95 protein-coding genes (1 of these 95 running past the window's edge) are annotated in these 115,343 nt (G+C 72.0%); 32 read left to right on the forward strand and 63 right to left on the reverse strand.

From position 1 onward, the window contains the following. Positions 1-398: hypothetical protein (locus AB0O15_RS36925; RefSeq protein WP_364328919.1), on the forward strand; the 398-nt coding region annotated here is incomplete at its 5' end. On the opposite strand, the gene AB0O15_RS36930 is transcribed toward AB0O15_RS36925, so the two are convergent. Next, positions 352-1,209, reverse strand: a complete 858-nt coding sequence (locus AB0O15_RS36930; protein ID WP_364328922.1) for an IS5 family transposase — start codon at positions 1,207-1,209, stop codon at positions 352-354. The genes AB0O15_RS36925 and AB0O15_RS36930 overlap by 47 nt on opposite strands. Positions 1,210-1,426: 217 nt before the next feature. Continuing rightward, positions 1,427-2,008: a helix-turn-helix domain-containing protein gene (locus AB0O15_RS36935; RefSeq protein WP_364328924.1), complete on the reverse strand. Its 582-nt coding sequence runs from the start codon at positions 2,006-2,008 to the stop codon at positions 1,427-1,429. A 110-nt stretch (positions 2,009-2,118) separates the two neighbouring features. On the opposite strand from AB0O15_RS36935, the gene AB0O15_RS36940 reads away from it, so the two are divergent. Continuing rightward, positions 2,119-2,541 carry an ester cyclase gene (locus AB0O15_RS36940; protein WP_364328927.1) on the forward strand — a complete coding sequence of 141 codons (423 nt, stop codon included), beginning with the start codon at positions 2,119-2,121 and terminating at the stop codon, positions 2,539-2,541. Further along, positions 2,538-3,008, forward strand: coding sequence for a DUF1772 domain-containing protein (locus AB0O15_RS36945; protein ID WP_364328930.1), 471 nt, complete (start codon positions 2,538-2,540; stop codon positions 3,006-3,008). Before AB0O15_RS36940 ends, AB0O15_RS36945 begins: the two co-directional genes overlap by 4 nt. A gap of 150 nt (positions 3,009-3,158) precedes the next feature. Here AB0O15_RS36945 and AB0O15_RS36950 read toward each other — a convergent pair whose 3' ends face one another. Further along, the gene (locus tag AB0O15_RS36950) at positions 3,159-4,061 is read right to left on the reverse strand and encodes a sugar kinase (protein ID WP_364328933.1); all 903 of its coding nucleotides are present in this window, start codon (positions 4,059-4,061) and stop codon (positions 3,159-3,161) included. 142 nt (positions 4,062-4,203) lie between these two features. Between AB0O15_RS36950 and AB0O15_RS36955 the strand changes: the two genes are divergently transcribed. Further along, positions 4,204-5,253, forward strand: a complete 1,050-nt coding sequence (locus AB0O15_RS36955; RefSeq protein ID WP_364328936.1) for a 1-phosphofructokinase family hexose kinase — start codon at positions 4,204-4,206, stop codon at positions 5,251-5,253. 10 nt (positions 5,254-5,263) lie between these two features. Further along, positions 5,264-6,112, forward strand: a complete 849-nt coding sequence (locus AB0O15_RS36960; protein ID WP_364328938.1) for a class II fructose-bisphosphate aldolase — start codon at positions 5,264-5,266, stop codon at positions 6,110-6,112. Between the two features lie 299 nt (positions 6,113-6,411). On the opposite strand, the gene AB0O15_RS36965 is transcribed toward AB0O15_RS36960, so the two are convergent. The 5 genes from AB0O15_RS36965 to AB0O15_RS36985 form a co-directional block, all read right to left on the reverse strand. Then, a complete protein-coding gene (locus AB0O15_RS36965) occupies positions 6,412-7,095 on the reverse strand; it encodes a response regulator transcription factor (RefSeq protein WP_364328941.1) in 684 nt (227 codons plus the stop codon). Continuing rightward, positions 7,092-8,120, reverse strand: a complete 1,029-nt coding sequence (locus tag AB0O15_RS36970) for a HAMP domain-containing sensor histidine kinase (RefSeq protein WP_364328944.1) — start codon at positions 8,118-8,120, stop codon at positions 7,092-7,094. The genes AB0O15_RS36965 and AB0O15_RS36970 overlap by 4 nt, the downstream gene beginning before the upstream one ends. Before the next feature lie 340 nt (positions 8,121-8,460). Next, positions 8,461-9,189, reverse strand: coding sequence for an alpha/beta fold hydrolase (locus AB0O15_RS36975; RefSeq protein WP_364328947.1), 729 nt, complete (start codon positions 9,187-9,189; stop codon positions 8,461-8,463). A gap of 55 nt (positions 9,190-9,244) precedes the next feature. After that, a complete protein-coding gene (locus tag AB0O15_RS36980) occupies positions 9,245-10,936 on the reverse strand; it encodes an acyl-CoA dehydrogenase (RefSeq protein WP_364328950.1) in 1,692 nt (563 codons plus the stop codon). Positions 10,937-10,940: 4 nt separating this feature from the next. Next, positions 10,941-12,278: an AMP-binding protein gene (locus AB0O15_RS36985; RefSeq protein WP_364328953.1), complete on the reverse strand. Its 1,338-nt coding sequence runs from the start codon at positions 12,276-12,278 to the stop codon at positions 10,941-10,943. Between the two features lie 77 nt (positions 12,279-12,355). Here AB0O15_RS36985 and AB0O15_RS36990 point away from each other — a divergent pair, with 77 nt between their 5' ends. Beyond that, positions 12,356-13,927: an FAD-dependent oxidoreductase gene (locus AB0O15_RS36990; RefSeq protein WP_364328956.1), complete on the forward strand. Its 1,572-nt coding sequence runs from the start codon at positions 12,356-12,358 to the stop codon at positions 13,925-13,927. Here the strand turns inward: AB0O15_RS36990 and AB0O15_RS36995 are convergent. Both AB0O15_RS36995 and AB0O15_RS37000 read right to left on the reverse strand, forming a co-directional pair. Beyond that, complete coding sequence (locus tag AB0O15_RS36995) at positions 13,920-14,576, reverse strand: NAD(P)H-binding protein (protein ID WP_364328959.1); 657 nt, start codon at positions 14,574-14,576, stop codon at positions 13,920-13,922. The two genes, AB0O15_RS36990 and AB0O15_RS36995, sit on opposite strands and share 8 nt — an antisense overlap. Before the next feature lie 9 nt (positions 14,577-14,585). Beyond that, positions 14,586-15,368: a hypothetical protein gene (locus tag AB0O15_RS37000; RefSeq protein ID WP_364328962.1), complete on the reverse strand. Its 783-nt coding sequence runs from the start codon at positions 15,366-15,368 to the stop codon at positions 14,586-14,588. Between the two features lie 624 nt (positions 15,369-15,992). Here AB0O15_RS37000 and AB0O15_RS37005 point away from each other — a divergent pair. From AB0O15_RS37005 to AB0O15_RS37025, 5 genes are read left to right on the forward strand one after another with little or no spacing between them, the layout of a single operon-like run. Further along, positions 15,993-18,452, forward strand: coding sequence for a nitrate- and nitrite sensing domain-containing protein (locus AB0O15_RS37005; protein ID WP_364328965.1), 2,460 nt, complete (start codon positions 15,993-15,995; stop codon positions 18,450-18,452). Further along, entirely contained in the window at positions 18,442-18,867 is a 426-nt protein-coding gene (locus tag AB0O15_RS37010; protein ID WP_364328968.1) for a roadblock/LC7 domain-containing protein, read from the forward strand. The genes AB0O15_RS37005 and AB0O15_RS37010 overlap by 11 nt, the downstream gene beginning before the upstream one ends. Positions 18,868-18,914: 47 nt before the next feature. Next, positions 18,915-19,247: a DUF742 domain-containing protein gene (locus tag AB0O15_RS37015; protein ID WP_364329325.1), complete on the forward strand. Its 333-nt coding sequence runs from the start codon at positions 18,915-18,917 to the stop codon at positions 19,245-19,247. After that, a complete protein-coding gene (locus AB0O15_RS37020) occupies positions 19,231-19,833 on the forward strand; it encodes an ATP/GTP-binding protein (RefSeq protein ID WP_364328971.1) in 603 nt (200 codons plus the stop codon). The genes AB0O15_RS37015 and AB0O15_RS37020 overlap by 17 nt, the downstream gene beginning before the upstream one ends. Before the next feature lie 8 nt (positions 19,834-19,841). Beyond that, entirely contained in the window at positions 19,842-20,786 is a 945-nt protein-coding gene (locus AB0O15_RS37025; protein ID WP_364329328.1) for an ABC transporter substrate-binding protein, read from the forward strand. A gap of 51 nt (positions 20,787-20,837) precedes the next feature. Here the strand turns inward: AB0O15_RS37025 and AB0O15_RS37030 are convergent, their stop codons facing one another. Beyond that, positions 20,838-21,623, reverse strand: coding sequence for a S1 family peptidase (locus AB0O15_RS37030; protein WP_364328974.1), 786 nt, complete (start codon positions 21,621-21,623; stop codon positions 20,838-20,840). 118 nt (positions 21,624-21,741) lie between these two features. Between AB0O15_RS37030 and AB0O15_RS37035 the strand changes: the two genes are divergently transcribed. Beyond that, positions 21,742-22,005, forward strand: coding sequence for a DUF6343 family protein (locus tag AB0O15_RS37035; protein WP_364328977.1), 264 nt, complete (start codon positions 21,742-21,744; stop codon positions 22,003-22,005). 79 nt (positions 22,006-22,084) lie between these two features. Here the strand turns inward: AB0O15_RS37035 and AB0O15_RS37040 are convergent, their stop codons facing one another. After that, positions 22,085-26,434 carry a S8 family serine peptidase gene (locus tag AB0O15_RS37040; RefSeq protein WP_364328980.1) on the reverse strand — a complete coding sequence of 1,450 codons (4,350 nt, stop codon included), beginning with the start codon at positions 26,432-26,434 and terminating at the stop codon, positions 22,085-22,087. Positions 26,435-26,783: 349 nt separating this feature from the next. Here AB0O15_RS37040 and AB0O15_RS37045 point away from each other — a divergent pair, with 349 nt between their 5' ends. Together AB0O15_RS37045 and AB0O15_RS37050 are read left to right on the forward strand one after the other, a co-directional pair. Further along, positions 26,784-27,494 carry a laminin G domain-containing protein gene (locus AB0O15_RS37045; RefSeq protein WP_364328983.1) on the forward strand — a complete coding sequence of 237 codons (711 nt, stop codon included), beginning with the start codon at positions 26,784-26,786 and terminating at the stop codon, positions 27,492-27,494. A gap of 11 nt (positions 27,495-27,505) precedes the next feature. After that, positions 27,506-28,762, forward strand: coding sequence for an MFS transporter (locus AB0O15_RS37050; RefSeq protein ID WP_364328986.1), 1,257 nt, complete (start codon positions 27,506-27,508; stop codon positions 28,760-28,762). Here AB0O15_RS37050 and AB0O15_RS37055 read toward each other — a convergent pair. The 3 genes from AB0O15_RS37055 to AB0O15_RS37065 all read right to left on the reverse strand — a co-directional run bounded on the left by AB0O15_RS37055 (position 28,759) and on the right by AB0O15_RS37065 (position 33,724). Further along, complete coding sequence (locus AB0O15_RS37055) at positions 28,759-31,929, reverse strand: RHS repeat-associated core domain-containing protein (protein ID WP_364328989.1); 3,171 nt, start codon at positions 31,927-31,929, stop codon at positions 28,759-28,761. The two genes, AB0O15_RS37050 and AB0O15_RS37055, sit on opposite strands and share 4 nt — an antisense overlap. Positions 31,930-31,995: 66 nt before the next feature. After that, positions 31,996-33,267: an RNA polymerase sigma factor gene (locus tag AB0O15_RS37060; protein ID WP_364328992.1), complete on the reverse strand. Its 1,272-nt coding sequence runs from the start codon at positions 33,265-33,267 to the stop codon at positions 31,996-31,998. A 10-nt stretch (positions 33,268-33,277) separates the two neighbouring features. Then, positions 33,278-33,724, reverse strand: coding sequence for a YciI family protein (locus AB0O15_RS37065; protein ID WP_364328995.1), 447 nt, complete (start codon positions 33,722-33,724; stop codon positions 33,278-33,280). Between the two features lie 315 nt (positions 33,725-34,039). Here AB0O15_RS37065 and AB0O15_RS37070 point away from each other — a divergent pair, with 315 nt between their 5' ends. Continuing rightward, positions 34,040-34,501 carry a MarR family transcriptional regulator gene (locus AB0O15_RS37070; RefSeq protein ID WP_364328998.1) on the forward strand — a complete coding sequence of 154 codons (462 nt, stop codon included), beginning with the start codon at positions 34,040-34,042 and terminating at the stop codon, positions 34,499-34,501. A 74-nt stretch (positions 34,502-34,575) separates the two neighbouring features. Further along, a complete protein-coding gene (locus tag AB0O15_RS37075; protein ID WP_364329001.1) occupies positions 34,576-37,371 on the forward strand; it encodes a BTAD domain-containing putative transcriptional regulator in 2,796 nt (931 codons plus the stop codon). Here the strand turns inward: AB0O15_RS37075 and def are convergent. The 4 genes from def to AB0O15_RS37095 form a co-directional block, all read right to left on the reverse strand. Then, positions 37,358-37,891, reverse strand: a complete 534-nt coding sequence (gene def / locus AB0O15_RS37080; RefSeq protein WP_364329004.1) for a peptide deformylase — start codon at positions 37,889-37,891, stop codon at positions 37,358-37,360. The genes AB0O15_RS37075 and def overlap by 14 nt on opposite strands. 212 nt (positions 37,892-38,103) lie before the next feature. After that, positions 38,104-38,664, reverse strand: a complete 561-nt coding sequence (locus AB0O15_RS37085; protein WP_364329007.1) for a DUF3455 domain-containing protein — start codon at positions 38,662-38,664, stop codon at positions 38,104-38,106. Positions 38,665-38,795: 131 nt separating this feature from the next. Then, positions 38,796-39,695: an N-acetylmuramic acid 6-phosphate etherase gene (gene murQ, locus AB0O15_RS37090; RefSeq protein ID WP_364329010.1), complete on the reverse strand. Its 900-nt coding sequence runs from the start codon at positions 39,693-39,695 to the stop codon at positions 38,796-38,798. Beyond that, positions 39,692-40,570 (reverse strand): MurR/RpiR family transcriptional regulator, encoded by an 879-nt coding sequence (locus AB0O15_RS37095; RefSeq protein WP_364329013.1) that lies wholly within the window; start codon positions 40,568-40,570, stop codon positions 39,692-39,694. The genes murQ and AB0O15_RS37095 overlap by 4 nt, the downstream gene beginning before the upstream one ends. A gap of 38 nt (positions 40,571-40,608) precedes the next feature. On the opposite strand from AB0O15_RS37095, the gene AB0O15_RS37100 reads away from it, so the two are divergent. Continuing rightward, a complete protein-coding gene (locus AB0O15_RS37100; RefSeq protein WP_364329016.1) occupies positions 40,609-41,742 on the forward strand; it encodes a BadF/BadG/BcrA/BcrD ATPase family protein in 1,134 nt (377 codons plus the stop codon). A gap of 107 nt (positions 41,743-41,849) precedes the next feature. On the opposite strand, the gene AB0O15_RS37105 is transcribed toward AB0O15_RS37100, so the two are convergent. Continuing rightward, a complete protein-coding gene (locus AB0O15_RS37105) occupies positions 41,850-43,013 on the reverse strand; it encodes a DUF1343 domain-containing protein (RefSeq protein ID WP_364329019.1) in 1,164 nt (387 codons plus the stop codon). 244 nt (positions 43,014-43,257) lie between these two features. Here AB0O15_RS37105 and AB0O15_RS37110 point away from each other — a divergent pair, with 244 nt between their 5' ends. Genes AB0O15_RS37110 through AB0O15_RS37125 form a run of 4 tightly spaced genes read left to right on the forward strand, consistent with a single transcriptional unit; the run spans position 43,258 to position 48,218 of the window. Further along, complete coding sequence (locus tag AB0O15_RS37110) at positions 43,258-45,009, forward strand: serine hydrolase (protein ID WP_364329022.1); 1,752 nt, start codon at positions 43,258-43,260, stop codon at positions 45,007-45,009. A gap of 10 nt (positions 45,010-45,019) precedes the next feature. Further along, positions 45,020-46,432: an N-acetylglucosamine/diacetylchitobiose ABC transporter substrate-binding protein gene (gene ngcE, locus AB0O15_RS37115; protein ID WP_364329025.1), complete on the forward strand. Its 1,413-nt coding sequence runs from the start codon at positions 45,020-45,022 to the stop codon at positions 46,430-46,432. Continuing rightward, complete coding sequence (locus tag AB0O15_RS37120; RefSeq protein ID WP_364329028.1) at positions 46,432-47,337, forward strand: sugar ABC transporter permease; 906 nt, start codon at positions 46,432-46,434, stop codon at positions 47,335-47,337. Before ngcE ends, AB0O15_RS37120 begins: the two co-directional genes overlap by 1 nt. 50 nt (positions 47,338-47,387) lie before the next feature. Then, positions 47,388-48,218: a carbohydrate ABC transporter permease gene (locus tag AB0O15_RS37125; RefSeq protein ID WP_364329331.1), complete on the forward strand. Its 831-nt coding sequence runs from the start codon at positions 47,388-47,390 to the stop codon at positions 48,216-48,218. A gap of 41 nt (positions 48,219-48,259) precedes the next feature. Here AB0O15_RS37125 and AB0O15_RS37130 read toward each other — a convergent pair whose 3' ends face one another. From AB0O15_RS37130 to AB0O15_RS37145, 4 genes are all read right to left on the reverse strand, one after another. After that, positions 48,260-48,994 (reverse strand): hypothetical protein, encoded by a 735-nt coding sequence (locus tag AB0O15_RS37130; RefSeq protein ID WP_364329031.1) that lies wholly within the window; start codon positions 48,992-48,994, stop codon positions 48,260-48,262. A 1,643-nt stretch (positions 48,995-50,637) separates the two neighbouring features. Further along, a complete protein-coding gene (locus AB0O15_RS37135) occupies positions 50,638-52,719 on the reverse strand; it encodes an iron ABC transporter permease (protein WP_364329034.1) in 2,082 nt (693 codons plus the stop codon). 4 nt (positions 52,720-52,723) lie between these two features. Beyond that, positions 52,724-53,722, reverse strand: coding sequence for an iron-siderophore ABC transporter substrate-binding protein (locus AB0O15_RS37140; RefSeq protein WP_364329036.1), 999 nt, complete (start codon positions 53,720-53,722; stop codon positions 52,724-52,726). Between the two features lie 17 nt (positions 53,723-53,739). Continuing rightward, positions 53,740-54,558 (reverse strand): ABC transporter ATP-binding protein, encoded by an 819-nt coding sequence (locus tag AB0O15_RS37145; RefSeq protein WP_364329038.1) that lies wholly within the window; start codon positions 54,556-54,558, stop codon positions 53,740-53,742. A 65-nt stretch (positions 54,559-54,623) separates the two neighbouring features. Between AB0O15_RS37145 and AB0O15_RS37150 the strand changes: the two genes are divergently transcribed. Further along, positions 54,624-55,091, forward strand: coding sequence for a hypothetical protein (locus AB0O15_RS37150; RefSeq protein ID WP_364329041.1), 468 nt, complete (start codon positions 54,624-54,626; stop codon positions 55,089-55,091). A 30-nt stretch (positions 55,092-55,121) separates the two neighbouring features. Here AB0O15_RS37150 and AB0O15_RS37155 read toward each other — a convergent pair whose 3' ends face one another. From AB0O15_RS37155 to AB0O15_RS37250, 20 genes are all read right to left on the reverse strand, one after another. Beyond that, positions 55,122-55,658, reverse strand: coding sequence for a Pycsar system effector family protein (locus AB0O15_RS37155; protein ID WP_364329043.1), 537 nt, complete (start codon positions 55,656-55,658; stop codon positions 55,122-55,124). Further along, the gene (locus tag AB0O15_RS37160) at positions 55,655-55,987 is read right to left on the reverse strand and encodes a hypothetical protein (RefSeq protein ID WP_364329046.1); all 333 of its coding nucleotides are present in this window, start codon (positions 55,985-55,987) and stop codon (positions 55,655-55,657) included. Before AB0O15_RS37160 ends, AB0O15_RS37155 begins: the two co-directional genes overlap by 4 nt. Positions 55,988-56,021: 34 nt before the next feature. Continuing rightward, positions 56,022-56,771: a hypothetical protein gene (locus AB0O15_RS37165; protein ID WP_364329048.1), complete on the reverse strand. Its 750-nt coding sequence runs from the start codon at positions 56,769-56,771 to the stop codon at positions 56,022-56,024. Further along, the gene (locus AB0O15_RS37170; protein ID WP_364329050.1) at positions 56,749-56,907 is read right to left on the reverse strand and encodes a hypothetical protein; all 159 of its coding nucleotides are present in this window, start codon (positions 56,905-56,907) and stop codon (positions 56,749-56,751) included. The genes AB0O15_RS37165 and AB0O15_RS37170 overlap by 23 nt, the downstream gene beginning before the upstream one ends. Positions 56,908-56,950: 43 nt before the next feature. Next, positions 56,951-58,003, reverse strand: a complete 1,053-nt coding sequence (locus tag AB0O15_RS37175; RefSeq protein WP_364329051.1) for a hypothetical protein — start codon at positions 58,001-58,003, stop codon at positions 56,951-56,953. Continuing rightward, entirely contained in the window at positions 57,948-58,463 is a 516-nt protein-coding gene (locus tag AB0O15_RS37180) for a hypothetical protein (protein WP_364329053.1), read from the reverse strand. Before AB0O15_RS37180 ends, AB0O15_RS37175 begins: the two co-directional genes overlap by 56 nt. Then, positions 58,460-59,272 (reverse strand): hypothetical protein, encoded by an 813-nt coding sequence (locus AB0O15_RS37185; RefSeq protein ID WP_364329055.1) that lies wholly within the window; start codon positions 59,270-59,272, stop codon positions 58,460-58,462. Before AB0O15_RS37185 ends, AB0O15_RS37180 begins: the two co-directional genes overlap by 4 nt. A 117-nt stretch (positions 59,273-59,389) precedes the next feature. Beyond that, on the reverse strand, positions 59,390-60,061 hold the full coding sequence (locus tag AB0O15_RS37190; RefSeq protein WP_364329057.1) for a Crp/Fnr family transcriptional regulator: 672 nt from the start codon (positions 60,059-60,061) through the stop codon (positions 59,390-59,392). 36 nt (positions 60,062-60,097) lie between these two features. Further along, a complete protein-coding gene (locus AB0O15_RS37195) occupies positions 60,098-60,715 on the reverse strand; it encodes a VWA domain-containing protein (RefSeq protein WP_364329060.1) in 618 nt (205 codons plus the stop codon). Further along, entirely contained in the window at positions 60,712-62,232 is a 1,521-nt protein-coding gene (locus tag AB0O15_RS37200; protein WP_364329063.1) for an Hsp70 family protein, read from the reverse strand. The genes AB0O15_RS37195 and AB0O15_RS37200 overlap by 4 nt, the downstream gene beginning before the upstream one ends. Then, a complete protein-coding gene (locus AB0O15_RS37205; protein ID WP_364329066.1) occupies positions 62,232-62,390 on the reverse strand; it encodes a hypothetical protein in 159 nt (52 codons plus the stop codon). Before AB0O15_RS37205 ends, AB0O15_RS37200 begins: the two co-directional genes overlap by 1 nt. A gap of 14 nt (positions 62,391-62,404) precedes the next feature. Next, entirely contained in the window at positions 62,405-63,985 is a 1,581-nt protein-coding gene (locus tag AB0O15_RS37210) for a hypothetical protein (RefSeq protein ID WP_364329069.1), read from the reverse strand. A gap of 2 nt (positions 63,986-63,987) precedes the next feature. Beyond that, positions 63,988-66,360 (reverse strand): GTPase-associated protein 1-related protein, encoded by a 2,373-nt coding sequence (locus AB0O15_RS37215; RefSeq protein WP_364329072.1) that lies wholly within the window; start codon positions 66,358-66,360, stop codon positions 63,988-63,990. Beyond that, positions 66,357-67,526, reverse strand: a complete 1,170-nt coding sequence (locus AB0O15_RS37220) for a hypothetical protein (RefSeq protein WP_364329075.1) — start codon at positions 67,524-67,526, stop codon at positions 66,357-66,359. Before AB0O15_RS37220 ends, AB0O15_RS37215 begins: the two co-directional genes overlap by 4 nt. Continuing rightward, positions 67,526-70,231: a hypothetical protein gene (locus tag AB0O15_RS37225; RefSeq protein ID WP_364329078.1), complete on the reverse strand. Its 2,706-nt coding sequence runs from the start codon at positions 70,229-70,231 to the stop codon at positions 67,526-67,528. The genes AB0O15_RS37220 and AB0O15_RS37225 overlap by 1 nt, the downstream gene beginning before the upstream one ends. Before the next feature lie 5 nt (positions 70,232-70,236). Beyond that, complete coding sequence (locus AB0O15_RS37230; protein ID WP_364329081.1) at positions 70,237-71,853, reverse strand: Hsp70 family protein; 1,617 nt, start codon at positions 71,851-71,853, stop codon at positions 70,237-70,239. Positions 71,854-71,886: 33 nt separating this feature from the next. Further along, on the reverse strand, positions 71,887-72,435 hold the full coding sequence (gene grpE, locus AB0O15_RS37235) for a nucleotide exchange factor GrpE (RefSeq protein WP_364329084.1): 549 nt from the start codon (positions 72,433-72,435) through the stop codon (positions 71,887-71,889). 68 nt (positions 72,436-72,503) lie between these two features. Further along, positions 72,504-74,540, reverse strand: a complete 2,037-nt coding sequence (locus tag AB0O15_RS37240) for a hypothetical protein (RefSeq protein ID WP_364329087.1) — start codon at positions 74,538-74,540, stop codon at positions 72,504-72,506. A 5-nt stretch (positions 74,541-74,545) separates the two neighbouring features. Beyond that, entirely contained in the window at positions 74,546-77,155 is a 2,610-nt protein-coding gene (locus AB0O15_RS37245) for a CHAT domain-containing protein (RefSeq protein WP_364329090.1), read from the reverse strand. A 140-nt stretch (positions 77,156-77,295) separates the two neighbouring features. Next, on the reverse strand, positions 77,296-77,964 hold the full coding sequence (locus tag AB0O15_RS37250; RefSeq protein WP_364329093.1) for a Crp/Fnr family transcriptional regulator: 669 nt from the start codon (positions 77,962-77,964) through the stop codon (positions 77,296-77,298). A 482-nt stretch (positions 77,965-78,446) separates the two neighbouring features. Between AB0O15_RS37250 and AB0O15_RS37255 the strand changes: the two genes are divergently transcribed. Beyond that, complete coding sequence (locus tag AB0O15_RS37255; RefSeq protein ID WP_364329096.1) at positions 78,447-78,800, forward strand: hypothetical protein; 354 nt, start codon at positions 78,447-78,449, stop codon at positions 78,798-78,800. Here AB0O15_RS37255 and AB0O15_RS37260 read toward each other — a convergent pair. Then, the gene (locus AB0O15_RS37260; RefSeq protein WP_364329099.1) at positions 78,726-79,736 is read right to left on the reverse strand and encodes a hypothetical protein; all 1,011 of its coding nucleotides are present in this window, start codon (positions 79,734-79,736) and stop codon (positions 78,726-78,728) included. The genes AB0O15_RS37255 and AB0O15_RS37260 overlap by 75 nt on opposite strands. Positions 79,737-80,249: 513 nt before the next feature. On the opposite strand from AB0O15_RS37260, the gene AB0O15_RS37265 reads away from it, so the two are divergent. Then, the gene (locus tag AB0O15_RS37265; protein ID WP_364329102.1) at positions 80,250-81,197 is read left to right on the forward strand and encodes a hypothetical protein; all 948 of its coding nucleotides are present in this window, start codon (positions 80,250-80,252) and stop codon (positions 81,195-81,197) included. A 215-nt stretch (positions 81,198-81,412) separates the two neighbouring features. Here the strand turns inward: AB0O15_RS37265 and AB0O15_RS37270 are convergent, their stop codons facing one another. The 3 genes from AB0O15_RS37270 to AB0O15_RS37280 all read right to left on the reverse strand — a co-directional run bounded on the left by AB0O15_RS37270 (position 81,413) and on the right by AB0O15_RS37280 (position 85,350). Further along, a complete protein-coding gene (locus AB0O15_RS37270) occupies positions 81,413-82,543 on the reverse strand; it encodes a hypothetical protein (RefSeq protein WP_364329105.1) in 1,131 nt (376 codons plus the stop codon). Positions 82,544-82,850: 307 nt separating this feature from the next. Continuing rightward, the gene (locus AB0O15_RS37275) at positions 82,851-85,040 is read right to left on the reverse strand and encodes a CATRA conflict system CASPASE/TPR repeat-associated protein (protein WP_364329108.1); all 2,190 of its coding nucleotides are present in this window, start codon (positions 85,038-85,040) and stop codon (positions 82,851-82,853) included. Continuing rightward, positions 85,021-85,350, reverse strand: a complete 330-nt coding sequence (locus AB0O15_RS37280; protein ID WP_364329111.1) for a CATRA system-associated protein — start codon at positions 85,348-85,350, stop codon at positions 85,021-85,023. Before AB0O15_RS37280 ends, AB0O15_RS37275 begins: the two co-directional genes overlap by 20 nt. Before the next feature lie 68 nt (positions 85,351-85,418). Here AB0O15_RS37280 and AB0O15_RS37285 point away from each other — a divergent pair, with 68 nt between their 5' ends. Next, a complete protein-coding gene (locus AB0O15_RS37285; protein ID WP_364329114.1) occupies positions 85,419-85,973 on the forward strand; it encodes a nucleotide-binding protein in 555 nt (184 codons plus the stop codon). A 77-nt stretch (positions 85,974-86,050) separates the two neighbouring features. Here the strand turns inward: AB0O15_RS37285 and AB0O15_RS37290 are convergent, their stop codons facing one another. Beyond that, the gene (locus AB0O15_RS37290; RefSeq protein ID WP_364329117.1) at positions 86,051-87,244 is read right to left on the reverse strand and encodes a hypothetical protein; all 1,194 of its coding nucleotides are present in this window, start codon (positions 87,242-87,244) and stop codon (positions 86,051-86,053) included. A 46-nt stretch (positions 87,245-87,290) separates the two neighbouring features. On the opposite strand from AB0O15_RS37290, the gene AB0O15_RS37295 reads away from it, so the two are divergent. Together AB0O15_RS37295 and AB0O15_RS37300 are read left to right on the forward strand one after the other, a co-directional pair. Next, positions 87,291-89,033: a P-loop NTPase fold protein gene (locus AB0O15_RS37295; RefSeq protein WP_364329120.1), complete on the forward strand. Its 1,743-nt coding sequence runs from the start codon at positions 87,291-87,293 to the stop codon at positions 89,031-89,033. Positions 89,034-89,059: 26 nt separating this feature from the next. Continuing rightward, on the forward strand, positions 89,060-92,332 hold the full coding sequence (locus AB0O15_RS37300; protein ID WP_364329123.1) for a CHAT domain-containing protein: 3,273 nt from the start codon (positions 89,060-89,062) through the stop codon (positions 92,330-92,332). A 41-nt stretch (positions 92,333-92,373) separates the two neighbouring features. Here the strand turns inward: AB0O15_RS37300 and AB0O15_RS37305 are convergent, their stop codons facing one another. From AB0O15_RS37305 to AB0O15_RS37335, 7 genes are read right to left on the reverse strand one after another with little or no spacing between them, the layout of a single operon-like run. Then, positions 92,374-93,093, reverse strand: a complete 720-nt coding sequence (locus AB0O15_RS37305; RefSeq protein ID WP_364329126.1) for a protein DA1 — start codon at positions 93,091-93,093, stop codon at positions 92,374-92,376. After that, the gene (locus AB0O15_RS37310) at positions 93,090-94,055 is read right to left on the reverse strand and encodes a hypothetical protein (RefSeq protein ID WP_364329129.1); all 966 of its coding nucleotides are present in this window, start codon (positions 94,053-94,055) and stop codon (positions 93,090-93,092) included. Before AB0O15_RS37310 ends, AB0O15_RS37305 begins: the two co-directional genes overlap by 4 nt. Beyond that, positions 94,052-95,341 (reverse strand): protein phosphatase 2C domain-containing protein, encoded by a 1,290-nt coding sequence (locus tag AB0O15_RS37315; protein ID WP_364329132.1) that lies wholly within the window; start codon positions 95,339-95,341, stop codon positions 94,052-94,054. The genes AB0O15_RS37310 and AB0O15_RS37315 overlap by 4 nt, the downstream gene beginning before the upstream one ends. Then, positions 95,341-96,051 carry a VWA domain-containing protein gene (locus AB0O15_RS37320; protein ID WP_364329135.1) on the reverse strand — a complete coding sequence of 237 codons (711 nt, stop codon included), beginning with the start codon at positions 96,049-96,051 and terminating at the stop codon, positions 95,341-95,343. The genes AB0O15_RS37315 and AB0O15_RS37320 overlap by 1 nt, the downstream gene beginning before the upstream one ends. Before the next feature lie 14 nt (positions 96,052-96,065). Then, positions 96,066-97,469: a DUF4407 domain-containing protein gene (locus AB0O15_RS37325; protein WP_364329138.1), complete on the reverse strand. Its 1,404-nt coding sequence runs from the start codon at positions 97,467-97,469 to the stop codon at positions 96,066-96,068. Further along, entirely contained in the window at positions 97,466-98,620 is a 1,155-nt protein-coding gene (locus AB0O15_RS37330) for a hypothetical protein (protein ID WP_364329141.1), read from the reverse strand. The genes AB0O15_RS37325 and AB0O15_RS37330 overlap by 4 nt, the downstream gene beginning before the upstream one ends. Further along, positions 98,620-101,025 (reverse strand): hypothetical protein, encoded by a 2,406-nt coding sequence (locus tag AB0O15_RS37335; protein WP_364329143.1) that lies wholly within the window; start codon positions 101,023-101,025, stop codon positions 98,620-98,622. Before AB0O15_RS37335 ends, AB0O15_RS37330 begins: the two co-directional genes overlap by 1 nt. Before the next feature lie 47 nt (positions 101,026-101,072). Between AB0O15_RS37335 and AB0O15_RS37340 the strand changes: the two genes are divergently transcribed. Both AB0O15_RS37340 and AB0O15_RS37345 read left to right on the forward strand, forming a co-directional pair. Continuing rightward, positions 101,073-101,990 (forward strand): NPCBM/NEW2 domain-containing protein, encoded by a 918-nt coding sequence (locus tag AB0O15_RS37340; protein WP_364329146.1) that lies wholly within the window; start codon positions 101,073-101,075, stop codon positions 101,988-101,990. 157 nt (positions 101,991-102,147) lie between these two features. After that, complete coding sequence (locus AB0O15_RS37345) at positions 102,148-104,184, forward strand: galactose oxidase-like domain-containing protein (RefSeq protein ID WP_364329149.1); 2,037 nt, start codon at positions 102,148-102,150, stop codon at positions 104,182-104,184. Here the strand turns inward: AB0O15_RS37345 and AB0O15_RS37350 are convergent. Further along, a complete protein-coding gene (locus AB0O15_RS37350; protein WP_364329152.1) occupies positions 104,181-105,041 on the reverse strand; it encodes a polysaccharide deacetylase family protein in 861 nt (286 codons plus the stop codon). The two genes, AB0O15_RS37345 and AB0O15_RS37350, sit on opposite strands and share 4 nt — an antisense overlap. Positions 105,042-105,190: 149 nt before the next feature. Between AB0O15_RS37350 and AB0O15_RS37355 the strand changes: the two genes are divergently transcribed. Beyond that, positions 105,191-105,766 carry a dihydrofolate reductase family protein gene (locus AB0O15_RS37355; RefSeq protein WP_364329155.1) on the forward strand — a complete coding sequence of 192 codons (576 nt, stop codon included), beginning with the start codon at positions 105,191-105,193 and terminating at the stop codon, positions 105,764-105,766. Positions 105,767-105,813: 47 nt separating this feature from the next. Here AB0O15_RS37355 and AB0O15_RS37360 read toward each other — a convergent pair whose 3' ends face one another. The 3 genes from AB0O15_RS37360 to AB0O15_RS37370 form a co-directional block, all read right to left on the reverse strand. Next, the gene (locus tag AB0O15_RS37360) at positions 105,814-106,122 is read right to left on the reverse strand and encodes a lipopolysaccharide assembly protein LapA domain-containing protein (protein WP_364329158.1); all 309 of its coding nucleotides are present in this window, start codon (positions 106,120-106,122) and stop codon (positions 105,814-105,816) included. 92 nt (positions 106,123-106,214) lie between these two features. Next, the gene (locus AB0O15_RS37365; RefSeq protein ID WP_364329160.1) at positions 106,215-107,360 is read right to left on the reverse strand and encodes an ANTAR domain-containing protein; all 1,146 of its coding nucleotides are present in this window, start codon (positions 107,358-107,360) and stop codon (positions 106,215-106,217) included. A gap of 25 nt (positions 107,361-107,385) precedes the next feature. After that, positions 107,386-108,099 carry a GAF and ANTAR domain-containing protein gene (locus tag AB0O15_RS37370; RefSeq protein WP_364329163.1) on the reverse strand — a complete coding sequence of 238 codons (714 nt, stop codon included), beginning with the start codon at positions 108,097-108,099 and terminating at the stop codon, positions 107,386-107,388. A 218-nt stretch (positions 108,100-108,317) separates the two neighbouring features. Between AB0O15_RS37370 and AB0O15_RS37375 the strand changes: the two genes are divergently transcribed. Next, the gene (locus AB0O15_RS37375) at positions 108,318-108,761 is read left to right on the forward strand and encodes a hypothetical protein (protein ID WP_364329166.1); all 444 of its coding nucleotides are present in this window, start codon (positions 108,318-108,320) and stop codon (positions 108,759-108,761) included. Between the two features lie 8 nt (positions 108,762-108,769). Here AB0O15_RS37375 and AB0O15_RS37380 read toward each other — a convergent pair whose 3' ends face one another. Then, on the reverse strand, positions 108,770-109,489 hold the full coding sequence (locus AB0O15_RS37380) for a spermidine synthase (RefSeq protein ID WP_364329169.1): 720 nt from the start codon (positions 109,487-109,489) through the stop codon (positions 108,770-108,772). A gap of 130 nt (positions 109,490-109,619) precedes the next feature. Here AB0O15_RS37380 and AB0O15_RS37385 point away from each other — a divergent pair, with 130 nt between their 5' ends. Further along, on the forward strand, positions 109,620-110,378 hold the full coding sequence (locus AB0O15_RS37385) for a hypothetical protein (RefSeq protein WP_364329172.1): 759 nt from the start codon (positions 109,620-109,622) through the stop codon (positions 110,376-110,378). Between the two features lie 56 nt (positions 110,379-110,434). On the opposite strand, the gene ileS is transcribed toward AB0O15_RS37385, so the two are convergent. Both ileS and AB0O15_RS37395 read right to left on the reverse strand, forming a co-directional pair. Continuing rightward, positions 110,435-113,581: an isoleucine--tRNA ligase gene (ileS, locus tag AB0O15_RS37390; protein ID WP_364329175.1), complete on the reverse strand. Its 3,147-nt coding sequence runs from the start codon at positions 113,579-113,581 to the stop codon at positions 110,435-110,437. A 435-nt stretch (positions 113,582-114,016) separates the two neighbouring features. Beyond that, on the reverse strand, positions 114,017-115,343 hold the 3' end of the coding sequence (locus AB0O15_RS37395; protein WP_364329178.1) for a glycosyl hydrolase. Its footprint extends 2,741 nt past the window's final position; 1,327 of the gene's 4,068 nt are visible here — the last part of the coding sequence; the start codon falls outside the window, past its right edge; the stop codon is at positions 114,017-114,019.

Below are 115,343 nucleotides of genomic sequence, written 5' to 3' on the forward strand. Positions count from 1 at the left end.
TGCGTATTGAGCTGCACGACGTGCCGCCCGCGGCGGAGCGCGCACACTTCGATGAGATCCTGGAAACACCGTTCCGATCAAGCTCGGGCGAATTGACCCTGACGGACCTGACCGGCGGCTACGGTGAGGCCGACCTTCACCTCGGCGACACGGAGTGGTTCCGTGTACGAGTCGCACGCCGACCGGCTGACGGCGACGGGTACTACTGGCTGATCCAATTCTGGCCGGATCCAACCAGAGAACTGCCCGCCTGGTTCGCCCGTAACTCCCAGATGGGAGATCGGGCCCCGGGTGTGGCCAGCGATATCGAAGCGCTACTGAGAGGACGTCTGATTAACGTATTTTGCGGTGTTATGCGTTTTGGGATTCTCGCCAGGTTGGGGTGGTTTCGTCGGTGAGCCGCCGGGCGAGGCTGTCGATCATGGCGATGGTGATCATGCTGGCGGAGTTGCCAGGAAGGGTTTCGTAGTCGCGTACGAGCCGGCGATGCTGCATGAGCCAGCCGATCGTGCGTTCGACGACCCAGCGGCGCTTGACCACGCTGAACCCTCTGACCTGCGGATCCTTGGTGACGATCTCGACGTCGACGCCGAGTGTGGCGCCGTGTTCGACGGTTTTGACCTTGAACCCGGCATCGACCCAGGTCTTGGTCAGCGTCGGGTGGCTGGCGGTGGCCTGGTCGAGCAGATCGTTGCCGATGGTGTTGTCGCTGACGCTGGCGGCGGTGACGATCACGGCGAGCAGCAGGCCGAGGGTGCCGGTGATGATGCCGCGTTTACGGCCGACGATCTTTTTGCCGGCGTCGATGCCTTGGGTATTGATGGGCACGCTGGTCGATGTCTTGACGCTCTGGGTGTCCATGATTGCTGCGGTCGGCTCGACGGTGCGGCCGTGGTGATCGCGGACGAGTCCGGTGAGCTGATAGTTGAGTTCGACGAAGATCCCTTCCTTGCTCCATAAGGCGAAGTAGCCGTAGACCGTCGCGTGTGGAGGGAAGTCGTGCGGGAGGTAGCGCCAGGCGATACCGGTGCGGTTGACGTAGAGGATGGCGTTGAAGATCTCGCGCAGGTCGTGGGTGGGAGTGCGGCCCTTGATCCCGAGCGCGGTACGGACGTCGGTGCGAGCCTGGCGCCACGCGGTCAGCCGGGGTGCGATCAGGGCCCAGCGGGCGTCGGACAGGTCGGACGGATATGCGCGTCGTTCGGTCATGACCTGGGGATACGGTGGTACAGGCAGGCGGTGGGGACGCCGGGTCCGTCGATTCCTGGCGGAAAGCTGATCAAACACGATCGAGGGATTAAAGCCCGCAGATCTACTCATATCAGAGTCAACTCGAAAGGGTTGATTCGGGTGTATCGGCCAGCCAGGGCCATGATCGCGTTTTCTCAAACCGCCGCTAACACACCTACACCACTAAAACGTCCAGTCAGAAGGCAGCCGCCTGGAACTGGGTTACCAACAGGTTGATGCGGGCGGTGTCGTGGTCGGGGCGTAGGCGGGCGGTGCGGCCGAGGGTGGCCAAGCCGTGCAGGGCGGCCCAGAAGACCTCGGTGAGGGTGTCGACGTCGCGATCGGCGGCGACCGTGGCGACGGTCTCGCGCAGTGCGGTGAACGCTTCGATCAGCGGCGCCGGAGTGTCGTCGGCACCGAAGTGCAGCCGCGTCGACCGGATGAACATCGCGTCGTAGAGGGCGGGGTTCGCCGCGGCGAAGGCGTTGAAGGCGGCGGCGACCCGGCCGAGCTCGTCGGCGGGTGTGGGGCTGCCGAGGCGGGCCGCGCGCAGCGTCTCGGCGAGTTCGCCGAAGCCCTCGACGGCGACGGCCTCGACGATGTCGTCCATCGACCCGAAATGCTTGTACAGCACCGGCTGGCTGTATTCGATCTCGGTCGACAACCGGCGCGTGGTGACCGCGTCCCAGCCCTCGCTCTCGGCCAGGGCGCGCGCCGTTGCCGTGATGAGCCGGCGACGGGCGAGGCGCTCGCGTTGCCGGCGGTCTTCGATTGCCACACCCGACTGTAGCACTGCTACCCGTTCTAGCAACGCTATTGACGCGAGCGTCCGGGAGGGGTTAGCGTCGCTAACGGTAGCAACGCTAACCCCTGTTGGAGGAGCCCGACATGACCACACCCGGACGCCAGCTCGCCGACCTCTTCGTCGAGATGACCAACACCCACAACCCCGACCTGGTCGAGAAGTTCGTCGCCGAGAACTACCTGAACCACAACGACTTCGTCGCCGACGGCCGCGAGGCCAACCGGCAGTTCTGGGCCGCGTTCTTCACCGGCCTCCCCGACGTCACCGTCACGATGGAAGACCTGATCATCGCCGGCGACCGGGTGGTGGGCCGCTTCGTCTACCGGGGCACCCACACCGGCGACCTGCTGGGCATCCCCGCCAGCGGCCAACCCGTCGAGATGCGCAGCATCGACATCTGGCGCGTCCAGGACGGCCTGTTCGTCGAGCACTGGGACCAGCTGAACCTGATGCAGATGTTCCAGCAGATCGGCGCCCTGCCGCAGCTGGGCGGGCTCCAGGCATGACGCTGCTCGCCCAGCTGGCCGCGCTCGTGGCGATCGTGAGCACCGCGATCGTCTACGGCGCCGACGCCTTCTTCGCGCTCGTCCAGCGACCCGCCCTCGCCCGGGTCGACGACGCCACCCTCACCGCCGTCATGGGCAACGTCCACCGCGTGGCCGACCGGCGCATGCCCGCGCCCGGAATCATCGGCATCATCGCCGCCGCCGTCGCTGCCGTGCTGGCCGCCCTGGCCGGCCGCCCCACCGCCGCGGCAACCGCCGGCGCGGCCTTCGTCCTGCTGGCCGTCTGGATTCTGCTCTACCTGCGGATCAGCGCCCCCATCAACCGCAAACTCACCGCGGCCGCCGCCGCCCACGAAACCCCCGCCGACGCCCGCGCCCTGCAACAGAACTGGGACCGCATCATCGCCCCCCGAGCCATCCTGCAGGGCCTGGCCGTCCTGGCCCTGGGCCTGAGCCTCATCAGCTGACCCGCCACCCACGCCTTGAACCCGGCCGCTCTCGCCCCGGGCGCAATCCTCATCCGACAACCGCGCCCCAAGCCCCACGCCTCTGCGGTCCTTCGGCGTCACCACACACAGCGCGTCGGTCGCCCCGAGCGCCGCCGCGCGGAGCAGTTCCTAGCGCGTCAGGGCGAGGACGTCGTCGCGGGTGGCCTGGGCCGCGGTGCCGCCGGCGGCACGGGTGCTCAGGGAACCCGCCGCGACCGCCCAGCGCAGGGCCTCTTCGATGCCTTGATCCTGGAGGCGGGCGGCCAGGAAGCCGGCGTTGAAGCTGTCACCGGCGCCGGTGGTGTCGACGACCTCGACGGCGTGGCCGGGGGTGGTGGCGCTGTTGCCGGTCCACCAGGCGCGGGCGCCGTGTTCGCCGTCCTTCATCACCACCGTGGTGCTCCCCAGGGAACGGGCCGCCGCGTCCAGGTCGGTCACCCCGGTGACCGCGCGCAGCTCGTTGGCGTTGGGCAGGAAGACGTCGGTGTGCTCGAGGATCGCGCCGATCGACTCCCACTTCTCGGCCGGGTCCCAGTTGGTGTCCAGCGACGTGGTCAGGCCCTGGGCCCGCGCCCGGGCGAAGACCGGGGCCAGCCCGGCGGCCAGGGCGGGCTGGAGATAGAGGCTGGAGACGTGCAGGTGGCGTACGCCGGCCAGGTGCTCGTCGGTGATGTCGTCGGGGCGGAGCGCCGGGATCGTGCCCGGCAGCGTGAGGATCGCCTTGTCGCCCGGCTCGGAGAGGATCACGCTGAGGCCGGTCGGGGTGTTGTCGGCCCGCTCGACCTCACGCAGCTCGACGCCACGGCCGGTGATCGCCCGCCGGGTCACGTCGCCGAAGACGTCGTGGCCGATCGCCGTCAGCAGCGCCGTACGCACACCGAGCCTGGCCAGACCCGCCGCCGTGATCGACGCCGACCCGCCGAGCACCAGATCGGCCCCGGTCAGCAGTTGCTCGGCCTGCCCGAACCGCGGCCGCACGTCGCCGCGCAGAATCAGGTCGGGGTTGGCGTCGCCGACGACCAGTACGTCCACACTCGCTCCTAGAAATGCTCAAACGCTCACTCTGGAATGCACGATTGCCACATTGCCGTGCCAGCGAGCACCATACGCGCACAAACGGCTGTTGACAGCTGCGCGTTCGATCAGTTGACTCGGCCTCAGAATGATCGTCACGGTGACGTTGAATCCGGCGCTCGACCTCACGTACACGGTCGATGCGCTGATCCCGCACGCCACCCACCGGGTCTCGTCGGTGCGGTCCCGCGCCGGCGGCAAGGGCCTGAACGTGGCCCGCGTCCTGCACGCCCTGGGCGAGCCGGTGCTGGCGACCGGCATCGTCGGCGGTGCCGTCGGCACCCAGATCACCGACCTGCTCCGTACGGCGGGCCTGCCGTCATCGTTCGTGACCGCCCCGATCGAATCCCGCCGCACGGTCACCGTCGCCGACGGGACCGATGCCACCGGCTTCTGGGAGCCCGGCCCGCAGATCACCGCCGAGTCGTGGTCGGCCTTCATGAGCCACTTCCGAACCCTGCTCCCCCGGGCCACGGTGGTGGCCCTGTGCGGTTCCCTCCCGCCCGGCATCCCGACCGACGGCTACGCGACCCTGACCCTCCTGGCCGCCGAGCACGACGTACCCGTGGTCCTCGACACCAGCGGCCCCGCCCTGCACGAGGCCTTGGCCGCGCGCCCCCACATAGCCAAACCCAACGCGGCCGAGCTGGCCGACCTCCTGGCCCACCGCAAAGCCCCACCCCCAGCCACCGCCGCGCCTTCCCCTCCCCAAGCCACCTCCGCGCTCTCCCCTCCCCCCACCGCGTCCGCGTCCTCCCCTCCCCCCACCGGCTCCTCGGTCGACGCGTCCCCGACAACCGTCAGCGCGTGGCGGGAGCGGGCCGAACACGTTCGCTCCCTGGGAGCCCGCTCGGTCGTGGTGTCACGGGGCCCGCAAGGCCTGCTCGCCGTGGCGGAAGGCGGCGGCTGGGAAGCGCCCCCGCCCGAGGTCGTGGCCGGCAACCCGACCGGCGCGGGAGACGCCTGTGTCGCGGCCCTCGCGCGAGGCTTGCGGGACGGCACCCCCTGGCCCGAGATGCTGGCCGACGCCGTCGCGCTGTCCGGCGCCACGGTGGCCGCGCCGGTCGCCGGATCCTTCGACCCGGACACCTACCACCGGCTACGAGCAGCCGCCGCCGTGGTCGGCCACCCCGTTCCACCCCGATGCTGAGGAGCACCAGATGTTCATCCCGACCGGAGAGCTGATCGACCGGGCGCGCGCGACCGGCGGCGCGGCGGGCGCCTTCAACGTGATCATGATCGAGCACGCCGAGGCCATCGTCACCGGCGCCGAGCAGGCCGGCCTGCCGGTGATCCTGCAGATCAGCCAGAACGCGGTGAAGTTCCACCACCGCCGCCTGGCCCCGATCGCCGCCGCCGCGCTGAGCATCGCCGAGGCCGCCACCGTCCCGGTCGCGCTGCACCTGGACCACGTCGAGGACGACGAACTGCTCGACCAGGCGGCCGGCAACGGCTTCGGTTCAGTCATGTACGACGCGTCGAAGCGCCCGTTCGACGAGAACGTGGCCGCGACCCATGCCGCCACGAAACGGTGCCACGCGCAGGGCCTGTGGGTGGAGAGCGAACTGGGCGAGGTAGGCGGCAAGGACGGCGCCCACGCCCCCGGCGTCCGCACCGACCCCACCGAGGCGGCGTCCTACGTCGCGGCAACCGGCATCGACGCCCTGGCCGTGGCGGTCGGTTCCTCCCACGCCATGCTCACCCGCACAGCAACCCTCGACCACGACCTGATCGCCCGCCTACGCGACGCCGTCCCCGTACCCCTGGTCCTGCACGGCTCCTCAGGCGTCCCCGACCACGAACTGACCCAGGCCGTCCACGCCGGCATGCTCAAGGTCAACATCGGCACAGCCCTGAACACAGCCTTCACCGGCGCCGTACGCGCCACCCTCACCGAAAACCCCACCCTGGTCGACCCCCGCAAGTACATCGCACCCGCCCGAGACGCCATGGCCGCCACCGTCGCAGCCGCCCTGACCCTGCTGGCCGGCGCCGAACCACGGCCCTAGCCGCCCCGGCCCCGCGCGTGCCCATGCCTACTTCTCCGGGCAGGGCCAGGCGGGTCGAGGCAAGCCGAGGCGAGCGGGTCAAGGCAAGCAGGATCGAGGCGGGGCGCGGCACAGCGGGGCGAGGCCGGGCGGGGCTTTGGGCCGTATGGGGATGCTGGCGGGACCGGGTGGGACGACCCGGCGGGGGCGCGCGGAGCGGGACCAGCGACGGCGGCTGGGCCCGGATGGCGGGACTTTGGTGTGCGCGTACCTCAGCATTGGTCGTTGATTTTGGGTGTGAAACTGCTGAGAACGGGTGGTCACTCGGCCGGCGGCACGCGGTAGCCGACCCCGGGCGTGGTGACGATGGCGGGCGGGTCGCCCAGTTTGCGGCGCAGGCGGCCGACGGTGACGGCCACGGTGTTGGTGAACGGGTCGGCGTTCTCGTCCCAGACCTGGTCGAGCAGGGCCTCGGCGCTCAGGAAGCCGGGGCTGGCCTGGAGCAGCGCCGCCAGGACGGCGAACTCCTTCACCGACAGGTCCAGGCCGCGGCCGTCCCGGGTGGCGATCCGGCGCACCGGGTCCAGGTCGATGCCGGCCACTGACAGAGTTCTCGCGCGGGCGTAGGGGCGGCGGCGCGCCAGCGCGTGGATCCGCAGGATCAGCTCGGGGAAGTGGAACGGCTTGGACAGGTAGTCGTCGGCGCCCAGGGTCAGGCCACTGACCCGGTCGCCGGGGGCGCCGGCCGCGGTGAGCATCAGGACCATCGGACGGCCGGGGCGTCCGGCCCGGAGCGGAGCCTCGGTGATCATCTGGCAGAGGGTGTCGCCGTGCAGGCCGGGCAGGTCCCGGTCGAGGATGACGACGTCGGGGGTGGTGACGTCCAGTTTCGCGGCGGCGGTCAGGCCGTCGTGGGTCAGGTCCACGGCCAGGCCCTGGTCCCGCAGGCCCTCGGCGATCACCTCGGCCAGGGCCGGGTCGTCCTCCACGACCAGGATCCTCACGACGGGAGCACCACGGTCACGCGGAGGCCGCCGCCGGGACGGGCCAGCAGGCCGACCTGGCCGCCGTGGGCCGCGGCCACCGCCGCCACGATGGACAGGCCCAGGCCGGAGGAGCCGGTGCGTTCGTGGCCCAGGCGTTCGAACGGCTGGGTCAGGCGGTCCACCTCGCGCTGGTCGAGGACCGGGCCGCCGGTCTCGACGATCAGCGTCGTCCCGGCGTACCCCCGCATGCCCTTGATCTTGATCCAGCCGGTGGGCTCGTTGTGGGTGACGGCGTTGTCGACGAGGTTGCCGACCAGGCGGGACAGCAGGGGCGGGCTGCCCTGGACGACCAGCGACGAGGGCAGATCCAGGGTGGTCGCCGGGCGGGCGGCGGGCAGGGCGGCCGCCACCAGCGCGGTGAGGTCGACCGGCGAGGTGCCGGCCAGGGCGCCGTGCTGGGCCCGGGCCAGCACCAGGAAACCTTCGAGCAGGTGGTCGACCCGGTCGAGCTGGACGCGGAGCCGGTCGGCCAGCGCCACCGTCGACGCCGCCGCGGCGGGCTTGGCCACCGCCACGTCGAGCGAGGCGCGCATCGTGGCCAGCGGCGTGCGTAACTCGTGCGACGCGTTGGCCACGAAACGACCCTGGGCGGTGAACGAGGTTTCCAGCCGTCCGAGCAGCTCGTCGATCGTGTCGGCCAGATCCTTCACCTCGTCGGCCGGCCCGTCCACGGCCAGCCGCTGGTCAAGGCTGTCGGCGGAGATCCGCCGCGTGGCGTCCGTGATGTCCCGCAGCGGCCGCAGCACCCGCCGGGCCAGCAACCGCCCGAGCACCAGCGACGCCCCCGCCATGACGACCAGGGCCAGCAGCGCCCCCACCACCAGCTGCCGAGCGTGAATGGCCGGCTCAGGCGCCGCCGGCGGCCCACCCACCGGCACCGTCGACCGCCCTTGGGCCAGCGCGAACGTCAGAACCAGCAGCACCACCCCGGAGGCGAGAAACCCCCCGGCGTACAGAATCGTGAAGCGCGCCTTGGCTCGCATCCCGCCAGCATGCCCCGTGGCGCCTAACACCGGCATGACAACGCGGCCGGCTTCAGGGCATCGGCTTGACCGGGCCGGCCATACCGTGCCGCGCCACCACCGCTCCCGCCAGTGGTGGGCCAACACGGCATCGCAGCCCCGAACACCGTCAGGGCCTACCACCAGCGCCGGGCAACCAGGGTGAGGGGCGGCAGCGAGGGTGAGCGGGCAGCCCGGGCGCCTGGCAACCGACCTCAGCCCATGACCAGCGCGAGGGCCGGCACCCAGCAAGAGCAGCCACGCCGCGAGGGCCGGCACCCAGCGAGAGCGGGCACCGAGCCGGTGAGGTTGAGTGCGGCGGCTAGCTGAGGAAGTCGATCAGGAGGGGGTTGATGAGGTCGGGGCGTTCGAGGCTGGGGAGGTGGCCGGCCCAGTCGAGGTGGCGGTGGTCGGCGTTCGGCAGGGTGGCGGCCACGTGGGTGGCTGTGTCGGTGAACTCGGGGAGGTCGTGGGCCCCGGAGACGAGCAGGGTGGGGGCGGTGATCGCGGCGATGTCGTAGGGGTGGGTGATCTCGGCGGGCTCGGGGGCGGCCCGCTGGATGTCGAAGGCGTGGCGCTGCATGGTGTGGACCGAGGCGCGGGTCGCCACGGAGGCTTCGGGGCCCAGCCACGTGGATACGTTCAGGGCGGTGGCCGCCTCGAGGTCGCCGGCGGCCAGGAGGGCGTCCTCCCGGTTGCCGAAGGCGCGGCGGGCCTCGCTGGGCGGGTGGCCGGGCAAGGCCGTGCACAGCAGGGCCAGCGCCGTCACGCGGGACGGGAAGCGGGCGGCCAGTTCGAGGGCCACCCCGCCGCCGCCGGAGGAGCCGATCAGCGCCGCCCGGTCGAAGAGGGCGGACACCTCGTCGGCGTCGTTGTAGGGCTCGGCGGGCACCGGGGTGTCGCCGAAGCCGGGCAGGTCGCAGGTGATCACCCGGTGGCCGGCGGCGGCCAGGTCGCGGACCAGCGGGGTCCACATGCGGCGGTCGCACACCGTCGAGTGGAGCAGGACGACGGTGGGACCTTCGCCGGTCACCTCATGCGCGATAGTCATCGCCCCGCAGGCTAGCGGCGAGTGGGAACCGGCGCCCGCGAAATACGGCGCGGGCTCACAGCACCGAGTCGTCCAGGTCGAGGAGCAGGGTGTCGCCGGATTCGAGCAGGTCGAGCCACGGGCCGACGCGCGGGAGTTCGTGGTCGAAGAAGTACCGGGCGGCGAGCCGCTTGCCGTCGTAGAAGGCGCCGGCCCGGTCGCCGGCGGCGGACAGCTGGGACAGCCACATCCAGGCGATCACGATGTGCCCGGCCGCGTCCAGGTAGGTCGAGGCGTTGGCCAGCGCCCGGCCGGGGTCGCCCGAGGCCCACAACGCGGCCGTGACCGAGGCGAGGCGGTCGCAGAGGGCCAGCAGGCGCGTGGAATAGGCGGACTCGGCGGCGCAGGAGGCTCGGATGGCCGAGAGAAGCACGTCGAGGCCATTGTTCAGCAGCACCTTCCGGCCGAGGAGGTCGAGCGCCTGGATGCCGTCCGTACCCTCGTGGATGGGGTTGAGGCGGTTGTCGCGGTAGAACTGCTCGACCGGGTATTCCCGGGTGTAGCCGTAGCCGCCGTGCACCTGGATGGCCAGGTCGTTGGCGCGCAGGCACCACTGGGACGGCCACGCCTTGACGATCGGGGTGAGCACGTCCAGCAGCTGGTCGTTGCCCTGGTCGACGAGCTTGGCGGCGTAGAGGATCAGCGCCAGGCCGCCCTCGACGTAGCTCTTGGACGCCAGCAGCATCCGCCGCACGTCGGGGTGGCGCACGATGGGCACGGCGGGTGCGTTCGGGTCCTTCCCGGCGGGTGGCCGGCCTTGGCGCCGTTCCCGCGCGTACGCGAGAGCGTGCAGATACCCCGTGTATCCGAGGGCCACGGCGCCCGCCCCGACCCCGATGCGCGCCTCGTTCATCATGTGGAACATCTGCGCCAGGCCCTGACCCTCGTCGCCGACCAGGTGGCCGGTGGCGCCGTCGAAGGCGAGCACCGCGTTGGTCGTACCCCGGAAGCCCATCTTGTGGTTGAGCCCGGCCAGCGTGACGTTGTTGCGCTCGCCGGTCTCGACGTCATGCTTGGGCACGATGAAGAGCGACAGGCCCTTCACCCCGGCCGGAGCGCCGACGACGCGCGCGAGAACCAGGTGGACGATGGTCTCGGTGAGCTCATGGTCGCCGCCCGAGATCCACATCTTGGACCCGGTGATGGAGTACGTGCCGTCGTCCTGACGAGCCGCTTTACAAACAACGTCGCTGAGCGACGACCCGGCCTGCGGCTCGGAAAGGCACATCGTGCCGGTGAAGCGGCCGGAAAGCATCGGTCGCACGTAGGAAGAGATCTGGGCCGGCGAACCGTACCGGAGGAGCAACGCGGCATTGCCCATGGTCAGCATCGGATAGGCCGACGTGGCGATGTTCGCCGCCTGGAACCACGCGAAACACGCCCGCCCGACCACGTGGGGCAGGTCCATGCCGCCGACCGACGAGGGGAAGGTGGCCGACAGCAGCCCGGCGTCGGCGAACGACCGCAGCGCCTTGCCCACCTCGGGGATGACCGTGACGGTCGTGCCGTCGAAGGTCGGCTCCTCGAGGTCGTTGCGGCGGTTGTGCGGGGCGAACTCCCGCTCGGCCAGGACGGCGGCGAGGTCGAGCGCGGCGTCGAACGTCTCGCGCCCGTGGTCGGCGAACCGCGGGTCGGCGGTCAGCGACTCGACGTCGAGCCACTCGTACAGGAGGAAGTCGAGGTCGCGGCGGTTCAGGATCGTCGACACATTCTCACCGTAGGCGACTCTTCTGCACCTTGCCCATGGGGTTGCGAGGAAGCTCGCCGACCGGCCGGATCTCCCGCGGGCGCTTGTGCGCGGCCAGCCGGCCGGCCACGAAGTTGATCAACGCGGAGGAGTCGACCGGACCGGTGAGCACGACGAACGCGGTGATCTGTTCCCCCAGGTCGTCGTGCGGGGTGCCGATCACCGCCGCCTCCCGCACCGCCGGGTGGGCCAGCAGCGCGTCCTCGACCTCGCCGGCGCCGACCCGGTAGCCGCCGGTCTTGATCAGGTCGGTGGAGGCGCGCCCGACGATCCGGTGCCACCCGTCCGGCCCGATCGTGGCCACGTCCCCGGTCGGATACCAGCCGTCGACCAGGTCGGGCGGCACGACCGCGCCGTCGCGCAGGTAGCCGTCGAGCAGCGTGGGCCCGCGCACCTGGAGGTGGCCGATCGTGGCGCCGTCCGGGGCCACCGGAGCGCCGCGCTCGTCGACCAGCCGCGTCTGGACACCGTCGATCGGGGTGCCGACATGTCCGGGCCGCCGCTCGCCGGACGAACGCGCGCTGACCGTGATCAGCGTTTCGGTCATCCCGTACCGCTCGACCGGCGCCTGCCCGGTCAGCCCTTCCAAACCCTCATACACTCCTACGGGCAGGGCGGCGCTCCCGGAGACGAGCAGGCGAGCGTGGCTGAGCGCCCGGGCCGCGGCGGGCGCGGCGACGACGCGCGACCACACCGTCGGCACACCGAAGTAGAGGGTGCCGCCCGCCGCGGCGTACGCGTCAGGGGTGGGTTTTCCGGTGTGCACCAGCGGCGACCCGACGCGGAGCGCCCCGAGCACCCCGAGGACCAGACCGTGCACGTGGTAGAGCGGCAGCCCGTGCACCAGCGTGTCGTCCTCGGTCCACTCCCAGGCCGAGGCGAGCGCGTCGAGGCCGGCCGCGACGGCCGCGCGGGAGATGACGACGCCCTTCGGCGGCCCGGTGGTGCCGCTGGTGTAGAGCACGAGCGCGGGCCGGTCGGGGCCGGGCTCCGGCGGCAGGTCGCCCTTGGGGTACGAGGACGGGATGAGGGCGGCGCCGCTGTCGGTGAGCAGGTGCGCGCGCTCGACGTGCCCGGCGTCGGGCGGGATGGGTACGACGGGCACACCGGCCAGCAGCGCGCCGGTGATCGCCACGACGGTGGCGGCGGTCGGCGTCGCATCCACCGCGACGATCTTCTGGCCGGCGATCGCGGCGGCCACTCCCGAGGCGCGTTCGAGCAGCTCATGACCGGACAGCGTGGCGTCCGGCGCGGTCACGGCGGCGGCCCGGTCGGGCCCGTACAGGGACGTCAGCAGCGGCACACCGCCGACAGTATCGGAAACCCCTATGCAACTTTTGACCGATGTCGATGTAACACTGTGAACACAGGATCGACCACATGCGTGATGCAGCTTTGAGCCGTCGTCGTTTCCTCCAGTCCGTCGGCGTCAGCGGTGGCGCCGGCGCGCTCTTCGCCACCATGGGCGCGCTCGGCCTGGCCCCGGCCCACGCCACCGCCCCCGGCTTCCGGGCGCCGCGCCCCTCCGACTTCCACCTGACCGGCCGCGCCGCCAAGAAGGTGGTCATCCTCGGCGGTGGCATCGCCGGGCTGGCCGCCGCCTACGAACTGGGCAAGGCCGGCTACGACAGCACGATCCTGGAGGCGCGCGGGGTCACCGGCGGCCGCAACTTCACCGTCCGCGGCGGCACCGCCCAGACCGACCTGGACGGGCACACCCAGCGGGCCGGCTACTCCCCCGGCGTCTACCTGAACGCCGGACCGGCCCGGATCGCCCAGTGGATGGTCACCCTCGACTACTGCCGGGAGCTGGGCGTCGAGATCCAGCCGTTCGTCAACGCCAACGCCGACGCGCTCATCTACAACGAGGCCACCGGCACACCGATCCGTCACCGCACGGCCAAGGCCGACGTCTACGGGTACGTCTCCGAGCTGCTCGCCAAGGCCACCGACCAGGGCGCGCTGGACGCCCGGCTGACGGCGGCGGACCGGGCGCGGCTGCTGGCGTTCCTGGAGGGCTTCGGGGCGATCGGGCCGGCGCACACGTACACCGGTGGCAGCCGGCGCGGCTTCGCCTCGTACCCGGGCGCCGGGGACGACGCGGGCACCCCGCTGGCCGGGCCGCCGGGGCTGTCCGACGTGTTCGCCAGCAACGTCGGCCGGTACTTCAGCTTCGAGTTCGGCTATGACCAGGCGATGATGATGTTCCAGCCGGTGGGTGGCATGGACCGCATCCCGGCCGCTCTGACCGCGGCGGTCGGCCGGCACCGCGTACACCTCGGGTCTGAGGTTCTGACCGTCTCGAACCGGGCGCACGACGTCACGGTGACCTACCGGCAGGGCGGGCGGACGCGAGCGATCACCGCCGACTTCTGCATCGCGACGCTGCCGCCGCACCTCATGGCCCGGGTCCCGCACAACCTGGGCGCCGACGTGACGGCCGCGCTCGGCTCGTTCCCGGCGACCGCCTCCGGCAAGATCGGGCTCGAGTACCGCAGCCGCTGGTGGGAGACCGACCTGCGGATCTACGGCGGCATCACCGAGACCGACCTCGACCTGGCGCACGTCTGGTACCCGTCGCACGACTTCCACGCCCGCCGGGGCCTGATCGTCGGCTACTACAACACCGGCGCCGCGGCCCGGGCCTACGGCGCCCTGACCCCGGCGGAACGGACCGCCCGCGCGGTGGACCAGGGCGTCAAGATCCACGGCGAGAAGTACCGCTCCGAGCTGGCGGCGGCGTTCTCCGTCGCGTGGCACCGCACGCCCTACCTCGAGGGCGCGTGGACGTCACCGCCGTGGGGCAGCGCCCCGTACCGCCTGCTCCTCGAACCGGCCGGCCGCGTCTATTTCGCCGGCGACTGGCTCAGCCACGAGGTCGCCTGGCAGCACGGCGCCTTCGTCTCGGCCCGCGCGGTGGTGACGGCCCTGCACCAGCGGGTGCTCACCTAGCGATCGCGTCGGCGATCGGGGTCTCGCCGTTGTTGAAGTTGATCGTCCGGCCGATTGTCGCGGGGTCGTGCAGGACGGCGGCGATGACCGCGGCCACGTCGGCCCGGCCGACCTGGCCGCTGGTGGCGCCCTGGGCCGCGGTCTCGATGCGGCCGGTCGGCGGGTCGAGGGTCAGCCCGCTGGGACCGAGGATGGTCCAGTCGAGGCGCGACCCGCGCAGGTGGTCGTCGGCCGCCGCCTTGGCCTCGGCGTACGGGAAGAAGCGCTGGCCGGCAGGGACACCGTGGTCCTTGCCGGCGCCGAAGTAGGAGACCATGACGTACCGGCGGGCCGCGGCCGCCGACGCCGCGTCCATCGAGCGGATCGCCGCGTCCCGGTCGACCGCGTAGGTGGTGTCGGGCCACGGCTCGCGCCCGGCCGCGCCGGCCGACCACACCACCGCGTCCTGCCCGGCGAGCAACGAGGTCAGCCCGGCGACGTCGAGCGCCTGCACATCGGCGGCCACCGGTGTCGCTCCGGTGGCCGCCACCTCATCGCTGTGGGCCGGGTCGCGGATCACCGACGTCACCTCGTCGCCCGCGGCGACCAGAAGCGGCGCCAGCAGCAGCGCGACCTTGCCGTGCCCTCCGATGATCAACACTTTCGCCATGCGTCAAAACTACCGCTCGGCTTGGTGGTCCTCCTCCTCCTGCTGCTCCTCGTCCTCGGCGCCGGCCTCGTCGTGCGCCGGGCGCTGGGCCGGGACAAAGCCGTTCGGGACAGCCTGCTGCTCGTCGGCCGGCTCCTGCTCGACCGCGGCGTGGGCCGGCGGCGGCGGGGCCGGCATCGCCTCGATCTCGCCGGTGACCTGCGGCTGGTCGACCCAGAGGGCGCGCAGCTGACCCTGCATGAAGTGGGTCAGCCGGGAGCGGTACTCCCGGTCGAACGCCTCCAGCGCCTCGATCTGCTGCTGGAGCGACTCGCGGCGGGAGCCGAGGCTGCCCACCACGTCGTCGTAGCGCAGCTGGGCGGCCGCCTTGAGCTGCTCGGCGGCCTGGTGCGCCTCGCTGCCGACCGACGCGGCCTGCTCGCGGGCGCCGTTGATGATCTTCTCGGCGTTCTGCTGCGCCTCCTCGGTGCGGGCGCGGGCGTCCCGGGCCATCTGCTCGGAGGCCTGGCGGGCCTCGAACAGCACCTTGTCGGCCTCGCGGCGCACGTTGTGGGCGTGCACCTGGGCGTCCCGGGCGATCTGCTCGGCCGCCGCCTGGGCGTCCGTGCGGATCTTGTCGGCCTGGTGGTGCGCGGTGGCGACGTGCTCCTCGGCGGTCCGCTGCGCCATGGTGAGCACCTGCAGGGCCTGGTCCGGGAAGCGAGGGTTGTTGCTGTTCGGCGCGACCATGGCGTGCTCCGACGTCTCGGTCTCGGCTGGTGTTCCGAGCATCACTTTGACTCGATCCTTCATCCGGTTGTCCGTCATCGGAGACCTCCGTGCGTGGCGACTCATGAGCCGTCTACTCGTGTCATCGAGACCTCCGTCCCGAGCCGGTCCTGGCCGGCTCACCGGCCGTGACCGCGGAAAGATATCAAGTGCGCCAAGCCGCTCGCGAGGGGCCGAACGACCAGGACATTCGTCCGGGGCGGGCGAATCGGGGCCGCCGGTTGCGTCCGAAGCGCCCAGGTGGGCCGCCGAGCAGGCGTTTTACGCATACACCGACAGTTGTTACCGGATTACACATAAGTAAAAGATCAACGGAGAGCGTTGACCCGCACGCATTCAGGCATGATCCTTGCCAATGCGCCGCGGGGAGCGCACCCTTTCCCGCTGACCGGACGGCGCCACCGCGTACGCCCCTGACCCCAACTGAACCGCGAGCCCCCACCGTCCCGCCGGACACGGGGTCCGTCAGACTAGATCCACTGTAGACAACTATGCATCGATAGTGCAGAGTGTCCCCCGCCATGTGCGGACAGTGACCCCATGTTGACGGACACCGCGCCCGATCGAGTGCTGTAGTCGCGTCGCTACCGTGCGATGCCATTGGGTTCGGCCCCACACCTGAAGACCAGTCAGAGAGAAGAGGATCTCGTGTCCGCACGAGGACGTCCGGCCATCAGCCTGAACGCATCCCGCTCGGGCGGGACCATCCGCCGCCGGATCGTCCGCACGCTGGCGTTACCGGTCGCGGCCGTGCTGGGACTGCTGGGCGTCATCACGGTCATCGAGGTCGACGGCTACCGCACCGCCGAGGCCTCGGCCCGGGCCGTCACCCTGGTCCTCTCGGTGCAGGACCTGGTTCAGGAACTCCAGACCGAGCGTGGTCTCACCGCCGGTCTGCTCGGTGGCAACGTCGGCTTCAAGGCCGAGCTCGCGCCCGCGCGGCAGCGCGTGGACGACCGCCGCGCCGCGGTCGAGGCGCTGGTCGCCGACGGCGGCGACGTCGAGGACCGGGTCAGCACCGCCGTCCGCAAGCTGGACGGGCTGGCCGGGGTCCGCGCCGGCACCGACACCAGCGCCGCCGGTCGCGGGCCCACCTTCACGTTCTACACCGACCGCATCGCCGACCTCACCAACGTCGACTTCGGTCTGGACGCGTCCACCGACACCGAGCTCCGCCGCGGCGTCGCGGCCCTCCAGGCGCTCAGCGACGCCAAGGAGGCCACCGCCCAGGAGCGGGCCTTCCTCAACGGCGTCTTCTCCGCGACCGGCTTCGGCAAGGGTGAGTTCCTGCAGTTCGTCACCATGCGCGCGAGCAAGGACGCGGCGCTGGCCGACTTCCAGCGGTACGCCACCCCGACCCAGCTCGCGGCCAAGGACTACGTGCTCAGCACCGGCCCGGCGCAGACCGCGGCGTACTTCGAGCAGGTCGCGCTGGCCGCCGGCGGCAGCTCGTACCTGCTGGTGAACCCGCAGTCCTGGTGGTCGGCCCTGACCACCGTGCTGGACGACATGCTCCGCCTCGAACAGCACGTGGGTTCGGTCATCCGGGCCCGCGCCGCCGACCTGCAGGACCGGGCGACCCAGCGGATGATCGTGCTCGGCGCGGTCGCGCTGGCCTGTTTCGCCGGCTCGGTCTACCTGGCCGCGGTCGCCTCCCGGTCGATCGCCCGGCCGCTCGCCACCCTGGCCGACGAGGCCAACCGGCTGGCCGGCGAGACGCTGCCGGTCTCGGTGCAGCGCGCCACCGCCGGTGATCCGGGCGCGGCGCCGCACGAGCTGGTCGTACCCGACGGGGCCTCGGACGAGGTGAAGTCGGTGGTCTCGGCGCTCGACCGGGTGCAGGCGACCGCGTTCGCGCTGGCCACCGAACAGGCCTCGCTGCGACACTCGACCACCGAGTCGCTGGCCAACCTGGGCCGCCGCAACCAGAACCTGCTCCGCCGCCAGCTCGGCTTCATCACCCGCCTGGAGCGGGAGGAGTCCGACCCGGCCGGCCTGGCCAACCTGTTCGAGCTCGACCACCTCGCCACCCGCATGCGCCGGAACGCGGAGAGCCTGCTGGTCCTGGTCGGCGCGGCCAGCCTGCGCCAGTGGTCCGAGCCGCTGCCGATCGCCGACGTGATCCGGGCCGCGGTGTCCGAGGTCGAGGAGTACCGCCGGGTCACGCTGCGCCGGGTGGACGACACGATGATCGCCGGCGCCGTGGTCAGCGGTGTCGCGCACATGCTGGCCGAGCTGGTGGAGAACGGCCTGACCTTCTCGCCGCCGGACGCCGACGTCGAGATCCAGGGCCGCCGGATCGGCGACAGCTACCTGATCGCCGTCACCGACCAGGGCATCGGCATGAGCGCGGCCGACATGGACCTGGCCAACCAGCGGCTGCGCGGCGAGGGCGACTTCATCAGCGCCCCGGCCCGGTTCCTGGGCCACTACGTGGTCGGCCGGCTGGCCATCGACATGGGCCTCGAGGTGCAGCTGACCCCGTCCCCGGTGACCGGCGTGACGGCCCGCATCACGCTGCCGTCGCACCTGCTGGCCGAGGGCCCGGCCGCGGTCTCGCCGACCCCCGCCCCGCTCCAGGCCGAGGTGTCCGCGCCGGCGCCGGCCCCGGTGCCGACCTCACCCGCCCCGGCGCCCCAGCCCGTCGCCGACGTGCGTCCCGACCTGGCCGACACCCAGGTCCTGACGCTGCCGGCCGCGCCCGAACCGTCCACCGCCACCACCCCGGACGGCCGGCTGCGGCCGACCACGATCGAGTACGTCACCGCGACCGGCACCCCCACGGTGCCGGCGCAGCGGGCGGCCTCGCCGTACGAATCGGCCAAGACCTCCTCCTCGCTCGGCCTCGACCTCTACACCTTCGCGCCCGCGCCGGAGACGACGACCGAGCGCACGCCCAACGGACTCAAGAAGCGCACCCCACGTGCCAAGAAGTCCGCCAGCACCACCCCACCCACCTCGGTAGCCGCCACCACGCGCACCGCCGAACGCACCGCCGCCGTTGTCGACTCGCCCGACGAGGTCCGATCCCGGCTGACCGCGTTCCGCAGCGGCGTCCAACGCGGCGCCGGCTCCCCTCCCCCCGAAGAAGGTTCCGATGAGCGTTGACACCACCGCGGACCGGCACCAGTTCAACTGGTTGCTGGGCAACTTCGTGCACCAGACCGACGGCGTCCGCGACGCCGTCGCGGTGTCGTCCGACGGCCTGTTGATCGCCGCCTCCGACGGGCTGGGCCGGGCCGAGGCCGACCACCTGGCCGCGATCGTGTCCAGCCTGGCCAGCGTGTCCCGCAGCGCGGCCCGCCGGTACGACTTCGACGGCCTCAAGCTGATCATGATCGAGATGCGCCGGGGCTTCCTGCTGGTGTCGGTCATCTCCGGCGGCAGCTGCCTGGGGGTGGTGGCCGGCGGCGAGAGCGATGTCGGCCTGGTCGGGTACGAGATCTCCCGGCTCGCCGAGCGCTTCGGTGACCTGCTCACCCCGGCCCTGATCTCCGAGTCCCGGCAATACCTCCCGCGATGACCGGCCCGTGGGACCGGCCGTCCGCGGGCCGGCATGTGCGTCCGGACATGGACGGCGAGGACCAGTTCGTCCGCCCCTTCATGCTGACCGGTGGACGGACCCGCCCGCTGCAGGACGGCCTGCGCATCGAGACGCTGTTGCACGCGTCGCCGGCTGCGCTGTCCGCGCCGCTGCGCTTCGAGTCACGGCGGATCGTGGAGCTGTGCCAGGCGCCGATGTCGATCGCGGACCTCGCGGTCGCCCTGCGCGTACCCCTCGGAGTGGTCCGGGTGATCGTCGCGGACCTCATCACGGAGGGCTATCTGCGGGTCGAGGACCAGCTCGGTGAGCTTCCCATCAGCGTGATCGAAAGGATCAGGGATCGTGTTCGGGCGCTCTAGTGAGCCCTCGGCGGCACCGGCACCGGTGTCCGTCAAGATCGTCATCAGCGGCGGCTTCGGCGTCGGCAAGACCACCTTCGTCGGTGCCGTCTCCGAGATCGAGCCGCTGGTCACCGAGGCCGAGATGACCGAACGCTCGATCGGCGTGGACGACACCTCGGCGGTCATGAACAAGAACACCACCACGGTCGCGCTCGACTTCGGCCGCATCACCCTCGACGACGCGCTGCTGCTGTACCTGTTCGGCACGCCCGGGCAGGACCGGTTCTCGTTCCTCTGGGACGACCTGGTGGACGGTGCGCTCGGCGCGATCGTGCTGCTGGACACCCGGCGGATCGAGGACTGCTTCGCCGCGATCGACTACTTCGAGGAGCATGAGATCCCGTTCCTGATCGGCATCAACCACTTCGACCACGCCGAGCGGTACGATCCCGAGGAGGTGCGGGACGCCCTGGGCCTCGACTTCAGCGTGCCGATCGTCGAGTGCGACGCGCGCTACCGCGAGTCGGTGAAGAGCGTGCTGGTCGCCCTCACCGAAGAGGTGCTGGCCAAGCGGCTCCTGCGCCGGTCGGCGGCGATCGCGTGAAGATCCTGATGAAGCTCACCGCGCTGTCGTCGGTGCTGGCCCTGGCCGCCTGCGGTGACTCGGCCGCCGCGATCACCGACCCGCCGGGGGTCACCCGCACCGGCTGCGGCACGGTCAACGTCGCGATCAACCCCTGGGTGGGGTACGAGGCGAACGCCGCCGTCGTCGGCTACCTGATGAAGACCGAGCTGGGCTGCAACGTCGTGGAGAAGGACCTGACCGAGGACGCGTCCTGGGAGGGTCTCGCCAACGGTCAGGTCGACGTGATCCTGGAGAACTGGGGCCACGACGACCTGAAGAAGAAGTACGTCGACGACCGCAAGGTGGCCGTCGAGCAGGGCCTGACCGGCAACAAGGGCGTGCTCGGCTGGTACGTCCCGCCGTGGCTGGTCAAGGAACACCCGGACATCAAGAACTACAAGAACCTCAACGAGTACGCCGAGCTGTTCAAGACCGAGAAGACCGGCGACAAGGGCCAGTTCCTGGGCGGCGACCCGTCCTTCGTCACCAACGACGAGTCGCTGATCAAGAACCTCGGGCTGAACTACCAGGTGGTCTACTCGGGCAGCGAGGACGCGCTCATCGCCGCGTTCCGCAAGGCCGAGAAGGACAAGAAGCCGATGATCGGCTACTTCTACTCGCCGCAGTGGCTGCTGGCCGAGCTCGCGCTGGTCAAGGTCAACCTGCCGGTCTACAAGCCCGGCTGCGACGCCGACCCGAAGATCGTCAAGTGCGACTACCAGCCGTACGACCTCGACAAGGTCGCCCGCAAGGCGTTCGTGGACAGCGGCTCGCCGGCCGCCGACCTGGTGAAGAACTTCAAGTGGACCGACGCCGACCAGAACCAGGTGGCCCGGGACATCACGGTCGGCAAGCTCTCGCGGGACGCCGCCGCCAAGAAGTGGCTGGACGACAACCGCGCGGTCTGGGAGAAGTGGCTCCCGGCGCGCTGACCGCACGTACGAAGAAGGGGCCCTTCTCTTCCGGGAAGGGCCCCTTCGCCATCATGAGGCGGCGATCGCGTCCTCGATCCAGTCCTTCAGGTTGTCCACCCGGGCGCTGGTCTCCTCCTCGCTGTGCGGGCAGGACGGGCCGTCGCTGACCACGGAGACCAGCTTGGGCGCGCGCCAGCGCTGCTCGATGAAGAACGGGCCGCCCGAGTCGAACGGGCACGGGGTGGTGTTGTCGGCGGGCGCGAAGCCCTCCACGCCGATGGTGGTGCCGGTGACGTTCAGGACCTCCAGCTGGCCGGTGCGCAGCTTGGTCTCCTGCACCGGGCTGGCGCTCTGCGTCGAGCCGTAGCCGGTGAGCCGGAGCACGTCGCCGGCCTCGGGCGGGGCGTCCGAGATGGCCAGCGGCTTGATGCCGCGGACCGGGGACGCCAGCTTGGCGATCGACACGTCGGCGGTGGTCGACTGGCGGACCGCCACGATCTCGCCGCGGTAGCCCTTGCCGGTGCCGTTCACGTCGGCCTTGCCGATGGTGGCCACGGTCGAGTCGGCGACCGGCCGCTCCACCCGGACGCCGTTCGCGTCCCGGAAGCAGTGCCCGGCGGTGATGATCCACTGCCGCGCGATCAGCGCGCCGGAGCAGCCGCTGTTGCGCTTGCCGCCGGTCGGGGTCGGGATGCCGGTCATGACCAGCTGCACCGAGAACCGGTACTGACCCTCCTGGACCAGCTCACCGTTGGCGATGGCGTTGGCAGTCCCCGTGCCGGCGATCGCGAACACGGCCGCCGCCGCCGTGGCGACCACCCCGCTCAGGACCGCCGTTACTGTGCGTCGTCGCACGATGTCGTCCTCCACTGAAGGTCAGGCGATTGCGGCTCACCATAGACATCGGTCGCTAGTTCGACCACCTGGGCCGCTGACGCCGCGTAACTCGGTGACGTTCGGGTAGACATGAGGTGTGTCCGTACATCCGCAACCGCCCGGGCGTAAGGGAACGGTCGAACGGCCGTACAGCCCCCTCAACCTGCGGCTCGCCCTGGCGATCTTCGGCCTGATCACCTCGGCCGCCCTCGGGGTGCTCGCCTTCCGCGGCGGCTGGACCGCCGGCGGGTGGATCCTGGTCGTGCTCGCCCTGATCGCCGCCATCGACATCGTGGTCATCCAGCGGCGCCGCCGCGCCCGCCGGCGCGTCCAGGGCGAAGGTCACTCCATGTTCGAGTGATCCGCTCCATCCCGGCCGCCACCGGACACGAGAGCGGCGGCCGCACCAGGCGGCCGCCGCTCCCCTGTTCAGTTGTCGTTCAGACCGCCAGGCGCCGCTCGAGGGCGGCCCGGGTCGAGCAGGCCACCACCGGGTCCAGCTCGAAGTTCGCCGTCTCGACGAAGCCCGCGTTGACCTTCACCGTGAAGACCTCCGGGATGTACCCGTCCTTCGCCACGACGACCTGGTAGTTGCCGCGCTGGAGCCACCAGCCGTACTTGCCCTGGGCGTCGGCGACCAGGGTGTGGCCGGCCGCGCCGTTCAGGCGGATGGTGGCCTTCAGCGGCACGCTGCCGCCGGAGCAGGTCGCCCCGGTGACCGTGCCGACGACCTTGCCCCACGAGGCCGGCGGAGACACGTTCATCTCCACGTCGATCGCCGGGACGGCGTACGGGCTGTCGCTACGGAAGCCCAGCAGGCCGGTGAAGGTACCCGGCTGCAGGACGCCCGCCTCGGCGGTCGCGGTGAACGTCACCTTGATCTTCCGGGTCGCGCCGGGGGCCAGCGTGAAGCCCTCGTCCGCGTCCGTGGTCAGCCAGGTGATGTCGCCGCCGCCCTCGCAGTCGGCGAGGCCGTCGAGGAACGCCGCGTCGGCCGTGCCGGTGAAGCCACCGGACGAGCCACCCAGCCGGTACGCGCCACAGGAGGCGGCGGCCCGGTACTTGGGAGCGGCCATCGCGGGCAGGTTCGCCCACGAGCCCGAGGCGGGGTCGTACGCGAGGGTCGCGTTGGTCAGCGACGCGCCGTTGTTGACCGCGCCGCCGGCGTACACGAGAACCCCACCGGCCGCCGTGGCGGCCGCACCGAAGTTGTTCTGCGGCAGGTTCGGACCGGCGGTCCAGCCACTGCCGTCGAACACCTGGGTGTCCGCGTAGAAGACGCCGGTCTCGCCGTCCGCGCCACCGGCGCAGACGACCTGGCCACCGACCGCGCCACAACCGGTCCAGGAGACCGGGTGCGGGTAGGCGGCAGCCGCACCGAAGGTGCCCGAGGCGAGGTCGAAGACCACGGTCTCGGTCGACGGCGCACAGCCGCCGTCGACGCAGCCGCCCACCAGGTAGACCTTGCCGTCCAGCACCGCGCTGCCGGCCGCCGCGCGGGCGTTCGGGTTGGTGGCGTCCAGCGTGGACCAGGTGCCCGCGGCGATGTCGTAGACATCCACCGAGGTCGCCGGGTCGCCACCGTCGCTCCAGCCACCGAAGACGTACAGCTTGCCGCTGTACTCGGCGACCGAGGGCTTGGCCCGGCCGTGCGGCATGGCCGCGAGCGTCGACCAGGTCGACTCGGCCGGGTCGTAGACGAACAGCTTCGTCTCGTTGCCCGAGCTGGTGCCGCCACCGATCGAGTAGACCTTGCCGCCGGCGGTGATGGCGGCGTTGTCCATGATGGCGCTGGGCACGTTCGGGATCGCGGCCCACGCGTCCGCCGCCTTGGCGCTGCTCTTCGGCGCCGTGGCGTAGGTGCGGCCGGTGTTGGCCACGCTCAGGCCCTTGACGGGTACGGTCACCACGCCCGCGGCCTCGGCCGACTTCAGCACCTCGAAGCCCTTCGAGGTCTCGGTCGGCTGAATGGTGGCCGGCGCGTTACCGGTGTTCTTGACCGTCACGTTGGCCGACCGGGCCGAACCGTAGACCTGGTGCGACTCGATCGCCGGCGGGGTGACCGTCAGCCGGCCCGCCCCGAGGGCGAAGTCGGCCTTGGCCACACCGTTGGCCGGCACGTCGACGGTCTTCTTGGCCGGCGTGTACGGCGACTTGGCCGCGGTGAAGCCGTGCGATCCGGTGGCCGTGGAGAACAGCCAGTAGAAGCCGTCGGCCAGGTTGGCGTCGTCCGGCGTGACGGCCGAGACCGCCTTGTCGGCCGGGACGTCGTCACTGGTGACGGTGACCCCGTTGAGCGCGGCGCCGGTGTTGGAGTCGGTCGTGTTGCCGACCACCAGGCCACCCGGGATCGGGGTGCAGGCGCGGTTCACGACCTGCACGTTGTCGATCTGCCACCACCAGGCCCACGAGCCCTTGTAGCGGAAGCGGACCTGGGCGTCGGCGTCACCGGCGACCGGGGCCAGCGAGATCTCCTCGACCCGCGGGCCACGACGGCTGTCCGTGGTGTGCAGGACGTTGGTCCAGGACGCGCCGCCGTCGGCGGAGACGTCGATGTCGATCGGGTTGCCGCTGCCGATCGACCAGAAGTCGCTGTTGAACCGCAGGAACGGCGAGGCCGTGCCGGACAGGTCGAGCGGCTTCGTGATCAGGTCGGTGTCCTGGGTGTTACCGCTGCCCAGGTGGTCGCTGTCGACGATGGCGAAGTTGCCGCTGCCACCGGTCAGGTTGCCGCGGCGACCCTCGTCGGTGAACCCCCAGCCACCACTGTCGGTGCGGTTCACGACCTCCCAGCCCTCGGGGGCACTGGCGGCGGTGAAGTCCTCACTGATGCTGGGCTCGCCGTAGGTCGCCCGGTAGCCGGTCGCGGTGCACTCCGGCGTCACCTTGGCGACCAGGTCGCCGGTGGCGGGCGTGGTGCCCACCACGACCTCGCCGGTGGCCGGGAGGTAACCCGGGTAGACCGGCGTCGCCTTCACCGTGTACGTGGTGTTGGCGGGCAGGTCGACCGAGTACGTGCCGGTCAGCGGGTCGGTGTAGGTCGGGGCGCCGGGCCGGCCGGTCACCTCGACCTTGGCGTACAGCGGCCAGCCGTGGCCGGAGCCGTCGACGACCTTGCCGGACACCTTGACCATCTGGGCCGGGGCCAGGGCGAAGTTCAGGACCAGGAGCTGGCCCTCCTCCACCGTGACGGTGACCGTCTCGGCGACGTAGCCGTACTTGGTGGCGGTCACCTCATGGGTGCCGGCCTCCAGGGTCAGCGAGTAGCGGCCCTGCGCGTCGGTGAGGACCGTACGGCCCTCGGAGGTCACCGTGACGCCGGTGATCGGACGGCCGGTGGCCTCGTCGGTGACGGTGCCGTTGGCCCGCGCGATCGGGCCCCGCGGCGCCTCCGTGACGGCCTTGAAGACGTCGAGCTTGCCCTCGCCGAAGACGTTGTTGTCGTCGTCGGTGCCGCCGCACTGGCTGTCGGGGGTGTCCGACGCGGTGTCGTCGAACAGGGTCCGGGTGGTGGCGATGTCCCGCTCGAGCGACGGCGCGGCCGACCACAGCAGCGCGACCGAGCCGGCCACGTGCGGTGAGGCCATCGAGGTGCCGCTGTACTCGTCGTAGCCGCCGCCGGGGACGCTGGAGCGCACGTCCACGCCCGGCGCCGCGATGTCCGGCTTCACGGCGTTGTCGAACGCCGAGGAGCCACGGCTGGAGAAGTCGGCGATGTCGCCGGCCGAGTCGTAGGCGCCCGCGGAGTAGGACTCCGGGTAGTCACCGGGGTCCGAGGCGCTGCCGCAGCCCGGGCCGGAGTTGCCGTTGGAGAACGCCGGGAAGATGCCCGCCGCGACCCAGGCCTTGACCGCGTCCTGGTACCAGGTGCTGCCGCGGCCGCCGCCCCACGAGTTGTTGACCACGTCGGGGCGCAGGTCCGGGCGGGGGTTCTGACCGTTGGAGTCGGTCGGGGCCAGGATCCACTGCGCGGAGGCGAGCAGCGAGGCCTCGGAGCAACCGTTCGTCTCGCAGCCCTTGGCCGCGATGAACTTGGCGCCCGGCGCGACACCGATCTGGTTGGCGCCGCCGTCGCTGCCGACCATCGTGCCCATGGTGTGCGTGCCGTGCGAGTTGTTGTCGCAGGGCGCGTCGCCGGAGCAGATGTTGGCCGGGTCGAACCAGTTGTAGTTGTGGTCGTAGGACCCGTCGGCCTGCAGGCCGCGGTACTTGTTCTTGAGCGCCGGGTGGGTGTAGTCCACGCCGGTGTCGACGTTGGCGACCGTGATGCCGTTGCCGTCGATGCCGTAATCGCTCCACACCTGGGGCGCCTTGATGCTGTTCAGGCCCCACTCGGTGGCCTGCGTCGACTTGTCGGCGGACCGCTTCTTGACCGGCTCGATGACCTTGAAGGTCGAGGTGGGCTCGATCTTGGCGACGTCGGCCCGGACGCTGAGCGCGTCGAGCAGCTCACGGTCGCCGGTGACGTTCAGCGCGTTGCTGATCCAGTACGACCGGTACTTCGCCTTGTGGGCGTCGAGCAGCGCGATCACGCCGCTCTGGGACTCCTTGGCGATGCTGGTCAGCCGCTGGTAGACCGTGGCGCCCTGAACGTTGGAGTCGGCGATCTTCGCGGCCGAGGCGAGGTCGGCCTGCGAACGCAGGTAGACCCAGAAGGTGGCGCTGCCCTTGGCGGCGACCGTGGACAGGACTTCGGAGCTGACCGAAGGCCGCTGAACGGCGGCCGAGGCTGCGGTCGGGGCGGTTAAGCCCGCCGCGGTGATGGCCAGGGCCAGAAGGGCCCCGCCCACCGCGGATGACCGTACGCGTCTCAAGCGCGTACCTGACATGTGGTTCCTCCCCCACTCAGCCGGGACGCGGTGGTGTCCACGCCCGGCAGCGACGGCGTCCAGGGGTAGTCCTGGCGCCGACAGGCACACCCCGTAACGCCGCCGAAACAATGCGTGGCCAGGGAGTGTCGAGAGGAATTGTTTGCTGATTCAACGACGGCTATCAATGGCGCGGATGCGTCACGGCGCGAATGAGCCACATTGTTTCCGATGGGTAACTCCGCCGCTCCGGCACGCGTCCCCCGCCCCGGAGGCCTCCAGACCTACAGTGCGTTTGTCCGATTGATCCCGAACTCAACCGAGGCCGCCCGTGAGAATCCCGCACCCCATCGCCATCGCGGTCGTCACCGCGGCCCTGCTCACCACCGCTGCCGGGCAGCCGGCCGACGCGGCCGCGAGCAGCCTGGTCGCCCAGTGGAAGATGAACGAGTCTTCCGGCGCGCGGACCATGGTCGACGCGAGCGGGCGCGGGCACCGCGGCAAGATCGGCAGCGAGGTCGTCACCGGGGTGCGCGCCGGTGGCGTCACCGGCTACCGCTTCGCCCGGGTCGTGCCGGACGTCCCGCCGCCCCGCCCCGGGCACATCATCACGGTCTCCGACAGCTCGGACCTCGACCCCGGCAACCGGAACTACGCGGTGACCCTCCGGTTCCGGACCACCGGGAAGTTCGGCAACATCGTGCAGAAGGGCCAGGCCACCGTCTCCGGCGGCAACTTCAAGGTGCAGATCCCGAACGGCGTCGTGCAGTGCTACTACCGCGGGTCGGCCGGCGCGATCCTGCTGTCGACGCCACGGAAGCTCAACGACGGCCTCTGGCACACGGCGCGCTGCGAGCGTACGCAGAAGGGGGTCTATCTCTTCGCCGACGGCGCCCTGGTCGCGTCGCGGATCGGCTGGACCGGCCGGATCTCCAACTCGTGGGCGGTGACCATCGGCGGCAAGCTCGACTGCGACCAGATCGAGGTGGGCTGCGACTACTACGTGGGCGACCTCGACTGGGTGGAGATCACCGCGGGCTAGATTAACGGGCGATGCCCGCCCCAGACGTGACCCGGCCCCGCCGCTTCGCCGCGCTCCGCAACCGGGACAGCCGCCCCTACCTGTTCGGGGCGGCGATGGCGATGATGGCCGACAACATCGAGCACGTCATCACCTACTGGGTGCTGTGGGAGACGTTCCGGTCGCCGGTGCTGTCCGGCTTCCAGGTGATCAGCCACTGGGTGCCGTTCCTGCTGTTCTCGGTGTATTTCGGCGGGCTGGCCGACCGGTTCGACTGCCGCCGGGTGATCCAGGTCGCGCAGACGCTGTTCATGCTGGTCTCGGCCGGGTGGGGCGTGCTGTTCCTGACCGGCACGCTCCAGGTCTGGTCGGCCTGCCTGCTGCTGGTGCTGCACGGCCTGGCCGGCGCGCTGTGGGGCCCGGCCGAGCAGTTGATGCTGCACGACTTCGTCGGCGACGACGACCTGCCCAGCGCGGTCCGCCTGAACGCCACGTTCCGCAGCCTGGGCATCCTGTTCGGTCCGGTGATCGGCTCGGCGCTGCTGCTCGGACTCGGGCCGACCTGGGGCATCGTCGCCAACATCGCGTTCTACCTGCCGCTGACGATCTTCCTGTTCCGCACCCGCTTCACCGGCCACACCCGCGACGCGTCCCCACGCCGCCGCATGGGTCTTCTCGGCGCGGTCCGCACGCTGCGCGAGGTCAGCGGCAACCGCACCCTGGTCAGCATGATCATCCTGGGCGGCCTGGGCTCGTTCTTCGTCGGCGCGTCCCTGCAGTCGGCCATGCCGATCTTCGCGCAGGACCTCGGGGCCGGCGGCGCGGGCACGGCGTACGGCATCCTGCTCTTCGCGACCGGCGCCGGCGGCGTGCTCGGCGGCGTCCTGATGGAGGCCACCGGCGTCGTCAAGGCGACCGTCGGGGCGGCGGTCACCAGCACGATGGTGTACGGGCTGAGCACGCTCTTCTTCGCCGTCTCGCCCTCCTATCCGCTCGCCGTGGCCCTGCTGCTCGTGGGCGGCGTGGCCAACCTCGCGTCGATGTCGATCGGTCAGACCGTGGTCCAGCTGCTGGCGCCCCCGGGCGAACGCGGCCGGGTGATCGGCGTCTACAACATGTCGGCCAACGGGCTCCGCTTCGGCAGCGGCCTGACCGTGGGCGTGCTGGGCGCGGCGATCGGGGTGCACTGGTCGCTGTCGCTGAGCGCGGCCGCCCTCTGCGTCGGCACGGCGCTGGCGGGCTGGGCGGCCTTCGCATCCCGCGATCGGCCACCCAGCTCTGTCGCCTAGGCGTTCTCGATCGCCTGTTTGACGCCGGTGCCGACGGCCTCACCGGCCAGCCAGCAGACGCCCGCTCCGACGAAGCCGCTGGCCCCGGCGGTCGGAATGAGCAGGGTCGCCATCACCGCGCCGCAGGCCGCGCCGGTGGCGACGCTGGCGGCCACACCCGCGATACCCGCCCACGCTTCCTGCGGATTCATGTTCGTCGTGGCCTCGGCGGCGTTCTTGACGTTGCCGCCGGCGTCGACCGCCTTGACGATCTGGGTGGCGATCCAGGGAATGACCGCCTGGCCGGTCGGATCCGTGTTGCTGACCGGGTTGGCCATGCCGTAGCTGTATCGGTTGAGTTCCTTCCCCGACGGGTCGACCTGGGTGAACCGGGCCAGCTTCGGGTCGTGCTGCCGGTGCCCGAGCAGGTAGGTGCCGTGAGCGTCGTCGAGCTGCCACCCGCCGATCCAGCGGAACGGGTTGGCGGCGGCCGCCCAACCCGTCTTCGTGGTGTCGCCGTAGGGCTTGTAGGTGTACTTCGCCGCCTCGGCGTGGTTGGCGTCGACCAGGAGCAGGGTCGAGCCTTGGTAGTCGGTGACCGCGTAGAGCGGCTTGCCGTCCTCGGTGATCTGGCCGATCAGATTGCCGGCCGAGTCCCGCACAAAACTCGACCGCTTGCCGTCGGTGGTCACACCGGTGACGCCGATCGCGGTGTTCGTGAGCACCTGCTCGCGGGCGCCGGTCTTGATCACTGCGCGCTGGGTCTGGTCGGTGCTCTGGTAGGTGATTGCGATGTCGTTCAGCTTGGTGAGCTGGTTGGTCGGGCTGTAGGTGGCGCTGAGCTCACTGCCGCTGCCGATCGTCAGGTTGCCATTGCCGTCGTGGGTGTAGGTCACGCCGCCGGACGACGCCACCTGCCCCGCGTCATTGTTGGTGAAGGTCCTGCCCTCGGCCTCCTTCAGGTTCGACGCCTCGTCGAGCTTGTATTTGTGCGACCCCGCCCGCAGCAGCCGGTTGCGCTCGTCGTACAGGTAGCTGATCGTCGCGCCCTCCCGCTTCTCCGACTGGAGCAGCGAGGTGTCGCCGTCGGCGTCCTCCCAGTCGTAGCTGCGGTCGATCGGCTTGGTGCCGTCCGGGCGCTTGGCCACCAGTGACGTCTGCCGGCCGGACTTGTCGTACTCGGCGGTGACCTGGAAATCGCTGGCGAAGCGGGTCGAGGTGCGGCGGTCGGCCTTGTCGTAGCCGAACCGGGCCCACATGCCCGACTTCGGGCCGGACTGGTAATCCAGCCGGTTGGCCTTGTCGTACTCGTAGTCGACCAGGCCGCCGTCGTCCTGGATGCGGGTCAGGTTGTTGTTGAGGTCGTACCGGTAGTACACGTCGTACCGGAGACCGCCGCGGGTGTTGCGTGCCTCGGTCACCTGGTTGCGGGGGCTGTAGACGAACTCGGCGAAGCTGTCGGCGAACGACCGGCTCTTCAGGTTCCCGTTGGCGTCGTACTGGATGTATTGGATCGGCACGTAGGTGGTGCCGTCCACCCGCTGGACCTCCACGAGGCGGTCCAGGGCGTCGTACCGGTAATGGATCTTGTTCTTGTTGCCGTCGGTGGTGTCGGTGATCCGGTCGCGGTCGTCGTACTTGAAGCTCCGCTCCTGGAGCGCGCCGGGCGGGAACTCGCTGGTGAGGCGGCCGCCGTCGTCGTACTTGTAGGTGGTGACCCGGCCGTCCGGGTCGGTCGACCTGGTGACCTGGCCCCAGTCGTTGTGGTCGTACTTGTAGAGGTCCTTGTTGAGCGTGACCGACTTGGTGGAGAGCAGGTCGCCGTCCGCGCCGTAGGTGTTCGCGACCTTGTTGCCCTGCGGGTCGGTCATCGAGGTCGGGAACGACGGGTGGGTGGCGTCGGTGTAGCCGGTCACCGACTTGGCCCCGGTCGGCAGGGTGGCGCTGGTCGGGTTGTTGGTGGTCTCGTCGAAGCCGTAGGTGACCTTGGCGCCGAGCCCGTTGGTGGTCGAGGCGACGTCGCTGTTGGCCGTCCACGACTTGCCCTGCTCGTTGCCGTTCGGGTCGATGGCCTTGGTCTGCCGGCCCTCGTCGTCGAAGTGGTAGGTCGAGGTGTTGCCGCGGGGGTCCTTCTCGGTGGTCTTCTTGCTCTCCGGATAGTCGTACGTGGTGACGGCCGGCGCCGCGCCGGTGGGCTCGCTGATCGTCTTCACGCGCCGCTGGTTGTCGTACGTCAGCGAATAGGTGCTGCCCTTGGGGTCGGTGATCGACGTGAGGTTGCCGCCGTCGTAGCCGAACGTGATCCGGTTGCCGAGCCGGTCCGGGAACGACGTCAGGTTGCCGCTGCCGTCGTACTCGAAGGGCCCGTGCACGCCGCCGGTCGTGTCGGTCATCCGCACGATCCGGTTGCCGGCGTCGTACTCGCTCATCGTGGTGACCCGCCCGAGCGGGTCGTAGATGGCGGCCAGCCGATCGTCGTGGGCCGCGTCGTAGTTCAGCTTGATCTTGACGTCGTTGTTGTTGCGCATCTCCCGCAGCGACCCGTTGCTGTGGAAGGTCCAGACGTCCTCGGAGTCGTCCCACTCCAGCTCGAACTGCCCGTCGGACCTCTTGGTGAGCTCGGCGTTGAGGCCGCTGCCGGCCTTCCAGGCGCCGTTCGAGCTCTTGGTGAACGTGCTGGTGTAGCCGGTCGGCCCGTGCAGCACGACCTTGGACGACTGGATGTCGATCCACACGTCCTGGCCGGTCGACATGGTCCAGCCCCGCCCGAACGCGCCCTGCTCGTCGTCCTGGGTGAGGTTGTTGTAGACGTGCGACACGTCGGTGCCGAACCCGATCCCGCTGACCCGCAGGTCCTGGTAGCGCACGATGACGTTGCCGTTGGCCGTGTTGACCAACAGCTGGAGCCGGTCGGCGAGCTGGCGCAGCTCGATCGGGTACCACTCCTGCATGCCCAGCCCCGGCGCCGGCACGTCGTCGGTCGTGGTGGTAGTCCGGCGTGCGCCCTGTGGGTCGCCGCCGATCCCCGGGGTACGCCGGACCGCTCCCGGCGTGTCGGCTTTCGGTGCCCGGTCGGCGGTGAGGGCCGACGCGGTGCCGCCGGCCGGTGCGGCGCCGGCCGGCGCCGCGAGTGTGGTGGTGACCACGACGGCCGCGATGGCCACCGGACTCACCCAGCGAAGCTTCATCAGTTTCCCCCTGTCAACAGTTGCGGATCGCAACCTAGGGGGTCTCAGTACACATTGGATACACGCCTATCGATCGTGCATCTCCTGCTCACAGGCGGCGGCGCGGCCCAGCAGGACGGTCCGCTCGCGTTCGTTGCGGGTCAGCGCCGCCGCCCGCTCGAACTCCGCCCTCGCCTCGGCGGGCCGGCCCAGCTTGGCCAGGAAGTCGCCCCGCGCCACGGGCAGCAGGTGATAGTTCCGCAGGGCCGGGACGGCGATCAGCTGGTCGAGCAGGGCCAGCCCGGCCGCCGGCCCGAACGCCATGGACAGCGCCACCGCCCGGTTGAGCTCGACCACCGGGGACGGCATCGCCTCGGCCAGCCGCTCGTAGAGCCCGGCGATGCGCTGCCAGTCGGTGTCGGCGAAGCGCCGGGCCCGGGCGTGGCAGGCGACGATGGCCGCCTGGAGCACGTACGGGCCGGGCCGCCCGTCGATCAGGGTCTCGGCCCGCTCCAGCGCGGCCAGGCCACGGCGGATCAGCAGCTGGTCCCACCGGGCCCGGTTCTGGTCGGCCAGCAGGATCGGCTCGCCACCCGGGCCGGTGCGGGCGGCGGCCCGGGACGCCTGGATCTCCATCAGCGCCACCAGGCCGTGCACCTCGGGCTCGCGCGGGGCCAGCCGGGCCAGGACCCGGCCCAGCCGCAGCGCGTCCGCACACAGCCCGGGCCGCATCCAGTCGTCGCCGGCGGTGGCCGCGTACCCCTCGTTGAAGATCAGGTAGACGACCTCGAGCACCGAGCCGAGCCGGGCCGCCAGCTCGGCGCCCCGCGGCACCTCGAACGGCACCTGGGCGGTGGCCAGGGTCTTCTTGGCCCGGACGATCCGCTGGGCCACGGTCGGCTCCGGCACCAGGAAGGCCCGGGCGATCTCGTCGGTGGTCAGCCCGCCGAGCAGCCGCAGGGTCAGCGCGACCCGGGCCTCGGCCGACAGCACCGGGTGGCAGGCCACGAACACCAGCCGCAGCAGGTCGTCGCCGATGCCGTCGTCGTCGGCGACCACCGCGCCGATGTCCGGTGACGACTCCTCGAGATCGCGGCCGAGCTCCTGGAGCTTGCGCCTGAAGGTCTCGTCGCGCCGGATCCGGTCGATGGCCCGGCGCTTGGCCGTGGTCATCAGCCACGCGCCGGGGTTGCGCGGAACGCCCTCGCCCGGCCACTGCTCCAGCGCCGCGACCAGGGCGTCCTGCGCCAACTCCTCGGCCAGCCCGACGTCGCGGACGAACCGGGCCAGCCCGGCGATGAGCCGGGCCGCCTCGATCCGCCAGACCGCCTCGATCGCGCGGTGGGTGTCAGTTACCACGTGCCAATGTCTACCCCAATGAGTTGTGGCCGGGAGCGGCCTGCGCCTCGCGCTTGGCCACGGCCTCACGCTGCTCGGGGGTCAGCTCCTCGCCGAGGTCGTCGGCCGAGATGACCGGCCGGATCTCGATGTTGGTGGGCTCGGCCCCGTCCGGGACGTGGACCGGGCAGCGCTTGAACCACTCGACGCACTCGTCCAGCGACTTCATCTCGACCAGGAAGAAGCCGGACAGCAGCTCCTTGGTCTCGGTGAACGGCCCGTCCACCACGGTGGTGGCCCGGCCGTCGAAGTAGATCCGGGCGCCCTTGGCGCTGGGGTGGATGCCATCCGCGGCCAGCAGCACGCCGGCGTCGACCATCTCCTGGATGAAGCCGCCCATCCGCTCGATCTCCTCGCTGGTGACCGGCCGGCCGGCCTCGCTCTCCGCCGTGGCCTTGGTGATGACCATGAACCGCATCGCTGTCTCCTCATCTCAGGGTGCCTTGTCACCAACGCGTCGAACGGCGATCGGCCCATTCGACACCCGGCCGGAGGTTTTCTGCGGGGCCGGTGTGAGCCAGGAAACTTTTCGAGCGTCGTTGAACCAGGGCGGGCGCGGGCCGTTCTATGCCAGTGGAGCCGAGCGGTTGCCGATGGGGGGCCACGACGCCGCCGCTCCAGCGGAGTACAGCGACTGGTGATGACGTCATCGCTTTCCGCGGCCGCGCCGGGACTTTGGGGACTCGGCGCGGCCTCTCCGTTTCCGCGCCGGAACGATGAGAGCGGGGGTCCGATGCAGAACACGCTGGACGTGGGCGAGGAGCAGCTCTGGCGGGCGACGGTGCGCGCGCTGCTCCTGATGCCCACCGCGGTGGAACGCGACCTGCGCTTCGCGTCGGGTCTGACCCTGTCCATGTACGCCGCCCTGCTGGTCCTGGCCGACGCGCCGGACGAGCGGATGCGGATGGCGCACCTGGCCGAGGCGGCGGGCATCGCGCGCAGCCGGCTGAGCCGGGTCGTCGACCGCCTGGAGGCGACCGGCTCGGTGACCCGCGAGGCCTACGAGGGTGACCTGCGCGTCTACCAGGTGGTGCTGACCGAGCGCGGCCGGCGCCGGGTGGCGACCGTGCAGTCCCGGCTCACCACCACCGTCCGGAGCCGCCTGCTCGGCCCGGTGGCGGACGCCGACCTGACCCCGGCCACCTTCGCCGGGCTGATGGCCCGCCTCGCGGAGGCGTCCGAACCCGCACGCTGATACATCCGGGCACGGTCAGCTACCTGACATCCGGATCGGGTGATCCATCCGCCTAATATGCAGCGGTGTGCGCGGTGCGGTTCTCCATCCTCGGCCCGACCCGGGCGTGGCGCGGTGACGACGAGGTCGACCTCGGCGCCGCCCGTCAGCCGCGCCTGATCCTGGCCCTGCTGCTGGCCCGCGCGGCGTCCGGCGCGGGCGCGAGCCTCACCGAGCTGGTCGACCTGCTGTGGCCGGCCGATCCGCCGGCCAGCGCCCCGAACGTCGTCCACCGGCATGTCGGCGTCCTGCGCCGGGCCCTCGAGCCCGGCCTGCCGACCCGGGCCGCCGGCTCCTACCTGCTGCGCGACGGCGCGCAGTACCGCATCCAGCCGGTCGGCGACGGCCTCGACCTGGTGCGGTTCCGCGAGCTGGTGGCGCGGGCCCGGGCGGCGGCCGACGACGAGGCGGTCGACCTGTACCTCCAGGGGCTCGGCCTGTGGCAGAACCGCTGCGCGTTCGAGCTGCGGACCGGTGGGCCGGTCCACCCCGACTTCGTCGCGATCGACGGCGAGGGCCTGGCCGCGATGCGCGAGGCCGTCGACGCCGCGTTGCGGTGCGGGCGGGTCCGGGCCGTCGAGGAGGCGGTACGCGGATGCGTGGAGCTGGAGCCGCTCGACGAGGCGCTCCAGGCCCGGATGGTGCTGGTGCTCGCCGCCACGGGCCGGACGGCCGAGGCGCTGGCCTGCTACGACGCCGTGCGGCGGCGGCTGGCCGACGAGCGGGGCATCCAGCCCGGCCCCGAGCTGAGGGAGGCCTACGCCCGCCTGCTCCACCCGGACGCCGCCCCGCTGCCGGCGGCGACGAACGCCCCGGTGCCGTCCCAGCTGCCGCCCGACCATCCACACTTCGTGGGCCGCCGCGACGACATCCGGCGCGCCGACCGGCTGCTGGCCGACGACCGCCGGGCCGGCCGGCCGACCCGGGCCCTGGTCATCGACGGCATGCCGGGGGTCGGCAAGACCACGCTGGCCGTCCACCTGGCCCATCACCTGGCGCCCGGCTATCCCGACGGCCGGCTCTACGCCGACCTGCGCGGGTTCGCCGCCGACCAGAACGTGATGACGCCGGGCGAGGCGCTGCGCGGCTTCCTGTGGTCGCTGGGCGTGGCGCCGGCCGCGATCCCGGCCGAGCTGCACGCGCAGGCCGGCCTGCTGCGCAGCGTCCTGGCCGGGCGCAAGGTGCTGATCCTGCTGGACAACTGCAGCGACTGGCAGCAGATCCGGCACCTGCTGCCGGGCAGCGGCGAGAGCCTGGTCATCACCACCAGCCGACGGTCGATCACCGGGCTGCTGACCTCGGCCGGGGCCCACCCGCTGTCGCTCGACCCGCTGCCCGCCGGCGAGGCGCGTGAGCTGCTGGCGCAGCGGCTGGGCGAGGACCGGGCGGCCGCCGAGCCGCAGGCCATCGACAAGATCATCAACCGGTGTGGACGGTTGCCGCTGGCCCTGGCGCTGGTCGCCACCCGGTCGGCCATCCACCCCGAGCTGACGCTGGGCGGCATCGCCGACGCGCTCGACTCCGCGTCGGGCCGGCTGGACGGGTTCGGCGACGCGGTCTTCGACCTGAACGCGATCTTCTCGTGGTCGTACCACGCGCTCTCGGACCGGGCCGCCCGCCTGTTCCGGCTGCTGCCACTGCACCCGGACGTCGAGTTCGGCACCGCCGCCACCGCCGCGCTGGCCGGGGTGGCCCCGCACGCCGCCGCCTCGCTGCTGGCCGAGCTGCGGTCGCATCTGCTGGTCCAGTCGATCGGCGACCGCTGGCGGATGCACGATCTGCTCCGGGCGTACGCCACCGAACTCGGCGAGGAGCACGACGGACCGGCGGCGCGGCGCGCGGCCGAGCACCGCCTGCTCGCGTACTTCCATCACACCGCGTACGCGGGTCATCTCGCCCTGCACCCCCAGCTACCCGCTCCCCCGCCGCAACCACCGCCGGCCGGAGTCATCCCCGGCGTCTTCGCCGACCAGCACGAGGCGATGAGCTGGTTCCTGGCCGAACAGCACAACGTGCTGGCCACGGTCGAGATCGCGCAGGCCGCGGGCGCGCCGCAGCCGGCCTGGGAGACGGCCCTGACGCTGCAGACGTTCCTGCAGTACACCGGTCAGATCGACGCGTGGGCCACGGCGGCCCGGGTGGGGCTGGCGACGGCCGGCGACGACCTGCTCGGGCAGGCGCTGATGCACCGCAGCCTGGCCGGGGTCTGCTATTTCCGGTCCGACTTCGAGACCGGGCTGGCCCACCTGGAACAGGCCCGGTCCGGGTTCGAGCGGCTGGGCCGGCCGATCGGGCAGGCCCACGTCGAGACCAACATCGCCGAGATCGTCTTCGACCAGGATCGGTACGCCGAGGCGATCGGCCACGGGCGGACGGCGCTGGAGCTGTTCCGGGCCGGCGACTCCCGGCGGGGCCAGGGCGGCGCGCTCATGGTGATCGCCAAGGCGACGCTGTCGGCGGGCGACCCACAGCGGGCGCTGACCCTGTTCGACGAGGCCCGGCGGCTCTACGAGAGCGTGGACGACCTGCACGGCGTGGGCACGGCGCTGGCCTGGTCGGGCGAGGCGTACGGCCACCTGAACGACCACGACCGCCGCCTCGCCAGCCTCTACCAGGGTGTGGCCGCGTTCCGCCTGGCCGAGTCGCCGATGAACGCCGCCGAGACGCTGACCCTGATCGGCGACGCGCTGTGGGCCGACGGGCAGCCCGACAATGCCCGCCACCTGTGGCGCGAGGCCCTGGGCGACATCGACCGCGCCGACCCGGCCCTGGCCCGGCGGATCATCGAGCGGATCCAGCGTGGCCTGCTGATCCGGGCTAGTGCGGGCTGACCCGCACGTCGGGCATCGCGTCCCACCAGGTCGCCTCGCGCAGCGTCGCCAGCAGCCGCTCACGCTGCTCGGGGCGTTGCCGGTCGACGAAGAGCACCCCGTCGAGGTGGTCGTTCTCGTGCTGGACGCACCGCGCGACGAGACCTTCCCCGACGATCTGCACCGGGTCGCCGTGTGAGCTGAAGCCCTTGGCGATCACGTTCTGGCGCCGGCGGGTGTCGAGGTAGACCCCCGGGATGGAGAGGCAGCCCTCGGGGCCGTCCTGCTCTTCCTCGTCGGGGAAGTCGAGCACCGGGTTGACCAGGTGGTGGATCTCGCCGTCGGTGATCTTCGGGCTGATCGCGAAGACCCGCAGGCTCACCCCGAGCTGGGGTGCGGCCAGCCCGGCGCCGCCCGAGCTCTCCAGGGTCTCGGTCAGATCGCCGATCAACGTACGCAACTCGGCGTCGAAGTCGGTAACCGGCTCGGCCTTGGCCCGCAGGACCTCGTCGCCGATGAGCCGAATGGGAAGCACCGTCATGGTCACCACGATAGGTCGTCTCGGACATGGAGACCGCCCGGCGTCCTGGGGCACATCAAAGACGCCGGGCGGGAGGACCGCCGACCGGACTTTCGGACAGCCGGTCGGCGGCGCGCCGAGCCCACCAGCCGAAGCTGGGCCGTATTGGGACTCGGCATCCTGGTACAACGGCCGGCGACCGTGATCGTTCAAACCGGCTTCTCAGCCCGTTCTCAGCCCCAGAAGACGTAGGTCGCCTTGTACGGCACCGAAGCCTTGGCGCCGTCGGTGCACGCCCCGGCCGGCGCCACGCCGCCCGAGGTGCGCAGCCGCTGGATGTACTGCGCCTTGGCGAGCTGACCGTTGGCCGCGCCGCTGTGGCTGTTGATCTGGAGCAGCAGCTCGTTGATGGTGCCGGGCCGCGTCTGCTCGCCGACCTTGGTCGCGGTGACCAGCGAGCCGTCCCGCTCCGACTGCCAGCTCGGGCCGGCGAAGTGGTGCAGCCGCCCGGTCCGGCCGACGAGCACCGCCTCCGGCGTGGAGGCGCCGGTGAAGACGCCGCCGGTGCAGGTGTAGGTCTGGGTGCCCCGGGCGACGTCGAACGAGCTGAGCCGCTTGAGGCCGGCCGGCGGGTCGATCGGGGACGCGGCGTGGGTGGTGGTCGGGTGCGGCCGCGGTCGGGCGGTGGTCTCGGCCGCGGAGGCGTTGAAGGTGACCGCGGTGACCGCCGCCACCACGACTGTGGCGGCGCCGGCGAGGCTGAGCCGACGTACCGTGCTCCGGCCTGGGGTCATGGGGTGCTCCTTGTTTCTCGGTTGCCCGTGCGATCCCCACCGACGGCGGCGGCCCGTCAAGGTTCGATCAGCGCGATCCTTGTCTCACCGTTGATCCGATCGCGCTGTGAATCAACATCTGATGGAAGACGTCAGGCGTGGTGGCCGTTGAGGGAGGTCAGGGCGGCGTGGACGTGCCCGCTCGTCTCCGCCAGGGCCTGCCGCGCCTGGTCGGCCGTGGTCCCGGCGATCAGCGTCACCACGGCGACCTTGGCGTCGCCACCGGCCTCGGTCAGCGCCCGCCGGCAGGCTTCCTCGTCGGCGCCGGTGGCCTCGGCCAGGATCCGGAGCCGGCGGTCGCGGAGCTTGGCGTTCGCGGCCAGCATGTCGGTCATCAGGTTGGAGTAGGTGCGGCCCAGCCGGACCATGGTGGCCGTGGAGAAGGCGTTCAGGATGAGCTTCTGGGCCGTGCCGGCCTTCATCCGGGTCGAGCCGGTCAGCACCTCGGGACCGGTGTCCGGCGCCACGTGCACGTCGGCCAGCGGGGCCAGCGGCGACGCCGGGTTGGCCGAGATCAGCACGGTGCCGGCGCCGGCGGCGCGGGCGGCGATCAGGGCGCCGCGCACGTACGGCGTACGCCCGCTGGCCGTGACACCGACCACCACCTCGCCGGCGGCGAAGGCGGCCACCGCACCACCCGCGGCCTCGTCGTCCTCGGCCGCCTCGGACGGGCGGGTCAGCGCCGGCACGCCACCGGCGATGTGCGCGACGACCCGGTCCGGTGAGACACCGAACGTGGGGATCAGCTCGGCCGCGTCCAGCACGGCGATCCGGCCGGATGTTCCCGCGCCCACATAGTGGATGCGGCACCCACCGGATAGCGCGGCCACCGCCATGTCGACCGCGTCGGCCAGCTGCGGGAGCACCGCGGCGACCGCGAGCGGCACCGTCCGGTCCTCGGCGTTGATCAGGGCCAGCAGGTCGACCGTGGACATCCGGTCGAGGGCCATGCTGCGCGGGTTCCGCTGTTCGGTGCGGGACAGGTCGGTCATGAGCGCCTCACGTGCCGGCCACGGACCGCCTCGTACGTGACGTCCAGCGCGGCCCGGGTCTCCGGGTAGGTGCGCTGCGCGACGCCGACGAAGACGCAGTCGATGACGGTGAGCTGGGCGAGCCGGCTGGCCATGGCGCCCGACCGGAACGTGGTCTCCCGCGCGGCCGTGGTCAGCACCAGGTCGGCCACCCGGGTGATCGGCGACTTGGGGAAGTTCGTCAACGCGACCGTCCGGGCGCCGTGCTTGCCGGCCTCGGCGAACGCCTCGATCGTGTCCACGGTCGTGCCGGTGTGCGAGATGCCGAAGGCGACATCCCGCTCGTCGAGCAGCGCCGCGCTGGTCAGGGCCATGTGCATGTCGCTCCAGGCGTACGCGATCCGGCCGATCCGATGAAGTTTCTGCTGGAAGTCGGCGGCGACGAACGCGCTCGCCCCCACACCGTAGATGTCCACCCGCCGCGCCACCGCGACCAGCGCCACCACCTGCTCGAGCACCGCGACGTCGAGCTGGGTGGCCGTCTCCTCGACGGCCCGGGCGTCGGCGAACGCGATCTTCTTCACCACCTGCCCGAGGTCGTCGGTCTCGCTGATGTCACCGCCGATGGCCTCCTCGTCGGCGGCCAGGTCGGCGGCGCGCCCGGCCTCGGCGGCCAGCGTCAGCCGCAGCTGCGGGTAGCCGCTGAAGCCCATCGCCCGGCAGAACCGGATCACCGTGGTCTCCGACGACCGGGCCCGCGCGGCCAGGTCACTGATGGTCAGCCGGGCCGCGGTGGCCGCCTCCTCGATGATCACCTCGGCGACCCGCCGCTCGGCCGGCGACAGCGACGGCAGCAGGCCCCGCGCCCGCACCGCGGTGGGTGAGCGGTCGGTCATGGACAGTGATTTCCTTCGGTCGGTAGGTTCGGAAGTCTATGGACCTCGTGCTGGGTGTCGACGCGGGCGCCACGACCACCCGCAGCGTGCTGGCCACGACCGACGGCCACGTGATCGGCCGGGGTCGGGCCGGTGGCGCCAACCTCAACAGCAGCGGCCGCGACCTGGCCGACACCCTCCGGCGCGCGCTGGGCGCGGCCGTGGCCGGCGCCGACCCGTCGATGGTCCGGCTCGGCGTTCTCGGCGCGGCCGGTTCGGCCGGAGCCGGGCGACGAGTCTTCGGTACGGCCGCAGTGGAAGCGTGGCGCACGATGGGCCTTCCGGGAGTCCCGGTTACGACCACCGACCTGGAAGTCGCATTTGCCGCCGGCACCTGGGAGCAGCAGGGAACCCTGCTGCTCTCGGGCACCGGCGCCCTGGCGGCCCGCTTCGAGTCCGGCGCCCTGACCCACCGCTGCGACGGCTACGGCTGGCTGCTCGGCGACGAGGGTTCCGCCGTCTGGATCGCCCTCCGCGCCCTGCGCGCCTGCCTGGCCGCCCTCGACGGCCGCGGCCCCGAAACCGCCCTGCTCCCCGCCACCCGCGACCTCTTCGCCATAACCACCCCACCACGCGACCCGCTGACCAGCGCCGCCGCGCCGCCCGCCCCGCTCATCACAACCGCCGCGCCGCTTCCCCCGCTCGACGCCGCCGACCCATCGCGCGACCCGCTCGACACCGACCACGCGTTGCCCGGCCCGCTCGACCCCGCCGCCGCGCCGGGTGCTGTCGACGCCGGTCGTGAGGATCTCGCCCAGGCGATCCTGGCCGACGCCTTCCGCCGGCCACCCGCCGAGCTCGGCCGCCTGGCGCCCGCGGTGAGCGCTCTCGCCGACCGGGGCGACCCCGTCGCCCGGCAGATCTGCGCCGACGCGGCCGCCCGCCTGCTGCACACCTTCGACTCGGTCGGACCCCCGCCGAAGAGCGCCGTCGTGCTGGCCGGCTCGGTCCTGCTCTCCCCCGGCCCGGTCGCGCGGGCCGTGCGCGAAGGACTCCGCCGCCGCACCACGACCGAGCCGTCCGAAGCCCGCGACGGCGCCGGCGGCGCCGCGGCCATGGCGATCGCGCATCTGACCGGCGCCCCCGCCCCGAGAGCCGTCCACGCCCGCCTGACCAGCCAAGATCAACTTTGAGCCTCGCGCGCGCCGCCCCCGCCCCCACCCCGGCACTGGGTGGGCGCAAAAGTAGCGTGGGGGTACGACGTTTTCCGGCGCCTGTCCACAACCGCGATGCGGCGTGGTCACGAGCCCAGCCGCGAATAGAGCAGATAGTGCCGCCGCCGCGCGTCGAACGCCCGCAGCTCGGGCCCCCACGCCCCGACGACCTCGTCCGGCGTGGCGCCCGCGTCGATCATGGTGCGCAGCCGGGTCGAGCCGGTCAGCAGGTCGATCCAGAACGGCCGGGCGCCGCCGTCGTTGCGCCACGCGAAGGCCGGGAACGTCCGGGCCGCGACCAGCATCGTGACCGCTGTCCGGATCGGGTCGAAGGCGCCCTGGTCGGTGACCTTGACCTCGATGCCCGCGCAGGTCTGGTTGGCGAACTTGTTGAAGGTGGGCACGAAGTACGCCTCGCGGAACTCGACACCGGGAAGGTTGTAGGTGGAGGCGAGGTCGCACCAGTGGTAGTCGAAGCCGGGCCCGCCGATCAGCTCGAACGGCCGGGTCGTGCCCCGGCCCTCGGAGAGCGACGCGACGCCCTCGAACATCCCGGTGCCGGGGTAGACCACCGCGGTGTCCGGCGTCGGCATGTTCGGGCTGGGCAGCACCCAGGGCAGGTCGGTGTCGCCGGCGCGGAGCCGCCCGGTCCAGCCGAGGCAGGCGACCACGTCGAGGCGGACCGGGCGCCCGGCCTCGGCCGGCAGCAGCTCGCCGTTGCAGTAGCGGGCCAGCTCGCCCACGGTCATGCCGTGCTGCTGGACGATCTCCTTGCGCCCGACGCCGCTGGTGAAGCCGGGCGTCATCATCGGCCCGTAGGCCCGGCCGCCGATCGGGTTGGGCCGGTCGAGGACCACGAACCGCAGGCCGAGGCGGGCGGCCGCGCACATGGCGTCGTACAGCGTCCAGATGTAGGTGTAGAAGCGCGCGCCGACGTCCTGGATGTCGAAGACCACGGTGCGGACGCCGGCCGCCGTGAACATCTCGCCCCACTTGGCCTGCGTGGCGCCGTACGCGTCGTAGACGGTGAGGCCGGTGCGGGCGTCGATGCCCGTGCCCTCACTGCCGCCCGCCTGGGCCGAACCGCGGAAGCCGTGCTCCGGGCCGAACACGCCCCCGATCGTCACGCCATCGGCGTGCATACGGTCGACGAGGTGCCGGTATCCGCGGTCGACCCCGGTGGGGTTGGAGATCACGCCGATGCGTTCGCCGCGGACGGCGTCCCAACCCGATGCGGCGAGGCGGTCCATGCCGGTCCGGACCGGTATCCGAGGTATCAGTCCGGGTCTGGCCTCGGCAGGCGAGGACCCCGCCGCCACTCCACCGGCCACCCCCGCGCCGGCGGCTGCAAGCAGACGGCGCCTGCCGAGTTGGACACCCCACCGCATGGCCGCGACCGTACCCCTCGTCTCGCTTTGATGGCAATAACCTTCGCCCCACTTGAAGAATCCGAAGGAAAGCTCCATCCTATCGACGCATGGAGAGGTGTGAATGATGAGGCGAGCGACCACCCTGACCCTCAGCCTGATCGTCGCCATGGTTAGCGCGGCGGGACCTGCGGCGGCGGCCGACCCCACGGGGGCGCCCACGGTGACGCCCGCCGACCTCGACTTCCGCGACGACGCGCTGCGGACCGGGACCGCGCGGCAGGTCGGTCTGATACCCGACAGGGTGGCCGCGATGCCGGCCATCGCCGCCTCATACCTCACGCCGACCCTCGATCACCCCACCTGGCCCGCGTACGCCGGCGCGTCGGTGCTCGCGGCCCACCACGGCGTGATCGTGTCGCGCTTCGCGGTCGGTGACGCGGTCCGCTACTCGGCCGTCGGGCCCGCGCCCGCGCGCGAGGGCGTCGAACTGCCGGCGGAGCAGCGCATCCCGGCCCGCCCGGACACCATCTGGGACCTGGCGTCGATCTCCAAGCTGTTCACCACGGTCACGCTGCTGCAGCAGGTGGAGTCGGGCCGGGTGTCGCTGGACGCGCCGGTCTCGGCCTACGTGCCCGAGTTCGGCAAACCCACCATCACGGTACGGAATCTGCTCACGCACACCTCGGGGCTGCCGGCGTTCCTGCCGTTCTACAGCTCGTACCCCATGCCCGAGACCCGCCTGCGGGCCGCGATCACCACGCCGGTCACCGCCGGGACGACGCCGGGCGGGCAGTACGTCTACTCCGACATCGGGCTGATCGTGCTCGGCGTGCTGGTCGAGCGGGTCACCGGCAAGGGCCTGGCCACCGCGGTCCAGGACGCCGTGATCGCGCCGCTGGGCCTGACCGACACCGGCTACAACCCGGGCGAGGCGAAGAAGCCGAGGATCGCCGCGACCGAGTACGAGCCGTACGTGAACCGCGGCATGGTCTGGGGCGAGGTGCACGACGAGAACGCCTGGAGCCTCGGCGGCGTGGCCGGGCACGCCGGCCTGTTCTCCACCGTGGACGACATGGCGGTCTTCTGCCAGATGCTGCTCAACGGCGGCACGTACGCCGGGAAGCGGATCCTCGCCGAGAGCACCGTGCGGGCGGCGCTGGTCAACTACAACGCCGGGCTCGAGACGGCCTACCCGGAGAGCGACCGCGGGCTGGGCTTCGAGCTCAACAAGCACTGGTACATGGGCGGCCTGTCGTCGCCGGTGGCCTTCGGGCACACCGGGTTCACCGGCACCACCATCGTGATCGACCCGCTGGCCCACTCGTTCCTGATCGTGTTCAGCAACCGGGTGCACCCGGACCGGAACTGGGGCAGCAACAACGTGGCCCGGCGGGCGCTGGCGGCGGCGTTCGCCGATGCGAATCCGGTCCGGCCGCCGTCCGGCGGCACATCGTGGCGAGCCTTCAACAAGGACCTGACGACCACCACTCTCGTAGCGCCGCTCAAGAGCCCGTCCCGGGCCGGCGCCGTCCTCAGCGCGCAGCTCTGGTACGACACCGAGCCGCGCAGCGACGTCGTCCGGGTGGAGACCTCCGCCGACGGGGCGACCTGGACGCCGCTGCCGGCCCGCCTCCGGAGCGAGAAGGGTCGGTACGACAGCACCGGCACGATCACCGGCTTCGGCGGCCGGACCTGGTGGCAGCTGGTCGCCACCCTCCCGGCCGGCGTGACGCACGTGCGGTTCGGCTACACCACCGATGTCAGCTCACAGGGCCGCGGCGTCTACGTCGACCGCGTGCTCGTCGACGATCACGGCGCGACGCTGTTCCGGGGCGACGGCTTCCGCGCGGACGGATGGGCCCTCACGAATTCCTAGGAGCGGCGATATGTCAGGGACGACTTTCGGCCGGCGCGGGCTGCTGCGGGGCAGTGCCGCGGCGGGTGCGCTGGGCCTGCTCGGCGGCTGCGCGATGGGCGGCGGGGACTCCGACTCCGGCGGCGGCGAGAAGGGCGACGTCAACTCGCAGAACCCGCTGGGGGTCAAGGAGGATCTGCCACTCGAGGTGGTGATCTTCAACGGCGGCTTCGGCGAGGAGTACGCCAAGGCCCACGAGACCATGTACGAGCAGCGGCACCCGCGGTCGAAGGTGAAGCACTCGGCCACCCAGCAGATCTCGCAGACGTTGCAGCCGCGGTTCGTCGCCGGTGACCCGCCCGACGTGGTCAACAACTCCGGCGGCAACCAGATCGACTTCAACGGGCTGGTGTCCCAGGGCGCGCTGACCGACCTCGGCGACCTGCTCGAGGCGCCGAGCCTGGACGACCCGGCCAAGAAGGTCAAGGACACGCTGCGGCCGGGGATCGCCGAGCTGGGCTCGTACGACGGGAAGTTCCTGTCCTTGAACTACGCCTATTCGGCGTACGCGATCTGGCAGTCCGACAAGCTCTTCCAGGCCCGGGGCTGGCAGTACCCGAAGACCTGGGACGAGATGATCTCGCTGTGCCGGGAGATCAAGAAGGCCGGGATCGCCCCGTGGACCTACACCGGCGTGCACGCGCGCTACATGAGCTGGCCGATCCTCGCCTCGGCGGCCAAGCTGGGCGGCGTCGAGGTGCTCAAGGCGATCGACAACCTCGAGCCGAACGCCTGGAAGCACGACGCCGTGAAGACCGCCGCCGACGCCTGGTCGCAGCTCGCGGCCGACGGGTTCGTGCAGGCCGGCGCCGAGGGCATGGACCACATCCAGGCGCAGACCGAGTGGTGCAACGGCAAGGCCGCGTTCATCTCGTGCGGCTCGTGGCTGGAGAACGAGCAGAAGAAGGTCACGCCGCCCGGCTTCGCCATGTCCGCGCACCCCACACCCAGCCTCTCGTCCGCCGACAAACTGCCTTTCGAGGCTTTCCGGGGTACGGGCAGCGAGCCGTTCGTGGTGCCGGCCAAGGCCAAGAACCCGCGCGGCGGCCTGGAGTACCTGCGCGTGATGCTCTCCAAGCAGGGCGCCGCCGACTTCACCAAGAAGGTCAGCAGCCTGACCGTGGTCGCCGGGTCGAGCGACGGCATCGAACTGGGCCCCGGCCTCACCTCGGTGACCAAGATGATCGAGACGGCGGGCGACACCGGCACGTTCAACTGGCTGTACAACGCGTTCTACCGCAAGCTCGAACGCGAACTGGTCAACGCCGCCACCGCCGACCTGTTCGCCAAGCGCGTCACCGCCGCCCAGTGGGTCGACAAGTGCCAGCAGGCGGCCGACTCGATCGCGAAGGACTCGTCCATCAAGAAGTACAAGCGGGCCTGATGCGCGGCAAGCGCCTGTTCATCGCCACCTTCCTGATCCCGCCGCTGCTGCTGTACGCGATCTTCGTGGTGTCGCCGTACGCCCAGGCCTTCCAGATCTCGGCGACGAACTGGGGTGGCCTGGCGCCCGACTTCGACTTCGTCGGCCTGGCCAACTTCCGCCGGCTGATCGGTGACGGCACGTTCTGGAACGCGTTGCGGCACAACGCGATCCTGCTGACGCTGCTGCCCGTGGCGACGATCGTGCTGGGCCTGTTCCTCGCCTCGATGATCAGCGTGGGCGGCCGCACGGACCGGGCCGGGGTGCACGGCGTACGCGGCGCGGGCCTCTACCGCATCGTCTACTTCTTCCCGCAGGTGCTGTCGGTGGCCATCGTCGGCGTGCTGTGGAAGGAGATGTACGCCCCGAACAGCGGCCTGATCAACGGCGCGCTCCGGGCGGTCGGGCTGGACGCGCTGGCCCAGCCGTGGCTCGGCGACCCGCGGTTCTCGTTCTGGTGCCTGGCCGTCGTGCTGCTGTGGAGCAACGTCGGCTTCTACGTGGTGCTGTTCAGCGCCGCGATGCAGTCGATACCCCGGGACATCTACGAGGCGGCGCTGCTCGACGGCGCCGGCCGCGGGGCCACCCTGTTCCGCGTCACGGTGCCGCTGGTCTGGGACAGCATCCAGGTGGCCTGGGTCTATCTCGCGATCCTGGCGATCGACGCGTTCGCGGTGGCGCAGATCGTGACCAACGGCGGGCCCGGCTATTCGTCCGACGTGGTGGGGTTGCGGCTCTACAAGACCGCGTTCAACGAATCCCAATTCGGGTACGCCTCGGCGATCGGCGTGGCGATGTTCTTCCTCACGCTGTCGGTGGCGGCGGTCTTCCTGCGAGTGACGCGGCGCGAACGGGTGGAACTGTGACGGCCCATTCCCCTCCGGCCACTTCGGCGCCTTCCCGGCGTACCCCTCGGATCGCCGGTTTTTCGATTCTGTCGCACGGATTTCTGATCGGCTGGGCGGTGCTGACCACCCTGCCGCTGGCGTGGGCGCTGGTCAGCTCGCTGAAGAGTGACAGCGAGATCCTCAGCGACCCGTGGGGGCTGCCGTCCGACCTGCGCTGGGAGAATTTCGCGCGGGCGTGGGGCGCGGCGCACATCGGGCGCTATTTCCTGAACAGCGCCATCGTCGTGTCCGGCGCGCTCGTGCTCACCATGCTGTTCGGGGCGATGGCGGCGTACGTGCTGGCGCGCTACCGATTCCGCGGGGCGCGGGTGGTCTATTTCGTGTTCGTCGGCGGCATGATGTTCCCGGTCTTCCTGGCCCTGGTGCCGCTGTTCTTCGTGGTCCGCAATCTGGGTCTGCTGGGCACGCTTCCCGGGCTGATCCTGGTGTACGCCGCCTATTCGCTGCCGTTCACCGTGTTCTTCCTGACCGCGTTCTTCCGTACCCTGCCCACCTCGGTCGCCGAGGCCGCCATGGTCGACGGCTGCGGCCATTTCCGGCTGTTCTTCCAGGTGATGTTGCCGATGGCGCGACCCGGCCTGGTCAGCGTGGCCATCTTCACCTTCCTGTTCCAGTGGAATCAGTACGTGCTGCCGATCGTGCTGATGCAGGGCGAAGGGGCGGAGAAGCGCTGGGTGCTGGCGCAGGGGCTGACCGCGCTGGCGGTCAACGAGGGCTACCAGGGCGACTACAGCGGCCTGTTCGCCGGCATGACGATCGCGATGCTTCCGGTCCTGATCGGGTACGTCATCTTCCACCGCCAGGTCCAGAACGGACTCGCGGCGGGCCAGATGCGCTGAGACCCGCCGCGCATCCGACCCGCCGCGGCAGGTCTCACCGGTCAGGCCGCGGGGCGCTCCACCTCGGCGCGCAGGGCCGGAAGCTTGCCGGCCAGCGACTCGGGATTGCCCGGGCTGTCGACCAGGACGCCGTTCGAGTAGCCGTCCGACCAGACACACACGGCGGCCGCGCGCCCGTTCCACCGACCGTCGGCGCACTGGGCGGTGCCACCGAGCGGGCCCGGCTCGACCGACAGCATCGTGCCGGTCTTGAAGCGCTTGTCGATCTCGGAGCTGAACAGCGCGCCCCGCTCCGCCTCGGACGTGCTGGAGCCGGCCACGGCCCAGACGTAGACGATGTTGCGCTGCGCGTCGTCGCCGAACACACCCTCGGCCCGCGCCGTGACCGGGAACAGGTCGGGCGACGCGGCCGGCTTGTTCTTGCCCTTGTCGCCGGCCCGCGACGGCTTGACGCCGCCCAGCGTGGCCGGCAGCGCCACCGTCATCGTGCCGTTCGCGTTGTCACCCGCGCCGGACGTGCTGGCCGCCGTGCCGCCGCTGCCCGGTTTGGCCGACGCGACGCCGGTGGGCGCCGGGCTGCTCGGCGCGGCCGCCGGGTCATCGTCACCGCCGATCAGACCCGCGGCGTACGCCCCACCGGTCAGCGCCACGCCCACGATCACCACGATCACGAGAATCCACAGCAGGACACGAGCCCCGCCCGACCGCTGCGGCGGCTCGACCGGTTCCGGCCTGGACACTGGGCCGGGCCCGAACCCTCCGAACGAGTCCGACATCAAGTCCCCTCCTCCTTCGCTGTACCTCTCAGTGATCACGCATAACAGCCGTGACTGGTTCAGTACTCACCGGTAAGTACGCTTATCCAACCGCATCCGGACCGATTTCGCATCACCCCCGAATTTCTGCCGGTCGATGCCGAAAACCGCGTCGCGGGCCCACTCGAAAGGCGCGTTTGAGCAGCTCACCATGCTTGAATCACCCTCCGCAAGGCCCCGGCCGGAGGCCTGCCCCGGTGACCCGAAGCGACGCGCACAAACGCACACGGTCGCGAAAGTGATATGTCTAACGGCCCCATCCGACGTGATCTGCATAACGCGTTATGCGGTAACGCTCAGTAATCGATCACGATGTTACGTGCAATACACAACCTTGTAATCAAGACCATTCCCACCGCGCGCGACATCGGCAACACACGCGGTACTCGGCTTCCCCGGGTGAATCGCGCCGTGAAGCGCCTCCGGAAGTTGGCACAGATTTATTCGCGGTCCTACCCTGCCGCGGCCGTTCGACAGCGAGCAGCGAGCAGCCCCTGCCGGGTCGTAACACCGTCGGGCGCCGCGCGTCGTCCACGCGCTGCTTCGCCACCTCGAAGCCGCCGGCCGCTGAGCTTCGAGCGCACCAGGCGCCCGAGCTGCCCGCCCGTCCTCGCTGCCGCCGCTCACTCGCGAGGCCTGGCACGCAACAACAGACACGCGAGCGGCGCGCCGTCCTGCCTACCACCATCGCGACCAGTGGTAGAGCAGCACGGCATCGCGGCCCCGAATACCGCCCAGGCCTACCACCGCCACGAACAGCGGTAGCCCAGCACGGCATCGCGGCCCCGAATACCGCCCAGACCTCCCACCGCCACGAACGGCGGTAGCCCAGCACGGCATCGCCGCGCCAAATACCGTGCTGGCCTACCACCGCCACGAACAGTGGTAGGCCAGCACGGCATCGCCGCCCCACGGGCCGGACATGAACGCGCCGATCTCACCAGGACACCGCAGGACCTACCACTGCTTGGGGCGTCTTGGGTGGGTGGCGGCAGCGGGCGTGAGTGGGCAGTCCGGGCGCCTGGCAGCCCAGCTTTTCCCATGACCAGCGCGAGGCACCGACGCGAGGGCGGGCACGCAGCGAGCGCCGACACTCCGCCGGCCACAACGACGACGGGCACCAGCGCAGCCCGGCCAGCACGGATGGCCAGCACGGATGGCCTGACCTTCAACGCGGAAGCTGCCTGGCGGTGACCCCGAAGCGAACATTGGCACTCCGTCGCCTGTGGATAACGCCCGAAACGGCCGGACCGCCCGGCTACGTTGGCGCCCACCCAGTGATCGGGGCGGGGGAGGCGGCGGAACCTGCGATGATCCAAAAGGACGCCGCGACGGAATTCGGGCGAGACTCTGGCCATCTCCATGACGGAGGTGGCCGCTGCTGCGTGGTGGGCAGATCCGCCTCGCCCGGCGCCAGCGGAGTCGAGCTCGGGCCGGCCGGCGCTGTCCGGGAACCAGGCCCAGCCAGCCGGGGATCATGCCCAGGCCAGCCGGGGAATCAAGCTCAAACCGGCCGGGCGCCAGCCCGGAATCACACTCAAGCCAGCCGAGCACCGGCCCGGAACCACGCCCAAGCCAGCCGAGCACCCGACCCGGAACCACGCTCAAGCCGGCCGCGTCCGCCAAAGCAGCAGCACGAAGTACGGCGCCCCGATCAGCGCCGTAACCAACCCGGCAGCCAGCTGCGTAGGCGCCAGCACGGTCCGCCCCAACGTGTCCGCCACCGACACCAGCAACGCCCCCAGCCCAACCGCAACCGGCACCGACCGGGCATGCCGCGCCCCCACGAGCGCCCGGGCGGCGTGCGGGGCGACCAGCCCGACGAACCCGAGCGCCCCCACCGCGCAGGCGGCGCTGGCCGTCAGCACGGCCGCCAGTGACAGGTAGCCGAGCCGCGCCCGCCCCAACGGCACCCCGAGAACACGGGGCACGTCCTCGTCCAGTGAGACCAGATCGAGGGTGCGGGAGCCCGCGATCACCACTGGCAGGGCGACCGCGAGCACGATCAGCACGGGCAGGATCTGGGACGACGACCGGCCGTAGGTCGACCCGGACAGCCAGGTCAGCGCGAGGTTGGTGTTCCACGGCGAGACCACCAGGACGGTCAGGGTGGTCAGTGCCGTGGCCGCCGCGCTGACTCCGATGCCGACCAGGACGATGCGGTCCGAGGTGGGGCCGCGGCCGGCCGCCAGGCGGTAGACCAGGGCGAACGTGCCGAGGGCGAAAGCTGTGGCGACGCCCATGACCGGCCATACGCCTACGCCGGGCAGGAGGAGGACCACGGCGATGGCGCCGACCGAGGCGCCGGGGGTGATGCCCAGCAGGCCGGGTTCGGCGAGCGGGTTCCGGGACACCGCCTGCACGATGGAGCCGGCCAGGGCGAGGGCCGCCCCGCCGAGCAGCGCCGCCAGCACCCGCGGCCAGCGCTGGTCGAGCACGAAGGTGACCGCGCGGCCGGAGGTGCCGGAGAGCCAGTTGGCGACGTCGCCGAGCAGGACGATGCGGTCGCCCAGGAGCAGGGCGGACACGAACGCGGCGACCACCGCGGCGGCCAGGACGATGCCGACGGCGATGACCCGGCCGCGCGTACGCACCGTGCCCTGGGTCTGTGCGGTGGTGCCGCCGTCGCGCAACCGCCGGGCCAGCCAGACCAGCAGGACCGCGCCGCTGAGGGTGGTCAGGATGCCGGTGGGCACCGAGATGGCGCGCTCGCTGGGGAGGATCAGGCGGAGCAGGACGTCCGCGCCGACCACGATGAGCGCGCCGATCAGGGCGGCGAACGGCAGCAGGGTCAGGTGTCGGCCCATGCCGGGGATGCGGCCGGCGATCAGCCGCGCGATGACCGGCGCGCTGAGGCCGACGAATCCGATCGGGCCGGCCACGGTGACGGCGAGCGCGGCCAGCATCACGGCCAGGATCACCGCGATCACCCGGGTACGCCGGACATCCACGCCCAGCACCCGGGCCGAGTCGTCGCCGAGCCCGAGGACGTCCAGCCGGTGCGCGAGCAGCAGCACGGCCAGCACCGCCACCGCGATCAGCGGCGCCGCCAGGGTGACCTGCCGGGTTCCGGACTGGACGGTGGTGCCGCTCCCCCAGCCGAACAGGCCGGGGGTGTTGGCCTGGAAGAGCATCAGCAGCAGGTAGGTGAGCGACTGCAACGCCAGCGCCACCGCGGAACCGGCCAGCACCAGGCGGGTGGGTCCGGCCGCGCCGGCCCGGGCCACGGCCAGCACCAGGCCGGCCGCGAGCAGCCCGCCGGCGAACGCGACCAGCCCGTTCACGAAGAACGGCAGCGAGATCCCGAACGCCGCCACGGCGACCACCGCCACCCAGGCGCCGGCGTTCACCGCGAGGGTGTCGGGGGCGGCGAGCGGGTTGCGGGCCACCGACTGGAGCACCGCGCCGGCCACGCCGACGCCGACGCCGACGAGCACCGCCGCGGCCAGGCGGGGCAGCCGGCTCTCGATCAGCACCGCGACGGCCTGGTCGGTGGAACCGCCGGGCCGGATCGCCCGCATCAGCTCGCCCAGCCCCAGGCTCGCGGTGCCCTGGGTCAGGTGCACCGCGGCCAGGGCCACCAGCAGCACGACGGCGCCGATGAAAACCCCGATGATGGGGTACGCCCGGAGCGCGCCGCCCCGCGCCGGCCGTTGCTCCGGCGGCGCCGTCATCGTGCTGGTCATGGGACTACTTGGTGAGCGCGGCGACGAGCGCGTCGACGTAGGCGCCCGCGGACGCCGGGCCGCCGAACATCCAGATGCCGTCCGGGATGCGCTTGACCTTCTGCGACCGCACGAACCCCAGCCCGGTCCAGATCTTGTTCTTCTGGAGCGCGTTCACGTACGCCTCGCCGTCGTCGGCCTTGTTGGCGACGTACACGAAGGTGTTGTCCTTGTTCGTGATCTTGGTGAGGCCCTCCACGTCGGTCTGGGCGAGGCCGTAGTCCTTGTCGCCGCCGGTGGTCCACTGGTTCTGCAGGCCGAGCTGGGCGCCGATGCTGCCGAAGAACGAGCCCGGCGTGTACATCCGCAGGCTCACGTTGCCGGCGTCGACCCAGCCGTCCGACATGGTGAACGGCGCGCCGGTCTTGCCCGCCTGGGCCAGCGCGTCCTTGCCGGCCACGATCTTGGCGTCGAAGTCGGCGATCAGCTTGGTGGCCTGCGCGTCGGTGCCGGTGGCCTTGGCCAGCGTGGTGACCGTCTTCTTCATGTAGCCGATCGGGTCGCTGCCGTCCGAGCCCTTCAGCGCGATCACCGGGACCTGCTTGGCGATCTGGCCGAGCACGTTCTCGGGCACGTCGGTGGTGGTGACCACCAGGTCGGGCTTGAGCGCCACGATGGCGTCCAGGCTGGGCTCGCCGCGCAGGCCGACGTCCGGGGTCTTGGCGTCGATCGGCATCACCGTGTCCCAGGCGTTGTAGCCCTTGACGTCGGCCTGGCCCACCGGCTTCACGCCGAGCGCCACCAGGTTCTCGGTCAGGCCCCACTCGAGCGAGACGACCGCGGCGGCCGGCTTGTCGAGGTGCACCGGGCCACGCTCGTCGGTGACGTCCACCGGGCCGGTCGCCGCCGGGGCGGACGGGGCCGACGCGTCGGTCGGCTCCTCGGTGGTGCCGCAGGCCGCGAGGGTCATCGCGGTGAGCGCGGCCGCGGTCGCGGCGGCGAACGCTCGGCGGGTCAGGACCATGGGGGTTCCCCTTCTCTTCATCGAGCCACCGGCCGCTGGGTGTGCCGGCCGATGGGTTGCGTGCGGACGCGTCCGTCGTCGTCGACGTGCACGTCGATCCGCAGGCCGTAGACCTCGGTGAGCAGGTCGGCCGTGAGCACGTCGGCCGGGGGCCCGCTCGCGCGTACCGTGCCCTGGTCGAGCAGGACCACCTGGTCGGCCACCGCGGCGGCCTGGTCGAGGTCGTGCAGCACCACGCCGATCGCCACGTCGTGGTCGTCGGCCAGCTCACGGACGGTGTCCAGGATCTCCACCTGGTAGCGCAGGTCGAGGAAGGTGGTGGGCTCGTCGAGCAGCACCACACCGGTGTCCTGGGCCAGGCAGGTGGCCAGCCAGACGCGCTGCAGCTCGCCGCCGGACAGCTCGTCGACGGCCCGCTCGGCCATCGCGCCCACCCCGGTCAGCCGCATCGCCCGGTCGACCACCTGGTGGCCGTCGGGGTCGCCGGAGCCGAACCGGCCGCGGTACGGGTGTCGCCCGTACCCGACGACGTCTTTGACCCGCACCCCGCCCGGCGTCGGCCGCGACTGGGTGAGCAGGGTGACCCGCCGGGCGAACTCCTTCGGGCGCAGGGCGAGCGCGTCGGCGTCGGGCAGCCGCACCGTGCCGGACCGGGGCGGGTGCAGGCGGGCGAGCGCCCGGAGCAGGGTGGACTTGCCGGAGCCGTTGGGGCCGACGAGCGCGACGACGTGCCCGGCGCGCAGCTCGATGCCGGCGCCGTGCACCACGGTCCGCCCGTCGTAGGCCAGCGTCAGATCGCTGCCGCGGAGGGCGTCAGCACCGGGGCCGGAGTTCATAAGGGCAGCCTAACCTAAGAGTGGCCAGCCCCAATGATCGGGTTCCGTACGGCAGGATGGCCGCCGTGCCACCCACCGAACGCCACGTCTACCGCCACACCCCGTGGCTGATCGTGACCACCGCGCTGACCGCCCTGGTCGTCGCGATGGCCGTCCCGCTGCTGGCCGGCGCGATCCGCGACCCCGGATTCGAGAAGGTGGCCGGCACCACCCTCGCCCTGGCCCTGATGGCCGGTTTCGCGGCCTTCCTGCTGTCCAACTGGCGCATCCGCACGATCGTCGACGAGACCGGCGTGACCCAGCACTGGATCTCCCGGACCTTCCACATCCTGTACGAGGACATCACCGACCTCGAACCCGACCAGGCCGGCGGCCGCTGGTTCCTCCGCGTCTTCTGCGGCGACCACACCTTCGAGGTCATCCCGTGCCACACCGCGTTCCTGCTCGGCTTCCCGGGCGGCGCGACGCGGCCCCCACCGGCCCTGGTCGCGGCCCACGCCGACATCGCCGCCCGCTGGGCCAGATCGAGCTGAGGCGCGGCGCATCACGCCTCCCATCTGGGCTCAGTCTCCAGCCAGCCGTAACGCCGCCGTCACGGCGATCAACGTGATCGAGACGAGAAGACCTCCGACCGCCACATTGAGCGCCCGATACTTGCGCTTCGCGACGTCGGAGGCGGCCCAGATCTGCCGGGCCAGCGCGCAACGCACCGCGACGTCGTCCCGGACGAAGGCTGCGAACGCCTCCACATATGCGTCCATATTGCCGGCGTACCGGTCGGCGACGCCGCGGAAGAAGAGCAGGCCGGGATCTCGCCCGCCAGGCCGTATCCGCGGCCACAGAGCCGTGGCGGCCGAACCGCCGGTCACGCCGATCGCCGCCACGCACGACGACGCGGCGACCACGAACGCCGGGGCCGGACGATTGACCTGATTGATCATTCCGTAGAGGAGACCACCGAGCACGCCGGCCGTGGCCAGGACCACGGCCCCCTTCGTCTCCGCGTGCTTGGTCCACTCGACGGTCAGCCCGAGCGCGCGCCACGCGTACTCCGTACCGGGAGTCGGGTCGGATCGACGGCATTGCTGGCTCCGTCTCACGACGCTTTCCGAGGTTCGGGCCGGAGCACCATGTGCAGGATGACCGTCCCTGACACGATCAGACCCGGTGCGAGGGCAGCTGTCAGGTCCGGGCTTTCGGGAAAGCCACCCAGCGCAGCGACGCCGCCGGAATACCAGAGCGGAACCCCGGCAACGACCAATCCGGCCGCGAACCACCGCCCGGCTCGCCGGAAACCCGGTCCGCCCAGAGTGGCCAGAGCGTTCACCGCGATCAACACGAGCAGCGGGACGATGGACGCGATGCGGAGCAGGCCATGCCGCACGGACAGCATCTCCGTCGCGATCTGGGCGGCGGCACCCACCAGCACGGTGATCCAGCACGGGAGGACGCCGGGGACGAGCTCAACGCGGATCATCGCTGCCCTCGTGCGTCTCGGCCGCCACGAGCCGTTGACTCAGATCGTCACGGTCGTACGAGGCGAACACGTTGGCGAGCTGATCCACCAGGTATTCGGCATGCTTCGGATCCAGCTTGCCCAGGAAATCCTCGATCAGCCGTGCTATCGCGAGGCTCGGTCGATCGGACGCTGCACCCAGCTTGGCCGCGATGCTTTCGAACGGCTCGTCCTTCGCGACATCGGTGAGTGCACCGGGGTGATGTTTGAGCCAATAGGTGCGAGCGACAGCCGGCTGGCTGAAGATGTCCTGTCGCAGGTGGCGAAGCTCCTCGTCCTCCAAGGCATGCCGCATCCGCTCGACGGCAAGGCGGCTCCGCAGTTCCTCCCACTCGGTGGCGATGCGTCGTACCTCGGGAGAGGCCGTCAGCTGAACGGTGACGGCCAGGGCGCCGCGGCCGCTCGAGGTCCAGTCGATGCGACCGAGATAGTTGTTCACCTCAGGGCCGACCAGGTCCAGGTCGTTGGCGGTACGCCGAGTGGTGACGACCCGCGCCTGCCCGATGAGGTAGCTCCTGAGCTCATGGAACTCCGCCTCGGAGCGGCAGCCTCCGGTCAGGAACCAGACCTGGAAGGTGGCGTCGAAATGGCTGCCTTCGATCACGCTGGGCAGCCGTGACACGAAGGTCCGCTCATGCTGCTCCACCGGCGGCACACCGCCGCTCCGGAAGTTCTCAAACAGCTTGCGGACTGGCATCCTGAGCACCTCCCCGATCGAACGGGATGACCCGGTACGGCCAGATCATGGGGTCGGCGCGAAGAACCCGCGCGACCAGTTGCTCGCGAAAGCCGGCCTGTGCCTCGGAGACTTCGCCGCCATGCCAGGTGTCCACGAGGACGCGGATATTGCTCGCCCGCAGGGCCGAGCCCGGTCCCTCAACCGCCAGTACAAAACTGCCGATGAGCCACTGAGCGAAATCGTGATCGGCTGCGGCACGGTCGAACCACCCGTACAGAAGGCCCACCAGCCTCCGGGCTCAGCGCGACTGCCGTGAGCAACTCGACCAGTACGTCGCGCAGCCGCTCCTGCCGTTTCCAGCCCGCGACCATCGCGATCGGGAACCCGACGTCGCGGTGCCGGCGAGCGAGGTCGAGGACGACTTCGGCGACCGCGGTCGCGGTCCCCACCTTCGGTGCGTGGTTCGGGGACGGCAGGTCAGCGAGCCAACGCTGCAACGCGCGACGCACGTGCTCGGAACGGTCGGAGAGCACGAAGTCGAGGACCGCGGTGCGGTACGCCGGACGCTTGAAGTGGATGGTCGTATCCGGGCGCACCTCCGCCTGGACGGTCTTCGCGAGCTGCCGGATACCGGCGGACTCGATCCCGCTGATCCCCAGCCGGCTGAGGCCGAGCCTCCCACCCAGGTCCTCGGCCGCCCTGAGAACGACCGGCGCCGGTGAACCCTCCAGGGCCGCGACCGCGAGGAGGAACAGGCGGTCGGCCGCGTCCGTCCGATTCTGGAACCAATCGCCGAGCTCCGCCTCCCACCTGAGATAGGCGTGAACGACCTCCTCGACGAATTTCCGCCGCCCTTCCTCGCTCCCCAGGTGATCCGGCGTTCTCCTGGCGACTTCGATCAGAAGGTCGGCGAGCCGCATCACGTCGTCCGGTGCGGCGGCCTTGGCGTGCTGTTCGATCTGTTGATCGTCGAGGCCCTCCAGCACGTCCGGTCGGCGCACGAAGAACGCGACGCGCTTCCGCAGAAGCTCATGGCCGTCCGGCGGACCGACCACGAGCACCGACCCATCGTGATATCCGCCGGCCGCCGCCCACATCGACGTGGTCGTGGCCACGATCAGAAAGGAGCCCGCCTCGGACAGTTCATCGGCGAAGGCGGCGATCTGCGCCACCAGTCCGGCCGGCGGATTCCCCTCATCCGGAGCCATCAGCAGGAAGGCGCGCCCGGTGTCGGCCGGGTGGTCGAACACGTCCTGCTCCTCGGGAAGCGCCGGATCCCCAGGCCGGCAACTGACGCAGCGGCAGCCCGGACTCCGCTAGGGCCCGCACGGCCGCATTCCGCCGCCCTACTCCCGGCTCGCCGAGCAGCACGACGCACCGCCGTTCCCGAAGAATCTCGATCACGCCCTGAACGCGCGTCTTCTCCCCGGAGATCGACTCGAAATCCCGGTCCACGAACGTATCGACGATCTCTCCGACGATGTCGGAAGTCAGGTCGTACGCCCGACGTAGCCGACTGATGTAGTTGCTGATGATGGTCTGTACCTGATCACCGGCGACGTGCCCTGCCACCTGCCCTTTGTTCGTGGTGACGGTGACGCTGCTCGTTGACGCCGCGTCGCCGGGCGTCACGTCGTCGGGCGCGGTCAGATCGGCCAGGTTCCGGTCGAACTCTTCCGACTCGTACGACGGGGCTTGGTCGTCGTTCACGGGTTGCGCTCCTGACGCATCTCGCCGACGTAGCCGCCGACCTGGCCGGTGTTGTCGTCGGCGCGGACGTTGATGCCAACGGCATCGCCGGGCGGCCTCCGGTGGTGGGCCGGCTCGGCGGCCGGATCTGATGGCTCCGGCGGGCTCGCCGGCAGCCCCGCCGCGACGAGATTGCCCGACGGCTCCGGGACGTGGAGCCAGGCACGCTGCCCGAAGGCCTTACCCTCGACGGCCGCATTGACCTCGAGGAAGTGATCGGGATGCCGTTGTGCGTACCCCCCGACGACGACGTCCTGGAACACACGGTCGGAGAGGATGGCCGCGACGAACGTGACCCGCGGGCTCGCCGAGCTCAAGATCGCCCGCACCGGAATCGAGTCGAGGAGCCGGTGGGTCTCGTTACGGGCGGTGCCGTTCCCGCTGACATAGGGATTGGTGCCGGTGGAGACGGGACCGACGTTGAGGCTGGCGCGCAACCGGATCTGCGGCTCGCTGAGCCGGGCTTTCTGGTTGTACTCGGCCAGCACGCGCTGGAGCTCGCCGAGAAACGGGTGGATCACCCTCGGCACGAACGCCGTCGGGATTCCCACCGCGAATCCGTCGCCGGTCGGCCCGAAGAACGGCGGGTTCTGCCATTCCTCGTGGAGACCGACCCTCTCGAACGCCCTGCCGACGAGTTCCGGGATCAGGCCGCTGAACTCCTGCATCACCGCACCCGGTTGTTCGGTGAAACCCTTGGCGTCCACCGCGAGGATGCCGACGTACGGCGGCAGTTCCCTCACCTGTGTGAACGGTTGCCTGATGCTCATGACCAACTCCTCATCCATGCCTCCGAATCGGATGAGGACATGCTGGTGGCGGCCGGCGACGCGGACTGCCCAGCGCTGGGCACATGGAAGGTGACGACGCCGACTGTCCGATGTGCGTCAAAAACCGGCGACCCTCCGCAGCGCCTCGGGATCGATGACCTGGGTCGCCCGACGGGTGGTGCTGATGATGCCGGCGGCGCGAAGTTCCCCTATCACGTCAACCACCGCATTCCGCGATGCGCCGGCGTAGTGTGCGACATCCTGCTGGGACAGCCGGATGACCGGATCCTCACCGGACGCCTGTTGAGAGGCGGTCAACCGGAGCAGTGCACGGGCCAGCCGGGTCCGCACCGGCAGGACGGCGATCTCGCTGCGCTGGACATCGGCCTGCCGGAGCCGCTCGACGGTATAGCGGGTGAAGCCGATCGACACGGAGGGTCGCTGAACGAATAGCTGGAACTGCTTGGCGGTGAGCATGCGCGCACGAACTGGCGCGAGCGCGGTGACTGTTCCGGACCTGGTGCCGTGATCAAGCGCCGCCACGTCACCGACCACGTCGCCACCGGCGCGCACGGTCAGGAGGGTCTGGCCGCCATCAGCCTCGGCGCGTACCACCTTGACCGAGCCGTCCAGGACGACATACACGTGCCGGCCCGCGTCTCCCTGCCGGAACAGCACCTGATCGCGTTCGAAGTGGACCAGGACACCGCTGACCTGCAGGACCGCCCAGTCGTCGGCCGGGATTCGCGCGCTCAACCGGCTGCACGGGTCCTCACCGACGCCTGTCACACAATGAAGTTACTCGATTACCCCAGGCAATGTCGGCTACGGGCGAACGGTCACCGATTTGACCATCGCGGCGATGCCGGAGGCGATGTCGCCGGGCTCGATGGACTCGGTGACCTCGTCGGAGGCGATCACGGACAGGGAGCGGGCCGAGGCGTGGCCCAGGCCTCGGGTGACGATGCGGATGCCGTGCCGGGTCACCTCCTTGGCCGCCCGCACGGCCGGGTCGACCGCGCCCAGGTCGCCGTCGCCGAAGATGGCGATCACCCGGTCGCCGGTCAAGTGGCCCATCTCGCGGATGCCGAGCTTCAGGGTCGGGACGATGTTGTTGCCGCCGTCGGCGCGGGCGCCGTCCAGCATGCGGTGCAGCTTGCCGGGGTCGGTCGCGAGCGGCACGTGGCCCTCGACGCCGTGGTGCCAGAGCACCAGGCCGACCCGGTAGTGCGCGGCCAGCGCCTCCTCGACGAACTGCCGTGCGCCGCGTCTCGCCTCGTCGAGGCGGGTGCGCAGGCCGTCGCGGAAGCTCATCGAGCCGCTGACGTCGATGCAGAGCAGAACCTTTCCCTGGTACGGCTCCTGCACCGCCTTCAGGTGCCGCCCGGGTTTGTGCTGCGTGACACCGATGCCGCCGAACTCCCGCCGGACCCATGCGCTCACTGCCGTACCGCCAATCCGCCGATGACCTTGCCGAGCCGGAGCCGGTCGGCGTTGTCCAGCACGCCCTCGATGCACGCCTCGATGGTGAGCCGGGCGCGGGACCGCGGCTCGGTGGCCGAGATCGCCAGCCGGCCGTCGAGGCCCAGCTCGAACCGGATGTCGATGGGTGACCCGGCGGGCAGTTTCGCCGGCAGGCCGGTCAGCTCGCCGGAGAGGATGCGCCGGTTGTCGCCGGGCGCCGGCGATTCGGTCGTACCCGCCTGTTCGTAGACCTCGATCTTCACGCTGCGCTGGCCGTCCAGGATGGTGGCGACGGTGAGGTCGTTGCCGGTGACCGGGAGCGGATCGTTGCGGTGGATCACGTGCTGCACGAGCTTGCCGAGTCCGGACGGGTCGTCGTGGCTGTCGTGCACGAGCAGGCCGAAGCCGCGCGACACCACCGAGGCGCTCGGCACGGCCCGGCGGCCGACCCCGGCGCCGGCGAGCTCGGCCGCGCGCAGGGCGGCGCCCTTGGCCACCGCGAAGTCGGGATCGTGCAACGCGATCGGGCAGCCGAGCAGCTCACCGAGGGCGGCGGCGATCATCGGCATCCGGCTCGAGCCGCCGACCAGCAGGACCTGGTCGACCCGGGTGACGCCCTTGTCCGCCGCGGCCGACAGCAGCCGCCGCACGCAGTCCAGCGTCCGCTCGACCAGGTCGCGGGTGATCTCCTCGAACTCCTCGCGGTTGACCCGGACCGAGGCGGTCGCCCCGCCGTGCCGCATCGGCACGACCCGCGTGGTGGCGGTGCTGAGGTCCTTCTTGACGTCCTCCGCGGTCAGTGTCAGCTCGGCGACGAACGCCTCGTCGTCGCCCGGGTCGAGGCCGGTCAGGTCGAGGAACCGGCCGAGCAGGAACCCGACGAGCCGGCGGTCCCAGTCGGCGCCGCCGAGCTCGGTGTCGCCGTCGGTGGCGACCACCCGGGCGTACCGGCCGGTGACCATCACGGTGGCGTCGAAGGTGCCGCCGCCCAGGTCGTACACGAGGACCGTGCGGTCGGCGTCCAGCCCGGTCAGGCCGTAGTGGATGGCCGCCGCCACCGGCTCGCTGACCAGTTCGAGGACCTCGAGACCGGCCAGCAGGCAGGCCTCCTGGGTCGCTTCGCGCTCGCGTACGCCGAAATAGGCCGGCACCGTGACGACCGCCCGGACCACCTCCCCGCGCGCGGTCAGCGCCGAGGTCACCGCCTTGAGGATGAGCGCCGAGACCGACTCCGGCGTGTGCTCGTCGTCGTCGAAGTAGAGCAGGCGGTCGGTGCCCATGTCCCGCTTGATCAGGGCGACCGTACGGTCGGGCAGCACCGGCATGGCGTTCTTCGCCGCCTCGCCGACCAGCACCGAGCCGGGCGCCTCGAAGCAGACCACCGACGGCGTGGTGAGCCGGCCGAGCCCGTTGGCCACCACGGCCGGGCGTCCGGCGGCGTCCACCGAGGCCATCACCGAGTAGGTGGTGCCGAGATCGATGCCGACCGCGGTCATCAGCGGCCCGCCCCGGCGGCCTCGTCGACGAGCTGCTCGACCGACGCGGTGACCTGCGCCCACAGCTCGGGCAGCTGGGCCGCGACCAGCAGCCCACCGGCGGTCAGGAGGACGAGCACGAGCAGCGTGATGCGGGACGCGGCGTACGAGGGAGGCATGCGGTTACTCCACTTCAGACGGTGATGCCCTCGCCGGCCAGCAGCCAGCGCAGGGGGTCGAGCGCGGTGGCCACGCCGTTGGTGGTGCGGGCCATGGAGGAGACGATGAAGATGTGTACGTCGCTGAAGTCGCGCCGCGCGCTCAGCAGCAGGTTGTCCAGCCCGCGGTCGTGCAGCCACGCCTCCGGGTCGGTGATCCGCAGCCCCAGGTCCTCGGGCAGCTTCTGCAGCAGGTCGGCCTTGCTGATGACGAAGGCGAGCCGGCGCCGCCCGGTCTCCACGCCGGCGTCGCGCAGCCGCTGGACGGTCGAGTTGTAGGACGCCTCGGTGTCGTGCGGCGAGGCGTTGGCCTCGGCCAGCGTGGCGGTGTGCGGGCCGGTCAGCCGCGCCCGGACGTCCGGCACCGAGAACGGGTCGAGCACGAACATCAGCGTCCGGGCCTGATCCAGGTAGGAGAGCTCGGCGTTGGCCTTGCGCTCCACGTAGAGTTCGCCGGCCGCGTCGAAGATGTGCACCAGCGCGTGCCGGCGCCCGGTGTGCACGTCGATCGTGGTGGCCACCGGGTTGGTCTTGGCCGTCTTCGGCATCGGCCGGTCGCCGTCGAAGTCGGTCTTGTGGCTGCGGTAGGTCCGCTCGCTCTCCTTGTCGACGAACGACGCCTGCCCGCCGAACGCGTCCTTGAGCAGCACCAGGCCGGCGGCGATGAGCCGGGTCTTGCCGGCCATCGTGGCGCCGAAGACCGGGATCCGGATGTCGGTGGCGACCGCGGCGTTGGCGTGCAGGTCGGCGTCGCAGCGCTGGCACACCGGGGTCATCACCCGCGCCGCCCGCAGCACCATGGTGGGCAGCCGCCGCCCGCAGGTCTCGCTGCGCCCGCCGCACCGCCGCCACAGCACGCCGAGCTTCCCGGGCCGGATGTCGCGGTGCAGGTCGTCACAGGAGCATCGGTACGCGGGCAGCCGCGTCACGTAGTAGCAGCGCGGGCACGAGGCGGCGGCCCGGAACGCCACCTGCCACGCGTGGTCGGCGCCGCGCAGGATCCACACCACGGCGCCGCCCACGGCCCACGCGAGCCCGGTGACCACGGCCACGATCAGCGCGCAGAACAGCGCGCCGAGGACCGCGCCCAGGCTCAGCATGCTCAGGAAGGCCAGGACCACCGGCACGGCCGGCCAGACCAGCAGCCACAGGTACATCGACGTGCGGCTGACCTTGCGGGCGCCGCGGCCGCAGACCTGCCACGAGTCCTGCACCGACTCCCGCAGCCAGGCGATGATGCCGGCCAGGTCGCGCCGGTACTGGGTGACGAAGTAGGTCGGCCAGGCCGGGTCACGCCGGGGCCGGCCGGGCGGCACCGGACGGCCGCCGATCGCGCCCTTCATCACGGCGGCCGGGCCGACCAGCACGATCTGCTTGCTCTTGCCGCCCCAGCCCAGGCCGGCGAGCACCACCGCGGTGGCCACGCCGCCGACCACCCCGATCACGCCGGTGATCGCGCTGACCGGCAGGGCGACGTAGAGGAAGACGTAGAAGCACAGGGTCAGGTAGAGGCCGACGGCGACGAGGCCGGCGATGGCCGCCAGGACATAGCCCATGATCATTTGCCTTTCGAGCGGCGCAGCCAGGCCCGGCCGCGCCGGATCTTGTTGTGGTCGAGCAGCTTGTGCCACTGGTCGAGGGCCGTGGTCAGGTCCTGCTCGTCGAGCGCGGTCGAGACGCCGTCGACCTGCGAGGTGGGCGCCCAGCGGGCCCACTTGTTGACGGCCGCCCAGACGGTGTCCTGGGCCTGCACGTCCTTCGCACCGACGACCACGGCCATGGCGGTCGCCACGAACGGCGGCGCCGGCTTGTCCTTGAGGACCTCCACCGCGAGGTCGGCGTAGCGCCGCTGGGCGACCGGAGGCAGTTTGTTCAGGACGGCCACCACGGTCGCGGCCGAGCCGGCCGACAGCAGGGCGTCGACCAGCGAGGCCTGGTGCAGTCGTCGGATCGGGGCGGAGACCTGGTCGATGGCCCGCAGGACGGCGGCGTCCTTGGTGTCCGGATCGGTCAGCCGGCCGCACACGTCCCGCATCGCCGCGTCCTCCCGCATCAGGTCGCGGGTGTACTGCGCCGGGTTCAGCCGGCGGTCGTCGGCGAGGCGATGCGCCAGGTCGAGGTCGGCCCGGTCGAGCGCCCCGGACTGGACCCGGAACATCAGGTACTTCTCGACCGCGCCCGCGTGCATGGCCGCGCCCGGCGGCATCGCCTTGCGCAGCTCGTCCAGTTCCGGCCGGGCGGGCTGGGTGAACCGCCAGAGGTTCGCCGCCAGCGCGGTGAACTGCTCGACCGGGTCGTGGTGCGCGGCGGCCATCCGGATCAGCTCGCCGACCACGGTGAGCCGCTCCGGCCCGGCCGCGGTGGACATGCGGGCGCCGATCAGGACCCCGTCCAGCCGCGCGGTCGCGTCCATCGGGGTCAGCCGCCGGCACCACGCCTCGCCGACGCCTCGCGGGTCGGTCTCCACGAGCTCGTCGAGGCTGTCCCGCAGCGCGTCGAGGAACTCCAGCCGGGCCGGCCAGCTCGAGATCGAGTAGGCGGCGAGCGGGTTCCGCGCCCAGTGGCTCACGAAGGCGAAGGCTTGCGGCCCGATCAGCCCGAGGCGCACCGGGACGCCGTAGTCCCCGGCCACGGTCAGGGTCGCCGCGAAGGCCGGCCCGGTCGTCGCCCGCAGCGCCTCCAGGGTGGCCCGCAGCGCGTGGTGGGTGTCCTGGTCGGTCCACTCCTGCCGGGCCACGTTCGGCACCACGTCCGGCCGGGGCGGGCGGAGCGCGGCCGCGTCACGCAGTTCGGCGTTCAGCAGCGCCATCCGGACCGGAACCGCCTGGCCGGGGAACCGACCGGCGTGCGTGGCCCGGTCGAGCTCGCGCAGCAGCTCGACCCGGAGGTCGGCGACGTGCTCGGCGAACGTGGCGGCCACCGCCGGCCCGTACGTCTCGACCTGGTCGGGCGGCCCGTCGGTGAGCCAGCCGACGATGCGCCCATGGTGCCGCGGGGCCGGCTGCTCCCCCAGCACCGCCAGCCGGGCCAGGGCCGCGCCCTCCTCCGGCTCGAGGCGGCTCGCCCCGGCCAGCTCGACCGCGTCGGTCACGTCGAACGGGTCGTCGGCGGCGCAGAACGTCTCGGCCCACGCCTCGGCCAGCGGCGTGGTCACGGCCTCGCTCCACCGCCCGGCCAGCAGGTCGACCACCAGGTAGCCGCCGGGCCGGTCGGCCGAGGCGGGCGGCTCGTCCCAGCCCGGGTGCACCGCCAGCACCCGCTGCGACGACCGCGACGGCGTGGTGGTGAACACCTTGAACCCGATGTCCAGGGCCTGCCGGTGCGGCATCAGCAGGGTGGCCGCGGCGACCCAGGTGAGCACCGGCTCGACCTGGTCGGCGACGAACAGCACCTGCTGGGCCTGGCCGTCGTCGGGGCGGGACAGCACGCTGAGCAGCGCCGCGAGCAGCCGCGGGCCGTCCGGGTGGCGGCGGACGAACTCGTGCACCGCCTCGGTGTCCAGCACGCCCGGCGGCGGCTCGGCCGGCACCGCCTCGCAGCGGGTGGCGCCGGCCGGCTTGCTGGTCCAGAACGAGGCGCCGAACAGCTGCGCCGGGCGCAGGATCCCGTACGCCCTGGGGTCGTCGGTGGTGACCGCGTGGGTGAGCTGGTTGCCCTCGCGGGTGCCGTTGGCCTCCTGGCCGAGGTAGACGCCGGCGGCGGTGGCGTACCGGTCGCCGCCGACGTGCGCGAACGACGGCGGGTAGTCGCCGACCGGGCGCTGGTCGCGCATCCAGGTGGACGGCGGCTCGTAGAGCAGGTGCCGCTGCACGATCGCCATCGCGTCGCCGTCCACGTCGGAGGACGCGGCCTGGAACTGGAGCCCGGCGCCGCCGCTGAGCCCCTGCCCGGGCCGGCAGTCGGTGTAGATCAGCGTGCCGAAGTCGTTCATCGCTGCCCCCGCACCGGGACCACGCCGAACTTGCTGAGCAGCCAGACCAGCGGCTCGTCGACACGGTGCGGCCGGATGCCACCGGGGTCGATCTCCTTGGTGGCGTAGTTCGGCTGGGCGCCCAGCGCCGACACCGCGAAGTAGCGGAAGTTGGCGTAGTTGAACCGCAGGTGGGTGTCGATGTCGTCGGCGCCCCACTCGTGCAGCAGGGCCCGGATGTGCTCGTGCACGGCCTGGCCGCTGACGTCGTCGTACTCCGGGCCGGTCGGCGGCGTCTGCAGCACCGGGTGGTCGCTGCCCAGCTCGTCGTAGAACGCGTCGATCTTCGCGAACGCCACCGACACCGGGATGGCGATCTTGTTCTTGGCCCTGACCTCGTGCGTGACCCGGAGCTTCTCGGTGATCCGGCTGAGCACCTCGATGGTCGGCTCGCCGGTCTTGACCGCCTCGTCGGGCAGCCGGACCCGGTCGCGCGCCTCGGGCAGCATGAACGGGTCGAGCAGCAGGATCAGCGCGTCGGCGGCGCCGAGGTACTGCAGGTCGTGCACGTGGTCCTGGCGGATCAGGTCCTCGCCCGCGGTGTCGTAGAAGGACAGGAAGCTGGTCTTGAACGTGTTGCGCCGCAGCACCTGACGTTCCTGCCGCCACTCGAACACCAGCGGGTCGCGGCGGCCGTCGTTGGACTTGGCGGTCTGCTCGAACAGCTTGCGGTTGCTGTAGAGGTCGGCCGTGTTGGTCGGCGACGGCTGGTCCCCGGAGACGCGTACGTCCGCGCCGAAGCGCCGCCGCAGACCGGTCCGCAGCTCCTGCGAGAGCACGGTCAGGTAGACCGTCTTGCCGGTGTTCTTGGCGCCGACCATGGCGATCAGCGGGCTGGTCGACTCGGCGAAGTTCACCGACAGCGGCGTGTGGCAGCACGGGCAGACCCGGATCCCGGAGGCGCCGTGGCAGGCCGGGCAGACCTCCTTGCGGGGCGCCGGGATCAGCTTGCGCTGCGGCCCGTAGGCCGGGCGGGACATCACGTTGAGCCCGGTCTCGCGTTCGCGGTCCGGGTCGCGTACCGCCGTGCAGGCCTTGAAGCCCGGGGCGCTCTGGCCCGAGCACTGGTACCAGAGCCGGTTCGCGGGGATGCGGTGATAGCAGTACGGGCAGGCCAAGCGGGACATCAGGACACCTTCATCTGGTCGACGGGCGGATCCGTGACGGCGTATCCACCGGGTTTCTCGACGAAGCAGCGGATCCAGTACGGGCGGGCGAACGACGCCGGCACCTCGATCGCGATCGGGTACGGCACCCCGGGACGCAGGTGCACACCGCTCTCCCGGGCCAGCTCGGTGCCCTGCGCGGCGCGCATCGGCATGGCCACGCCGGCCGCCGCGACCACGACCACCTCGAGGTCGTGGCACTCGTCCTCGCTGGCCAGGGCGACCACCCGGGCCCGGTCGCGGACCCGGTCGCGCAGCTTGGCCAGCAGCGGCTTGCCCGACGGGGGCTGCGGGCGGGCCACGGTGTAGGCGACCCGGGTCGCGCGCGGCCCGATCGAGCAGGTGACCGGCGGCGACTGGGCGGTGCCGGTCGGGCCGACCGCGATCGCCCGGATCTCGGCGCTGCCGCCGCCGGTCGGCGCGGTCAGCGGGCAGCCGCTCTCGGCGTCGTACTTGGCCCGGCTGATCGTGAACGTGGCACCGGCCCGCGGCGAGTCCCACCGCACCTCGGCCAGGCCCACGTCGTCCGGCCAGAGCCAGGTGAGGATGATCCGGTCGCCGGTGCGGCGCAGCTGCGGCGAGGTGACCGGCGCGGTGACGCCCATCGCCACCGCCCGGCCGACGGCCGCGCCGCCGGCGCCGTACGAGAACGGGACGTAGACGTGCTGGCCCGGCGGGACGGCGCAGTCCATCGTGACCATGCCGCCACGGACCACCGGTACGCCCGGCAGCACGGCGCCGAAGGACCGCGCCCGGGCGGCCGGCACCTGCTCACCCGCTCCCCACGCGGGCGGCCGGTCCGACCGGCGGATCTCGATCTCGTCGTGCTCGCCCGCGGTCCAGGTCAGGCGGACCCGCAGGGCGCCGTCGGCGGTGGTCAGCGGCTCGACCGCCAGGTCACCGACCGGCCGGGCGGCGCCGCGCGGGGTGGCCGAGGCGACCACCGGCTCGGCGAGCTGCTCGCGGCCGCCCGGGCCGGGGTAGACGGCGGTCAGCTCGTAGTGGTGCGGCTCGCCGACCCGGATCGCGGTGTCGCGGAAACCGTGCCCGGTGACCCGGATCGGCGTGCCTACGCCGGGGCGGGTCCGGCGGACCCGGACCTCGATCACCGCGGGGTGCTGCTGCCAGCTGCCGCTGACGCTGGTCTCGTCGGCGTCCAGCGTCACCTCGCCGACCCGCGGCAGCACGGTGATCGAGCCGGTGACCGGCCGCGACCAGACGGTCCCGTTGGCGCTGGCGAAGACCGCGTAGTGGGCCGGGCGGCCGGGCGTGACCCCGGCGTCGACGGCCGCCCGGTCGGCCGACTGGGCCACCCGGACGCCGTCGGTCTCGTGCACCGGCGGCCGGTCGTCGCCGCGCACCACCCGATAGGTGAGCCCGCCCGGCGCGCCCGGGCCGGCCGCCCAGGACAGCCGGACGCCCGGCGGCGACGCGTGCTCGGCCAGGCTGAGCTGGGCCGGGTCGGGGGCGGGCAACCGTTCCTGCGCGGCCAGCACCTGCGCGTTGTCGGCGTCGAGCTCACCGGCCTGCTGCAGCAGCCGGGCGGCGCCGGCCACATCGTGCCGCCGTTCCGCGTCGGCGGCCTGGCGCAGCAGGTCGTCGAAGGCCGCCATCGCCTTGGTCACCAGCTCGGTGGCGGCCGCGTGTTCCGCGTGGTCGCCGGGCAGCGCGGCCAGCGCCGCCCGCGCCTCGCCGAGCCGCCGGCCCTCGATCAGCTTCTGGATCCGGTCCAGCCCGCGTTCCGGCCCGCCACCGGTCGACGGCAGGCTGATCGCGATCAGCTGGGCGTCCGCCTCGGTCACGCCCAGCTCGGCGATCTGCGCGGCCACGAACTTGGTGTCCAGCCCGGCCCGGTGCGCGTCGCCGACCTGGTCGACGATGTGGAACAGGGCGATCGCCGCCAGGTCGGGCACCTTCGTGTAGGCCGAACGCAGCAGCGCCAGCGCCGTCTTGCGGGCCCGGGTCGCGGTCGAGTCGGCGGCCTTCTCGGCCTGCTCGAGCTGCTCGGTGATCCGTTCCGGGCCCAGGCCCAGTTGCGGCCGGCCGGCCACGGTGAAGCCGCGCGCGATCGCGAACGGGACGGTCAGGCCGGGGTGGAGCAGGTGGACGACGGTCCGGGCGCCGGCCTCGGCCAGCCGATCGCGCAGCTGGTCGTACTGGGTGCGGCTGAGCCCGCAGTCGGCCGGCAGCTCGAGCACGTCGATCACGGTCAGCCCGGCCTCCCGGGCCGCCGCCTCGGCCTGGGCCACCTCGCCGCCCCCGACGTGCTGGGCGATCGCGGTGAGCTGGGCCCGGGTGATCCGGCCGGACGCGCCGTAGGCCTCGCGCAGCTTCCGGACCAGCTCGGTACGGGCGGCCTTCTGGTCGTCGGCCGACTGCCGGAACTGGTCCTGCCACCACAGCGGGTCGGCGAGCCGGCCGCCGGCCGTCCGCTTGAGCTCCTCGTCGGCCGCGATGAACTGCTTGCACACCGCGCCCGCGTTGGTGTTGCCGCGCGCCTTCTGGCCCCAGAACGCGCGCACCCGCTTGAGATGCGCCTCCAGCGCGGCCCGGTCGCGCAGGTCCGGCCGGACCGCGTACATCACCGGCGGAGGTGGCAGCTTGCCCCGCTTGCCGCGCAGCGGGCGCACCACCTCGCGCTCGTACGCCTCCTGGTCGAAGCTCATCGTGCTCAGGCCCGCACGGTGATGGCCGAGACGGCCTGGCGGGCGGTCACGACCTCCTCTTCGCTGAGCACGCTGACCCGTACGTCGATCGTCAGGTCCTTGCCGGTCGACGGTTCGGCCGCGTGCACCGAGAGGGTGCCCTCCTCGTCCACCTGCATGCTGATCGCGATCGGCGAGCCCATCCGCAGCGGCGGCAGCCCGGAGATCTCGCCGGCGCCCTTGTCCACGGCCGCGTTGGCCGACAGGTCCCGGCTCTCCACCGACCCGGCCTGCTCGTAGATCTCGATCGTGATCGCGGTCTGGCCCTCGGCCACGGTCTGCGCCTGCAGCGGCCGCGCGCCGCTGGGCAGCGACTCGTTGGCGTGCACGAGGTGGTGGATGTACGAGGCGGCGTCCGGGTCGCGCTCCCAGTCCGGGTTCTCGCTGTCGACCAGCTTCACGCCGAACGCCTTCGGCAGCACGTTGGTGATCTTCCGGTTGGCGTTCGCCTCGATCGCCGCGGGGGCGATCCCGGTGTTCCGGGCGATCTGCTCGATCCGGTCCTCGGCGCCGCCGGGCCAGTCCCACACCGCGCGGCTGAGCGCGAACCGGGCCGCGCCCTTGGCCACCGCCAGGTCGGGGTCGTGCAGCCGGGGCGTCCAGCCGAACTCGTCGGTCAGCCGCTCGGCGACCATCGGCATCTTGCTGGACCCGCCGACCAGCAGCACGTCGTCGATGGTGCCCGGGTGACCCTTGGACTTCAGCGTCTCGATGGTGCGCCGGGTGTACTCCACGGCCCGGTCCATCAGGTCCTTGGTGAGCTCGTTGAACTTGGCCCGGCTGACCTCGATCATCGCCGAGCCGCCGCCGTAGCGGATCGCCACCGGCCGCGACTCGGCCTGGCTGAGCATCTTCTTGGTGTCCTCGGCGATCCGGGCGATCTCCTGCAGGAACTGCTCGTCGTCGCGCGGGTCGCCGTCCGGCGAGGCCTTGTCGATGAACTGCTGCACCAGGTGGTCGGCCAGCCGGGCGTCCCAGTCGGCGCCGCCCAGCTCCTGGTCGCCGTCGGTGCACAGCACGTCGACGGCGCCGGCCGACACCTTGATGACCGTGGTGTCGAAGGTGCCGCCGCCGAGGTCGAAGACCAGCACCGTCCGGTCGCCGTCGACCTCGTACTGCAGGGCCGCGGCGACCGGCTCGGGGACGATGCCGACCACGTTCAGCCCGGCGATCCGGCCGGCGTTGCGGGTGGCGTCCCGCTCCAGCATGCCGAAGTAGGCCGGCACGGTGATCACCACGTCGGTGACCTCCCGGCCGGTGTACGTCGCGGCGTCCTGGGCGAGTTGCTTCAGGATCAGCGCGGAGATCGACTCGGCGGTGTGCGGCCGGCCGTCGAACTCCCAGGCCTCCTCCTTGCCCATGTACCGCTTGACCAGGCTGACCACCCGCTCCGGGTAGAGCTGGGCGACGTCCTTGGCGGTCCGCCCGACCACCACGTTGTCGGCGCTCTCGAACCACACCACCGACGGCGTGGTGTCCTCGTTGGTCATGGAGTTGCGCACCGGGGTGGGCCGGCCGGTGTCGTCGATGTAGGCGATCGCTGAGTACGTCGTGCCGAGGTCGATGCCGAAGTAGGTGTCCATCGTGTTCCTTCGTCTGCCGGTTTCGTGGGGAGGTCAGGCGGCTTCGGGCGCCGGGGTCCAGCGGGCGACCAGCACGGTGGCGGGCGCCAGTACCCGGTCGGTGACGGTGTCGCGGTAGCCGTCGCGGACGATCCCGGCGACGGTGGCGTCGGCCTCGGGCGTGACCGCGGGCACCACCCCGGAGGCGCGGTGGGCGCCGGCGTCGAAGCGGTCGCCGACGTCCGGGCGGACCGGCAGCACGCCGGCGCGTTCCAGGGCGAGTTCGACGGTCTGCCCGTACGACTCCAGCAGCGCCGCCGCCCGCTCGGCGCCGAAGTCCGCGGGCAGCTCGGCGGCCTGCTTGAGCAGGTCGTCGCGGAGCCGGTAGAGGTCGGTCACCACCGGGCGCAGCAGGCTCTGCCGCTCACCGGCCTTGAGCAGCTGGTTCTCCTCGTGCAGCCGCTCGATGACGCGTTCCCGGGCGGCGGCGCGGGCGTTGCCCTCGGCCAGTTCGGCGTGCACCGCCCGCAGCGCGTCGGCGTACGGGTCACCGGCGGGCTCGGGTTCCGGTGTGGGGTCGGGCTCGGTCTCGGTCACGGTCATCAGGCGCTCCTGGGCGGGTCGTCGGTCCTCTCCCCTCTCTGACGGACAGCTCGCTCGTCGCCGGAGATTCAGAGACCGTGATGGATCAGCTCGGCGTCGGTCAGCGCGGCCGATCCGGCCGCCCGCTCCAGTTCGGCGGGCAGGCCGGGCGGGGCCTTCCGGCGACGATCAAGGGCCCATTCGCGTACGGTGCGGACGGCGCCGATGCTGCCTTCGGCCAGATGCTGGTGCAGGACGTGCAGGACAACCGCCTCCTCGGCCGGCGGCACCGGGGTGCGCCAGGCCACCACGCCGGCGTAACAGGTGGCGAGCAGGGCCGCGAGCAGCGCCGGGAGGCCCGCGGTGGCCGGCGGCAGCACGGCCACGCCGCCGGAGCGGCCGCCCGCGGCGAGGTGGCTGAGCGGGAGACGTCCACCGGCCAGCTCCAGCTCGCCGCCGCCGGTGACGCCACAGCCCAGGTGCAGCATCGAGGCCGGGAGGCCGGCCCGGACCTGGTCGACCGTGGGCCGGTGGAGGAACACCCCGCGCGGGTAGAACGCGTCGCGCAGCCGGTCGCCGCCCGGAACGCCGACGAACAGCGGCTTCTCGGCCAGGGGCGGACGCCGGCGGGCGGCCAGATCGACAACCTGGGCCGCGGAGCGTACATAGGAGGCCGCCGACGCCGGACCGGCCTGCCCGTCACCCACCACCAGGAGACGCTCCGGCCGCGGAGCGCCGGGCGCGGCCGGCTCGAACCGGCCGGTCGCCGCGACCAGCAACAACAGGCCGGTCGGCTGCGGATAGGCGAGAGCGCCGGCCCCGGCCGACCGCAGCGCGCCGGTGACCGCGGTGAAGCCGTCGGCCAGGCGCGAGCGCAGGTCACCGGGCGTGCGGACCTCGTCGAGCAGGCCGGCCAGCCGGTAGGCGACGCTCAGCACATCGGCGCGCTGGCCGGGCAGGGCGTCCCGGGCGGCCAGCAGGCTGTGGGCGGCCCGGTCCCGGTCGGCGCCACCGTCGCTGTCGCCCCAGCCGCCGCTGTCGACCCGGCTCCGCAGATAGAGCGCGGTCGCGAGCAGCAGGTGGTTCTCGGCGCCCGAGCCGGGCGCGGCGGTCAGCCGGGTGGCCAGGCCGAGCAGGCCGTCGATCAGGTCGACGCCGGGCGGCTCGGCGTCCAGCAGGGCGAGCAGCGGCGGCCAGACGCGCGGCCCGGCGCCACCGAGGCGTTCACGGAAGGCGGCGCGAAGCTCGGCGGCGCTGACCGTCGGGCCGGCCGGCCGGCGGCTCTCCGGCCGGCTCTCCGTCCGGCTTTCCGGCTGGCTCTCCGGCCGTCTTTCCGGGTGGGGCGCGGCCGGGACGTCGCCATGCACCACGGCTACCGGGCGGTCCAGCGGCGACGACCGGGCCAGGTCGTCGGCCTCGTTCAGGCCGGGCAGGGGCGGGAGCCCACCGGGGCGCGGTATCCCGGCGCCGTACCGCTGCTGCACCTTCTGGAGCGCGGTGATCGCCTGGAAGAGCCCGCTGAAGTCGACCGCGGCCGGTCCGTGCTGGACCGCGTCCATCAGGTTCCGCATCGCCTCGGCGACCTCGATCATCGGCCCGGCGACGGCCTCGGCGTCCCCGCCCCGCACCGCGCGCAGGCACTCGACGGCGCGGTCGGCGTCGGCCCGCTGATCCACCATCGTGTCGCCCCGGGAGGCGCGGGCGATCAACTCTCCCGGCTGCATGACCGCGAGCACCCGGTGCAGGAGCAACTGGCCCAGCGTCAGCCGCGCGTTGAGCACCAGGCCGAACGGCAGCCGCGGGAACGACAGCGCCTCGTCGAGCAGGCCGATCGCCCGCTCACGTTCCGGGCCGCCGGCGCCGTGCAGGCCGTAGCGGGCGCCGAGAACCAGGCCGAGCAGCGCCGCCACCTGGCCGCGCAGGAAGTCGCCCGGCGCGAAGTACCCGTACGCCTCGTCCAGCACGGTGGCCGCCTCGGCCAGGTGTGGCCGCGACTCCGGCCGGCCCGCGCCGGAGCGCCAGTAGGCCTCGAAGAGCTTCTGCCCCAGCTCGATCAGCGGCCGGTTGCGGGCCGATCCGGTCAGCCGGGCGAGCTTGGCCCGCAGCCGGTCCAGTTCCTGGTCCACCGCGGTCACCGTCCCCAATGGACGTACGCGGCCCACGTGTCGAGGTCGGCGAGCTGCTCGCTGCGGGCGAACCGGGCGAGCTGCCGCGGCATGCCGTCCGGCGGCTCCCGGCGCGGGTCGAGCATCCACAGCTGGGCCTGGCGCAACGCCGCCCAGACCGGCAACGCGTCCCGCCGCAGCAGGTGGTGGAAGACGTACATCATCACCGACGACGAGGCGTCCGGCACCTTCCACAGCGTGCAGAGCACCGAGCGCGCGCCGCCGGCCAGGAACGCGGTGCCCAGGCTGAACGCCTCGTCGTGCCCGCCGATCGCCTTGCCGCTGTCGCACGCGGCCAGCACCACCACCTCGATCGCGCGCCCGGGCGCCCGGGCCATCAGCAGGCCCAGCTCCTCGGCGGTCAGCCGCTCGCCCCCGTCCAGCACCAGGTGGGCCGCGCCGGGCTCGACCACACCGTGGCAGGCCAGGTGCAGGGTGGCCCCGGCGCCGAGGTCGTCGCTGGTCAGCCAGTCGCGGACCTGCCCGCGGGTGCCCCGGCCGGACGGGCTGTCGGTGCCGTTGGGGCGGCGGCCGAGGAACCGCCCGCCCGGATAGAAGGACTCGCGGATCGCGTACGCCTCGATGCCCGCGAAGCGGAGCGTGTCATCGGCCGACTCTCCCGGATCCGGGTTGCCGACGATCAGACCGGTCGCGTCCGGCGGCACCGGCGGGCGGACGGCGGTCAGGCACAGCATGCGTGCGGAGACGGCCTGGGACAGGGCGATGCGCTCGATCGCGTACGTGCCGTCGCGGTGGCGCGCCGCCTGCCACGGCACCAGGGCCAGATCGCCGATCGGCACCAGGACCAGGCGGTGCGGGCGGCCGGGCGGCGGCGCGGGCAGGTGCGGCAGGTACGAGTCGATCAGCGGGCCCATCGCCGCCCGCCAGGCCAGGTCGCACAACTCGGCCCGGCCCGGCGTCTCGGCCAGGCCGCCGGTCAGGTTGGGCAGCGGCAGGAAGCTGGGCGGGCCGGCCGCGGGCACGGCGAGCGCGTACCCCGAGCCGTTGACGTCGGCCGGGACCAGATAGACCAGCGCGTCCGCGTCGACCACGGACAGCGCCCGCTGGATCTCGCCGAAGCCCGGCGGGTCGAGCAGATCGGCCGCGTCACCGAGCGCGGTCAGCACCTCACGGCGCAGGTCCGCGGGCAGCGCCTCGGGCTGCCCGGCGGCGACGGCCTCGCCCCAGCGCCGGGCCAGGTCGTCCTCGCCCGCGGCGGTCAGCCGGTCGGCCAGCCCGCGCAACTCGGTCGCCGCGAACAGGGCCAGGCCGCGCCCCGCGTCCAGCGCGCTGACGGCGCCGGGCAGGTCACCGGCGGTCACACAGTGCTTGGCGATGGCGGCCGCGTCCTCGGCGGCGCTGCGCACGGCCACCGAGGCGTCGGCCAGATCGGGCTGGACCAGAACCTTCCACACGTACGCCCGGAGCCCGGCCAGCCCGTCCTGATGGAAACCGGGCTCGTCGCCGAGCAGCTGGCCGACCGTGGTCAGCATCCCGTTGATCATCGCCCAGTGGGGATGCCGGGGCCCCTGGGCCAGCTCCTTCGCCCGCTGCAGGACCGAGCCGGCCTCCACCAGATCGCGGCGGGCGTTGGTCAGCTCGCCGCGGCGGAGCAGGCCGAGGGCCAGCCCGATCAGGTGGAACACCAGCTTCGGGTCACCGCCGCCGGTCACCTCCACGGCCTGCCGCAGGTGCTCGACGGCCAGGTCCACCCGGTCCGGGTCGGTCTCCTCGCCCAGGCCCAGCGCGGCGCCACTGACCTGGGTGTGCGCCAGCGCCCGGTCGGCCGTGGACAGCCCGGGCCGGCCGGTCAGCTCGATCAGCGTGGCCAGTTCCTCGTCGGTGGCCCGCTCGCCGTCACCGGCCCCCTCGCCCGCACCGGCCCGGATCCGGTTCATCAGGCCCAACGACTCCCCCGCCCCCTCCAGGACGCCCCGCAGCTGATGGCCCGGTGGCAGCGCCCGGGACAGCTCCAGCAGCCGGTCGAGGCGGTCACCGACCTCCTCGCCGCGCTGCACCGCGGCCATCAGCTCGGCGGAGTCGGACATCAGCGTCCGCATCGTCTCCGCCTCCGGCCCCAGGTCGCCGCCCTGGCCGAAGTGCCGGCGGACCTCCGCCGGGAAGCGGGCCACCGCCCCGTCGTCACCGTCGACGACCGCCCGCGCGTAGGTGAGCCCGAGCCGCGCCGAGTCGAACAGCATCCGCATCCCCGCGTCGTCCTCGACCTCCGACTCCAGCCGGTCCAGCTCGGCCAGGGCGCCCGCCGGATCGTGCAACTCGCCGACCGCGGCGCTCTGGGCGTACACCAGAGCGCGGGCGCAGGCCCGGGTCCGCCGCCAGCGGGCGCCCTCCGGCGGTGCGCTCTCGGCCGCCTCGAGAAGGTCGCCGAGCCTCATCTGGAGCAGGTCGCCGGCCGGGTCGGCCGAGCGCAGGAAGGTCTCGAGCAGGCCGGCCGCGAGCGTCCCCCGCGCCGTCAGGGCGGGCGGGAGGCTCAGCACGTCGGCGATCGCCTCGGTCACGTCGCCGTAGCCGATCACCGCGCACGCGATCCGCGCACATCGCTCAGTGTCGTCCACGCCGCGCCCCTCTCGCTTGTCGTCACCCCTTGTCTGACGGACAGCGCCTTTCTGACGGACAGCGCTTTTCTGACGACAGGGCGCCGGGGTGTTGCCTATACGCGCTCAAAGCCTGCTCTGAGCGCGTATAGGCAACAGGGTCAGCCTGTCTCCGCCCGCTCCGCGAGGCCGAGCAGGCCGGGCAGGTCGAGCACGACGATCCGGCGGTAGCCGGTCTGGATCAGGCCGAGCCCGCGCAGATTCCGGAGCGCCTTCTGCACGGTGTCCTCGGCCGACCCGACCAGGGCGGCCAGTTCGGTCTGGTTCAGCCGTACGCGGATCAGCACGCCGCCGCCGGCCGCCTCGCCGCACGCGGCCGCGATGTCGCCGAGCACCCGGGCCAGCCGGACGTGCACCGGGTAGGCCGGGAACTCCGAGCGCCGCGTGTTCGCCCACTGGAGCCGCTCGCCCACCGTCGCGGTGATCTGGTTGGCCACCCGCGGATGCGCCGCGATGAACGGCAGCAGATCGGCCTGCCGGATCACCGTGGACACCACCTCGTCGCAGGTGGTCACGGTGGCCTGCCGCTCGTCGCCGGTGACCGCGCCCAGCTCGCCGACGATGTCGCCGGGAAGACGGATACCGATCAGCCTCGGCACGCCGCCGGCCGCGTGGGTCACCTTCACGTAACCCTTGCGGAGGATCTCCACGTGCGTGTCCCGGGCGCCCTCGACCAGCAGGTGGACGCCGGGGCGCACGGTGCGGGTCACCCCCAGGGCGAGCAGCGCGTCGCGGTCCTCGGGGGTGAGCCGGTCGAGGAAGTGGCGCATCAGCACGACCCCGATCCGGTCCGGGGCGCGGATTCCGCCGTTGTCCGGAATCGGTCCGCCAGATCAGCGGTGCAATACCGGCGGAGGTACGGCCGGAGGCCGTACGGGTGGGAAGGAGTGTCCGCCGTGGAGTCGCATCTGATGGTGGAGCCGCCGCCGGCACGGTGAGCGGGCTCGGGGCGCCCGGCAGTCGCCCCCGGAAGATCCGCTGGTGACGGCTCGGCTGGCGGGCCGGCCGTCACCGGCGGATTTTCCGCTGCCCGGCCCGATCGGGCTGTTCGCTTCGTCATCTGCACACACCTCCGCCGGTATCTGACGGACCGTACGTCTGTCCGTCAGTATCCGGAGATGCGAGGTGGAGGAACGAACATGCGAAGCACGCGCCGATTACCGACAGCCGTCCGTCCCGTCGTGAGCCCGATCGGCGGCCCGGCGGTGCACAATGGCGTGATGATCAACAAGGCCGACGACCGGCCCGGACGATGAGCCTCTCGCCCGAGCAACGCGCTGAGCTGCAACGACTGCTCACCGACGAGTTGCGCGCCGCGGTACTTGCCGCGACCGATCGGGGCGCCGGGGCGGCCGGCCTGACCGGCCTCCTCGACGAACGCCGCCGCGCGGTGGAGTCACTCGCCGGCGGCCCGATCGCCGCCGGGCCACTGGCCGGTGGGCCACTCCCCGGCGGGCCATTCGACGGCGGGCCATTCGACGGCGGGCCATTCGACGGCGCTTCACTCGCCGGTGGGCAACTCGCCGGCGGTTCACTCCCCGCAGACGATGCCGATCGCCGTCGCGACGATCCGGCCTCGGGCGGCGGGGTCGGCGAGCAGCGCTGACACGAGCTCGTCCGAGGCGTCCGCGCCGCCGGGCCGCCGATCCAGCTGGTCGCTTCCGCTGCCCGCGCCGAACGCCGCGTTGACGACCCGCACCACGAGGGCCTCGGGGTCCTCGCCACCTCCCAGACCGGCCGCGATCGCGTCCACCGCGCCCGCGGCGATCGCGACCAGCACGTCGTCGGCGCGGTCCTCGGGCGTCATCGCCACCAGCGGGTTGACCTCGCCGGCGGCGTCCTCCGGCGGCGACGCCACGGGCGCGATCTTGCCACCGAGCGGACGCTCGATGTAGTCGGCGTACCAACCCGGCCGTCGCCGCATCGCGGCCTGCACCCGGTGCACGTCGGCCAGGACGGTTCGCGGGTCGCTGCCGGCCCAGTCGCCGGTCACCTCGGCCCGGAACGCCGCCCAGCTGTCCAGCGGCCAGGTGCCGGCGCCCGCGGTCTCCGGGACCCCGGCCCACTCCAGCATCCGCACGGCCAGCGTGCCCAGCCACTTGTCGCCGCCCAGCGCGGCGTCCAGCCACTTGGGCAGCCGCGGCCGCTGCTGGGCCCCGCGCAGGCCACGCCGGCGTCGATGGCCGTCCACCGTGGACGCGGTGAGCCGGCCGGTCAGCCAGGCCTCGAGGCTGATGATGCGGGCCTTGGCATTGTGCAGAAGATCGGCGACGACCGCCTCGACGTCGTCGTGGAAGCCGTCCACGCACTCGTCGGCCAGGCGGGTCATCGCGCTGGCGCAACGCCAGTGGCCGCGCCGGCGTTCGACCGGCCGGGTGATCCGGTGGAAGACGAGCGGCCAGGCCAGTTCGTAAGCGGCCGCGGAGAGCGCCGCGTATTGCACGGGCGTGGCGGCCAGCGCCGCGCTCGCGAGCCGACCGGCGAAAGCGAGTTCCCGTAACCGGTGAACCTCGCCCGGCCGGTGTTGATCTGCGCTGTTCACAACTTACCTTTCCAGGGGGTTGCGCAGGGGGTGCCTGAGCTGATCTATATAGAGGCGGTCAAGGTGCGCGAAGCAGACAAACCGCTGGAACCATCAGGAGTGTGGACGCAGGTGAGCCGCGTTGGCGATATCCAGGACGGCGAAACGGCGGTTCGCTGTCCATTACTGACGGTTACGCTGCGTACTCACGACGGAGCGGCAGCCTCGATCCACGGATCAGGCGAACCCGATCGGTGGTCAAATGCATCCGACCGAGGACTTGGCGGCGCCCCCGGGCCCCGCCCCTGGCTGGGGCAGATCGGCCGCTGCCATGATGACCTCTTGTGACTGGCCGATGTGGCCAGTTGCAGGCCGGCCTGACGGCGCAACTGGCCAGCAGCCCGTTCTGACGGCTGCCCGACAGTTCCCGCAGCTCCGAATTCCGTCACAGAGCGGAGTCGGATTCACCCGGACGTGAAAAGGTCACCCCTCGGGTGGCTGCTCTCCACCCGGGACTGACGGACGGAGTCGGCGATGTCCTTCTCGGACGAGTTGCACCGCGAACTGATCCACCTGAAGCGCGGCCGCGCCCTGCAGGACCCCGAGCTGGCCCGGCGGCTCGGCCCGCTGCTGCGCGAACTGAGCGGCGCGACCGGCGGCGACTCGGCCAAGATCCGCCAACGGGTACGCGGCTGGCTCACCGAACTGGCCGAAGACATGCCCCCCGACCTGCGACGGGCCGCCGAAGAGGCGCTGGCCATGGCGAACGGGGCCAACAGCCAGCTGACCCAGCGCGTACGCGGCTATGCCGAAACCATGCACTGCAGCGAGCGAACCGCGCGCCGCCGCGTGGACGAGGCGATCACGCTGCTCGTCCGGGCCGTCCGCGACCGGCACGACCCCGACGCGGTGACCGACCCCGGCTCCGGCTGGCGGGTGCGGGCCTTTGAGTCCCTGCTGCGCCTGGACACCCCGACCCCCGAGCTCTACGAGACCCGCACCATCGTGGCCGAACGCGAACTCGACCAGATCGAGATCAAACTGGACCTGCCACCGACCGGCCCCGAACCGGACGACCTGCCGCCGCTGGCCATCGACATGATCTACGGCGCCCGGCTGACCGGTGTCGAGGTGCACGACGCGGGCCGGCACTACCGCCTGACCATCACCCTGCCCCGGCGGCTGGTCCTCGACGAGCAGCTGCGCTTCTGCCTGCACTACCGGGTGCCGGCCGGCCGGCGCATCCGCGACCACTGCGCGATCGTGCCGCTCGACCCCTGCGACCAGGGGCAGATCCGAGTACGTTTCGGCGCCCCGCCGGCGGCCGCCTGGAAGGTGTCCGGCGTGCCGCCGCGACAGATGGACCGGTGCACCACCGAGCCCGGTTCGGACCGCCTCCAGCCGGACGGGGCGGGCGAGGTGGCGGCGCTGTTCCGCAACCTGCGCCAGGGCCACGGCTATGGCGTCGCCTGGCAGCGTTGACCCGGCCGCCTGTGGATAACGCGCGAGAACGTCATATTCGCGCGCTACATTCTCGCCCACCCAGAGGGGTGGGGGGCGGTGGCGGTGCGCGCGCGTTTCGAAGATCAACAACGGCGGTGTCGGCCTTCGGACTGACGGCGCGGCCGAGCTCGGTGCGGCCGAACTCGGGCTCGGCACGACCGGGCCCGGCACGACCGGGCCCGGCACGACCGGGCTTACGAGCGGCGGTCGCCGATGATGGCCATGACGGTCGTGACCAGGCGGTTCACGGTGGCGGCGTTGGCCAGGGCGCCGGAGACGCCGCCCAGGGGGTCGGCCACGGCGTGCGGGGCGCGGTTCAGGACGCTGGTGAAGGCGCCTCCGAAGACCGCTCGGACGACCTCGACCACGACCTCCTCGGCCCGGTCGCCGCGGGTCAGGCGCTCGTCGATGGCCCGGACCGCGTTGGACGCCAGCTCCAGCAGCTCGTCGTCGATGGAGCCGTCGGGGTCGCCCAGCGGCAGCGGCTTGACGATCGCGCCGGTCACCTCGCCGACCGGCGCCACCGCGACCGGCGCCTGCTTCACGCCCAGGGGGCGCTCGATGTAGGACTCGAACCAGGACGGGCGTCCGCGCATGACGGTCAGCACGGTCTCGACCTCGCGGGCGACCACGCCGGGATCGCTGCCCGCCCAGTCGCCGGTGCGCAGGCCACGCCGGTGTGACCAGGACTCCAGCGGCCACACCTCGGAGCCGGCGGTGGCGTCCACGCCGACCCAGACCAGCATCTCGGTGGCCAGCGAGATCAGCCACGGGTCGTGCCCGAGGCCCGCGGCGACCCACTGCGGCAGCCGGGGGCGTTGCAGCGCGCCACGCCGGCCGCGCTGGCGCCGGTGGCCGTTCACGGTGGCCGCGTTCAGGCGGCCGGTGACCCACGCCTCCAGGTTGAACACGGGGCGGCGAGCATTGGTGAGCAGGTCGTCGACCACCGACTCGACGTCGTCGTGGAAGCGGTCCAGGCACTCGTCGGCGAGGCGCTCCACCCCGGAGGCGCAGTGCGGGTGGCCGCGGGTCAGCTCGACGCGGCGGGTGACGCGGGCGAAGACGATCGGCCAGACGATGGCGTACGCGGCGCCGGACAGCCGTACCCGCTCGGCGCCGCCGGCGACCGCCACCACGTCGGCCAGGCGGCCTTCGCGGGCGAGCTCGCGTACCACCTTGACCGGTGCTTCGCCGCCCTCCGGAACGACCGTCGACGGGGCGGAACGGGAGGCGTAGACGCCTCCGGGCGAGGAGTTCCTCGGCCGGCGCACCGACCGGATCACGGCCTCGTCCAGGCGGACCGTCGTCGCGCTCGAAAAGCCCACCGGGGCTCCTTTCGATCATCCTGCGGGGGGACGGCCGCGGAGCGGACTCCGTACGCCGTTGGTTGAAGCTTTGCCGAGACGGCCACCGAGCGCGAGGGTCCGGGCACGGGTTGCACCGGTTGGTGGCCCTATTCGACACCTTCATCCGACGGGCGCGCGGATGATCGTCGAGGAGGGACGGTGATGTCCGGATGGTGATCGTGAGCCGAACGGCGGATGGCCCATCCGTCAGTGATCATCGTCGATCCGGCGGACGTTTTCGATCAGGGTCCCGATCAAGGGCGGACGAACGGTTGCGCCGTGACGCTCAGGACGAGGCGTGGTACGCCGCCAGGCCGGCCAGGTGGTCGGTGGTGATCAGTTCGGGGTCGTCGGTCCGCGGGGTGCACCCGGCGATCCGCAGCAGCTGGATGATCTGGGCCTTGCCCAGGCGCTGACTGCCCTCGTCGGCGGTGATCCGGACGGTCTGGCGGCCGGCCAGGTCGCCGATCGGGCGGACCGGGCCCAGCTCGACCACGATCGTGCGGTCCGGTTGCCGGGCCATGGCCATGCCCGCCCGGAACAGCACGTCACGCTCGGCGCCGTCGCCGGGGGTCAGGACGACGATCGCGGCCTGGTTCTCGACGAAGGCCTGGTCGAGGATCTGACCGGCGTACGGCATGGTCACACCGGTCTTGCGGGACAGCTCGTCCCAGTCGAGCGGGCGCAGGTCGAGGTCGGTGAGCAGCGCGCCGACCGCCTGCCGGGCCTGCTCGTCGGCGCCGTGGATGAGGAAGACGTCGCGGCGGCGCGGGGGCGGCTCGGTCTGGGGTCCGGGGGTCGCGGGCCGCGCGCCGCCCAGCCACAGCCACGCGTCGCGGCTGAAGTCCTTGACCCGCACCGGGACCCGGGTGAAGTGGGCCGGCTCCACGCCCTCATGGCCGGCGACCACGACATCGTCATGCAGCCGGTCGGAGATCAGCGCGACCAGGTCGGCGGCGGCGTGCTCCTCGACCGCGGCGCGCAGCGGGGCGCTGTCGAGCAGCCGGCCGGCCTCGATGATCGTGTTGCCACTGAAGCCGATGGCCGCCCGCGCGAACGGGCCCTCCACCACCGACAGCCGCACCCGGATGCGGTCGCCGGGATGGGCCGCGTTGTCGGCGACGATCTCGCTCCGCCAGCCGCCGAGCAGGCCGGGCAGCACCCGATGGGCCTCGAGCCGGGCCGGCAGCACCACCATCATGCCGTCGCCGGCGTCCTGCCGGTCGGTCTCGGGCAGCGCCACCTCGATGCGGTCGAGCACCCGCCCGGCCACGTCGGCCAGCCGCCTCTGCACGGCGTGCTGCTGGGGCACGGTCCGCGAGCTGTAGCCGACGACGTCGACGCCGAACGCCAGCCGCTGCTCGACCCGCCCGAGGTCGGCCGTCGGCTCGCCGGTGCTCCAGCCCGCGCCCGTGAAGGGTTTCCGCGCGGCCGGCCGGGGCTCGGCCGGCGGCCACGGGCTCGCGCTGATCGCCCGCATCCGGCCGGCCCGCTCGAGGGTCGTCTCCAGCACCGTGACCTGGTCGGACAGCTCCTGCGCGAGCCACTTGGCCAGCGCGTCGTCGGTCGGCAGGGGTCCGCCGGGCATCGCCGCGTCCATGTTGTCCCGGGCGATCTCGACGCTGTGCCGCATCCGCTTCACGGCCGCCAGCGACGCGATCAGGTCGGCCTCGTCGGCCGCCACCTCGGCCAGGTCAGGCCGGGGCTCGTCGAGACTTCGATCAAGACGTTCGCGTACGGACGAGAGCACGCGAGCGTCCCCCAGCACGCGGGCGTGGTACCGCACCTTGGCCGCGTGCATCAGGTAGCGCCCGAGCGGTGGCAGCGCGGTGCCGCCGTTGCTCCAGGTGAACCGGCTGAGCCGGGAGTCCTCGTCGGGCCGGGCCACCACCACCAGCCGGCGGCCGGCCCGGTCGCCGCCCGCGGTCGCCTCCCACACCGCGAAGTCGTCCAGCTCGGACCGCCGCGTCCACCACCCGATGCCGTCGTCGTCGCGGGCGGGCAGCCCGCCCGGCAGGTCGGCCAGGCCGGGCCGGCGGGCCTTGGCCTGGTGGATCGCCACGACGCTGAGCAACGCCCCGGTGCCGGTCGAGGTCAGGCCGGCCCACCAGCGACCGAACTCGGGCCAGCCGGGCGGCGCCACCGTCCCCAGCCCGAACCGGCGCCGGCGGGGCGGGTCGACGGGCGTGGCCATCACCAGCGACAGGTTGAGAACGTCGTGCTCACGGCGTACCACAGCCTGGAAGTTGATCTCTGGATCCTGAAGACCGGCCACGGCGCCGTCAGCCAGGTCGGCGAACCCGGCCGGGAGCTCGCCGGGCAGGCTCGCGCCCAGGATCGGCTGGGTCATCCCCAGCTGGGTCCGGCAGTTGTCCCACAGCGCGCGGACCTGCCGCTCGGCCGTCGCGGCGGCGGGACCGTCGAGCGGGGCGAACACGTGGGCGACGAACTCCTGCTCAACGACTCGGCCGGCCATCGTCATCCTTGGGCTGGTCGCGGCTCAGCGAGTGGACGAGGGTGTTGCGGCGCTCGAGCACCGGCTCGGGAATGCCGCCGGTCTCGGTGCCGCCGATCCGCAGGGCCCGGGTCGGACCGCTGAGCTCCAGGTCGGCCACGGCGTCGCGCAGTTCCTCGGGGTCGCCGGCGGCCAGCGCGTCGGCGAGCCGCCCGAGGATCAGCGTCACCTGTTCCCAGCGCTGAGGCGTCAGCTCCCAGAGCACGATGTCGCGCAGCACGTCGAGGGCGTCGTCGACGGTCTCCCGATCAAGACCTGCTCGGTTGTCCATACCGCTATCTGACGGACCGGCGCCGCGGTCACCCGTTCGAGCTGGTCACCGCGGATACGATCGGCCGCATGCCCAACCCTCGCGACGTCTTCGTGATCCACGGCCGGGACTCCGAGGCGCGCCGCGCGCTGTGGACGTTCCTGCGGGCGATCGACCTGCACCCGCTCGACTGGGAGGAGATCGTGCGCAAGACCGGGCGCACGGTCCCGTACACCGGCGAGGTGTTGCGCGAGGCGTTCCAGCAGAACCAGGCGGCGATCGTGCTGATGACGCCGGACGACGGCGCCTACCTGCACCCCGACCTGCGCGGGAACGGCGAGCCCCCGTACGAGGTCACCACCACCGGCCAGCCGCGGCCGAACGTGCTGCTGGAGGCCGGCATGGCCCTGGCCCTGCAGCCCGAGCGCACGCTGATCATCGAGATCGGCGCCCTGCGACCGGCGTCCGACATCGCCGGCCTGAACGTGATCCGGTTCAACGGCCGGGTGCAGAGCCTGCACAGCATCGCCAAGCGCCTGGAGGCGGCCGGGTGCGCCGTCAACACCGACGGCACCGACTGGCTCGACGTGTCCCGCTTCGAGAAGCTGGCCGCCTACACCCGGTCGTACCCGGCCCAGCTGTAGTCGGCGAGCTTGCTCGGGATGATCCAGAGCGTCCCCCGGAGGGTGACTCCGCCTTGGCCTTGGCCGTCCCACCCGGATCATCGGCGGCAACGGAACCACGGCCGCCGATGCGGCGCGGGCAGGCCGCGCAGTTCCATCCACCGCGCGTACGCGTTGACCGAGCCGCGCCGATCGAGCAGAGCATCGACCGCCGCGAGCGCGCCGGGCACACACGCCGCGCCGCCCAGCCAGGCGCGGACCGCCTCGTCGAGCTGCTCGTCCCGGTCGTGCCAGTCACTGATCACGACCGCCGCGGCGACCAGCGCCGGCGCCGGATCGCCGCGCAGCCGCTCGGTCACCGCGGCCAGGCAGGTCCGCCGCACGCCGGCCGGCAATACCATCACGATCGACGCCACCGTGGCCGGCACCGTGACCGCCAGCAGGGCCTGGACCAGCCGCTCACCGTGCGCCGTGACAACGCCGGGATGGACCTGACCCAGACTGTCCGCGAGCCAGCCGTCGTCGTGCCGGGTCATCGCGCCCAGCCGGGAGATCACGTCGCCCACCACCGTGTGCGCGGCCAGCAGGCGGGCCGTCAGGTCGGCCGGGCGCAGCCGCCCCGCCGCCACGAATGCCCCGATCAGGTCGAGGTCGGCGACGCACAACGTGCCGGCGTGCACCCGGTCGTCCAGGAAGTCGTCGGCCGGCGCCGGTTCGATCTCGACATCGTCCGGCGCGCCGAGCACGAAGACCCGGAGCTCGTCCGCCGTGGCCGGGACCCAGCGCCACAGGCACCGCCCCAAGGCCCGGAACCGGGACTCGTCGGCCGCGCGTCCGACCTGCTCGGCGACGATCGCGGCCCGCGTGGCGCCGTCCACGGAGGCCATCCGCGCGCCGAGCATCGCGGCGTCCAGCGCCCCGCACGGGTCCTTGACCCGCAGCTGCCGCCACCACGCGTCACCGCCGACCCGCGCGTCGATGGCCTTCTTCTCGATCCGATCGCCAAGGTGGGCGCGCAGCCGGTTCTCCAGGTCGGTGCCGCACGGCCAGTCCCGTGGCTCGTACCCCAGCTCGGGGTGCCGTGCCCAGAACCGCACGAAGTCGTCGGCCGCGGGCCCGATCTCGTCACACGACAGCGGAATCCTCTGACCCCCGGCACGCTCCAGCAGCTCGGCGAACGCGGTGCCCTCGGCCGTCCGCAGCGCCGCCAGAATCCCCACCGGCTTCTCCTCGGGCGGCTCGGTGACCTGCGAGTCCAGGAACTCGCACAGAAAGTCGATGCCGAACGTCATGGCGTGATCTGACGGACGCGCGCCGCCCGTCCGTCAGAACGCATCGATGGACGATCACGTGGAACACCGTGACGCGCGGCTGGCGCGCCGGGTCACGGCTGCCGCCGCGCGGATCCTCGCCGAGCCGGAGTTCGCCGGCTACCTCCATGACAACGAGCAGGTGAACTACGTGCTCGCCGATGCCGCGGGGAAGAGCCGCGAGATCACGGCCGACTACCGGAAGATGATGGGTACGTTGCGCCGGCGCACGTTGTTCGCCACAGCGACCGGCTCTGTCGTGACGCTCGGCGGCATCATCTTCGCCCTCACCACCGCCACCGAGGTCGCCACGGCCGCGCAGGGGAACGCAGCCGGACCATGGACTCTCGCGTTGATGGGCGCCCTCCTGCTGACCCCGCTCGTCTGGGTCGGCGCCGGACACACGCGCAAGCTGATCGCCGAGCGCCGGCACTGCGGCAAGGTGCTGGTGGACGAGATCAGGCCGGTGCTCCGCGACGCCATCGACAAGGCCGTCGAGGACCGACGGCCGCCTGTCCTCCGGATCACCTCCGCACCCGGCCTCGCCGCGGTCCCGAACCGGCTGCATCGAGTGACCCGGCCCGAGTTCCTCGGCGTCGACGCCCTGATGCGAGACTTCAACGCGACCTCGGTGATGATCAACGGCCCCCGGGGCGCCGGCAAGACGACCTTGCTGCACTTCCTGAACGAACGGGAAAGCCTGCCGCCGGACCTGGTCGTCTCCACCGCCGCGCCGTCGGCGTACGAGGCCAAAGATTTCATCGTGTTCCTGTTCAAGAAGCTGTGCGAAGGCGTGCTGGAGCACCCACGGGCGAACCAGCGGCTCCGCAAGCGCGCCCGGACCGAATTGCTCAGACTCACCTACCTGCAGAACCTCTCCGTGGACCGCGGCCTGGTGGTCAAGATGCAGGGGGCCGTCGACCTCGGCTGGAAGTCGATCAAGCAACTGCTCCAGCAGCCACCCGGGCTGCCGGAACTCGTCGAGCGGTACCGGCGCTTCGCCGAGACGATCGTGACGTGGCTGGCGGGCGGCCGGCTCGTCGTGATCGTGGACGAACTCGACCAGATGGAGGATCCGGCCGACGTCGCCCGCTTCGTCAACGAGATCAAGGGCATCTTCGGCGTCTCCGGATCCACCCACATCGTCTCCATCTCGGATGACGCGCTCACCCAGCTCGAGGGCCGCGCGAGCGGTGTGCGGTCCGCCTTGGACAGCGCGTTCGAGCACATGGCGCCGCTCGGCATCCTGACCCTCGACCAGTCGGCCGAGTTGCTCCGCCGGCGTGTCATCGGCTATCCGCTGGCGTTCACCGCGCTCGGCCACGCGCTGGCCGGCGGACTGCCGCGCCACCTGATCCGCGAGGCCCGCGCGCTCATCGTGGCGGCGAACGCCGGCGGTGACCGCGGCTTGGCCGCCCTGACCGAGCGTGCCGTCGGCCGCAAGCTCGGCGAGCTGCGCAAACGATTCCTGCCCCTGATGACGCCGCTGACCGACGACCCGCCATCCCGCATCCTGCTGGATCACGGCGAGTCCCTGCTCCGGAACCCGTCCGACGACCCGGAGACATGCCTGCTGCTCGGCGTCGAGCTGCGCTTCCACGGCACCGTCCTGCAGATCTTCGGCCGGCCGCCCCAGCCCGGCCATCCCACGCATCCCCGGCTGGCTTACGCCGCCGGGGAACTGGCCGCCATCCGCAGCATCCTGCCGGCCCACGCCAAGGTCGCACGGGACCAGCTGACCGCCCTGCGTACCGAACTCGACCTGGTCTGAGTCACGGCTGTCCGTCAGGGATCGGCATGGAGTATCGGGAAGCGTACGAGTCGGCGCCGGCCGGGAGTCCCGCCGCGGCGCGGGCCGCCTGGGCGCTCGGGCGGGAGCTGGCGGAGCGGTACTTCAAGCGGGACGGCTCGGAGGCGGACCGGGACGAGGCGGTCGAGTTGCTGGACGAGGCGCTCGGGGTGCCGCTGGAGCGGCCGTCGGTCGTGCATGTCGGGCTCGCCCTGCTGCTGTTCTTCCGGGTGATGCCGATGCGGCCCGGTCCGGACGCGCAGGGCGAGGGCGCGATGGCGCTGGCCGGGGCGTTGATGAGTGGCGCCCTGAACGATCCGCGGCTGTTCCCGGACCGGGATCGGGCGCTGGCCCACCTGCGCTGGGTGCTTCGGCACGAGCCGGCGGACTCCGAGGTCGTCCCGTACGCGGAAGCCCTGGTCGCGATGCTCGGACTGGTCGGCGCGGGCAACCCGCTGGCCATGATCGCGGCGCTGGCGTCGGTGGCGCCGCGGGTGGCCGGCGGGCTGGCGCCGATGGCCGACCTGCTCACCGGGGTCGCCGGGGAACGGCCGCCGGAGGTGTTGCTGCCGGCCTTCGACCGCGTGCTCGACCAGTTGCCGGCCGGGCACCGGCTGCGGCCGATCATCCTGGCCGAGGCGGGCGCGCTGCTGGCCCGGCGCGGGCATGTGGACGGGCTGCCGGATCAGCTCGCGGGCCTGGCCGGCGCCTGGCGGACCGCGCTGGCCCAGGTGCGCGACGACGACCCGGGCCGGGAGACGACGATCCGCCGGCTGACCGGGATATTGCTGACCGCCACCGCGTACACCGGCGACCCGGACGGGGTCGCCGACATCGTGGCGACCGCCGACCGCCTGGTGGCCGAGGGCGGCGGACGTGAGCGTTTCCTCCGCGGGATGGCGCTCACGCTGCGCGGACGGCTGAACCGTGATCCGGCCGACCTGCGCGCCGCCGTCGACGATCTGCGGGCCGCGCTGGCCGCCGTGGACGCCGGCGACGACCTGCGCCCGGCGATGACCGGGATGCTCGGCGCGCTGCTCAACGACCGCTACCTCGACCAGGGTGTGATCGCCGACGCCGAGGCGGGGGCGGAGCTGCTGGCCGGCGGCGACCTGGTCGCCGCGGGCCTGCTGTCGCGGGCGATCCTGGCCGTGCAGCGCCGCGACGCCGGCGAACTCGACGCCGTGATCGACGGCCTGGCCACCACCCAGCGGCCGGACGACTACCCGTGGCGCTCCCGCCTGGACGCCGCGCTGGGCCTGGCCCATCTGGCCCGGGCGTCCCGGCCGGGCGACGTCGAGACGGGTCTCTCGCTGCTGCGCCGGGCCGGCGACGAGCTGGCCGTGGAGATGACCGGCCGGCCGGCGCTGCGGGCGGCGGGGGCGGCCGCGGCGGTGCTGGACGGCATCGTCCGCGACGACGACCGGGCGGTGGCCGAGGCCGCGACCAGGCTGGACGAGATCGTCGGGGAGACGTCACCCGATCAGGTCGCGCTTCTCGCGCTGAGCGCCCAGATCCACTTCCTCCGGTACGAACGTGAGCCCTCCGCCGCCGACCTCGCCGGCGTGGTGGCCCGGTTCGAGCGGGCGGCCGCGGCGCTCGACGGCGTGTCCGCCCACCCGCTGGCCGCGCACGTGCACGCCCAGCGGTCGGAGGCCCTTCATCTCGCCGGCGAGACCGCCGCGGCCGCGGCGAGCGGGCTGGCCGCCCTGCGCGCGTTCGGCGACGACGTGCTGCTCCAGACCGGCACCGCCCACGCGGTCGAGTCGGCCCGCCGGGCGGCCGGCTTCGCCCGCCGGATCGCCGACCGCTGCCTGGCCGCCGGCCGGCCGGAGCCGGCGTTCACCGCCCTGGAGCTGGGCCGCGGCCTGGTCCTGCACAGCGCCATGACCACCGCCTCGGTGCCGGCCCGGCTCCGGGCGGCCGGCCACGGCGAGCTGGCCGCCGAGTGGGAGTCGGCGCCGCCCGGTTCCGGGCAAGAACGAACGTTCTTTTTCGCTGGGGGTGAGCCGCGCCATCACACCGGCCTTGACCAGGGCGTCAACACGTCGGCCACCACCGGCCGCCACGGACTCGCCGACACACATGGTGCCGACGCGGTCGCGCACCTCGCCGGGGCCACGATCGTCGTGCCGTCCGATCTGCGGCCACGGGTGTTGTCCGTGCTGCGCGAGCGGTTCGGGGCGGGCGCCCTGGCCGCGGTCCCGAGCCCGGCCGAGGCCGGCGCGGCGGCCGGCGCCGATCTGGTGGTCTACCTGCTGGGCGGCCACGACGAGGTGCCGGGACGGTTGTTGACGGTCCGGCCCGACGGTGGGCTCGAGGTCGTGGCGGCGCCCGGGCTTCGCCTCGACCATCCGGCCCTGGTCGACTATCTGGCCGCGCATGACCGCCATTCCACCGATGTCGGCGACGGGACCTGGCGCGCATGCCTCGCGGCGGTGTGCGACTGGGCCTGGGAGGCCCTGATCGTTCCGCTGGGCGAGCCGGGGAGCGTGGTGCTGATCCCGCTCGACGCCCTGGCCTACGTCCCGTGGCACGCGGCGCGAACGGCCGGCCCGCGTTATGCCGTCGAGCGGTTCGCGTTCTCCTATGCCGCGTCGGTCCGGCAGCTCGCCGCGGTCACCCGGCGCCCACCGGCCACCGGCCAGGCGGTCCTGCTGGCGGATCGCACCAGCAGCCTGCCGGTGGCGCCCGAGGAGGTCGCGGCGGTGCGCGCGACCTCGTACCCGGAAGCTGTGGTCCTCGATCACGCCCGCCCCGGCGACCTGATGACCGCGGTGGCCGGGAATCCGGCCGTGCTGCATCTGGCCTGTCACGCCCGGACCGACCGCTCGGCGGATTGCTCGCACCTTGCCCTGGCCGGTGAGAGCCTGACGGTGGCCCGGATCCTGGCCGAGGGCGGGCCGGGCGGCCTGGTTGTGTTGTCCGCGTGTTCGAGCGACCTGACCGTGGCCGACCACGACGAGGCCCTGACCCTGGCCACGGCGTTCCTGGCGGCGGGCGCGACCAGTGTGGTCGGCTCGCGCTGGTCGGTCGACGACCGCACGACCGCCTGCCTGATGGTGATGTTCCACCACTACCGGACCGCGGAGAAGCTCGCCGACCGTGACGCCCTGCGGAAGGCCCAGCTCTGGATGGCGGACCGGGATCGGAAGGTGCCGGCGGCCCTGGAGTCGACGATGCCCACGCTGATGAAGGGATGTCGCACGGCGATGAGCGAGCCGTCGGCCTGGGCACCGTTCATCCACCAGGGCGGCGAGCGAAGGCACCTGGGCGGCTAGGGAAGGCACCAGGGCGGCCAGGGAAGGCACCAAGGCGGCGGCTAGGGCAGGCGGCCGGTCGAGAGTAGTCCATTGAGGACGGTGTCGACGCCGTGCCGGCGGATGGCCGCGTGGACCAGGCGGAAGCCGCCGCCGTAGACCGGCTCCGGGTTGCGGGTCATCTGCTCGCGCAGCACTTCGGCCATCGCGGTGCCGCGGCGCTTCAGCCAGGCGTACGCGAAAAGCTCGCAGGTTCCCTCCTCGACCACGTCGTCGACCGTCGTGGCGCCGCGCAGCCCGAGCCAGGCGTGGCCGATCTCGTGCGCCACCGCGCGGCCGAAGTACAGCTCGGGCAGCCCGGCGACGACGCAGATCTCGACCACCCGCCGGCCGCCGGCCCCGCCGATCACCTGTTGTGTGGCGCCCAGCAGCATCCCGCTCGCCGGCCCGCCGACCAGGCCGGCCACCTCGTCGTACGGCACGATCCGCACCAGCACCCGCTCGGGCAGATCGAGTCCCATCGCGGCCATGTCGCGCCGGATCACCGGCAGGTGCTTGCGGGCCTGCTCCTGGGTGTTCACCGCGTCGGCGGCGCAGGTGGGACAGCGGTGCACCCCGTCAGCCAGGGCCAGCCAGCCGGCCGCCCGCGGGTCGGCGTCACCGCGCCCGCAGAACACGCACCGCACGGCCACCGGATGCGTCGCGCAGGTGACCTCGTCGTGCAGCGAGGTCCGCCACACGGTGGGCGTGCCGCCGCAGACCGTGCAGCGCGCCGAGGTCACCGGCGCACCATCTTCCCGGTGGCCGGGTCGCGCACCCACCCCTCGTGGCGCGGCTCGGGCACCGCGGTGGAGGCGGTCTTCACGAACGCCCGCCCGGTCAGCCGATGGTCGAAGTAGCGGCCCCAGTGCTGCGCGGTGGGCCGGTCGTTCGGGATGTGGCCGAGGGCGGCCCGCAGCATGATCTGGCCCTGGTGGTCGAGCGCGGCGTCGGCCCGGCCGGGGTCGACCGTGGTCGAGACCTGGTCGCCGGTGCTGAGGCAGCGCAGCACGAACAGCCCGTACTTGAAGCGGTCGGTGTAGACGGTCAGCCAGCGTTCCGGCGCCTCCCAGTCGGGCGCGTTGAGCTGGGCCACCACCGCGGCGCTGCCGGCCAGCCGGACGGCGTCGCAGTCGACCAGCATCACGGCCGCGTCCGGGTGCAGGCTGAACACCTCGTTCTTGGCGTTGAGGTCGCCGAAGACGAGCTTGTGCCGGTGCAGCAGGTGCAGCGCGGCGGCCAGGTCGCGGCAGAGGGCGAGCCGCTGATCGAGGGTCGGCACCGGCATCCCGACCACCCGGGCCCGGTCCGGCGGGATCAGCAGGTTCTGCACGTCGCGGGTGGACCGGGTGGCGGCGCCGGTGCCGGGCAGCACCCGGTCCTGCATGAAGGCGGGCGGGATCAGGTGCATGACCACGCCGCGGACGGTGCTGCCGTCCTCGACCACCCGCAGCGGCCAGATGGCGCGCCGGTCGAGCCGCGCCCGCTCGGCCGGATCGAGGTCGTTGCGCGCCTTGACCAGGCGGCGCAGTCCCTGCGGAGGTTGCTGGCCGGGCTTGTACTCCTTGTAGACCAGCGGGCCGGGGGCGTCGGGCAGGGACAGGGCGGGTGCGGCGTACACCACCGCCTGCCCGCCCTGCCCGAGTTTCGCCCCGAGCCCGCCGAGCCGGCCGACCGGCAGGGATTCGGAGGAGGCCGGGTTCATGGCACCCAGATCGCGACGGCCGTGCGGTCGTCGTCGTGCGAGCGCCGGGCGAAGTCGACCTGGCCGGCGAACGCGAGCGGCGCGGGCGGCGTACGCCAGGATTCGGCCAGGAACCGGCCCACCGGCCCGGACCCGTCCTGCAGCGGGTCGGCGATCCCGTCGCTCATCAGGACCAGCACGTCGCCCGGGCGGAGCAGCGCCTCCTGCGGCACCTCGTCGCGGCGCCGGCCGGGCAGGGCCCGGGTGATGCTCGAGGCCGGCCCGTCGCCGCTGTTCTTGATGTCGTGCAGCGACTTCCAGACCCGGCCGTCCCGCAGCACCCAGGCCGGCGAGTCACCGATCGCGAAGACGTGCGCGGGCAGCCCGCCGTCGACCGGTTGCAGGTCGACGACGCCGAACAGCGCGGTCGCGGCCATCGTGGCCGCCACCTCGCGGTAGGCGACCGCGGCGCCGTCCGGCACGTCCATGAAGGGCTGGGCGACGATGCAGACGCGCCGGCTGAGCTCCTCGATCAGGCCCGGCCAGTCCAGCCGGTCGGCCGGGGTGGTGTCGAGCATCCCGGCCAGGAGCTCGCAGCCCTGCCGGGTGATCAGCGACGCCGCCTTGTGCGACAACTCGCTGTTGGAGACGCCGTCGGCGACGGCGGCGACCAGGAAACGGCCCGATGGGGTACGCCGGAACGCGTAGTCGTCCTGGCGGACGGTCCCGGCGTACCGATGCCCGAGCCCGCGCACGCTGGCCGCCCGCACGTGCAGCAACGCCTGGCGGTTGGCGCCCTGGATCTCCACGCCGTCCAGCACGGTGTCGCGGCGGTCCCATTCGGCGGGGTCCGGCACCGCACGCACCTTGCGCGCGGCGTTGCCCGGGTCCCCCACCGAGTACGGCGTGAACGAGCCCTCCCACGGCCGGTCGGCCGCGATCGCCCGGAACAGCCCGGCCGGGTCGTCCCGATGGTCCACCACCCGGATGTCCACGGTCGGGTGGCTCGCGGTGAGCACCTCGCACTCGGCCTGCCAGTCGCCCCCCGGGTCGGTGTCGGTGACGACCATGAGCAGCGGCCGTTCGGCGCGGTCGCACCGCATGTTGTTGGCGAAGCGCCGGAACGCGTCGCCGTACGACCGGCCCGGCCCGGGCGCGGCCGGGATCGACTGGTAGAGGCCGAGGGTGTGCGAGTGCCAGCCCAGCTCGCCGATGTCCGGCGCGAAGGCCTTGGTGATGTCCTCGGCCGCGGCCGCCCGGTTGGGGCCTTCGGCCAGGTCGATGAGCAGGTAGAGGTTCCCGCTCATCAGACGAAGTCGTCCGCGTCGTACTGCTTGATGCCGGCCGGCAGGCTGCTCTTCGGCGGCAGGATCATGCCGGTGTTGCCGTCGGCCAGGCTGTACCCGGACTGGATCATGCTGGAGATGAGGATCTCGGCCATCGCGGTGATCGCCGAGGCCGGGTCGAAGCCCGCCTCCATCATGTAGAGGGCCATCTTCTTGGTGCCCTGAGCGGGGTGGATCAACGAGCCCATCACCTTGACGTCGGCCTCGTCGACACCGCAGGGAATGAAGTTGGGGTACGCCTTCAGCGAGGTCAGCTCGCCGAACGCCTGCCGCCACGACGCCTCGGCGTCCAGCGGCTCGCCGTCGCTGATGAACCACACGGCCGGCCGGTGCACCAGGTACTGGTCGGCCTTGAGCTGGGCGACGTTCGCCTCCATCTCCTTGCGCAGCGTGGTGAACGCGGCGGTGAAGTTGGTGCCGCCGCGCGCGGCCAGGCCGGGCAGGCTGAGGTTGGGGTCGAGCAGGTCGCACAGCGGCAGCCGGACCTTGGCGTCGTCGGCGAAGTCGATCAGCCCGAAGCGCACCTTGTCGGAGAGGATCGGGTTCTCGGCCAGCGCGTCCACGATGGCCGGCAGGATGTTGTTGGCGGCCCTGAGCTTGTCGCCCTCCATCGAGAACGAGACGTCGACGACGAGATAGAACGGCAGCAGTTTCGCTCCGGCGTGTTCCATGGTTCCCCTCCTGGTCACGATCCCGCGGCGGGTGCCGCGGGGTGGGGCACCGCTCCCGGCGTCTGGCCGTTGAGCGGGAAGTTCTGGGTGGCCGCGGCGCTGCGGGTGTGCTGGCGGTACCAGCGGGCCAGTTCGTCCTCGGTGCGTTTCTCGGCCACCTGGCCCCAGACGTCGATCGAGCGCCGGGCGATCGCCTCGGACTTCTCGGCCAGCAGCTCGTGCGCGCGTTTGCCGGCCTCGGTCTGGAGTTCGAGGCGGTGCCGTTCGAGTTCCTCGCGGGCCTCGGCGGTCAGCGCGGCCAGCTGGTCGCGCTGCGCCCGGTAGGTGTCCTCCAGCGCCAGCGCGTGCGCCTCCCGCTTGGCGACCAGCAGGTCGTAGAGCGTCTGCTTGCGGCCGGAGAGCAGCTTGGCCAGCACCGGGAGCAGCTCGATGGCGGCGAACAGGGCGGCCAGGGCGAGGTGGGCCAGCCACATCGTGGGGTGTCCGTCGGAGAGCCGTTCGAGGGCTTCCAGGCGTACCAGAAGACCGGTGTTCTCCGCCTCGCCGCGGTCCAGGTCCTGCTGCGCCTGCTGCCGGTCGGCCTTGCGCTTCTCCAGGCGCGGCACCAGCGTCGTCAGCTCGGCGGCGGCGGCCTTCCGCGCGTTGGCCGCGCCACCACCGATCCGGGCGTCCGCGGCCGCGGTGATCCGGTCCCGCTCGGCGGTCGCCTTGCGCAGCTGGGTCTCGGCCCGGTCGGCCTCGGCCTTCGCCTCCCGGTAGGCCGGTCCCTTGCCCGCCTTGCCGGTGCAGATGCCGTCGGTGTCGCCGGTCAGCTCGCACTGCGCGTTGGCCGCCGCCTTGTCGTACACCGCCTGTGCCTTGTCCACCGCCGCCTGGGCCGCCTTGACGTCCGGGTCGGCGCTGACCCGGGGGCTGGACTGCCCGTTGGCCACCGGCTGGAGCTCGTCCACCTTGGCCTGGTCGGTCGCGATGTCGGCGAACCGGGCGTTCAGCTTCTCCTGGTTGGCCCGCAGGTTCTCGTTGTGGATGACCTGGAGCTCGTTGTTCAGCTCGGGCTCGAAGACGCGCAGCACCAGCGGCACCGAGATGACGGTGCCGATCAGCAGGGCCAGCCCGAGCCGGGGCAGCGCGGTCAGCAGGCCGCGCCAGAAGCCCTGCTGCTTGGACATGCTGATCACCAGCATCCGGTCGAGGCCGAGGATCAGCAGCCCCCAGAACACGCCCACCACCACGGCCGCGCCGATCGGCAGCTTGACCGCGGTCATCAGCGCGAACGTGGCCGAGAGCGAGGCCATCACGGCGGTGCCGACGAGCACCACGCCCATCGAGCTGTAGCGCGCGGCGTCGGCCGGCGACTCGCGCAGCACGGCCGGCTGGCCACCACCGAGCCATCCGAGCAACAGGCCGGGTGTGATCATGGCGTTCCCTTTCGCGGCAGGAAAAGGTCGGTCAGGTCGACCGGTTCCGGATCGCCGGGATCGAGGCCGGGCAGGGTGATCGGCGGCGTCGGCAGCGGGTGGTAGGTCGCCGGTGGCGTGGCCGGCGCGGTCACGCCGGTCAGCGGCGGCGGTTCGAAGTCGAGCGCCGGCACGTCGAGGGAGAGCACCGGGCTCAGGTCGGGCAGCACGAGCTCGACGACCGGCGGCGGGCCCAGCCGCGGCATGGGCACCGGCAGGTCGGCCCAGCCGGGCGGGTCGAAGACGAAGGCCGGCGGGCCGAGGGCCAGGCTCAGGTAGCGCCGCCACTCCCCCGCGGCCGGCCGGTCGTGCGGGTCCGGGGACAGCGCCCGGGTGAGCAGCGCCGTCCCGGCGTCGTCCAGCAGGCCCGGCACCGGGTCGCGGCGGGTCGAGGTCTGCGACCCCGGCGGCAGGACGCATCGGAGCACGAACAGGCCGAGCTTGTAGAGGTCGGTCGCCCGGTTGAGGGTCGTCCGGCCCAGCGGCTCCCAGTCCGGCGCGTTGAGCTGCAGGCCACCGGTGACCGCGCCGCGCGGCCGGACGGCGTCGCAGTCGACCAGCATCACGGTCGGGTCCGGGCCGAGCCGGAACAGCTCGTTCTTGGCGTTGATGTCCCCGAAGACCACGTCCATCGCCGGGCCGTGCAGGAAGTCCAGGGCGGCCGCGAAGTCCCGGCAGATCGTCAGGCGCTGCTCGCGGGTCACCTCGGGCATGCCGGTGCGGCGGCCGATCGCCGGGTCGACGAACAGGTGCTGCACCTCGCGGACGAGCTTCTTGGACGCGCCGGTGCCGGGCAGGGTCACCGGCTGGAAGTACGAGTCCGGGATGCGCGGCAGCACCACGCCCCGCAGGTCGGGCCCGTCGCAGACCAGGCGCACCGGCCAGGTGGCGATGGCGTCCAGCCGGGCCCGGTCGGCGCCGGTCAGCCCCTCACGCAGCTGCACCAGCCGGAGCATGTCGTGCGTCCGCGGCGCCCGGTCGTCCCGGTACTTCTTGTAGACCAGCGGCCCCGGGACGTCCGGGAGCCGCAGGCCGGGCAGGTCGTGGATGACCGCCTGGCCGCCGGCGCCCAGCCTGTCGCCGAGGTCGCTGTCGGCGACGTCCAGCTGCATCAGTGGCCGGTCCGGAGGCCGGTGGACAGCCCGGTCACCGCCGTGGTCAGCTCGCCGGTCCGGCGGGCCTGCTCGGCCAGCCGGGACAGGTCGGCGGTGAGCCGCGCGGCGCCACCGGTGAAGTGGTCCGGCCAGATCGTCCGCATGAACGGGCGGCACAGGTTCTCGTAGTCGCGCTCGTTGCGGTTGGTGCGGATCGCGGTGTTGAAGAACCGGTCGGCGGCCGCGGCGAGGGTACGGGTCATCAGCCGCGCCTCGTCCTTGAGCGCGGTCTCCAGCGCCGTGATGACCCGGTCCACCACCGCGCAGAGCTCGTCGTAGAGGCTCTCGATCGGCCCGTTCCCGGCCGGCGCGACCGGGACGACGCTGCCCTGGGACCGCACGCGGGAGCCGTCCGGGCGGATCACCCAGCCGCCGGGCTTGGCCTGTTGGACCGGCGGTGCGGCCTTTCGCGGCGGCGGCGTCCACGATGGAGGGTCGGCGGCGGGCGCCGGCCTCTGGTCCCAGTGGATGCCGCGGATGATCGGCTGGGTCACCCGCAGGACGACGCTGCCGTAGTCCTCCTTCAGGTCGCACAGCGACGTCAGGGCCCCGGCCAGGATGCGGGCCCGGCGCGATTCGGCCGTCGCGAGCAGTTCGGCCAGAGCATTCGGCCCCTGGGGTACGACCTCAGCGGTCAGCCGCGCCCGCAACGTCCCGGCGACCTCGTCCCACAGCCGCTGCACGGCCTCGTCCAGCGACGGGTCGATCCGCCCGAAGATTGTGGTGATCTCGGTCTTGGCCCGGTAGTACTCGTCCTGCTTGGTCTCCAGCTCGCCGTGCACGAACTGGCCGCGGACCTCCTCCAGCCACGCGGCGCGGTCGCCGTACCCGAGCCCGTCGCGCACCCACGCCCGGGCCTCGCCGACCGCCGTGCCGATCGCCTCGGTCAGCGAACCGTCGGCCGTGCCCGACGCGGTCTCGGCGTCGTACCGCTGCACCAGCCCGGCCAGGTCGACGGCCAGGTTGTTGCGGAGCTTCTCGGCCAGCGTGCGGAACTCGTCCTCCTGGTCCGGCAGCAGCATCTCCAGCTCACGGGCCCGCTTCAGCGCCGCCGTGGCGTACGCGGAGATCTCCCCGGCCACCTCGGCCGCGCCGCGCAGCGCCTCACCGACCACCGCCCGGTCCATCTCGGCCAGCCGCGCCGCCAGGTGCCGCAGCAGCGGGTTCAGCAGCCGGCCCAGCACCTCGCCACGGTCGGTCACGTCGGCGCCGAGCGCCTCGATGCCGCGCTCGTCCTGGGTCTCCCGCACGCTCTGGAAGGTCTTCTCGAAGAACTTCCCGGCGGTGTCGGTGACCCGGTCGTGGTTGACGACGACCTTGTAGTAGTCGACCAGCGGCACGCCACCGCGGGCCGAGTCGGCCAGGGTCCGGGTGTACGAGTCCTCGGCCAGGTAGGCGGCCGACGTCGGCACCGCCCGCTTGACCATCAGCAGCAGGTCGATCTCGTTCTTCACCTGGCGCAGGAACTGCCGGTCGATGTCCAGCCCGGCCTCGCCCGCGCCGGGCAGGTCGATCAGGCCGAGGCGGGTGGCCGCGCCGGCCAGGAACGGCTGCTCGATCCGGACGCTGCGGACCGCGTGGTACGGCTGCACGCCGACCGGGTCACCGTCGTCCTTGCGCGGGTAGGCGACGTACGGCCGGAGCTCCGCGAACCCCACCGAGATCGACCGCTCGCCACCCAGCAGCAGCCGTTCGTAGCTGGCCAGCGACCGGTGCGCGGCGTCCAGTTTCCGCAGGTAGTCGTCGGCTCCCGCGCCGGCGGCCTCGGCACTGCCGGCGGCCGGGTAGCGGTGGCGCCGGAACTCGTCCACGTCCCGTGGCGCCGGCCCGAGCTTCGCCAGCTCGTGCAGCGGGGCGAGGTATTCGTCGCGGAACGACTCCCAGGTGTGCAGCAGCAGGGTGGCGCGGGGCGCGCCCGAGGTGTGGTAGATGCTGCTGGCCGAGGCGGTGGTCGGCTGGAACTCGGTGGACGGGACCACGGTGTCGGGCAGGTTGGTGATCGTCCGCAGCAGGGTGCTCTTGCCGACCTTGGTGCTGCCGATGACGCCGATGTTGACCGTCTCCCGGCGTACCCGGGCCACCGCCGCGTCGACCTGACGCCCGACGTCCCCGGCCCGCTTCCGCAGGGCGCCCGGCCGCGCCCTCAGCTCGCCGAACCCCATGCGCACCTCGGCGTCGGCCCCTTCCTGCTGAGCCGTCCCGTCGGCGGCGGCCACCATCGCCGCGAGATCGTCGAGCCCCGCGACGGTCGCCGCCCACCCGTCGTGCAGCTGCTCGACGAAGGACCGCTGACTCCGCCGCCCGGCGAGCGCCTCGTTGATCCGGTCGTGAATCTCGGTCTCGATCACTGGTTCGTCGGCCACGCCCCTCTCTGACGGACAGCTCGCCCCTCGTCCGTCAGACCTTCAACGTGAACAAGAGTCAGAGAGCCGCGTTGTTCGTCTTCCTCAGCCTGTTGGTCACCCTCGTGGGTGGCGCGACCCTCTATTTCGGGTACGCCGGGAGCTTCGCCACCGCCGTCCCCCTCCTGGTCGGCTGCGTCCTGGCGGCCTTCCTGATGATCCTGGCCGCCGCCCGCACGACCAGCCGCTACCGCCGCAGCCGCATGCTCGCCGACCGCCACCAGGTCCCGCCCGGCAAACTCCTGCACGCGCTCGACCTGCGCCAGTGGCTGACCCTGCTGGTCGGCATCACGGTCGTGGCGATCACCTTGGGCGCCTTCACCGGCGTACGCGTGCTGGCCCTGAGCGCCACCACCACCCCCGTACCCGAGCCGTCCTTCTCCCTTTCCCCCTCGCCGTCCCCCTCCCCCACCCCGTCGGAGACCCCCACCGAGCCGGAACCGTCCTCCGAGCCCCCGTCCGACCTCCCGTCCGAGCCCACGGACCCGCCGGCCTCGGACATCCCCGTCCCCGAGGCGACGAAGTACCTGGACACTGAGGAGACGACGGAGGGCTACCGCGACCCGAAGCCGGTCACCTTCGCCGCCAAGCGCTTCGGCCGGGGCATCGTCTTCGGCTGCGACGACGTCACCAACAGCATCCTGCAGTGGAACGTGGCCGGCATGACCAGCTTCAGCACCACGGCCGGCATCGACGACGCCACCGGGAACAGCTTCGGCAAGACCGTCGAGTTCACCTTCTACGACCAGGACGGCCGCAAGCTGGCCAAGCCCGTCAACGTCTCGGTGGGTCACCCGAAAGAGGTCAAGCTCGCCCTCACCAACGTGGTGAGCCTCCGCATGACCTGCGCCACCCGGGACACCAAGACCAACGAGGAGCGCGAAACCACCGGCGCCCTCGGCGACCCGACCGTCGCCACCGAGTGACCGGGCGGTCCGGTGGCGATCGGTTCGGCGCAAGTCGTTGATCCGACAATTCGTCGGCCGATCAGCCATCGATTCCTGACTGGAAGGAGTTTGTCCGGGATATCGACGCGGGGATAGCGTCTGCCTACCGGCCGAAGTAGACAGGGCGGAATTGCTTATGCGTACGCGACGCCGCTTTGTTGCTTTCGGGCTGTTGTCCACATTAGTAGTTTTGGGCAGTCCGGCGCTCGCCAGTGGGCGGGCCCACGATCATGCTGCCCACCGTCATGAGCACTCGCATGCGGCCGAGGATCTGGCGGGGACGCCGATGCGGGTGATCGAGGAGCAGACGGCCGGGAACGCGGCGAAGATCCAGCGGGCGACGGGGCTGCGGCCGGGGGCGGCGCGGGGCAAGGCGGCCGTGGCGGCGGATCCGGGGGTGGCGGGGTCGTGGAGTCCGGTCGTCGACACGCCGGTGGTTCCGGTGTTCCAGGCGGTGCTGCCCAACGGCAAGGTGCTGATCTGGGATTCGGTCGGTGACAATGCGGCCGAGTCCTATCCGGATCACGATTTCACCCGCGCCATGGTGTGGGATCCGAGTGACGATACGTACCGGCGGGTTGATCTGCTGGGGTCGAACATCTTCTGTGCGGGATTCGCCCACCTGCCCGGCGGCAACATTCTGGTGGCCGGCGGGAATGCCGATGCGGAGCTCGACGGAACGGTTCGAACGTACATTTTCGATTGGCAGAATGAGACGTGGAGCCGTGGCCGTGACATGGCCGCGCCGCGGTGGTATCCGTCGGTGGCCGGAACGGCCAACGGTGAACAGGTCATTGTCGGCGGCGGGCCCGCCACGGCCGAGGTCTATCAGGCTGACGGCGCCATTCGGGCGCTTCCCGGGTTCACGAAATTCAGCGCGCGGCTCTATCCGTTCCTGGGGTCGCGGCCCGACACCCAGCTGTCGCTCTTCGGGCCCTACGCCGCCGCGTACACGATCAACACCTCGGGCGACGGGATCATCACGGCGACCGCGACCCGCGATGCCATCAGTCGTGACTACGGGAGCTTCTCGACGTACGACATCGGGAAGTCGATCGTGGTCGGCGGCGGGAAGCCACCGACGTCGAGCGCGGTCGTGGTGAACAACGCCGGGCTGCGGCCGGCCTTCGCGCCGACCGGGGCGATGTCGGCGCCCCGGCGTCAGCTCAACGCCACCCTGCTGGCCGACGGGTCGGTGCTGGCCACCGGCGGCATGAGCAGCGCGGCCCAGTCTCCGCTGGTCGACCTCGACAACGCGGTCACGGCGGCCGAGCGCTGGGATCCGGCCACCGGGCGGTGGACGGTGCTCGGCAGCGCGAGCCGCGTCCGCCAATATCACTCGACGGCCGCGCTGCTGCCGGACGGCCGGGTGATGACCGGCGGCGGCGGCGTCTGCATGGTCTGCATGCAGAAGGGCTACCTGGAGAAGAACATCGAGTACTTCTCCCCGCCGTACCTCTATCGGAAGGACGGCACCGGGCAGCCGGCCCCGCGGCCGGTCATCTCCACCGCGCCCGCCGGCGTCGGCGTCAACAGCGCCTTCACCCTGTCGACCCCGGAGGCGGCGACCATCCGGAAGGTGGCGCTGGTCGGCCTGGGCGATGTCACGCACGGCGTCGATCAGGGCCAGCGCTACGTACCGCTGGCCTTCACCACGTCGGGCACGACGCTGACGGTGACCGGACCACCCACCGGCGGGGTCGCTCCGCCGGGCTACTACATGCTGTTCATCGTGGACGCCGCCGGTGTCCCCTCGGTGGCCCGGATGGTCCAGGTCGCCGCGGGCCCGAAGCCGCTGATGAGCCCGGTCCGGAACAGCACCGGCCGATGCGTCGACGTCCCGGCGTCGAGCATCGCCATCCGCACCTATCTGCAGGCCTACACGTGCAACACCACCAAGGCCCAATCGCTGGTACGGCTACCCGACGACAAGTCCCTGCGGGTGATGGGCAACTGCCTGGACGTGCCGTCGAGCGCCTTCACCTCGGGCCGGGTGATCTGGACCTACACCTGCAACCGATCGCCGGCCCAGGCCTGGAACCTCAACGCCGACGGCACCATCCGGCCGGCCGCGAAACCGGCCCTCTGCCTGGGCGCCGCGACGACCGCCAACAAGGCCGTGGTGCTGATCAGAACCTGCGACGGCAGCGCGCTCCAGAAATGGACCTATTAGCCGGCGCCGGGAATGTAGTCCTCGAGCCGGGCGGGAGTGAGCCCGGCGTCCTTGATGGCCTTCAGCACGGCCAGGAAATCGTCGACGAAGGCCGGCCGGAAGTGCATGAGAATGATGTCGCCCGGCTGCACGACGTGCCTCTCCTGGTAGTAGACCTTGCCCTTGTTGGTGGCCTCCTTCCAGTGGAACGCCGCCTTCATGCCGCAGTCGTGCACGACGCGCAGGGTGGTGGCGTCCTTCGCCCCGAACGGCGGCCGGAACAGTTGCGGGCGGCGGCCGTACCACTGGCCGAGCCGGTCGGCCGAACCGCAGATCTCGCGCTTCTGGAAGTCGTACGAGCGGCCGGTGAGCTGCTTGTGGGTGATGGTGTGGGCCTCCACGGTGGCGCCGGCCTCGATCAGCGGCTTGAAGTACTCCACGTCGGATTTGATCGCGTCGACCTGGAGGAACAGGCTGACCGGCACGTGCGCGGCCGTCAGCAGCGCGTACGCCTTGGGGTCTTTGTCCCAGCCGTCGTCCATCGTGATGAAGGCGACCTTCTGGCTGGTCGGAATCCGGTTCAGCCAGGCGGCGGACTCGCCCTTGGGCAGCACGATCGGCGTGGCCGGTGGGGGCGCGCCGAATTGCGGCACCCGCGCCAGCTCGGCCGGCGTCAGCGCGACCGCCCCGGGCGGCAGCCCCACCGGCGGCGCGTTGCTGGGCGACGACGAACCGGGCGCTGACGGGGCGGAAGCCGACGGCGCGGGGTCGACGATGACGGCGTGCGAGCTCACCGGAGGCGCGCTGTCACAGCCGGCCACCAGCGCCGCCACCACCACAACAGCCCACGAAGCCCGGCGAACTCCATCGAAGATCACATGGAGGCAGGATGCCGCATGCTCGCAACCACGCACCGCGAAGGCCCGCGTACTCCTCGAAAGAAGTACTGCCCCATGTGTCGAAACGAGGGCGCGGCGTTCGTGGAGTGGGTGAGAGCCAGCCACCCGACAACACCGAGGAGCACGACATGACCGCGACGTACACCTTCGACGTCTTCTCCAGCCTCGACGGCTTCGGCGCCGCACGTGGCGACTGGACCGGCTACTGGGGCAAGCAGGGCCCCGAGCTGCTGGACCACCGCCTCGCCCAGTACAGCACCGAGCTGCGCATGGTCTTCGGGGCCACGACCTACCGCGAGTTCACCCGCATGCTGGCCGGGAGCAGCGAGGATTCCGAGGTACGCGACCCGTGGGTCACCCGGATGGTGAACACCCCGGCCACGGTGGTCTCGACAACCCTGGTGGAGCCCCTCGACTGGCCGGACGCCACCGTCGCGCACGGCGACGCGGTCGACGTGGTCGCCCGGCTCAAGGAGCAGTCCGACGTGCCGCTGCGCTCGCACGGCAGCCTGTCGATGAACCGGGCGCTGCTGGCCGCCGGCCTGGTCGACCGCGTCCAGGTGACGCTGTTCCCGGTCATCACCGGCAGCACCGGCCTGGCCCCGATCTTCCGGGGCGCGGCCGACTTCGACCTCGAGCTGCTCGATCAGCGCACCCTGGACGGTCGCATCCAGGAGCTCATCTACCGGCCCACCCGGCACTGAGACGGCCGGCGGACCGGCCTCAGCGGACCGGCCTCAGCGGACCGGCCTCAGCGGAGCTGGCGGCGGGACTGCCGGCGGAGCTGGGTGATGCGCGCGGCACCGACGATCATGGTGGCGATGGCCGTGCCGACGCTGGCCACGAGCAGGGCCAGCGCCAGGGGCAGGCTGCCGTGCATCCAGAGGAAGGTGACCTCGACGGTGCCGGTGTTCTGCAGCATGAAGACGATGAGCACCACCAGCACCACCGCGGCGAGGCAGATGCCGAACCAGGCGGCGCCGGTGCGGGTGTGCCGCTTCGGGGTGGCGGTGGTCGTTTCCGGTGATGTTTCGGCGGGCCGGTCAAGGTCGTTCGACATGGCGTCCCCCTCCGGGGGGATCGGCCGGCGTCGCGGCACCCTCAGCCGGGGTGCCATCGGTACCGGGACCAGCTAACAGTACGCCGGTTCGGTCAGCGGCCGCCCGGACCGGAGTGGGGCGTGTCGAGCGGGTGGCTCAGCAGCAGCCGCGTCCCGGCGCCGCCGGTGTCGAGCGTGCGCACGGTGCTGGTCTGGCTGATCAGCCAGCGGCCGAGGCCGCCGGGGGCGCTGATCCGTGGCTCGGTCGGAGTGATCAGGTTCCGGTCGGCGAAGCCGGGACCGTTGTCGCTGATCTCGGCGTAGATGGCGCCGTCCAGCCGCCAGAGCAGGACTTGTCCGGTGCCGCCGCCGTGCCGGACGGCGTTGGAGGCGGCCTCGTGGACGGCGAGCACAAAATGGTCGACCTGTGCTTCCCGCAGGCCGTGCCGGGCCGTGGCGGCGGCGACCGCGTCCCGCAGCCGGGTCAGGGTGTTCATGTCGAAGCGGCGGATCAGCAGCACCCGCGGCAGTCCGGCGCGTTCGGCCGGGTCGGGACCGTGGTCGCCGGCGGCGACCATGGCCGCGACGTCGCCGAGCCGCCGGCCGAGCAGGGCGGCGTAGCGGCGGAGCTCGTCGAACGCGGCGGCCATGTCCAGGCCGAGGAGCTCGGCCAGCAGTCCCTTGGCCTGTTCGATCACCACCCGGCTGTTCATCGCGTGTTGCAACTGCTCGGCCAGCACCTGCCGGTACTCGACGGCGCGGTGCTGGAGCAGACCCATGGTGGTCACGTTGGCGATGGCCCGGGCCGCGCCGGACGCGTCGTCGCCGAGAGGGCCGGGCGTGGCCGAGAACAGGTTGAGCACGCCGATGACCTCGTCGCGGAGCCGCACCGGGACGGCGTGCACGGCCCGGAAGCCGGATCGCCGCGCGCGGCCGGCGAACTCCCGCCACTTCGGGTCGGGGTGGTCGAGGTCGAGGTCGGCGACCGGCGCCCTGGTGGTGTAGCAGTCCACGCACGGCCCCTGATCGGACTCGACCTCGAACAGCTCGAGCAGGTGGGCCTGCTCCGAGGACGAGGCCATCACCCGGAGGGCGCCGCGCTGGTCGGCGACCATGATGCCGGCGGCCTCGACGCCCAGCAGCTCCACGCAGCGCCGCGTCAGCAGGTGCAGGAATTCCACGATGTCGAAGTCCGCGACCAGAGTGTCGGTCAGCTCGACGAACGCGTCGGCCAGAGTCTGTTCCCGTGGCGTGCTCATGGCCGCCTCCTGATCACCGTCGTCGTCACTGGTTGGTCTCGTCCCCGTCGCCGTCGTCGAACCGCAGCCGGCGAGCCACCACCTCGGTGGCGACGTCGTCGAGGCCGAGGTCGCTCGCATAGGCGTGTGCCCGCAGCCGCAGGAAGGCGTCCGTGATCGGGATGCTCAGCTGGGCGCTGACCATGCCGGTGGCCTGGTGCACCACCGCCCGGTGGGTGAACAGCTGGGCGCTGCCCGGCAATTGCCCGCCCGGAAGGTGCTCGGCCAGCAGAAGTTCGGTGGCCGCGTCGGCGTAGGCCAGCGCCTCGGCCAGTTCGTCGCCGTCCAGGGCGCCCGGTCCGGCCCGGTACAGGTCGATCACCCCGAGACGCGCCGCGCCCACCTGCAGGGGCAGCGCGAAGACGGCAAGCGCGCCGGCGCCGATCGCCGCGGGCGTGAACGCCGGCCACCGGCGCAGCCAGAACGCGTCGTTCAGGTCGGTGGCCAGGACCGGGCTGCCGGCGGCGTACGCGTCCATGCACGGCCCCTCACCCAGCACCACCTGGAGCTCCTCGACCCGCGAGCTGACCCGGTCGCTGGCGTACCGCACCTGCTGGGCCGGCAACGACGTCATCACCGCCAGCCCCGCACCGCCGACCCCGGGCAGCCCGGCCACGCAGGCATCACACAACTGGCCGACATCAGGACCGTGCGCGGCCACCAGCCGGGTCACCCGGGCCCGGTGCTCAACGCTGGACATGATGACCACAACAGTCATCGTTAGCCGATCCGCCGCGACGTTGCGAGTAGGTGCCCTGCATGACGGCGGCCTCCGGCCCTGCCGGGGCGGGCCGTCACGGGCTCGGACCGGGCATCACCAGCGCCAGCATCCCGCCGCGACAGCGGCCGATGAAGCGGCAGCTCACCTCACCCTACGCCCACCGCTCAGCACGCTGTGTCGCACGCTACCTTGCTCGGATGAGTCTTCTCGACGACGTGGCGAAGCGTGACGGCTGGCGATGCTGGGTGTGCGACGAGCCGGTCGACGCCGGCATGTCCGTCAACGACCCGCGTGGCCCCAGCGTCGACAGCCGTACCGCCGACAAGAAGGCCAAGGTCGCCGAGCGCCTCGCCCACCGCGCCTGCAACACCCGTAAGGGCGCGGTCAAGGTGGTCATCGCCTGGCCGGACCGCCTGCACGTGGTCGAGCCGGCGCCGCTGATCGCCGTGGCCGAGCGCCTCGAACGCAAGGGCGGCCGCGAGCTGGTCGCCCGCTGCCCCGGCCGCAAGGACGCCCAGGAGGCGGCGGACTGGCTGGTCGACCGGTTCTCCCGGCTGGCGCCCGGACTGCCGGTGACCGCGAGCGTCGAGCCGGGCGGCGGGCAGTTCCTGGTCGCCCTGTCCACCGGCCGCCGCCGCTGACCGGCCGGTCAGCCGGCGCTGGTGGCGACGTACACGGTGTTGGCCGAGCTACCCCCGGTCAGCGGATTGGCGAACGACACCACATGGGCCGTCGCCGTCGCGAAACACTGCCGCAGGACGGTCAGGAAGGCCTCGTCGGGCGCGTCGTCGGACCACAGCCCGAACGCGCCGCCCGGGCGGAGGCGGCGGCCGAGCCGGCTCAGTCCGGCCGGCGTGTACAGGTCGGCGTGGGCGGGGTCCAGGACGTTGACCGGTGAGTGGTCGATGTCGACCAGGATGGCGTCGAAGCGGCGGTCGGGATCGGCCGGGTCGAAACCCGATCCGTCGCGCAGCAGCGCGAAGAAATCACCCTCCAGGAGGACAGCGCGGGGGTCGGCGGTGAGCGAGCGGGCCTGCGGGAGCAGCTCGCGGCGATGCCAGTCGATCACCGGCGCCAGGGCCTCGACCACCGTCAAGGACCGGATCCGGTCGTCGGCCAGGGCGGCGCGCGCGGTGTAGCCGAGGCCGAGGCCGCCGACCACGGCGTCCACCGGAGCATCCGGCAGCACGGCCAGGGTGAGCCGGGCCAGTTCCTCCTCGGCCACCGTGAACAGGCTGGACATCAGGTATTCGTCGCCGAGCTTGACCTCGTACACCTCGGTCTTGGTGACGGGTTCGAGGCGCCGGCGCAGGCTGATCTCGCCGATGTGAGTGGGAGCCCAGGCCAGCTCGGCGATCCGCGGGTGCACAGGAGTGTCCTTCCGGCGCGCTGCTCGGAACGCGACTCCGCCGACCCTAGTCCCGCGACGGCAGGGGGACCCGGACCGGGTCTCCCCGGGCGGTCCGGAGTTTCATTATCATCGATGCGTTGCCCGGCTGATGAGAGGTAAGGACGTCGGATCGCTGACCAACGACAACCCGATCGACCGTACGTCCACGCCTGAGCGGGCCACCATCGCCCAGGTCGGACTCGACGGCACCGGCAACCGGACCATCGCCACCGGCGTACGCAACGGCTCGGGTTTGTCCTTCGCCCCCGACGGCACGCTCTTCACCGCGGTCAACCAGGCCGACAACCAGCCCTACCCGTTCCGCGACGAGACCGGCCAGTACGGCCGGCGGGTCCCGTCCTACATCAACGAGAACCCGGTCGACCAGGTCGCGAGGGTCACGCCCGGCACGGAACTGGGCTGGCCCTACTGCGTGCCCGACACCACCGGGAACACGACCCTCACCGATATCGGCTACGTGAACCAGCCGGCGAACAACCCCGACGGCGCGGCGCTCGACTGCTCCACCGTCGACCGCACCGCGCTCGGCCTGCCCGCGCACAGCGCACCTCTCGGCTTCGCCTTCACCCAAGGCTCCGCCCTGCCGAGGTCGCTGGCCCGCGGCGCGCTGATCACCGCACACGGATCGTGGAACCGCCAGCCCCCGCGCGAGCCGTACGTCGTCTACAGCCCCTGGGACAACCGGAACCGCACCCTCACGCCGTCGCAGCCGCTGGTCACCGGTTTCCAGAACCCGGACGGCAGCCGGTGGGGCCGCAGCGTGGACGCGATCCCCGGCCCGGACGGCGCGATCTACCTGAGCGACGACGCGGCCGGCCTGGTCCACCGCCTGACCCCGGCCGGCTGACCGCACGCCCTTCGGCGGCCCGCCGGCTCTTGTACGCCGGCAGGCCGCCGCCCGGGTCAGACCTTCTCGACGTCGACGCGGACCTCTTCGCCGTCGCCGACCAGCGCCGTGTACGCCCCGGACGCCTCGGTGCTCAGCGTCAGCGTGTCGGCCAGCGTCTCGCCCTTGACGAAGTCCTCGTGCGACCGCACGGCCGCCAGCACCGCGTCGCCGCCGGTGACCGACACGGCGATGCGGTCGGAGACGTCGAACCCGGCCTCGCGGCGGGCCTGCTGGATGCCCCGGACCACGTCCCGGGCCACGCCCTCGGCCTCCAGCTCGGGGGTGAGCTGGGTGTCCAGGGCGATCGTGACACCGCGCTGGGACTTCACGATCCAGCCGGTTCGTGGCACCTCGGTGACCAGCACGTCGTCGAGGCCGACCGGGACCGGCTCGCCATCGACCGTGACCGTGGCGCTGCCCTCGCCGCGCAGCCGTTCGACCAGCGATCCGGGCTCCTCGGCGGCGATCGCCTTGGCGATGACCTGGGTCTGCTTGCCGAAGCGCTTGCCCAGCTCGCGGAAGTTGGGCTTGATGGTCACGTCGATCACCGTGGCGCTGGATTCCAGCAGGGCCAGCTCCTTGACGTTCAGCTCGTCGGCCACGTCGTCCAGCAGCGCGGCCGGCACCTCGGTCCCGGCCGGCAACCCGACGAGGGCGTGGGCCAGCGGCTGCCGGATCCGGATGCTGCTCGCCTTCCGCGCCGCGCGGCCGGCCTCGGCCAGGGCCCGGGCCGCCTTGACCTGCGCCGTCAGCGTGGCGTCGAGCAGGTCGACGTGCTGAGTGGGCCAGCCGGCCAGGTGGACCGACTCGGCCGCGTCCGCGTCGGCGGGGCGGACGACCCGCTGCCACACCTCCTCGGTGATGAACGGCACGATCGGGGCCAGCAGCCGGGTGAGGACCTCCAGCGTCTCGTACAGGGTGACGAGCGCGTCGTGGTCGCCGCTCCAGAACCGCTGCCGGTTCCGGCGCACGTACCAGTTGGACAGGTCGTCGACGAACTCGGCCAGCAACCGGCCGGCGCCGGCCGTGTCGTAGCTCTCGAGCCGCTCGTCGACGGCGCCGACCAGGGCATTGACCTCGGCCAGCATCCACCGGTCGAGCAGCGGGCGCTCCGCCGCCGGTGCGGCCGAGCCCGGGTTCCACGCGGTGTGGCTGGCGTAGAGGGAGAAGAACGACACGGTGTTCCAGTAGGTCATCAGGACCTTCCGGACGATCTCCTCCAGCGGCCCGTCACCGACCCGCCGCTGCGACCACGGCGAGCCCGAGCACGCCATGAACCAGCGCAGAGCGTCGGCGCCGTGCGCGTCCATCAGCGGGATGGGCAGCAGGATGTTGCCCAGGTGCTTGCTCATCTTGCGGCCGTCCTCGGCCATGATGTGGCCGAGGCAGACCACGTTCTCGTACGAGGACTTGTCGAACACGAGGGTCCCGACCGCCATCAGCGTGTAGAACCAGCCGCGGGTCTGGTCGATCGCCTCGCAGATGTACTGGGCCGGGTAGGTGGCCTCGAACTTCTCCTTGCTGCCGGGCACGTGCGGGTAGCCCAGCGCGGCGAACGGCATCGAGCCGGAGTCGTACCAGGCGTCGATCACCTCGGGCACCCGCGTGGCGGTCTGCCCGCAGTCGGGGCAGTCGAAGGTGATCGCGTCGATGAAGGGGCGGTGCGGGTCGAGGTCGGACAGGTCCTGGCCGGCCAGCCCGCCCAGCTCGGCCCGCGAGCTGATCGCGGTCACGTGGGCGTTCTCGCACCGCCACAGCGGCAGCGGGGTGCCCCAGTACCGTGAGCGCGACACGGCCCAGTCGATGTTGTTGTTCAGCCAGTCGCCGTACCGGCCGTGCTTGATGTGCTCGGGGAACCAGTTGGTCGCCTCGTTCTCGCGGGCGAGCGCGTCGCGGACCTTGGTCGTCCGGATGTACCAGGACGGCTGCGCGTAGTACATCAGCGGCGTGTGGCAGCGCCAGCAGTGCGGGTACGAGTGTTCGAACCGCTGGGACCGGAACAGCAGCGCACGGTCTTTCAGGTCCTTGATCAGGACCTGGTCGGCGTCCTTGAAGAACATGCCACCGACCAGCGGCACCTCGTCGTGGAAGTGACCGTTGGGCCCGACCGGGTTGACCACCGGCAGCCGGTTGGCGCGGCTGACGGCGAGGTCGTCGGCGCCGAACGCGGGCGCCTGGTGGACCAGCCCGGTGCCGTCGGTGACCGTGACGTAGTCGGCCAGCACGACGATGTGCGAGTCGGGGATCTCCACCAGATCGAAAGGCCGCCGGTACGCGAGGCCGGCCAGGTCGGCGCCCGGCACCGTCGCCAGCACCTCGGCCTCGCCGCCGAGCACCGCGCCGACGAGCGGCTCGGCCACCACGAAGGTGCCTTTCTCGGAGCGTGCCACCGCGTACGTGACCTCGGGGTTGACCGCCACCGCGGTGTTCGCGACCAGCGTCCACGGCGTGGTGGTCCAGATCAGCAGGTCGACATCGTCGTGGCCGCGCAGGGGGGCGGCCAACGGGAACCGGACGTACACCGAAGGGTCGGTGACCGTCTCGTAGCCCTGTGCCACCTCGTGATCGGAGAGCGTGGTCTCGTCGCGCGGGCAGTAGGGAGCGACCCGGAAGTCCTCGGTCAGGTGACCATCGGCGTGGATCTTGGCCAGCGACCACCACACCGAGTCGACGTACTCCGGCGACATCGTCTCGTACGGGTGCGACAGGTCGATCCAGTAGCCCATCCGCTCGGTGAGCGCCTCGAACTCACCGACGTGCCGCATGACCGACTCGCGGCAGCGGGCGTTGAACTCGGCGACGCCGATCTTCTCGATGTCCTGCTTGCCGCTGATCCCGAGCTCTTTCTCCACGGCCAGCTCGACCGGGAGCCCGTGGCAGTCCCAGCCCGCCTGGCGCGGCACCGAGTAGCCCTTCATGGTCTTGAAGCGGGGGAACACATCCTTGAAGACGCGCGCCTCGACGTGGTGGGTGCCCGGTGTGCCGTTCGCGGTCGGTGGTCCCTCGTAGAACACCCAGCTCGGCCCGTCGGCGGTCCGCGCCAGGCTGCGGGTGAACACGTCGTTGGACTTCCACCAGTCGATGATCCGGTGGTCCATCTCGGCGAAGTCGAGCTTCGGCGGCAACGCCACGAACGGCGAGTCACCGGCGGACTGCGTCATTTCTCTGTTACTCCCTTGGCTCCGTCACGCTCGCACGGGTGGCTTCATGGTTGCCACCCACGCGGGGACGAAGCACAAGGCCCCGGTAGGAGCCACACTCCGCGGTACCACCCCGCTTGCGCCCTGACTGCTGGCGCCGCTCATTGTGTTGCTGTTCCGGTTCTAGTGGGGCCACGCGGCGCACGCGAGGCCTGTTCTTCCGGAGACTCCCCGGTGATGGCCGGATCACTGCCGTGTACGCCCATCCTAGCGCCTTCCCCCGAGGCTCAGCGCATGAAGGCACCCTGGGCGGCGGCGCCCAGGCCGGCCCGGCGGCGGCGGTGGTCGGCTTCGCCTCGATCTCGTCCTCGACACCGTGGGCTCACCCCACGCCGAGCGGCTGGCCCGCAACGACGTCCGCTACCGCTTCGTCCTCGACATGACCACCGGCATGGGCTAGGGCAGGGCAGGGCCTCGGTCAGGCAGGGCCCAGACGTCGGCCAGGGACGGGTCGGCGAAGTCGGGATCGGAACGGCTCTGCAGGCGGACCCGGACCGTGCCGGCGGTGACGAACCGGTCCGGCACGTGCAGCCGGTACGCGGCGGTGCCGGCCTGCCGGATGGGCCGCACGTTGAGCCGGGTCGCGACCAGCCGGCCGTCGACGAAGATCCGATAGCTCTTCTGCTGCGGGTTGCCGTCGTAGGTCTCCAGGCCCTGGAGCACGAAGCCCTTCCCGGCCGTGACGGCGAGGTCGAACTCGTACCAGGCGTCGGGCACCCGGTATCCGCCGTAGCGGCGGGTCAGCCCGGCCTCGACATTCGTGCCGCTGGTCGGCGACGCGGTCAGCCGGTGGGCGTTCTCGGACGCGGGGTCGCCGAGATCGACGTGGTCCGTCGCCCCGGCCGGCGGCGTCGGGAACGACCAGTCCAGGGTGGTGGTCGCGCCGTCCACGGGTTGGCCGGCCACGACGAACGCCGCGCTCACCGGCACCGGCCCGTCGGGTTCGAAGCCGCCGGGAAAGAGCCGTGCCACACCGGTTGCCGAGCCGCCGGGCGGCACCGTGACGCGGCCGGCGCTCCTGGCCGTCCAGCCCTCGGGGCCGGCCGCGGTCACCACGCCGGTGACCGGCCGGGCGCCGTGGTTGACCACGGTCAGCCGGACGTTCGCGCGGTCGCCGGCCATCTTCGCGGTGACGTTCCGGGCCGAGATGGTGGCCGGGCGCAGGGTCACCGGCACCGTCACCGAGGGCATCAGGGTCACCGGGCCGTACAGACCCGAGTCGTACGCCTGCTGGTTCTTCTCGTTGCCCTGGGTGTTGGTGACCCGGACCGCGATCGTGTTGGCGCCCTCGTGGAGCAGGTTACCGACGTCGAGCCGGTACGGCGCCCAGATCCGGTCGGCCACGTGGACGCCGTTGACGGTGACCTCGGCGACGTCGGCGACGCGGCCCAGGTCGAGGGTCCAGCCGGTGCCGGGCGGCCGTCCGGCGCCGAGGGTGACCCGGGTCGTGTAGGTGGCGCTGCCGGAGTAGTGCGGGGCCACGTCGGTCCAGCCCTGGAGCGGCCGGGTGACCGGCGCGGTCCCGTTCCCCAGGGCCATCGTCCAGTCGCCGTCGACCGGGACGACGTCCGGTACGACCACGGGCGCGCTCGTCCCCATCAGCGGCCGGTGGGCGCGGTCCTCGCCCCGGATCAGGGTGACGCCGGAGCGTTCGGTGCGGACCTGGGCGGTGAGGACGCCGCCGGCCACGCTGGTCGAGGTCACCCGGGCCGGTCCGACGACC

The organism is Actinoplanes sp. NPDC089786, assembly GCF_040684855.1.
Lineage (GTDB): Bacteria > Actinomycetota > Actinomycetes > Mycobacteriales > Micromonosporaceae > Actinoplanes.

Bases quoted from the DNA above. Each gene is read 5' to 3' on its own strand.
- AB0O15_RS37230 (WP_364329081.1), bottom strand. From the start codon at position 71,853: ATGGACACCTACTTCGGCATCGACCTCGGCACGACGTACTCAGCGATC.
- AB0O15_RS37370 (WP_364329163.1), bottom strand. From the start codon at position 108,099: ATGTCCAGCGTTGAGCACCGGGCCCGGGTGACCCGGCTGGTGGCCGCG.
- AB0O15_RS37025 (WP_364329328.1), top strand. From the start codon at position 19,842: ATGAAGCTCACCGCGCTGTCGTCGGTGCTGGCCCTGGCCGCCTGCGGT.
- AB0O15_RS37015 (WP_364329325.1), top strand. From the start codon at position 18,915: ATGGACGGCGAGGACCAGTTCGTCCGCCCCTTCATGCTGACCGGTGGA.
- AB0O15_RS37385 (WP_364329172.1), top strand. From the start codon at position 109,620: ATGAGAGGTAAGGACGTCGGATCGCTGACCAACGACAACCCGATCGAC.
- AB0O15_RS37375 (WP_364329166.1), top strand. From the start codon at position 108,318: ATGAGTCTTCTCGACGACGTGGCGAAGCGTGACGGCTGGCGATGCTGG.
- AB0O15_RS36960 (WP_364328938.1), top strand. From the start codon at position 5,264: ATGTTCATCCCGACCGGAGAGCTGATCGACCGGGCGCGCGCGACCGGC.
- AB0O15_RS37200 (WP_364329063.1), bottom strand. From the start codon at position 62,232: ATGACCGCGGTCGGCATCGATCTCGGCACCACCTACTCGGTGATGGCC.
- ngcE (WP_364329025.1), top strand. From the start codon at position 45,020: ATGTCAGGGACGACTTTCGGCCGGCGCGGGCTGCTGCGGGGCAGTGCC.
- AB0O15_RS36945 (WP_364328930.1), top strand. From the start codon at position 2,538: ATGACGCTGCTCGCCCAGCTGGCCGCGCTCGTGGCGATCGTGAGCACC.
- AB0O15_RS37110 (WP_364329022.1), top strand. From the start codon at position 43,258: ATGAGGCGAGCGACCACCCTGACCCTCAGCCTGATCGTCGCCATGGTT.
- AB0O15_RS36995 (WP_364328959.1), bottom strand. From the start codon at position 14,576: ATGGCGAAAGTGTTGATCATCGGAGGGCACGGCAAGGTCGCGCTGCTG.
- ileS (WP_364329175.1), bottom strand. From the start codon at position 113,581: ATGACGCAGTCCGCCGGTGACTCGCCGTTCGTGGCGTTGCCGCCGAAG.
- AB0O15_RS36990 (WP_364328956.1), top strand. From the start codon at position 12,356: ATGCGTGATGCAGCTTTGAGCCGTCGTCGTTTCCTCCAGTCCGTCGGC.
- AB0O15_RS37345 (WP_364329149.1), top strand. From the start codon at position 102,148: ATGCGTACGCGACGCCGCTTTGTTGCTTTCGGGCTGTTGTCCACATTA.
- AB0O15_RS37100 (WP_364329016.1), top strand. From the start codon at position 40,609: ATGGACCTCGTGCTGGGTGTCGACGCGGGCGCCACGACCACCCGCAGC.
- AB0O15_RS37365 (WP_364329160.1), bottom strand. From the start codon at position 107,360: ATGAGCACGCCACGGGAACAGACTCTGGCCGACGCGTTCGTCGAGCTG.
- AB0O15_RS37290 (WP_364329117.1), bottom strand. From the start codon at position 87,244: ATGACGTTCGGCATCGACTTTCTGTGCGAGTTCCTGGACTCGCAGGTC.
- AB0O15_RS37105 (WP_364329019.1), bottom strand. From the start codon at position 43,013: ATGGACCGCCTCGCCGCATCGGGTTGGGACGCCGTCCGCGGCGAACGC.
- AB0O15_RS37320 (WP_364329135.1), bottom strand. From the start codon at position 96,051: ATGGAACACGCCGGAGCGAAACTGCTGCCGTTCTATCTCGTCGTCGAC.
- AB0O15_RS37255 (WP_364329096.1), top strand. From the start codon at position 78,447: ATGAGCCTCTCGCCCGAGCAACGCGCTGAGCTGCAACGACTGCTCACC.
- AB0O15_RS37145 (WP_364329038.1), bottom strand. From the start codon at position 54,558: ATGAACTCCGGCCCCGGTGCTGACGCCCTCCGCGGCAGCGATCTGACG.
- AB0O15_RS36930 (WP_364328922.1), bottom strand. From the start codon at position 1,209: ATGACCGAACGACGCGCATATCCGTCCGACCTGTCCGACGCCCGCTGG.
- AB0O15_RS37330 (WP_364329141.1), bottom strand. From the start codon at position 98,620: ATGCAGCTGGACGTCGCCGACAGCGACCTCGGCGACAGGCTGGGCGCC.
- AB0O15_RS37130 (WP_364329031.1), bottom strand. From the start codon at position 48,994: ATGTCGGACTCGTTCGGAGGGTTCGGGCCCGGCCCAGTGTCCAGGCCG.
- AB0O15_RS37185 (WP_364329055.1), bottom strand. From the start codon at position 59,272: ATGAGCATCAGGCAACCGTTCACACAGGTGAGGGAACTGCCGCCGTAC.
- AB0O15_RS37205 (WP_364329066.1), bottom strand. From the start codon at position 62,390: ATGCCTCCCTCGTACGCCGCGTCCCGCATCACGCTGCTCGTGCTCGTC.
- AB0O15_RS37325 (WP_364329138.1), bottom strand. From the start codon at position 97,469: ATGATCACACCCGGCCTGTTGCTCGGATGGCTCGGTGGTGGCCAGCCG.
- AB0O15_RS37265 (WP_364329102.1), top strand. From the start codon at position 80,250: ATGTCCTTCTCGGACGAGTTGCACCGCGAACTGATCCACCTGAAGCGC.
- AB0O15_RS37010 (WP_364328968.1), top strand. From the start codon at position 18,442: ATGAGCGTTGACACCACCGCGGACCGGCACCAGTTCAACTGGTTGCTG.
- AB0O15_RS37165 (WP_364329048.1), bottom strand. From the start codon at position 56,771: ATGCCAGTCCGCAAGCTGTTTGAGAACTTCCGGAGCGGCGGTGTGCCG.
- def (WP_364329004.1), bottom strand. From the start codon at position 37,891: ATGACGGTGCTTCCCATTCGGCTCATCGGCGACGAGGTCCTGCGGGCC.
- AB0O15_RS37275 (WP_364329108.1), bottom strand. From the start codon at position 85,040: ATGGCCGGCCGAGTCGTTGAGCAGGAGTTCGTCGCCCACGTGTTCGCC.
- grpE (WP_364329084.1), bottom strand. From the start codon at position 72,435: ATGACCGTGACCGAGACCGAGCCCGACCCCACACCGGAACCCGAGCCC.
- AB0O15_RS37360 (WP_364329158.1), bottom strand. From the start codon at position 106,122: ATGTCGAACGACCTTGACCGGCCCGCCGAAACATCACCGGAAACGACC.
- AB0O15_RS37070 (WP_364328998.1), top strand. From the start codon at position 34,040: ATGCAGAACACGCTGGACGTGGGCGAGGAGCAGCTCTGGCGGGCGACG.
- AB0O15_RS37120 (WP_364329028.1), top strand. From the start codon at position 46,432: ATGCGCGGCAAGCGCCTGTTCATCGCCACCTTCCTGATCCCGCCGCTG.
- AB0O15_RS36970 (WP_364328944.1), bottom strand. From the start codon at position 8,120: ATGCGAGCCAAGGCGCGCTTCACGATTCTGTACGCCGGGGGGTTTCTC.
- AB0O15_RS37225 (WP_364329078.1), bottom strand. From the start codon at position 70,231: ATGAGCTTCGACCAGGAGGCGTACGAGCGCGAGGTGGTGCGCCCGCTG.
- murQ (WP_364329010.1), bottom strand. From the start codon at position 39,695: ATGACCGACCTGTCCCGCACCGAACAGCGGAACCCGCGCAGCATGGCC.
- AB0O15_RS37250 (WP_364329093.1), bottom strand. From the start codon at position 77,964: ATGCGCCACTTCCTCGACCGGCTCACCCCCGAGGACCGCGACGCGCTG.
- AB0O15_RS36975 (WP_364328947.1), bottom strand. From the start codon at position 9,189: ATGACTATCGCGCATGAGGTGACCGGCGAAGGTCCCACCGTCGTCCTG.
- AB0O15_RS37295 (WP_364329120.1), top strand. From the start codon at position 87,291: ATGGACGATCACGTGGAACACCGTGACGCGCGGCTGGCGCGCCGGGTC.
- AB0O15_RS37140 (WP_364329036.1), bottom strand. From the start codon at position 53,722: ATGGTCCTGACCCGCCGAGCGTTCGCCGCCGCGACCGCGGCCGCGCTC.
- AB0O15_RS37300 (WP_364329123.1), top strand. From the start codon at position 89,060: ATGGAGTATCGGGAAGCGTACGAGTCGGCGCCGGCCGGGAGTCCCGCC.
- AB0O15_RS37085 (WP_364329007.1), bottom strand. From the start codon at position 38,664: ATGACCCCAGGCCGGAGCACGGTACGTCGGCTCAGCCTCGCCGGCGCC.
- AB0O15_RS37215 (WP_364329072.1), bottom strand. From the start codon at position 66,360: ATGAACGACTTCGGCACGCTGATCTACACCGACTGCCGGCCCGGGCAG.
- AB0O15_RS37315 (WP_364329132.1), bottom strand. From the start codon at position 95,341: ATGAGCGGGAACCTCTACCTGCTCATCGACCTGGCCGAAGGCCCCAAC.
- AB0O15_RS37135 (WP_364329034.1), bottom strand. From the start codon at position 52,719: ATGACCAGCACGATGACGGCGCCGCCGGAGCAACGGCCGGCGCGGGGC.
- AB0O15_RS37210 (WP_364329069.1), bottom strand. From the start codon at position 63,985: ATGGGCTATGTCCTGGCGGCCATCGCCGGCCTCGTCGCCGTCGGCCTC.
- AB0O15_RS37050 (WP_364328986.1), top strand. From the start codon at position 27,506: ATGCCCGCCCCAGACGTGACCCGGCCCCGCCGCTTCGCCGCGCTCCGC.
- AB0O15_RS36940 (WP_364328927.1), top strand. From the start codon at position 2,119: ATGACCACACCCGGACGCCAGCTCGCCGACCTCTTCGTCGAGATGACC.
- AB0O15_RS37095 (WP_364329013.1), bottom strand. From the start codon at position 40,570: ATGACCGACCGCTCACCCACCGCGGTGCGGGCGCGGGGCCTGCTGCCG.
- AB0O15_RS37280 (WP_364329111.1), bottom strand. From the start codon at position 85,350: ATGGACAACCGAGCAGGTCTTGATCGGGAGACCGTCGACGACGCCCTC.
- AB0O15_RS37285 (WP_364329114.1), top strand. From the start codon at position 85,419: ATGCCCAACCCTCGCGACGTCTTCGTGATCCACGGCCGGGACTCCGAG.
- AB0O15_RS37055 (WP_364328989.1), bottom strand. From the start codon at position 31,929: ATGAAGCTTCGCTGGGTGAGTCCGGTGGCCATCGCGGCCGTCGTGGTC.
- AB0O15_RS37310 (WP_364329129.1), bottom strand. From the start codon at position 94,055: ATGAACCCGGCCTCCTCCGAATCCCTGCCGGTCGGCCGGCTCGGCGGG.
- AB0O15_RS37000 (WP_364328962.1), bottom strand. From the start codon at position 15,368: ATGAAGGATCGAGTCAAAGTGATGCTCGGAACACCAGCCGAGACCGAG.
- AB0O15_RS37220 (WP_364329075.1), bottom strand. From the start codon at position 67,526: ATGTCCCGCTTGGCCTGCCCGTACTGCTATCACCGCATCCCCGCGAAC.
- AB0O15_RS37355 (WP_364329155.1), top strand. From the start codon at position 105,191: ATGACCGCGACGTACACCTTCGACGTCTTCTCCAGCCTCGACGGCTTC.
- AB0O15_RS37065 (WP_364328995.1), bottom strand. From the start codon at position 33,724: ATGCGGTTCATGGTCATCACCAAGGCCACGGCGGAGAGCGAGGCCGGC.